Source organism: Pseudomonas bananamidigenes, assembly GCF_001679645.1.
GTDB lineage: Bacteria > Pseudomonadota > Gammaproteobacteria > Pseudomonadales > Pseudomonadaceae > Aquipseudomonas > Aquipseudomonas bananamidigenes.
Genome location: NZ_LRUN01000072.1, coordinates 1 through 85,713 on the forward strand (window position 1 = coordinate 1; position 85,713 = coordinate 85,713).

General features: G+C 60.8%; 79 protein-coding genes, 2 tRNA genes, 1 rRNA gene, 5 pseudogenes and 1 riboswitch. Of the genes and pseudogenes, 36 read left to right on the plus strand and 51 right to left on the minus strand.

The genetic code is table 11. The features are described from left to right. Window positions 1–85 precede the first annotated feature (85 nt). From rrf to BBF94_RS22510, 4 genes are all read left to right on the plus strand, one after another. Window positions 86–201 (plus strand): 5S ribosomal RNA (gene rrf, locus BBF94_RS22495). Window positions 202–350: 149 nt separating this feature from the next. Then, window positions 351–1,010, plus strand: a complete 660-nt coding sequence (locus BBF94_RS22500) for a paraquat-inducible protein A (protein ID WP_065261167.1) — start codon at window positions 351–353, stop codon at window positions 1,008–1,010. Next, on the plus strand, window positions 997–1,620 hold the full coding sequence (locus BBF94_RS22505) for a paraquat-inducible protein A (protein ID WP_065261168.1): 624 nt from the start codon (window positions 997–999) through the stop codon (window positions 1,618–1,620). The genes BBF94_RS22500 and BBF94_RS22505 overlap by 14 nt, the downstream gene beginning before the upstream one ends. Beyond that, the gene (locus BBF94_RS22510) at window positions 1,613–3,916 is read left to right on the plus strand and encodes a PqiB family protein (RefSeq protein WP_065261169.1); all 2,304 of its coding nucleotides are present in this window, start codon (window positions 1,613–1,615) and stop codon (window positions 3,914–3,916) included. The genes BBF94_RS22505 and BBF94_RS22510 overlap by 8 nt, the downstream gene beginning before the upstream one ends. A 62-nt stretch (window positions 3,917–3,978) precedes the next feature. Here BBF94_RS22510 and mksF read toward each other — a convergent pair whose 3' ends face one another. Genes mksF through mksB form a run of 3 tightly spaced genes read right to left on the minus strand, consistent with a single transcriptional unit; the run spans window position 3,979 to window position 8,787 of the window. Beyond that, window positions 3,979–6,819, minus strand: a complete 2,841-nt coding sequence (gene mksF, locus BBF94_RS22515) for an Mks condensin complex protein MksF (RefSeq protein WP_065261170.1) — start codon at window positions 6,817–6,819, stop codon at window positions 3,979–3,981. Next, window positions 6,816–7,517, minus strand: coding sequence for an Mks condensin complex protein MksE (gene mksE, locus BBF94_RS22520; protein ID WP_065261171.1), 702 nt, complete (start codon window positions 7,515–7,517; stop codon window positions 6,816–6,818). The genes mksF and mksE overlap by 4 nt, the downstream gene beginning before the upstream one ends. Beyond that, entirely contained in the window at window positions 7,507–8,787 is a 1,281-nt protein-coding gene (gene mksB / locus BBF94_RS22525) for an Mks condensin complex protein MksB (RefSeq protein WP_176704497.1), read from the minus strand. The genes mksE and mksB overlap by 11 nt, the downstream gene beginning before the upstream one ends. Before the next feature lie 232 nt (window positions 8,788–9,019). Between mksB and BBF94_RS22530 the strand changes: the two genes are divergently transcribed. Together BBF94_RS22530 and rimI are read left to right on the plus strand one after the other, a co-directional pair. Then, a complete protein-coding gene (locus BBF94_RS22530) occupies window positions 9,020–9,772 on the plus strand; it encodes an energy transducer TonB (RefSeq protein ID WP_065261173.1) in 753 nt (250 codons plus the stop codon). Further along, window positions 9,765–10,217 carry a ribosomal protein S18-alanine N-acetyltransferase gene (rimI, locus tag BBF94_RS22535; protein WP_065261174.1) on the plus strand — a complete coding sequence of 151 codons (453 nt, stop codon included), beginning with the start codon at window positions 9,765–9,767 and terminating at the stop codon, window positions 10,215–10,217. Before BBF94_RS22530 ends, rimI begins: the two co-directional genes overlap by 8 nt. 45 nt (window positions 10,218–10,262) lie before the next feature. Here the strand turns inward: rimI and BBF94_RS22540 are convergent, their stop codons facing one another. Next, the gene (locus BBF94_RS22540; RefSeq protein WP_065261175.1) at window positions 10,263–10,667 is read right to left on the minus strand and encodes a serine kinase/phosphatase; all 405 of its coding nucleotides are present in this window, start codon (window positions 10,665–10,667) and stop codon (window positions 10,263–10,265) included. A 141-nt stretch (window positions 10,668–10,808) separates the two neighbouring features. Here BBF94_RS22540 and can point away from each other — a divergent pair, with 141 nt between their 5' ends. Then, window positions 10,809–11,453, plus strand: coding sequence for a carbonate dehydratase (gene can / locus BBF94_RS22545; protein ID WP_065261176.1), 645 nt, complete (start codon window positions 10,809–10,811; stop codon window positions 11,451–11,453). Between the two features lie 8 nt (window positions 11,454–11,461). Here the strand turns inward: can and BBF94_RS22550 are convergent, their stop codons facing one another. From BBF94_RS22550 to BBF94_RS22570, 5 genes are all read right to left on the minus strand, one after another. Further along, on the minus strand, window positions 11,462–11,986 hold the full coding sequence (locus tag BBF94_RS22550; RefSeq protein WP_065261177.1) for an SET domain-containing protein-lysine N-methyltransferase: 525 nt from the start codon (window positions 11,984–11,986) through the stop codon (window positions 11,462–11,464). Window positions 11,987–12,162: 176 nt separating this feature from the next. Then, window positions 12,163–13,335, minus strand: a complete 1,173-nt coding sequence (locus BBF94_RS22555; RefSeq protein WP_065261178.1) for a hypothetical protein — start codon at window positions 13,333–13,335, stop codon at window positions 12,163–12,165. 119 nt (window positions 13,336–13,454) lie between these two features. Beyond that, a complete protein-coding gene (gene acpA / locus BBF94_RS22560) occupies window positions 13,455–15,155 on the minus strand; it encodes an acid phosphatase (RefSeq protein ID WP_065261179.1) in 1,701 nt (566 codons plus the stop codon). Window positions 15,156–15,305: 150 nt separating this feature from the next. After that, window positions 15,306–15,626: a hypothetical protein gene (locus BBF94_RS22565; protein WP_065261180.1), complete on the minus strand. Its 321-nt coding sequence runs from the start codon at window positions 15,624–15,626 to the stop codon at window positions 15,306–15,308. A 150-nt stretch (window positions 15,627–15,776) separates the two neighbouring features. Further along, a complete protein-coding gene (locus BBF94_RS22570) occupies window positions 15,777–17,195 on the minus strand; it encodes a short-chain fatty acid transporter (RefSeq protein ID WP_065261181.1) in 1,419 nt (472 codons plus the stop codon). Between the two features lie 199 nt (window positions 17,196–17,394). Here BBF94_RS22570 and BBF94_RS22575 point away from each other — a divergent pair, with 199 nt between their 5' ends. The 4 genes and pseudogenes from BBF94_RS22575 to BBF94_RS22585 all read left to right on the plus strand — a co-directional run bounded on the left by BBF94_RS22575 (window position 17,395) and on the right by BBF94_RS22585 (window position 20,827). Then, a complete protein-coding gene (locus BBF94_RS22575) occupies window positions 17,395–18,708 on the plus strand; it encodes an MFS transporter (RefSeq protein ID WP_065261182.1) in 1,314 nt (437 codons plus the stop codon). 206 nt (window positions 18,709–18,914) lie between these two features. Beyond that, window positions 18,915–19,601 (plus strand): annotated as a pseudogene (locus BBF94_RS28475) (PAS domain-containing protein); the annotation flags it as partial. Between the two features lie 108 nt (window positions 19,602–19,709). Next, window positions 19,710–20,141: pseudogene (locus BBF94_RS28480) on the plus strand (methyl-accepting chemotaxis protein); the annotation flags it as partial. A gap of 86 nt (window positions 20,142–20,227) precedes the next feature. Continuing rightward, complete coding sequence (locus tag BBF94_RS22585) at window positions 20,228–20,827, plus strand: flavin reductase family protein (RefSeq protein WP_065261184.1); 600 nt, start codon at window positions 20,228–20,230, stop codon at window positions 20,825–20,827. Between the two features lie 130 nt (window positions 20,828–20,957). Here the strand turns inward: BBF94_RS22585 and ggt are convergent, their stop codons facing one another. Further along, complete coding sequence (gene ggt / locus BBF94_RS22590; RefSeq protein ID WP_065261185.1) at window positions 20,958–22,790, minus strand: gamma-glutamyltransferase; 1,833 nt, start codon at window positions 22,788–22,790, stop codon at window positions 20,958–20,960. A 155-nt stretch (window positions 22,791–22,945) separates the two neighbouring features. Here ggt and BBF94_RS22595 point away from each other — a divergent pair, with 155 nt between their 5' ends. Then, the gene (locus BBF94_RS22595) at window positions 22,946–24,052 is read left to right on the plus strand and encodes a M14 family metallopeptidase (protein ID WP_065261186.1); all 1,107 of its coding nucleotides are present in this window, start codon (window positions 22,946–22,948) and stop codon (window positions 24,050–24,052) included. A 77-nt stretch (window positions 24,053–24,129) separates the two neighbouring features. On the opposite strand, the gene BBF94_RS22600 is transcribed toward BBF94_RS22595, so the two are convergent. The 8 genes from BBF94_RS22600 to BBF94_RS22635 form a co-directional block, all read right to left on the minus strand. After that, window positions 24,130–24,381: a bacteriocin immunity protein gene (locus tag BBF94_RS22600; protein WP_082302456.1), complete on the minus strand. Its 252-nt coding sequence runs from the start codon at window positions 24,379–24,381 to the stop codon at window positions 24,130–24,132. 6 nt (window positions 24,382–24,387) lie between these two features. Beyond that, window positions 24,388–25,638: an S-type pyocin domain-containing protein gene (locus BBF94_RS27350; RefSeq protein ID WP_082302455.1), complete on the minus strand. Its 1,251-nt coding sequence runs from the start codon at window positions 25,636–25,638 to the stop codon at window positions 24,388–24,390. Between the two features lie 210 nt (window positions 25,639–25,848). Further along, window positions 25,849–25,925, minus strand: a tRNA-Met gene (locus BBF94_RS22610). Window positions 25,926–26,011: 86 nt separating this feature from the next. Beyond that, window positions 26,012–27,466, minus strand: a complete 1,455-nt coding sequence (locus BBF94_RS22615) for an amidase (protein ID WP_065261188.1) — start codon at window positions 27,464–27,466, stop codon at window positions 26,012–26,014. Window positions 27,467–27,527: 61 nt separating this feature from the next. Next, window positions 27,528–28,574 (minus strand): ABC transporter substrate-binding protein, encoded by a 1,047-nt coding sequence (locus BBF94_RS22620; protein ID WP_065261189.1) that lies wholly within the window; start codon window positions 28,572–28,574, stop codon window positions 27,528–27,530. Window positions 28,575–28,601: 27 nt separating this feature from the next. Next, window positions 28,602–29,408 (minus strand): ABC transporter permease, encoded by an 807-nt coding sequence (locus tag BBF94_RS22625; RefSeq protein ID WP_065261190.1) that lies wholly within the window; start codon window positions 29,406–29,408, stop codon window positions 28,602–28,604. Next, window positions 29,408–30,328, minus strand: coding sequence for an ABC transporter permease (locus BBF94_RS22630; RefSeq protein ID WP_065261191.1), 921 nt, complete (start codon window positions 30,326–30,328; stop codon window positions 29,408–29,410). The genes BBF94_RS22625 and BBF94_RS22630 overlap by 1 nt, the downstream gene beginning before the upstream one ends. Before the next feature lie 15 nt (window positions 30,329–30,343). Next, entirely contained in the window at window positions 30,344–31,462 is a 1,119-nt protein-coding gene (locus tag BBF94_RS22635; protein ID WP_065261192.1) for an ABC transporter ATP-binding protein, read from the minus strand. A 226-nt stretch (window positions 31,463–31,688) separates the two neighbouring features. On the opposite strand from BBF94_RS22635, the gene BBF94_RS22640 reads away from it, so the two are divergent. Then, the gene (locus BBF94_RS22640; RefSeq protein WP_065261193.1) at window positions 31,689–32,591 is read left to right on the plus strand and encodes a LysR substrate-binding domain-containing protein; all 903 of its coding nucleotides are present in this window, start codon (window positions 31,689–31,691) and stop codon (window positions 32,589–32,591) included. On the opposite strand, the gene BBF94_RS22645 is transcribed toward BBF94_RS22640, so the two are convergent. Then, window positions 32,584–34,641, minus strand: coding sequence for a methyl-accepting chemotaxis protein (locus tag BBF94_RS22645; RefSeq protein WP_065261194.1), 2,058 nt, complete (start codon window positions 34,639–34,641; stop codon window positions 32,584–32,586). The genes BBF94_RS22640 and BBF94_RS22645 overlap by 8 nt on opposite strands. Before the next feature lie 332 nt (window positions 34,642–34,973). On the opposite strand from BBF94_RS22645, the gene BBF94_RS22650 reads away from it, so the two are divergent. Then, window positions 34,974–36,191 carry an MFS transporter gene (locus BBF94_RS22650; protein ID WP_065261195.1) on the plus strand — a complete coding sequence of 406 codons (1,218 nt, stop codon included), beginning with the start codon at window positions 34,974–34,976 and terminating at the stop codon, window positions 36,189–36,191. Window positions 36,192–36,254: 63 nt separating this feature from the next. On the opposite strand, the gene ychF is transcribed toward BBF94_RS22650, so the two are convergent. From ychF to BBF94_RS22690, 8 genes are all read right to left on the minus strand, one after another. Then, window positions 36,255–37,355, minus strand: a complete 1,101-nt coding sequence (gene ychF / locus BBF94_RS22655; protein WP_065261196.1) for a redox-regulated ATPase YchF — start codon at window positions 37,353–37,355, stop codon at window positions 36,255–36,257. A 22-nt stretch (window positions 37,356–37,377) separates the two neighbouring features. After that, entirely contained in the window at window positions 37,378–37,962 is a 585-nt protein-coding gene (pth, locus tag BBF94_RS22660; RefSeq protein ID WP_007951726.1) for an aminoacyl-tRNA hydrolase, read from the minus strand. A gap of 171 nt (window positions 37,963–38,133) precedes the next feature. After that, complete coding sequence (locus BBF94_RS22665) at window positions 38,134–38,730, minus strand: 50S ribosomal protein L25/general stress protein Ctc (protein WP_065261197.1); 597 nt, start codon at window positions 38,728–38,730, stop codon at window positions 38,134–38,136. 140 nt (window positions 38,731–38,870) lie between these two features. Beyond that, window positions 38,871–39,812 (minus strand): ribose-phosphate pyrophosphokinase, encoded by a 942-nt coding sequence (locus tag BBF94_RS22670; protein ID WP_003171603.1) that lies wholly within the window; start codon window positions 39,810–39,812, stop codon window positions 38,871–38,873. A gap of 45 nt (window positions 39,813–39,857) precedes the next feature. Beyond that, window positions 39,858–39,932: transfer RNA gene (locus BBF94_RS22675), tRNA-Gln, on the minus strand. Between the two features lie 37 nt (window positions 39,933–39,969). Then, window positions 39,970–40,821 (minus strand): 4-(cytidine 5'-diphospho)-2-C-methyl-D-erythritol kinase, encoded by an 852-nt coding sequence (gene ispE, locus BBF94_RS22680; RefSeq protein ID WP_065261198.1) that lies wholly within the window; start codon window positions 40,819–40,821, stop codon window positions 39,970–39,972. A 2-nt stretch (window positions 40,822–40,823) separates the two neighbouring features. Next, window positions 40,824–41,441, minus strand: a complete 618-nt coding sequence (lolB, locus tag BBF94_RS22685; RefSeq protein ID WP_065261199.1) for a lipoprotein insertase outer membrane protein LolB — start codon at window positions 41,439–41,441, stop codon at window positions 40,824–40,826. Window positions 41,442–41,444: 3 nt separating this feature from the next. Next, window positions 41,445–43,169: a tetratricopeptide repeat protein gene (locus BBF94_RS22690; protein WP_065261200.1), complete on the minus strand. Its 1,725-nt coding sequence runs from the start codon at window positions 43,167–43,169 to the stop codon at window positions 41,445–41,447. A 182-nt stretch (window positions 43,170–43,351) separates the two neighbouring features. On the opposite strand from BBF94_RS22690, the gene hemA reads away from it, so the two are divergent. The 6 genes from hemA (at window position 43,352) to BBF94_RS22720 (ending at window position 48,711) form a co-directional block, all read left to right on the plus strand. Beyond that, on the plus strand, window positions 43,352–44,638 hold the full coding sequence (hemA, locus tag BBF94_RS22695) for a glutamyl-tRNA reductase (protein ID WP_065261201.1): 1,287 nt from the start codon (window positions 43,352–43,354) through the stop codon (window positions 44,636–44,638). Next, window positions 44,635–45,717, plus strand: a complete 1,083-nt coding sequence (gene prfA, locus BBF94_RS22700; RefSeq protein ID WP_065261202.1) for a peptide chain release factor 1 — start codon at window positions 44,635–44,637, stop codon at window positions 45,715–45,717. The genes hemA and prfA overlap by 4 nt, the downstream gene beginning before the upstream one ends. Further along, a complete protein-coding gene (gene prmC, locus BBF94_RS22705) occupies window positions 45,718–46,548 on the plus strand; it encodes a peptide chain release factor N(5)-glutamine methyltransferase (RefSeq protein WP_065261203.1) in 831 nt (276 codons plus the stop codon). Beyond that, window positions 46,542–47,297, plus strand: a complete 756-nt coding sequence (locus BBF94_RS22710) for a molybdopterin-synthase adenylyltransferase MoeB (RefSeq protein WP_065261204.1) — start codon at window positions 46,542–46,544, stop codon at window positions 47,295–47,297. The genes prmC and BBF94_RS22710 overlap by 7 nt, the downstream gene beginning before the upstream one ends. Further along, a complete protein-coding gene (gene murI, locus BBF94_RS22715; protein ID WP_065261205.1) occupies window positions 47,290–48,081 on the plus strand; it encodes a glutamate racemase in 792 nt (263 codons plus the stop codon). Before BBF94_RS22710 ends, murI begins: the two co-directional genes overlap by 8 nt. Window positions 48,082–48,192: 111 nt before the next feature. Then, a complete protein-coding gene (locus BBF94_RS22720; RefSeq protein ID WP_065261206.1) occupies window positions 48,193–48,711 on the plus strand; it encodes an acyloxyacyl hydrolase in 519 nt (172 codons plus the stop codon). Window positions 48,712–48,751: 40 nt separating this feature from the next. On the opposite strand, the gene BBF94_RS22725 is transcribed toward BBF94_RS22720, so the two are convergent. From BBF94_RS22725 to BBF94_RS22780, 12 genes are all read right to left on the minus strand, one after another. Continuing rightward, window positions 48,752–49,057 carry a YkgJ family cysteine cluster protein gene (locus BBF94_RS22725; RefSeq protein WP_065261207.1) on the minus strand — a complete coding sequence of 102 codons (306 nt, stop codon included), beginning with the start codon at window positions 49,055–49,057 and terminating at the stop codon, window positions 48,752–48,754. A gap of 55 nt (window positions 49,058–49,112) precedes the next feature. Beyond that, window positions 49,113–49,601 carry a DUF2878 domain-containing protein gene (locus BBF94_RS22730; protein WP_065261208.1) on the minus strand — a complete coding sequence of 163 codons (489 nt, stop codon included), beginning with the start codon at window positions 49,599–49,601 and terminating at the stop codon, window positions 49,113–49,115. Beyond that, window positions 49,594–50,865 (minus strand): SAM-dependent methyltransferase, encoded by a 1,272-nt coding sequence (locus tag BBF94_RS22735; RefSeq protein WP_065261209.1) that lies wholly within the window; start codon window positions 50,863–50,865, stop codon window positions 49,594–49,596. Before BBF94_RS22735 ends, BBF94_RS22730 begins: the two co-directional genes overlap by 8 nt. Further along, window positions 50,852–51,667 (minus strand): DUF1365 domain-containing protein, encoded by an 816-nt coding sequence (locus tag BBF94_RS22740; protein ID WP_065261210.1) that lies wholly within the window; start codon window positions 51,665–51,667, stop codon window positions 50,852–50,854. Before BBF94_RS22740 ends, BBF94_RS22735 begins: the two co-directional genes overlap by 14 nt. Beyond that, window positions 51,664–52,911: an NAD(P)/FAD-dependent oxidoreductase gene (locus BBF94_RS22745; RefSeq protein ID WP_065261211.1), complete on the minus strand. Its 1,248-nt coding sequence runs from the start codon at window positions 52,909–52,911 to the stop codon at window positions 51,664–51,666. The genes BBF94_RS22740 and BBF94_RS22745 overlap by 4 nt, the downstream gene beginning before the upstream one ends. Then, entirely contained in the window at window positions 52,908–53,690 is a 783-nt protein-coding gene (locus BBF94_RS22750; RefSeq protein WP_065261212.1) for an SDR family NAD(P)-dependent oxidoreductase, read from the minus strand. Before BBF94_RS22750 ends, BBF94_RS22745 begins: the two co-directional genes overlap by 4 nt. Further along, window positions 53,687–54,109 carry a nuclear transport factor 2 family protein gene (locus tag BBF94_RS22755; RefSeq protein ID WP_065261213.1) on the minus strand — a complete coding sequence of 141 codons (423 nt, stop codon included), beginning with the start codon at window positions 54,107–54,109 and terminating at the stop codon, window positions 53,687–53,689. Before BBF94_RS22755 ends, BBF94_RS22750 begins: the two co-directional genes overlap by 4 nt. Further along, window positions 54,102–55,547: a deoxyribodipyrimidine photo-lyase gene (phrB, locus tag BBF94_RS22760; RefSeq protein ID WP_141676618.1), complete on the minus strand. Its 1,446-nt coding sequence runs from the start codon at window positions 55,545–55,547 to the stop codon at window positions 54,102–54,104. The genes BBF94_RS22755 and phrB overlap by 8 nt, the downstream gene beginning before the upstream one ends. 20 nt (window positions 55,548–55,567) lie before the next feature. After that, window positions 55,568–56,509, minus strand: a complete 942-nt coding sequence (locus BBF94_RS22765; protein WP_065261215.1) for a MerR family transcriptional regulator — start codon at window positions 56,507–56,509, stop codon at window positions 55,568–55,570. Continuing rightward, window positions 56,509–57,462 carry a YbgA family protein gene (locus tag BBF94_RS22770; protein ID WP_065261216.1) on the minus strand — a complete coding sequence of 318 codons (954 nt, stop codon included), beginning with the start codon at window positions 57,460–57,462 and terminating at the stop codon, window positions 56,509–56,511. Before BBF94_RS22770 ends, BBF94_RS22765 begins: the two co-directional genes overlap by 1 nt. 110 nt (window positions 57,463–57,572) lie before the next feature. Next, the gene (locus tag BBF94_RS22775) at window positions 57,573–57,788 is read right to left on the minus strand and encodes a TIGR02450 family Trp-rich protein (RefSeq protein ID WP_065261217.1); all 216 of its coding nucleotides are present in this window, start codon (window positions 57,786–57,788) and stop codon (window positions 57,573–57,575) included. Beyond that, complete coding sequence (locus tag BBF94_RS22780) at window positions 57,785–58,771, minus strand: NAD(P)/FAD-dependent oxidoreductase (RefSeq protein ID WP_065261218.1); 987 nt, start codon at window positions 58,769–58,771, stop codon at window positions 57,785–57,787. The genes BBF94_RS22775 and BBF94_RS22780 overlap by 4 nt, the downstream gene beginning before the upstream one ends. 197 nt (window positions 58,772–58,968) lie before the next feature. Between BBF94_RS22780 and BBF94_RS22785 the strand changes: the two genes are divergently transcribed. Further along, window positions 58,969–59,871, plus strand: a complete 903-nt coding sequence (locus BBF94_RS22785) for a TIGR01777 family oxidoreductase (protein WP_065261219.1) — start codon at window positions 58,969–58,971, stop codon at window positions 59,869–59,871. 13 nt (window positions 59,872–59,884) lie between these two features. Next, window positions 59,885–60,910 carry a ferrochelatase gene (hemH, locus tag BBF94_RS22790; RefSeq protein WP_065261220.1) on the plus strand — a complete coding sequence of 342 codons (1,026 nt, stop codon included), beginning with the start codon at window positions 59,885–59,887 and terminating at the stop codon, window positions 60,908–60,910. Between the two features lie 100 nt (window positions 60,911–61,010). On the opposite strand, the gene BBF94_RS22795 is transcribed toward hemH, so the two are convergent. Further along, window positions 61,011–62,285 (minus strand): uracil-xanthine permease family protein, encoded by a 1,275-nt coding sequence (locus tag BBF94_RS22795; protein ID WP_065261221.1) that lies wholly within the window; start codon window positions 62,283–62,285, stop codon window positions 61,011–61,013. 2 nt (window positions 62,286–62,287) lie between these two features. Further along, window positions 62,288–62,926, minus strand: coding sequence for a uracil phosphoribosyltransferase (gene upp, locus BBF94_RS22800; RefSeq protein ID WP_065261222.1), 639 nt, complete (start codon window positions 62,924–62,926; stop codon window positions 62,288–62,290). 165 nt (window positions 62,927–63,091) lie between these two features. Here upp and BBF94_RS22805 point away from each other — a divergent pair, with 165 nt between their 5' ends. The 3 genes from BBF94_RS22805 to BBF94_RS22815 all read left to right on the plus strand — a co-directional run bounded on the left by BBF94_RS22805 (window position 63,092) and on the right by BBF94_RS22815 (window position 64,661). Further along, a complete protein-coding gene (locus tag BBF94_RS22805; protein WP_065261223.1) occupies window positions 63,092–63,649 on the plus strand; it encodes a hypoxanthine-guanine phosphoribosyltransferase in 558 nt (185 codons plus the stop codon). 181 nt (window positions 63,650–63,830) lie between these two features. Then, window positions 63,831–64,310: a hypothetical protein gene (locus tag BBF94_RS22810; protein WP_065261224.1), complete on the plus strand. Its 480-nt coding sequence runs from the start codon at window positions 63,831–63,833 to the stop codon at window positions 64,308–64,310. 63 nt (window positions 64,311–64,373) lie between these two features. Then, window positions 64,374–64,661, plus strand: coding sequence for a PA4642 family protein (locus BBF94_RS22815; protein WP_065261225.1), 288 nt, complete (start codon window positions 64,374–64,376; stop codon window positions 64,659–64,661). A gap of 192 nt (window positions 64,662–64,853) precedes the next feature. On the opposite strand, the gene mqo is transcribed toward BBF94_RS22815, so the two are convergent. Beyond that, window positions 64,854–66,362, minus strand: a complete 1,509-nt coding sequence (gene mqo, locus BBF94_RS22820; RefSeq protein WP_065261226.1) for a malate dehydrogenase (quinone) — start codon at window positions 66,360–66,362, stop codon at window positions 64,854–64,856. Window positions 66,363–67,060: 698 nt separating this feature from the next. After that, on the minus strand, window positions 67,061–67,294 hold the full coding sequence (locus BBF94_RS22825; RefSeq protein WP_065261227.1) for a hypothetical protein: 234 nt from the start codon (window positions 67,292–67,294) through the stop codon (window positions 67,061–67,063). 192 nt (window positions 67,295–67,486) lie between these two features. Here BBF94_RS22825 and BBF94_RS22830 point away from each other — a divergent pair, with 192 nt between their 5' ends. Then, window positions 67,487–68,071, plus strand: coding sequence for a YajG family lipoprotein (locus BBF94_RS22830; RefSeq protein ID WP_065261228.1), 585 nt, complete (start codon window positions 67,487–67,489; stop codon window positions 68,069–68,071). Between the two features lie 56 nt (window positions 68,072–68,127). Here the strand turns inward: BBF94_RS22830 and BBF94_RS22835 are convergent, their stop codons facing one another. Beyond that, window positions 68,128–68,334 (minus strand): hypothetical protein, encoded by a 207-nt coding sequence (locus BBF94_RS22835; RefSeq protein WP_065261229.1) that lies wholly within the window; start codon window positions 68,332–68,334, stop codon window positions 68,128–68,130. A 193-nt stretch (window positions 68,335–68,527) separates the two neighbouring features. Between BBF94_RS22835 and BBF94_RS22845 the strand changes: the two genes are divergently transcribed. Then, window positions 68,528–68,800 (plus strand): hypothetical protein, encoded by a 273-nt coding sequence (locus BBF94_RS22845; protein ID WP_065261231.1) that lies wholly within the window; start codon window positions 68,528–68,530, stop codon window positions 68,798–68,800. Window positions 68,801–68,864: 64 nt separating this feature from the next. Here BBF94_RS22845 and BBF94_RS22850 read toward each other — a convergent pair whose 3' ends face one another. Further along, the gene (locus tag BBF94_RS22850) at window positions 68,865–70,031 is read right to left on the minus strand and encodes a 1-acyl-sn-glycerol-3-phosphate acyltransferase (RefSeq protein ID WP_065261232.1); all 1,167 of its coding nucleotides are present in this window, start codon (window positions 70,029–70,031) and stop codon (window positions 68,865–68,867) included. A gap of 139 nt (window positions 70,032–70,170) precedes the next feature. Between BBF94_RS22850 and BBF94_RS22855 the strand changes: the two genes are divergently transcribed. The 3 genes from BBF94_RS22855 to BBF94_RS22865 are packed head-to-tail and all read left to right on the plus strand — an operon-like array spanning window position 70,171 to window position 71,283. Beyond that, on the plus strand, window positions 70,171–70,353 hold the full coding sequence (locus BBF94_RS22855; protein WP_065261233.1) for a CPXCG motif-containing cysteine-rich protein: 183 nt from the start codon (window positions 70,171–70,173) through the stop codon (window positions 70,351–70,353). Between the two features lie 9 nt (window positions 70,354–70,362). Next, window positions 70,363–70,623, plus strand: a complete 261-nt coding sequence (locus BBF94_RS22860; protein WP_065261234.1) for a putative signal transducing protein — start codon at window positions 70,363–70,365, stop codon at window positions 70,621–70,623. Between the two features lie 36 nt (window positions 70,624–70,659). Continuing rightward, entirely contained in the window at window positions 70,660–71,283 is a 624-nt protein-coding gene (locus tag BBF94_RS22865) for an SOS response-associated peptidase (RefSeq protein WP_065261235.1), read from the plus strand. A gap of 4 nt (window positions 71,284–71,287) precedes the next feature. Here BBF94_RS22865 and BBF94_RS28485 read toward each other — a convergent pair whose 3' ends face one another. Then, the gene (locus BBF94_RS28485) at window positions 71,288–72,130 is read right to left on the minus strand and encodes a methyl-accepting chemotaxis protein (RefSeq protein ID WP_404820987.1); all 843 of its coding nucleotides are present in this window, start codon (window positions 72,128–72,130) and stop codon (window positions 71,288–71,290) included. Between the two features lie 12 nt (window positions 72,131–72,142). Then, window positions 72,143–73,429: pseudogene (locus BBF94_RS28490) on the minus strand (HAMP domain-containing protein); the annotation flags it as partial. A gap of 263 nt (window positions 73,430–73,692) precedes the next feature. Between BBF94_RS28490 and BBF94_RS22875 the strand changes: the two are divergent. Then, window positions 73,693–74,511: a M48 family metallopeptidase gene (locus tag BBF94_RS22875; protein ID WP_065261237.1), complete on the plus strand. Its 819-nt coding sequence runs from the start codon at window positions 73,693–73,695 to the stop codon at window positions 74,509–74,511. Window positions 74,512–74,555: 44 nt separating this feature from the next. Here BBF94_RS22875 and BBF94_RS22880 read toward each other — a convergent pair whose 3' ends face one another. The 3 genes from BBF94_RS22880 to BBF94_RS22890 form a co-directional block, all read right to left on the minus strand. Beyond that, the gene (locus BBF94_RS22880; protein ID WP_065261238.1) at window positions 74,556–75,140 is read right to left on the minus strand and encodes a TMEM165/GDT1 family protein; all 585 of its coding nucleotides are present in this window, start codon (window positions 75,138–75,140) and stop codon (window positions 74,556–74,558) included. 87 nt (window positions 75,141–75,227) lie between these two features. After that, a riboswitch (yybP-ykoY riboswitch) is annotated at window positions 75,228–75,352 on the minus strand. Window positions 75,353–75,391: 39 nt separating this feature from the next. Then, a complete protein-coding gene (locus tag BBF94_RS22885; RefSeq protein WP_065261239.1) occupies window positions 75,392–76,390 on the minus strand; it encodes a class I SAM-dependent methyltransferase in 999 nt (332 codons plus the stop codon). A 33-nt stretch (window positions 76,391–76,423) separates the two neighbouring features. Then, a complete protein-coding gene (locus BBF94_RS22890; RefSeq protein ID WP_065261240.1) occupies window positions 76,424–77,389 on the minus strand; it encodes a 2-hydroxyacid dehydrogenase in 966 nt (321 codons plus the stop codon). A 179-nt stretch (window positions 77,390–77,568) separates the two neighbouring features. On the opposite strand from BBF94_RS22890, the gene BBF94_RS22895 reads away from it, so the two are divergent. Beyond that, on the plus strand, window positions 77,569–78,198 hold the full coding sequence (locus tag BBF94_RS22895; RefSeq protein WP_065261241.1) for a LysE family translocator: 630 nt from the start codon (window positions 77,569–77,571) through the stop codon (window positions 78,196–78,198). Here the strand turns inward: BBF94_RS22895 and BBF94_RS22900 are convergent. Beyond that, window positions 78,182–78,954, minus strand: a pseudogene (locus BBF94_RS22900) (AraC family transcriptional regulator). The gene BBF94_RS22895 and the pseudogene BBF94_RS22900 overlap by 17 nt on opposite strands. A 96-nt stretch (window positions 78,955–79,050) precedes the next feature. Here BBF94_RS22900 and BBF94_RS22905 point away from each other — a divergent pair. From BBF94_RS22905 to BBF94_RS22920, 4 genes and pseudogenes are all read left to right on the plus strand, one after another. Then, window positions 79,051–80,235, plus strand: a complete 1,185-nt coding sequence (locus BBF94_RS22905; RefSeq protein WP_065261242.1) for an MFS transporter — start codon at window positions 79,051–79,053, stop codon at window positions 80,233–80,235. 147 nt (window positions 80,236–80,382) lie between these two features. Then, window positions 80,383–82,063 (plus strand): annotated as a pseudogene (locus BBF94_RS22910) (fatty acid--CoA ligase). Between the two features lie 318 nt (window positions 82,064–82,381). Next, the gene (locus tag BBF94_RS22915) at window positions 82,382–84,271 is read left to right on the plus strand and encodes a DUF1302 domain-containing protein (protein WP_065261243.1); all 1,890 of its coding nucleotides are present in this window, start codon (window positions 82,382–82,384) and stop codon (window positions 84,269–84,271) included. Between the two features lie 27 nt (window positions 84,272–84,298). Continuing rightward, entirely contained in the window at window positions 84,299–85,663 is a 1,365-nt protein-coding gene (locus BBF94_RS22920) for a DUF1329 domain-containing protein (RefSeq protein ID WP_065261244.1), read from the plus strand. Window positions 85,664–85,713 lie beyond the last annotated feature (50 nt).

Sequence of the window (85,713 nt, forward strand, 5' to 3'; positions counted from 1 at the left end):
GTTCGAGTTCACAAACACCGACAGCTGTCACATACCCGATTTGCTGAAGCGAGGCCATCCGGCCACGATTTGGCACACAGAATTTCTTGACGACCATAGAGCATTGGAACCACCTGATCCCATCCCGAACTCAGAAGTGAAACGATGCATCGCCGATGGTAGTGTGGGGTTTCCCCATGTGAGAGTAGGTCATCGTCAAGATTAAATTCCGAAACCCCGATTGCGAAAGCAGTCGGGGTTTTGTTTTGCGCGCAGGAAAGTTTTTGTCCGCTGGATCGAACAAATTTGCACAGTTATTTTCGAATCAGAACACTAGAATATCCCCCATCTTTTTCGGAGCCAGAGCCGTTATGTCAGATTCGGTTGACGCCCCCGGGCTGTCAGATTTACCGCTGGATGACTTGGTGGCCTGTCATGAGTGCGATCTGCTGATGCGCAAGCCCAGGCTTGCCCACGGTGAGAAAGCACTCTGCCCGCGCTGCGGTTACGAACTGTTTGCCCACCGCCATAACGTGGTGCAGCGCAGTCTTGCCCTGGTCATCGCCGCACTGTTGCTCTACGTGCCGGCGAACTTTTTACCCATCATGCAGCTCAATGTTCTCGGGCAATCGTCGCAGGACACTGTCTGGAGCGGTGTAGTCGGCCTGTTCAATACCGATATGCGTGGTATTTCAGTCGTCGTATTTCTGTGCAGCATGCTGATTCCACTGCTGAAACTGCTGTGTCAGTTGTGCGTGTTGCTGACGATCCATTTCAACATCGGTCGTAGCTACGGCTTGTTGCTCTACCGCATTTATCACCACCTCAGAGACTGGGGCATGCTTGAGGTCTACCTCATGGGCGTCCTGGTGGCGATCGTCAAACTGGCAGACATGGCAGCCATCACCATCGGTCTCGGTCTGGCTTGTTTCATCGGTTTGTTGTTGGTTCAGGTCTGGCTGGAAGTGGTGATGTCACCGCACCAGATCTGGCAGGCTTTATCAGGAGAAGATGCTCATGCGGGCGATTGATGCGGGCATTCTGATTTGCACCGAATGTCACGAATTGAACAGGCAGGACCCGGACAGCCATGAGCAAACCTGCACCCGTTGTGGTGCATGGGTCCATGCCCGCCGCCCAAACAGTCTGGCCCGCACCTGGGCGCTGTTGATTACCGCTGCCATCGTCTATATCCCGGCCAATGTTTTACCGATCATGACGGTCAGCTCATTGGGACAAGGTGATCCCAGCACAATCATGTCCGGCGTGATCCAACTGGTGCAGCACGGCATGATTCCGATCGCGGCCGTTGTATTCATCGCCAGTATCCTCGTGCCGACCTTCAAACTGGTAGGTATCGCGTTGCTGCTGTTTTCGGTGCAACGCCGTCAGCCATTATCCGCCCGTCAAAGGATCTGGATGTATCGATTCATCGAATTCATCGGCCGCTGGTCGATGCTGGATATTTTCGTGATCGCCATTCTGGTGGCGGTCGTCAACTTCGGCCGGCTAGCCAGCGTCGAAGCCAATCTTGGCGCCATCGCTTTCGCCAGTGTGGTGATTCTGACGATGCTTGCCGCTGTCACTTTCGATCCCCGACTGATTTGGGATAACACGGAGTCGGACGCCGACCATGACTGATTTGCCTGTAGCGAAAACCCGACCGGCTTCGAACTGGTCTGCCATTTGGGTACTGCCCCTGATTGCCCTCATCATTGGCGGCTGGTTGGGATGGCGTGCCTACAACGAAACCGGCATCGAAATTCAGGTGCGCTTCGAAAGTGGTGAAGGCATCCAGGCCAACAAGACCGAAGTGGTCTACAAAGGCATGTCCGTCGGTAAGGTCAAAGCCCTCAAACTCGATGACGAAGGTGGTACCAAAGGCGTGATCGCCACCATCGAGATGAACAAGGATGTCGATCAATACCTGAAGACCAGTACCCGCTTCTGGCTGGTCAAACCCAGCGTGACCCTGGCCGGTATCACCGGGCTTGAAACGTTGGTCTCGGGCAACTATGTCGCAGTCAGCCCGGGGGAGGGCGAGCCGACCCGCAAGTTCAAGGCCCTGGCCGAGGAGCCGCCATTGTCGGACTCCAAGCCCGGCCTGCACCTGACAATCAAGGCTGACCGCCTCGGTTCGCTGAACCGTGGCAGCCCGGTGTTCTACAAACAGATCCAGGTCGGCCAGATCAAGAGTTACGTACTGTCGGAAGATCAGAGCACCGTCGAGCTCAAGGTGTTCATCGAGCCGACCTACGCCAAACTGGTGCGTAAACATACGCGATTCTGGAACGCCAGCGGCATCAGCATCGACGCCAACCTGACCGGGGTGAAAGTACGCAGTGAGTCCCTGGCAAGCATTGTCGCCGGCGGCATCGCCTTCGCCACACCGGAGAACCGCAAGGACAGCCCGCCAACCGATCCGAGCCTGCCGTTTCGCCTTTACGAAGATTTCGATGCGGCCGCAGCCGGGATCCGGGTGAAGGTCAAACTCACTGATTTCGAGGGCCTTCAGGCCGGCCGCACACCTGTGATGTACAAGGGCATTCAGGTCGGTAACCTCAAGGCACTGAAGATCGATCCGGATCTGTCGAGTGCCACCGCAGAACTGACCCTCGATCCATTGGCCGAAGAATATCTGGTAACCGGCACCCAGTTCTGGGTAGTCAAACCGTCGATTTCCCTGGCGGGTATCACGGGGCTGGAAGCGCTGGTCAAAGGCAACTACATCGCCGTGCGACCGGGCGACAAAGGCGGTGCGCCGCAACGTGAATTCGAGGCCCGGCCGAAAGCGCCGCCTCTGGATCTGAAGGCGCCGGGTCTGCATCTGGTACTGTTCACCGACAGTCTCGGCTCGATCGAAGTCGGAAGCCCGATCCTCTACAAGCAGGTCAAGGTCGGTTCGGTACAGAGCTATCAGTTCTCAAAGACTCGAAAACAATTGGTGATCGGCGTCCATATCGAGAAGGAATACGAGAACCTGGTCAACGCCTCCACCCGTTTCTGGAACGTCAGCGGCATCACGCTGACCGGTGGTCTGACGGGGGGGATTCAGGTCAAGAGCGAGTCCTTGCAGACCCTGATGGCCGGCGGTATCGCCTTCGAGACGCCGCAAGCCAAGGCGCCGTTGCAAAAGCGCATTCCGCGTTTCCGTCTGTTCGCCAACCATGACGAGGCCAACCAGAAAGGTGAGGTGGTGACCATCAAGGTGGATCGTGCCGATGGCTTGCGCAGTGGCACGCCGGTGCGCTTCAAAGGGCTGGATGTCGGCAAGATCGAAAGTGTCGACCTGACAGATGACCTGCAATCGGTGATCCTCACCGCGCGCATCACGGAAGTACCGGAGAAGATTGCCCGGGTCGGCAGCCAGTTCTGGGTCGTAAAGCCGGAGCTGGGGTTGATCAAGACCTCGAATCTGGAAACACTGGTCACGGGTCAGTACATCGAAGTCCAGCCGGCGGCGAAGAGCCTCGGCCCGCAGAAGAACTTCGTGGCGTTGGCCAATCCACCCGAGTTGGCCAAGCAAGAGGCCGGCTTGAGTCTGGTACTGAGCGCAGCCCGTCGCGGTTCGCTGAAGCCGGGCGTACCGGTGACTTACCGCGAGATCACGGTGGGTAAAGTCACCGGTTACGAACTGGGGCAGACCGCAGACCGCGTGCTGGTACACATCCTGATCGAACCGAAGTATGCACCGCTGGTGCGCAGCGGCAGTCGCTTCTGGAACACCAGCGGCGTCGGTTTCGATATCGGTCTGTTCAAGGGCATGACGGTGCGCACGGAGTCTCTGGAGACGGTGATTCAGGGCGGTATCGCTTTCGCCACACCGGACGGTGAACGCATGGGGAGTCCGGCACGGCCCGAGCAAACCTTCCCGCTGTTTGACCAGTTCGAAGACGAATGGCTGACCTGGGCGCCGAAGATTTCCCTCGACAAGTAATTCCGGGCCAAAGAAAAAGGGCCGTGATCCATCGGATCACGGCCCTTTTTCATGCTCGCCGGTTAAACCTCATCCAGCTCCGGCTCGTCCGCCTCGACATTGAGGGTGGCTTTCACCGCATCGTGGCGACGGATGTATTTCCAGTCCGCTTCGTCGATGTAGATGCCGGCGGGGCCGCTGCCGCCTTCCAAGTCGATGGCGACACTGGCGCAGACCTGCGGCTTCACACTCGCCAGAATCGGCACGAAGCCCAGCTGCAGGCTGGTTTCCAGCAAAGCGGCCTGGTTTCTTTCGTCGATATCGGCTGCCTCATCGAGGTAGTACGGCAGACGTACACGACCGGCGAGATCGCGGTCCATCAAGTGCAGCAACAAGTACATGTTGGTCAGCGCCTTGATGGTCATCGTGGTGCCGTTGGACGCCGCGCCATCGATATCGGTGTGAATCACCGGCTGGCCGTTGACCTTGGTGATCTCGAACGCCAGTTCGAAAAGGTCCTTGAGGCCGAGCTGGTTGTGGTTTGCCGCCACCAGCCGCGCCAGGTATTCCTTGGCCTCTTCGTTCTTGTTGTCCTGCTCGGCGCTCTGGCTCAGATCGAACACCGACAGGGTTTCGCCTTCTTCGTACTGACCTGCGCTGTGGATGATCTGGTCGATGTGCTTGAGGGCTTCCTTGTTCGGGGCCAGAACAATGCGGAAACTCTGCAGGTTGGACACCTGACGCTTGTTGATCTCGCGGTTGAACAGCGCCAGTTGGTGCTCGAGGCTGTCGTAGTCGCTGCGGATGTTGCGCAGGGTCCGGGCGATATCGGTGACCGCGGCGCGACGCGCCTTGCCCAGGGTCAGGGCTTCGTCGGTCCGGTGGGCATAGGCGTTGATCAGCAGCGACAGTCGGCGCTCCATGTCATCTTCGCTGTCGAACTTGGCCACGCCTTTGAGCCGTACCTGCGCGTACAGCGCTTCGATCTGGCCATCGGCACGCAACAGACCTTGCCAGCTGTCCTGATAGTCATTGAGCAGCGGCAACAGGTTGTCCATGGAATCGTCGACCGGATCCATGAACGGCGTCCCGAACGGCAGATCCGCCGGCAGCAGCTGACGGCGACGCAGGGCATCGTCGAGGGTGCGTTGCTTGGCCTCCATGTCAGCAATCTGCCGGCCCACCAGTTGCAGCTTGGCCGACAGTTGCTGGACGCGCTCGGTGAACGCATCGCTGGAACGCTTGAGCTCGTCCTGCGCCGCTTCCATCTGCGCCAGTTGCTCGAGCTTGTCGCCTTCTTCGGCGCTCAGGGTCTGGGTACGACGGAAATCTTCCAGGGCTTTCTGCGCGTCCAGCACCTGCTGGTACAGCGCTTCGGTCTGGGTCTTGCTCGCGGCGCGGTCGGCGGCCACGGCTTGCTGGGTCTTGAGCTGCTTGAGCTCTTTCTCCAATCGCTCTTTCTGATCGCGCAGCGCGGCACGGTCAGCCAGCGCTTGCAGTGCCGGCGGCTCGATGTGCGAAATGTCGATCGACAGGCCCGGCACTTCGAAACGCTCGCCCTTGAAGCCGTCGAGGATCAGTTCGACCGATTTGACCCATTCGCCATCGTCGTCGAGGGTGATGCCGTGCTCGCCCAGCGGCAGGCTGAACAGCGCACTGTTGAACAGGCGCATCAGGCGTTCTACGTCCTGTTGCGAGAACTCTTCACGCAGACGGGCATAGCTGTTGTTGTCGGCATGATCGAGTTGCTGTTTCACCGACTTCAGGCGTTTTTCCAGATCGCGAAGGCGTTCTTCGAGATCCTCGGCGCTGAATTGACGGGACTGCGCCAGCGCACCGGCCAGTTCATCGTGGGCGTCCTTGGCGGCGAGCAGTTGCTGCTCCAGCACCTTGACGTCATCGATCAGGGCAAAGCGGTTCTTCAGCACCGACAACTCGCCGAGCCAGCGCTGAATGCCGGAGATTTCCCGTTCCAGTCGCATCAGTTCCTGGGTGCCGCCGCGCTGATCGTTTTGCAGATCGTCCTGCTCGCGACGGTAGTGTTCGGCCTGAATCGTCAGCTCTTCCTTGCGCGCCGTGGCGTAGTCCGACCAGGTGCCGAGCAACGAGTCGAGCAGTGGCGACAGACGATGCAGCTTGCCGCGAAGCACGTCGCGATGTTTCACCCCGTTGGCCAAGGCTTCGACCAGCGGACCGGCGGCCACCAGCGAGTTGTAGTCCTGTTCCATGCGGCGCACGTCACGGAAAGCTTCTTCGCACGCGGCGATGTAATCGACGCTGCCGGAGCGCAGGCTGTGTTCGAAGGCATCGAGGAACAGCTGCTTGAGCTTGGCCGCAGTAATTTCGCGCATGTGCAGCAGGTTGATGAACAGCGCACGGAAAGTCTTCAGGCTCTGCTCGCTGGTAGAGCGCAGTGGGATCAGCGTCAGGTCCAGCGGGATCGACGTATGACCGCCGACCAGCAGACGCCGCAGTTCATCCGGCTTGAGCTCGTAGGCCTTCAGGCCTTCCTTCTCAAGATTGCTGAACAGTTCTTTCTGACGCAGGCAGGTATCGTTTTTCTGGTAATGCGCCAGATCGAGCTGGCCGGCATAGGCAAAGAACTGGTGGCCGAAACCGCCGCCCGGGCCGCGACCGACCACGCCGATCACATGTGGGCCGTGGGGCAGGTTCACTTCGACGAGGATGTAACTGGTGTCGGAAGCAAAGTAGAAGCGCCGGGACTGTTCCAGGCTGTATTTGCCGAAACTCATGTCCGACATGCGCGCCAGGATCGGGAACTGCAAGGCGTTGATCGAGGCGGATTTGCCGAGGTTGTTCGCGCCGTAGACCGATAGCGGCTCTTCGAGCGGGAACAGACCGAGGCTGTAGCCGGCCGTGTTCAAAAGGGCAAAGCGGCGGATGCCGTAGCGTTCCTGGCTCATGCATCGGACTCCTGTTCTTCGGCAATGGCGCGGGCCAGTGCCTCTTCTTCGCTTTCTTCTTCAAATTCCGATAAATCGAGCGGGTCGTCGGTCTCCAGCAGTCGGGCTTCGGCCTCTTCGTCGATCAGCACCGGCGCCGGCAACGGCAGGACGCTGTGGACGCTGGCCGCCAGATCACGGTCCTGCTGCACTGACAGGCACACGTCGAGGAAACGGTGCATCGGCGGCAGGAAACGGTACACGCCGTTTTCTTCGCCGGCGAAACCGAGCTGGGTCATGCGGCGCATGATTTTTTCTTCCAGCTCATCAACGGTCTGCACTTCGGCCTGGATGAACAGGTCGCGGTATTTTTCCAGCAGCGAAGGCAGTTCGTCGCGGCCAAGGCTGCCGCCGTCCAGCACGGCAATCGGGTCGCGCCCCTGGTCGGCCAGGTGCTCGACCAGGATAAAGGTGAACAGTGCCAGACGCTGGGCGGTCTTGTTCACCGCCGCTGCGGCCATGTCCGGTACGAAGTAATAGAAGCCACGGGTGTCGCAGACCAGTTCGAAACCCAGAGCCTTGAACAGCGTGCGGTACTGGTCCTGAAAGTTGGACAGTTGCGCATACAGTTCGGGGTCGCGACGGCTGACGTGGTACCCCTTGAAAAGCTCGCGGAAGATCGGCGCGAGTTGAGACAGTTCGGAAAGATCAAGATGCATGTGGAGTGCTCGCAGAATCCTCGGCGGCAGGGTCGCGGGCCGAGAGCAGGGCGAAGGAGCGCAGGCTGACCCGGTGCTCGTGAGTGTGGTATTCGCGGCGTTCCAGACGCTCGCGCTTGAAGCGTTTTTCCCGCGACAGGCGCGAGAACCAGTAAAGCAATTCGTCGGTGGCGCCGTCCGGTTCCTGCTCCAGCAGCCAGGTCATCAGATCCGGCATCGGCAGGGACTCTTCGCAGCGGTCGACCATTTCCCGAACTGTGCGCGGCGCACGCGGGGCATCGCCGGTCTTTTGCGATTTGTGCGCTTTGGGGAAGCGTGCCGGTTTCGGCTCGAATCGGGCCAGAGCGTAGACGTAGGCTTCAACCTGACTGGCGCTGCCGAGGAAGGTGCTTTGCGGCCGGGTGAACAGCGGCATCGCGGCTTGTGGCACAGCGTCGATACCCTTGCGGCGGATCGCGGCCAGCGCCAGCGCAGCACCACGGGTCACGGCGTTGTGTCGGCGTGCTTCTTCACGCAGCGGCAGCAGCAGTTCCCGGGCGTGACGCAGGGTCAACTGGGCGCTGGTCTGCATTTCGAGGATGCGCGCGTGGGTGCGCAGCAGCATGTCGTCATCGACCAGATGGCCGAGGCGCTGCTGTTCGCTGAGCATTTTCAACAGCACGGTCTCGACCTTGCGCACGCCTTGTTCGAAGGCGCCGTCGGCGTTCACCAGATCGATCATGGGTTCGACGTATTCGTCCCAGGTCGCCAGTACTTCGGCGTAACGCTGGCGCAGGGGGATCTGCCGGTCGCTGGTCTTGGCCCGTTCGGCCACGGCTACCAGTGCCTGTTCGTCGTTGTCGAGCTTCTTCAGGACGTCGCGCACACGCATGTCGAGCAGGCGCAACTGACGGGCCAGATCATTGCCGTCGCGGACGTCGAACGCATCCTGGATATAACCGGCCAGACGTTCGAGGTGACGCAGGTAGGCTTCGATCTCCAGACACAGGCCCAGCCGGTGCTCCCGGCGCAGGTAGGCGAGGAAGTCGTGGATCTGTGCGTTGAGTTCGAAACGGTTCGGGCTTTTCGCCACGGGCACCAGAATGTCGAGGCGAATCCACACGTCGAGCAGGCTGGTGATGTCCTGCGGCGTGCTTTCCAGTTGTTGGGCGGCCAGTTGCGTGCGCAGTTCGTTGAGGCTCAGGGTGCCCTGGTCGAAGTGCTCGCACAGTGGCTCCAGAAGTGCCCAGTGTTCAGCGAGGGCGCGCAAGACGCGCTTGGGTTCGATCATCGGAATGGCCGGCTGGTTGGCGATTAAAAGCCGCGATTGTACTGCATCACGGGCGATGCGATTCACTCTCGGGACGGGCTGTCGCTTTTTCTGAGGTGAAGAGCGGTGGTCAAGACTATCGATCAAGCGCAAGCGATCTTGAGCGAAGGGCGGTAGAATCAGCGCACTTCAGTTATCCACAAGTGGCCGACCCTTGCTAATCGAGTCCCGCCGCCGCGCCTATTTGAACGCCATGCAGGTGGTCAACTGGCTGCCGCGCACCGAATTGCCCTTTGCCGCACCGTCGCGGCCCGAGCTGCTGGAGCCTGCGGAGCCGGAGCCCGAGGTTTCGCTGCCCGTGGCGCCGGCCCACGAAGCCGACGCGCCAGTGCAGCCGGTCGCGCGCGTGGTCGAGCGGCCGAAGATCGAGGTCCCGCGACCGACACCCGCCAGCAGCCGTCCCGCCGCCAAATCGGTGGACGAGGCCGAAGAGACGCCGGTGGTCGCGCGTCCTGCACCGGTGCCGCCGCCCAGATTCACCCTGCAGTTGCTGCGCGCCGGTCGTTGTCTGTTGCTGGTGGAATTGCCCACCGGCGAATCGTTCCAGAGCCGGGATCCTGCCTATCTGCTGCTCAAGGACATGCTGCGGGCCGCCGGTCTGCCGGATGCGCCGCAGATCGTCGGCGATCCGGTGCGTTGGCCGCTGCTGGTGCGCGGCACCATGGATCAGGGCCCGGAGGCGGCCCGGGATTTCGTCCAGGGATTCCTTTCGGTGCAAATGGAGACGTCTCCGTGTGCCTGCCTGTGGCTGATCGGTCTGCCGGCGGTGCGCTTTGCCGGTGAGAAGGACGCCGAAGCGTTCAACAGTGAATGGCAGATCGAAGGTCTTGGCCTGGCCTGGGCCGTGCCGGGACTGGAATTGTTGATGGAAGAGCCACAACGCAAAGCCGCGGTGTGGCAAGCCATGCGTCGGCTGATGGCGCGCTGGAAAGAAGCGAATGAGTGATGCTGTAACTTTCCGTCCGATGGTCGAAGCCGATCTGGACGCTGTGCTGAAAATCGAATACGCGGCCTACAGCCACCCTTGGACTCGCGGTATTTTTCTCGACGGGCTGGGCAAATACCAGATCTGGCTGATGTTCGAAGGCGAGCAGCAGGTCGGCCACGGCGTGGTGCAGATCATTCTGGATGAGGCGCACCTGCTGAACATTACGGTCAAACCGGAAAATCAGGGACGAGGCCTTGGGCTGACTTTGCTCCAGTTCCTGATGTCCCGTGCCTATGCCGCGGATGCCCGCGAATGTTTCCTGGAAGTGCGCGACAGCAACGCATCGGCGTTCCGCTTGTACGAGCGCTACGGCTTCAATGAAATCGGCCGCCGCCGCGATTACTACCCGGCGGTGGGTGGACGTGAAGACGCGGTGGTCATGGCCTGCACCCTGGTTGAGTGACCGGTGGTAGAAGCTGCTTCACCCGAGGCAGCTTCCAAGAATCCTTCAGCGTTTGCCGTCAATCGGATCGCGCCGCGCCAGTTCCGCTTCATCCAGGCCATCTGCGCCGCCAATGTTTTCCTCATCGACAATGCTCAAGTCCCAATCCGCCTGATTGCCAGCCCCCGGCTCATCCGCATCGCGCGCGCCGTCTTCGCGAATCAGGGTTTCCGGACTCAGGTCATCGTCGGTCGGCTCGTGATCTGCCACCGAGGCGCCGGTCATGCCGGCTTCACGCACCCGTTCACGGGGGATGCGTCGTTCGCGCTCGCGATCCGGCAATTCATCGCCGATCTTCGCGCTGGGTTGTTCGTCGTCGAAATCCAGCTCATGCACCGACCCCATACGGTCTTCGTTGTCATCGATGGGCTCCGGTTGTACCGCGTCGAAGGGGCGTCGTGAATCAGTCATGGCAAATCCTCATACTGTGGGCCTTACTGAGGTGGACTCACCGGGCTCATGAGAATTCCAACGAAATCACTTGCGATCCCTTCGTGACCCCGACGGACGGTCGTCTGTCAAACCAGCGCATCTTTCTTGAGGCCTTACAGCATGCATGACTTACAAGACCTGATTGATAACAACGAGCGTTGGGCTGACGCAATCACCAAGGAAGACCCGGATTTCTTCGCCAAACTGGCCCGTCAACAGACGCCTGAATACCTGTGGATCGGCTGCTCCGATGCGCGGGTTCCGGCCAATGAAATCGTCGGCATGCTGCCGGGCGATCTGTTCGTGCACCGCAACGTGGCCAACGTGGTACTGCACACCGACCTCAACTGTCTGTCGGTGATCCAGTACGCCGTGGACGTGCTCAAGGTCAAACACATTCTGGTCACCGGGCACTACGGTTGCGGTGGCGTGCGGGCGTCGATGCAGGATCGTCAGTTTGGCCTGATCGATGGCTGGCTGCGGTCGATCCGTGATCTGTATTACGAAAAACGAGAAGAACTCGCCAGGCTGCCGACCGAAGAAGAGCAGGTCGACCGACTGTGCGAGCTCAACGTGATCCAGCAAGTGGCCAACGTCGCCCACACCAGCATCATCCAGAATGCCTGGCATCGTGGGCAGAGCCTGTCGGTCCATGGCTGCATTTACGGGATCAAGGACGGTCGCTGGAAAAGCCTGAACACGACCATCAGCGGTTTCGAGCAACTGCCGCCGCAGTACCGCTTGCGCCCGGTCGGCGCGCCGTAAACCGCGAGTCAGCGCACGCCCTGGCGGAGCCAGTTCTTTAAATAGTGCTGGCCTTCAAGGCTGGGCGGTTCGTCGTAACCGGTGATCCAGCCGCGACAATGAGCTGATCCGCAACCGCAGGCGAACTGCTTGAGCAGTTTGTCTTCGGTGGCGGTGAAATCCATGGTCAGTCGCTCGCCCGGCTGAATGTCCCGCAGGGCCCACAGCCACAATTCGCTCATGTCGATGAACACGTTCGGGTCGCAGGAGTGTTCGATCAACCCGCAGAAACGTGGATCGTAGATATGGATACCGGCCTGCAATTGCCGGGTCTGACCGCCGCGGTAGGGCAGCAACTGGCCCGAGATCCTGCACATGCGGGTGATGCGCAGGAATTCCCGGCGCGCGACGATTGCGCAAGGTTTTCCTCTGCCATCGTGAATCACTTCGAAGTCGGCGCGCGCAGGGAATCCGAGGCGCACGGGAAGCGCCACGAAAGGGTAGATTCCCTCGGTATTGCGCGATGAACGCGGGTAAAGCACGTGCGTATTCATAACATTCCCTGTCAGCCAGGTGCTGCTACTTCTGCGGGGCGAACTCCTTTCGTCCCTCGCAACACATTGGATCCAATGTTCGCTTATATGAAATAGCAGATCTACTGTCATATCTGACAGGCGTTAAAGACGCCTCCCCGCGTCAGCCAGGGCTGACACGGGGAGACGGTATTGCATCAAATATGCGGAGCAGGCTCTGCGGTGTCCGGCAACGGACTCTGGAGCTGTTGCAACTGGGCCTTGATCGGCGTGGTGGCGCACTTGGCAGCGGCCTGTTCGGCGGTCAGGTTGCGGATCGAGGTGTAGAACAACTCGCAGGTCTTGACCTTCTGCGTCACCTGCCAGGTCTGGGTGCAGCTGTTCAGCAGGTTTTTCGGATCGGTGCCCGGTTTGCTGCCCATCCCCGCCTGCCAGCAGGCGGCGCTCAGGTCCTGGCCCATTACCTTCAGACCGGCCGCATCGGCCTTGGCCTGGGCGTCGTCGCCGGTGTAGCTCTTGGGGTCGGCGGCGTACCAGATGTAGCTCGGGTGGTTGGAGCCCAGTACCGGCACGTTCACTCCGGCGCTCGGAGTGATGGTCGCCAGGCCGAGCACGTTCACGGTCGGTCCGTATTGCTGTTTGATCCAGTTACGCACCGGTGCTCCGAAGGCCACCATCGGCAGGGCGGCACCGCTGGTGCTGACGCTGACCTGTTTGACCATGGTGGTCTGGTAGTCCTTGAAGTAGCCGTAGACGCCCTCAAGATCGCTGCCGGCGCTGGCAGGCGCGGCAATGGGCGCGATGTCGACAATGGTCTGGTAGGCCGGCGTCTGGTTGGCCGGGATACCATTGTCGGTCAACAGCGCGGCCCAGCGATCGGTGGTGTTGGAGCGCAGGTAGTCCTGAGCCTGGGTCAGTGAGTAATCCGGCGGGAAGTGCAGCAGTTCAACACTTTTACGGTTTTCCAGCGCCATGCCCAGCGGCAGGAACAGATACCAGCTGTACGCCCATTTGCCGTCGGCGTTGAGTTTGCTGGCGCCGGCATAGGCCAGGTCGCCGGCATCCAGCAGCGCGGTCAGCGGTTTGTCGTAGCCTTTCGGCACGCCACTGATCTCGGCATGGATCTGATCATTGTCGTTCTTCACCAGCACCTTGGCGCCAGTGTAGCCATCGCGCTGCACGCTCTGGCTCAGGTAGTGGGCGACGGTCTGCTCAAGCGTCCAGTTGCGAAAGCAGATCACGCTGCAATTGTTGGGATAAGCGAAGAGGCGGGTGACGCGTTCGGTGCTGCCCAGTTTCAGGTCGACATCGGCGTGGGCGGCTGCGCTCAACGTGAGCGCAGCGAGGGTGAGTCCTGCGAGTTTGAACATGCTCAGATCCTTTTCAGCGTGGGTTCCCCGTTGTTCGGGTGCGCCACATATTGGATCAGCCGCGTGATGGCGAGAAGCCGTCAGCCACGGTTTTTTGAGCCGGCTCGCCGGGCTCGCCCTCAGGCCTGGAACTGCAGGGCGTTGGTCAAGTCCCCCATTGGCTTCTGGCCCCGGCCGATCATCGCATCGTCGCGTTGTTTGATACCTGCCAATGTCTCCAGCTGGAAGACCCGGGTAATCAGACGCAGGATCGATGCGGTGTCATAGACCGTGTGATCCACCGTGCCCTTGCGGGCAAACGGTGACACGACCAGTGCCGGCACCCGGGACCCAGGCCCCCAGCGGTCGCCCTTGGGTGGCGCGACATGGTCCCACCAGCCGCCGTTTTCATCGACCGTCACGATGACCACCATGTTTTTCCACTGCGGACTTTCCCGCAGCACTTTCAACGCACGGACGATGTGCCGATCTCCGGAGGCCACGTCGGCATAACCGGCATGCATGTTCAGGTTGCCCTGGGGTTTGTAGAACGTCACGGCAGGCAGTTTGCCGGCTTCGGCATCGGCGAAGAATTTGTTGGTACTGGACTCGTCACCCAGACCGGCGTCGCGCAGACGCTTGCTGCGCTCTTCGGGATGCTCCGGGCCCTGTTGCTGGAAGTAATTGAACGGCTGATGGTGATACTGGAAGTTGGGGATTTTCGGAATCCCGCCGGAATCCTTGAACTGATCCAGCGTCGCCTGCCAGGCACCGGCATACCAAGCCCAGTCGATGTTCTTCTTCGACAGCTTGTCACCGATGTGTTCGTGGGTCTGAGGCACCAGGACGTTTGGCAGATCGGCCTTGGAATAGGCCGGGCGTTCCGGGTCGCGGATCCACGTCGGCCAATAGGGCGGAGCGAGGGTGTTGACCCCGTAACCGTCCGGGGTCAGTGCGCTCGGGCCGAACTGTGGCGGACCCGTCATGGCGCTGGCCGGCGATTGTTCCAGAGGCTTGAGGCGCGGGTCGGCCGGGTCATCGCTTTGCAGCGCGGCGATCTGGCTCCTGGCGACCGAGTTGGCGACGTTCGGATAGAACGGCGCGGTGGCGCTGATCAGGTATTGATGGTTGAGAAACGAACCGCCGAATGCGCCCTGAAAGAAGTTGTCGCACAGCACGAACTCTCGAGCCACGTCCCACAGCCGCAGGGAATAGCGGCTCTGGGCATAGTGCCCCATGGTCAGGCCGCCGGAGTCGGCCCAGGCGACGAAGCCGTCGTTCTTGCCGCCGTTGATCTGCATCTGATTCTGATAGAACACGTGCCACAGATCCCGCGTGACCAGACCCAAAGGCAGGTCTTCGGCATTCGGGCCTTTCAGAGCGAAAGGTGCGTTCGGCAGGTTTTCCTGAAACTGCACGGCGTTGGGATAGGTCACGCCATCGAGTGTCTGCGGGCCGATTTGCAACACCCCGCCCCAAGCCGGCGGCAAGGTTTGCAGCAGACTGCCGTCGCGGTCGCGTTGTTGGTATTGCTCGGGCTTGAGTGCCGACAGCGGCTTCTCCACACCGGGGAAATCACCGAACAGGTTATTGAAACTACGGTTTTCGGCGTAGATCACCACGACGGTCTTCACCTGTTCGCGCAGAGCCTTGTCCAGCTCGGCAGGCGAGAGCGGACGCTCGTCGGGTTTGCCCGGCTGATCAGCGGCATTCCCGCACCCGGCCAGCGTGGCGCCCACACCCAGGACCGCGACACCACCGAGAAAACGGCGGCGGCTGGTATCGGTGGGATTGCCGGATTCAGGCGATGAGGGGGCTTTGCCGTCGGTGTCGTCGTTCATGTAGAAGTCCGTTTATGCTTAATTGTTTCAGTATGTTTCGGGCGGACGCTAGCAAGGGAATGTGACGGTTCGGTTACCGTTTGGCGCTGAAGCAATGCAAATTGGGGGGGAGGCGGCTCACCCCCGCAGGTCTTCCTGTTGTTCAATCGATCACAGAAGACGCAACGCCAGCTCGCTGCCGGCGCGCAAGTATTCGACCTGAGCCGTCACCGCATCCCTGACGATCGCTTCGCCGGTGTCGGTGAGTCTGGCTTTCTTGGCATCGATGACGGAGGTCTGGAGCAATTGCATCGCCACGTCCATCGCCTTCTGGAAGGCCGTCAGATTGTTGTGCTGGCCAAATTCACGGGTAACGGCCTCCATACGCAGGTCCGCAGTGTCGCGTAGCGTGCTGTACTCGACCACGGAAACGCTGCCGTCCTGATAAATTTCACGGATCAGTTCTTCCAGCGTTTTGGATATCGGTGTCATCGGTTCTTCCTTGGACAAGGGGTTATTGATCCGAGACAAGCTAAACGAACACGGCGATTGGCAATGTCAGCACTGTCCCACGTGGCGCGTGAGACAGTGCAACGGGCTTTGTAAGAAGAGAAACTCCGTGCCGTCGGACAACTTCAATTGCTACGGCATCACCGGCGGCGTATACGCCAGCGTCGTCCCCAGCGCCCACAGCAACAGCAGTACCAACGGCGTGTGCACCAGCAGTTGCACGAAGGAGAAGCCGATCAGGTCCCGCGCCTTCAACCCCAGCACGCCCAACAGCGGCAGCATGTAAAACGGGTTGATCAGGTTCGGCAGTGCCTCGGCGGCGTTGTAGATCTGCACGGCCCAGCCCAGGTGGTATTTCAGGTCGGTGGCCACCTGCATCACGTACGGCGCCTCGATGATCCACTTGCCGCCCCCGGACGGAATGAAGAAACCGAGAATCGCCGAGTACACCCCCATCAGCAGCGCATAGGTGTCGTGGGACGCGATGCTGACGAAAAAGGTCGAGATATGGTGAGCAAGCGTCTGGGCATCAGTGCCCTTGACCGTGGTCATCAGCGCCGCGATCGAGCCGTACAACGGGAACTGGATCAGCACGCCGGTGGTGGTCGGCACCGCCCGTGCCACCGCATCGAGAAAGCTGCGCGGGCGCCAGTGCAGCAATGCGCCAAGCATGATGAACAGGAAGTTGTAGGTGTTGAGCCCGGAAATCGCGGTAATCGCCGGTTTGGTCGAGAACTCGTGGAACAGCCATCCGGCCGCCAGCAGCACCAGCACGATGATCAGCAGCGGGCTGTGCTCCAGCCATTCGCCCGGGCGGGTGCGCGGTTGCAGCGGCGGCAGGTTGAAGGCCGGGTCGATGCCGCAGGCCTGGGCGTCGCGCGCCGAATTCGGGCCGGGCGCGGTGGCGTAGGCGATGATGATCGAGATCACCACCAGTGCCAGTAGCATCACCCCCGATTGCCAGAGGAAAATCGTCTGGGTGAACGGAATCACGCCAGTGATCGACAGGATCGACGGTGGCAGGCTGGCTGGGTTGGCCTGCAATTGTGCGGCGGACGACGACAGACCCAATGCCCACACCGCGCCAAGGCCCAGATAAGCCGCGGCTCCGGCGGCACGGTAATCCATTTTCAGATCGCTGCGGCGGGCGAGGGCGCGCACCAGCAGGCCGCCGAACACCAGCGACAGGCCCCAGTTCAGCAACGATGCGACCATCGAAATCAGCGCGACCCAGGCCACGGCGGAGCGGCCGTTCTTCGGGATTCGCGCCAGACGATCGATCAGCTTTACGGCGGGCGGTGAACTGGCGACGACATAACCGCCGATTACCACGAAGGCCATCTGCATGGTGAAGGGGATCAGGCTCCAGAAGCCGTCACCGAAGGCCATGGCGGCATCGGTGGGTCTGGCGCCCATGGCCAGGGTGGCCAGGGCCACGATGATCACGGCGAGGGCGGCGAACACCCAGGAGTCGGGAAACCAGCGTTCGGCAAAACTGGAGCAGCGCAAGGCAAAGCGCGCAGAGCGGCTATCTTCGATATCAACGGCCACGGGAGTACCTCGGATTTTTATGTTTATTGTGGTCTTCGGGGCTTGGCCAGCCCGTCTGGACAGGTGCCAACAGTAAATCAACCGGCGGATTTTTGTGACCGTGTTTCGCTGAATCAGACTTTGGTCTAACGGGTTGTCCATCGAGGCATTTGCGTAGACCATGGGCGCCTTGGTTTTTTGCCTGCCAGAGTGCTTTGCCATGACTGCCCGTTCCACTGCCCGACCGGCGCCGTTCAGCCGTTCCGACTACAAGACCCTTGGCCTTGCGGCCCTGGGCGGGGCGCTGGAGATCTACGATTTCATCATTTTCGTATTCTTCGCCCTGACACTCAGCCAGCTGTTTTTCCCGCCGCAAATGCCTGAGTGGCTGCGCCTGCTGCAAAGTTTCGGGATCTTTGTCACCGGCTATCTGGCGCGTCCGCTGGGTGGAATACTGATGGCGCATTTCGCCGACCGCCTGGGGCGCAAGAAGGTCTTCAGCCTGAGCATCCTGATGATGGCGCTGCCGTGCCTGCTGATCGGGATCATGCCGACCTACGCACAGATCGGCTATTTCGCACCGCTGTTGCTGCTGGCGCTGCGCATCCTGCAAGGTGCGGCGGTTGGCGGTGAAGTGCCGAGCGCCTGGGTGTTCGTGGCCGAGCACGCGCCGGTCGGGCATCGCGGTTATGCGTTGGGCTTTCTCCAGGCGGGGCTGACCTTCGGTTACCTGATCGGCGCGCTGACCGCGACTGCTCTGGCGCAGGTTTTCACGCCTGCCGAAGTGCTCGATTACGCGTGGCGCTATCCGTTCCTGCTGGGTGGCGTATTCGGTGTGATCGGGGTGTGGCTGCGGCGCTGGCTCAGCGAAACGCCGGTGTTCATGGCCATGGAAGCGCAGCGTGAGGCCAGGGTCGAACTGCCGTTGCGCACGGTGTTGCGCGAGCATCGTCTGGCGATGCTGCCGGCCATGATCCTGACCTGCGTGCTGACTTCAGCGGTGGTGGTGTTCGTGGTCATCACCCCGACCATGATGCAAAAAACCTTCGGCATGACCGCCGGCCATACCTTTGCCCTGAGTGCGCTGGGTATCGTTTTCCTGAACATCGGCTGCGTGATAGCCGGGCGCCTGGTGGACCGCATCGGCGCCTGGCGCACGGTGATGCTGTACAGCCTGCTGCTGCCGCTGGGGATGGGCGTGCTTTACAGCTGTCTGATCAGCGGCGGGGATTGGGTCGGTCTCGCCTACGCCATCGCCGGATTGGGCTGTGGAGTGGTCGGTGCGGTGCCATCCGTGATGGTCAGCCTGTTTCCGGCACGGATTCGCGTGTCGGGCATTTCCTTCACCTACAACATTGCCTACGCCGCGTGGGCCAGTTTCACACCGTTGCTGTTGATCGGTCTGATGCCGTGGAGCCCATGGATCTGCGTGATGTTCTGCTCGGTGATGGGGGCCGTAGGCGTCGGCAGTGCGGCGTATTTCGGCTCGCGCATGCCGCGTGCAGGGCATTGTCAGGTGGCTGGAACCGCCTGACTTTTCGAGCCGTAACTATTTTTGTAGGACAAGGCCCGAACGCACTTCAGAAAAGATTTCCAAGGCCGATGGTTAGGCTGTAACCCGCTTTCCATCCAGTCCATCGGTGCTTTCCCATGTTCAACAAACGCCTCAAGCAAGAGCTGGCGGCTCTTCGTGAAGAACTCTCCAGCCTTCTGCAAGTGAAGGAGAGTCTGGAAAGCGAGATGCTGGTACTGACCCTTGAGCCCGACGGGCGGATTCAATCGGTCAACCAGAACTTCCTCAACGAAATGCTCTACAAGAGCCACGACCTGATCGGCCGTGCCATCGAAGACATCGTGCCGGCCCATGTCAAATCCGACGAGTTCCATCATCGCTTTCGGGCCGCACTGAGCCGTGGTGAGCACTTTGCCGGCGCGGTGCGTCTGTTGCGTGGCAATGGCGAGGAAGCATGGTTGCGTTCGATTGCCCAGCCGATTCGTTCGTCGGACGGACGCATCAAGCATTTCTCGATTTTCTCCAGCGATCTGACCCGCACCATCGAAGCCTCCCGCGAGCACGAAAACCTGATAGGCGCACTGGTACGCTCGACGGCTGTCATCGAATTCGATCTCGATGGCACCGTGCTGAACGCCAACGACCGGTTTCTCCAGGGCATGGGTTACAGCCTGGCGCAGATCAAGGGCAAACCTCACCGCATGTTCTGCGAACCGGGCGAGGCCAACAGCGCCGAGTATCAGAACTTCTGGCGTCGCCTGAACAATGGTGAATTCGTGGCCGGCCGTTTCAAGCGAATCGACAGTCATGGGCGGGAAGTCTGGCTGGAGGCTTCCTACAACCCGGTGCTCGACGCCAATGAAAAGCTCTACAAAGTGGTGAAGTTCGCCACCGTGATCACCGATCAGGTCAATCAGGAGCAAGCGGTCGCCGAGGCTGCCAACATTGCCTACAGCACCTCCTTGCAGACCGACAGCACCGCCCAGCGCGGGACTCGCGTAGTCACCGAGGCGGTCAATGTGATGCGCGACCTGTCGCGGCACATGCAGACTGCCGGCGAAGGCATCGAGGCGCTGAACGAGCAGTCGCAGGTGATCGGCACCATCGTCAAGACCATCAGCGGCATTGCCGAACAGACCAACCTGCTGGCGCTCAACGCAGCCATTGAAGCCGCACGGGCAGGCGAGCAGGGGCGCGGTTTTGCGGTGGTGGCCGACGAAGTGCGGCAACTGGCCTCCCGCACCAGCCAGGCCACCGAGGAAATCGTGGGTGTGGTCCGGCAGAACCAGGACATGGCGCGCAACGCCGTGGCGCTGATGACCGATGGCAAGCTCCAGGCCGAGCAAGGGCTGGCGCTGGCGGCGGAAGCGGGCACGGTGATCGTCGAGATCCAGGATGGCGCACAGAAGGTGGTGGACGCGGTCGGCCAGTTCGCCAACCAGTTGTCGAGCTGATATCTGCCAGTCGAAGGGATTGTCCAGGGCAATCCCTTCGCCGTTTTTATCCCGCTACAATCGGCTCTTTTCCCGGAGCAGATCCCATGAGCGAATCCTTTCGTCGTCCGGTTCCCCTGAACAAAGCCTACCGATTGCTCAATCACGGGCCGACCGTGCTGGTCAGCGCCACTCACGACGGGCAGCGCAACATCATGGCTGCGGCCTGGGCCATGCCGCTGGATTTCGAACCGCCCAAAGTCGCGGTGGTGCTGGACAAGTCCACCTGGACCCGGCAGTTGCTCGAGGCGTCGGGCACCTTTGTTCTCAACGTTCCTTGTGTGAATCAGGCCGACATCGTGCAAACCGTGGGTTCGACGTCGGGTCTTCAGATCAATCGCGATCAGGGCCAGGACAAGTTCCAGGCCTATGGCTTGCAGACCTTCGCCGGCACGCAAATCGATGCACCCATGCTGGACGGCTGCGTGGCGTGGCTCGAATGCCGGTTGTTGCCTGAGCCGCGCAATCATGAACAGTACGATCTGTTCCTGGCCGAGGTGATCGCGGCGCAGGCTGATTCGCGGGTGTTCAGCGATGGACGTTGGCATTTTGAAGGGCATGACGGTTTGCGCACTTTGCACCATGTGGCCGGTGGGCATTTCCTGACGATTGGCAATCCGGTGGATGGCAAGACGCTTTCGGTCTGATGGCTGGCTGTTGCAAGGTCGGGGGGATTGTCTGATCCATCTGGCGCATGCTCCGTAGCAGACATGGACCATTGGCCAACTGAAAAAGGCTTACCTCTCGGTAAGCCTTTTTCAGTTGGCGGAAGCGATTTCAGTCCCCCAACGCCACCCCTTCACGCCGTGGATCCGCCCCACCGGCCAGTGTTGATTTCCCCTGCGCATCCTTGACCCGCACAATGGCCTGGGTGCCGCTGGTCATGTCGATTTCGCTCACAGTGTGACCCTTGTCCTTGAGTGCCTGGATCAGTGTTGGGGTGAACTGGCCCTGTTCCAGTTCTGTCGGCCCGTTGCGGCTGCCGAAGTTGGGCAGGCTGATGGCGCTTTGCGGGTCGAGGTTCCAGTCGAGCAGGCCGACGGTGGTCTTGGCCACGTATTCGATGATCTGCGAGCCGCCCGGAGAGCCGACGGTGGCGACGAACTCGCTGCTGTTGCGGTCGAAGATCAGGGTCGGTGCCATAGACGAGCGCGGGCGTTTGCCGGGCTCCACGCGGTTGGCGACTTTCTGTCCGTTCTCTTCAGGGATGAACGAGAAGTCGGTCATCTGGTTGTTGAGCAAGAAGCCCTGCACCATCAGGTGCGAGCCGAATGCCGCTTCGATGGTTGTGGTCATCGACACCGCACCACCGAAATCATCCACGGCGACCACTTGCGAGGTGGAAATGCGCAGCGGCGAGCGGTCCGGTGCGTAGGCAACCTGCACGCCTGGTGGTGTGCCCGGTTTGGCGCTGCCCATACTGCGATCGCCGATCAGGCTGGCGCGACTGGCCAGATAGCCCGGGTCGACCAGACCTTTGACCGGTACCGGTACGAAGTCGGTATCGGCGACATATTGCGCGCGGTCGGCATACGCCAGGCGTTCGGCTTCGGCGATCAGGTGGACGGCTTGCGGTACCGGTTCGAGGCCGGCCGGTTTATCGGTCTTCACGGGTTTGAGTGGTGTCAGGGACAGGCGCGGATCGCGGGTTTCCAGCGCCTGTAAAGTGCCGAGGATCTGCGCCACCGCAATTCCGCCCGAGGATGGCGGCGGCATCCCGCAAACCTGCCAGCGTTTGTAATCGGTACACAGCGGTGCGCGCTCTTTGGCTTGATAGTGCTGAAGGTCCTTAAGCGACAGGCTGCCGGGGTTGCTGTGGCCCTGCACCTTGGCCACGATCTCCTCGGCGATCGGACCTTTGTAAAGTGCGTCTGCACCTTCCTTGGCGATGCGTCTGAGCACGGCGGCCAACGCAGGGTTCTGCAGTCGTGTGCCGATGGCTTTGACGCTGCCGTCGCTGTTGAGGAAGTACGCGGCCATGTCCGGCGAGTGGCGGATCACCGGGTCGGATTCCAGCAACGAATGCAGTCGCGGAGAAATCGCAAAACCCTGCTCGGCGAGTTTGATCGCTGGCTCGAACAACGTGGCCCATGGCAGCCGGCCATGTTGTTTGTGCGCCAGTTCCAGTGCGCGCAGCACACCCGGCGTGCCGACTGAACGTCCGCCGATCTGTGCCTGCGGGAACGGCATCGGTTTGCCATCGGCCTGCAGGAACAACTTCTCGGTAGCGCCGGCCGGTGCGGTCTCGCGACCGTCATAGGTACGCACTTGCTTGCCATCCCACAGCACGATCATCGCGCCGCCGCCGATCCCGGAGGATTGCGGTTCGACCAGGGTCAGCACGGCTTGCATCGCAATGGCGGCATCAATCGCCGAACCGCCCTGACGCAACATTTCGCGTCCCGCTGCTGCGGCCAATGGATTTGCCGCAGCAGCCATATGTTTATCGGCGTGACTGGCTTGCAGACCTGCGCGGTAACCGGAGGCGGCTTCCGGTGCCAGCGGCAGGGTCGAAGAGGGTGGGGCGTTGCAGGCGGCGAGGGTGAGGGTGCTGACAATCAGGGTCAGTGCCGGCAGGCGAAAGCGGCTCAGGGGCAGGGCTGGAAACACGCGGGGCTCTCCGTCCGTGGGATAAAAGTCTGACGGACTGTATCGGCCGACCGTGCAGGACGCAAACCGTCGGTATGTTTGTCCTTCATGCCTTGGCGAATTTTCTGTAGGGTCAGAGGCCAGCGAGAAGCCAGAACAATCAACAAGAGGCCAGCATGCACAGCGAGTTTCCGAGCCACTCCAGCTACCGCCAGCAGCGCGAACAGTTTCTTGCCGCCGCCAACACGGCCGGCGCGACGCTCAGCGCCTACGCCCATCCGCGTTGCGGGCCGTTTGGTGAGCCGTTGAGCACTGATGTGGCAGTGCTGGGGGATCCGCAAGCCAAGCGACGTCTGGTGGCGCTCAGTGGCACTCACGGGGTGGAGGGTTATTACGGTTCTGAGTGTCAGATCGACTGGTTGAAACAGTTCACGCCCGGTTCTTTACCGAAGGATGTGGCGGTGGTGATGATTCACCTGATCAACCCGTGGGGCACTGCATGGCTGCGGCGGGTCAACGAAGACAACATTGACCTCAATCGCAATCACCTGGATTTCGGTCAGCCCCTGCCGGACAACCAGGCTTACGCCAGGCTGCACGAGATTTACGCCTGCGCCGATTTGAACGGTCCCGAGCGGCAGCGTGCCGATGCCTTGCTCGCTGCGCAAATCGCCGAGCACGGCTGGCCGGCGGTGATGTCGATTGTCGAGGGCGGTCAGCATACTCATCCCGATGGTCTGTTCTTCGGTGGCATCGCGCCGAGCTGGTCGAATCGCACGTTGCATCAGATCATCGAGAACCACTTGGCCGGTGCTCAAACCGTGATGTGTTTCGACCTGCACACCGGCGCCGGCGAGTACGGCCATCCGATGCTGCTGACGATCACCCGGGCGCCGTATCCGGCGTTGCCCAAAGCGCAATCGATCTATGGCCCATGGCTCTATACCCTGCACACCGGTGCCGAAACCTTGAGCGAAACCGGTGTTGCGGCGACCGCCACCGGGTACACCTCGCAGGCGCTGCTCGATGCGCTGCCGGGAGTGCAGTTGATGCCGTTTGTGATCGAGTGCGGGACTTACCCGGGGCCGGATGTACATCGCTACTTGCGCGACGATCACTGGCTGCATCTGCACGGCGATCCGCTGGATGCGACCGGGCGGGCGATCAAGTCGAGTCTGCTGGAGCAGTTCTATCCGGCGGATCCGGACTGGCGGGCGATGGTGGGGTTGCGCACGCGGCAGATATGGGCGAAGGGGCTCAGGGCTTTAGCGGGCGAGGCATGAACAAACGGCTTGCCTTTCGGTAAGCCGTTTTGGCTGCCTGGTGGTGCGCGGCAGTTTTGATTATGGATGCCGGAGGGTTACTGCTTGAAGCCAGGCAGTCCGTTGGCGGCGCGCCATTCTTTTACGGTCTTCGCAATGCCCTCGGCAGAGTTGTCTTCTCCGGGTTCGGGAAAAAAAATCAGGTCGGTGCCATCCGGGTGGCCGGTAAGCTTTCTGAATTGTGCCAGCAGCTCGCCAAGCTCCGTATCCGATCCACTTTTGTTCGTGACACGTATTTTTTCGATGAAACGGATAAATTGGGTTTCAGTGTATTCAGATATTTTTTCCATGTGCATTCACTGTCTTTTGTGTTGAAAGATGTGATTTCTAGGGGTGTTGATCCGCAGGTTGTCTATATCGTAGACAGCGCCGCCATCGGCGACTCGCTCAACGTGGTGTATTTCAAATACCCCTCGTGTGCCTACAGACTCTCTGTCTCGAACCACTGGCGCGTTGCCCGACATTAAACGATCTTGGGCATCCGAATTGAACTGATCGAAAAGCTCTGGATCATCCCGTACGGCTTGCCAGAATGCTTTTCTGAACGCGTCGAAGTTTGAAAACTCCCTCACTCTGAGTCTGTCCGCAATTCGCGTCGGAATTGGCGCTCCAATCCCTGTCCCCGCTCCCGCCAGCCATATCCCGGAAACATCCTCCCCAACTCCCGTCACCGTCCCCGGCATCAACCTGGCCGGTTTCGAAAACACCACATACAACGACTTCAGCCCGGTTTCCGCCGGAAACACCAGAATGCAGTCTTCGGCGGTGATGTCTTCGCCGGGCAGGATTTCTATCTGGCTGTCGGTGTTCGCGGCGATCGGGTGGACGAGGATCGTGCTCAGTGGCTCGCCGTGCTCCGGATAAACCAGCGGCGGCATCGCTCCCAGCGGCCCGCGTTGCGGTGTCCACAGAATGGTGATGCCGTTGAGCTTCGCCTCCATGGCGGTCTTGTCGCTGTTCCACTGGACTTTTACGGTACGTACCGAGTCGTCGCCCGAGGCGCCGGTGTGGATGCCGTAGACCTGCATGACGCCTTCAGCATCGCGTCGGAACTGGAAGCGCACGCGAGTGGTTGCGCGAGGCAGGGCGCGTAACTGATCGTCGGTGTAGAGCGTGCCGTCGCCCATACGGGTCGGCAGCAAGGCGAGAATAAACAGGCTGGCCGGGCCGCCGGCGACACGCAAGGCCCAGTTGAGACGCTGCTGCAGGATGCCACCACCGGCCATGCGCCCCAAGGCCAGATCAGCGCCGATTGCCTTCGCTACGTCATGGCTGGCAGCAGGAACACGCATGGCGCCCGCCACCATGACCTTGCCAAAACTTGAGGCGGGCTCGGGTGTCGTGCCGGCATCCGTTCGACACCAGTTATCCGGTGTGCAGGATTTGGCAAATACCAGATCGTCGCGGGGTTTTGGGGTGGGCCATTCATCCGTTGGAACGCAGAGGGGTTCTGGCTCTTGGGGTGGATTCCAGGCGGCCCACGAGGCACCGCCATTCCAGCGCTTTCGATGCCATTCATCGTCGAAAAGGTATTTGTCCAGGTCCATGACAATTCCCTGTCTTGGGATCGAGACAGGGGAGCTTGTCGGTCAGGCTGAACGGTGATCAATTCGATTCCGGTGCTTGCTTGAACGAAAAATCCTCTTCGTACGTCTTTCGCACCCTGGTCCTACGGAATCTGGTCAGTTCGCCCGGAGGATCGCTTTTCTCGGGGCATAAAAAAACGGCTTACCTTGCGGTAAGCCGTTTTTGGTACTTGGTGGCTACACAGGGACTTGAACCCCGGACCCCAGCATTATGAATGCTATGCTCTAACCAACTGAGCTATGTAGCCAAGTGGCGCGCATTATTCCCCTGAAATGGAAAAGCGTCAAGCGTAAATTTCAAAATTTTTTCTACGCTTTCAACCGTTTATCAAAATCAGGCGTTCAACAGCGGCGAAGGGCAGCGTCGGAACCAGCGACTGGCCTGCTCATACGCGTGCGCCAGTTGCAGAACGGCGAAGTCCGCCTGGTGCCGGCCGATGATCTGCAATCCCGTCGGCAACCCGTGGGCACTGAAGCCGGCCTGGACGCTGGCCACCGGGCAGCCGGACAAGGTGCCGGGTATCACCACCTCCATCCAGCGATGATAAGTGTCCATGTTCACGCCCCCGATCGTGGTCGGCCATGGTTGTGATTTGTCGAACGGGAAGACCTGCGCGCTGGGCAGCAGCAGATAGTCGTACTGCTCGAACAAGCGGGAGATTGCCCGATACCAGTCACTGCGCACCACCGAGGCGGCAAACACTTCGCTGGCCGAGAGCTTCAGGCCGTTTTCCACTTCCCAGCAGGCTTCGGGTTTCAGCAGCGCCCGTTTCTGCGGATCGGCGTACGCCGCGCCAAGCGAGCCGGCGACCATCCAGTGGCGCAAGGTGCGCCAGCTGTTCCACAATTTTTCAGGAGCAAATTCCGCACGCGCCGGCTCGATCCGGCAACCCAGGCTTTCGAAGTCAGCGAAAGTCTTTTCACACAACGCGAGAATGCCGTTCTCCATGGGCAGGTACCCGCCGAAGTCACCGAGCCAGCCGATCCTTGTACCGGTGAAGTCGCGCTCCAGCGGCGCTGTAAAGGCCTCACCGGATTCCCGGATCGACAGCGGTGCCCGCGCATCCCCGCCGGCCTGCACCGACAGCAGCATCGCGGCATCGCGCACGCTGCGCGCCATGGGCCCTTCATAGCCGAGTTGATCGAAGAACAGGTCGGCGCTGTCATCGAACGGCACGCGACCCTGAGACGGACGAAAACCGAAAATGTTGTTGAACGCTGCCGGGTTGCGCAGCGAGCCCATCATGTCGCTGCCGTCGGCCACCGGTACCAGATGCGTCGCCAGCGCCGCCGCCGCGCCACCGCTGCTGCCACCGGCGGTTTTGCTCGGGTCATAGGCGCAGCCGGTGGCGCCGAACAACGGATTGTAGCTCTGCGACCCGAGGCCGAACTCCGGAGTGTTGGTCTTGCCGATGATGATCGCGCCGGCGGCCTTGATCCGCTCGACCATGATGCCGTCACGCTCGGGAATGAAGTCCTTGAACAACGGTGAGCCCAGCGTGGTGCGGATGCCGCGGGTCAGCGACAGATCCTTGATGGCGTGGGGCAGGCCGTGCATCCAGCCCCGGTATTGGCCCCGGCTCAGTTCGGCGTCCCGTGTGTCGGCCTGGGCCAGCAGATCTTCCGGTGCCTGCAGGCTGATCAATGCGTTGACTGGCGGGTTGAACCGCTCGATATGGGCAAGATAAGTCTGCATCACTTCGCGGCAGGAAACCTGGCGCAGGCGGATGCGTTCGGCGAGCTCGATGGCCTGCAACAGGACCAGTTCGCTGATGTTATTGGAGTTCATGACAACGGCGCCCTTCAGACGGCTGGAGAAACGCCCCGGCTTCGTGCCGGGGCGGCAGAAATCAACGCATCAGGTTGGTCCACAGACGGTCCGCCAGACGGATCGCGCCTTCACCGCAGGTCTTGCTGAACACTACGTGGGTGCCCTCGGGAATATGCAGTTCCGGTGCATCCTTGAGGTTCGCATCGAGGAACGGTTCGACGCCTTTGATCGGGCTTTGATGCTTGAGGAAGTTCTGGGTCATCGCCGAGTTTTCCGGCTGACTGAGAAACGCGATGAACGCCTTGGCATTCGCCGGATTCTTGCTGCCGGCAGGGATGACCATGTTGTCGACCCAGGCCAGAACGCCTTCTTTCGGGTACAGGTACTTCAGGCTCGGTTTCATCTCACGGGCGCGCATCGACGATCCACCCCAGAACATCGACATATCGATTTCGCCCGAGGCGAGGTTCTCGCGGATCGAACCGGCCTTGGAACTGTAGGTTTTGACGAATGGCTTCTGCGCCTTGAGCAGCGTGAGGATCTGCTGCATCTGTTTCGGGTCTTCGCTGCACAGCGGAATGTTCAGGTACAGGCTGGCCATGTCGACCATGTCGCTGACCGAGTCGAACATGTTGATCCGTCCCTGCAGCTCGGCGGGCGGCTCATAGAGCACCTTGTAGCTGTCGGCCGGGCCTTTGTAGCGGCCACTGTCGAGCACCACGCTGGTAGTGCCCCAGATGAACGGTACCGAGTAGGCGCCTTCCGGGTCCCAGCTCGGTTTTTTCAGATTGTCGACCACTCCGGCGTAGTACGGCTCCTTGACCGGATCGAAGCGCTCCAGCAGGTTTTCCTTGATCAGGATCGGAATGAACTGGTGCGAGGGAATCGCCACGTCGTAACCGGCGCCGCCCTGTTTCAGTTTGGCCAGCAGCGTCTCGTTGGAGTCGTAGGAGTCGACGGTGACTTCGATGCCGGTCTGCTTCTGGAATTTGGCGAGAATCTCCGGTGAAAAGTAACCGCTCCAGCTCACCACATTGAGTTTCTCGGCGGCCTGAACACTCCCGGCCATGACCAGCGGCACAGTCAGGAACAACGAAGTGCCGACGCTTTTTATCCACTTGCTCATGCTATTTCCCCACGGTTCTTGGACGGTTCAGGCGTTCTTTTTGCCCAGCAGGTAAGACAGGCTGACAAACAGCACCGAGACGCCCAGGATCAGGGTCGATACGGCGTTGACGTCGGGTGTCACGCCCATGCGCAACAGGCCGAAAATGAAGATCGGCAGCGTTGTGGTGCCGGCCTGGGAGACCATCATCGAGATCACGAAGTTATCCAGCGAGACGATGAAGGCCAGCATCAGCCCGGAGAAAATCCCCGGCATCAGCAGCGGCAGGGTGACTTTGCGAAAGGTTCGCCATGGCCCGGCATACAGGTCGGCCGAGGCTTGTTCCAATGACAGGTCCATGTCGTTCAGCCGTGCCCGGATCGGCAGGTAGGCAAACGGAATGCAGAACACCGTATGGGCGATGATCAGGTTGCCGTAGCCGAGCGACAGGCCGATGGTGGAGAACAGCGCGAGCGTGGCGACGCCGACGACGATTTCAGGCAGCACCAGCGGCAGCATGATCGCGCCCATCGACAGTTGCAGGCCCTTGAACTTCGCGCCCCGTGAGGTACCGAGGGCCGCGAGGGTGGCAATCGCCGTGGCGACCATGCTCGCGCACACCGCGATCAGCAGACTGTTGCCGGCCGCCTGGCGCAATGCCTGATTGGCGAACGCGGCGCGATACCAGTCGAGGCTGAACCCGGTCCATACCGTGGCCGACTGGTTGGCGTTGAACGAGAACACCACCAGCACCACGATCGGCGCGTAGAGGTACAGGTAGAACAGGAAACTGAAACCGCCGAATCCGGGGAAATCCTGTACGCCCAGGCCCTTGCGTTTGAACAGACCGGTCATCACGCACCTCCTTTGGCGATGCGCTGGCGTTCGGCGCGCAGGGCATAGACCGTCAGGACCAGCATCACTGCCGCCATCAGCACCAGCGACAATGCCGCGCCGAACGGCCAGTTACGGGCATCGCTGAACTGCCGGAAGATCAGGTTGCCGAGCATCATCCGCGTACCGCCGCCGAGCAGTTCGGGGGCGATCATCGCGCCCAGGCACGGCACGAAGGTGAGAATGGCACCGGCGAGAATGCCCGGTCTGGCGATCGGCAGCACCACTTTGCGCAAGGTGCGCAGGCGCCCGGCATAGAGGTCCTGAGCGGCCTCGAGCAGACGGATATCCATCTTTTCCAGCGTGGCGTAGATCGGCAGAACCACGAAGGGCGCATAGGTGTAAACCAGCCCCAGCAGCACGGCGCCGTCGGTGTACAGCAACTGCAGCGGCTCATGGATGACACCCATGCCCATCAGGCTGTTGTTGATCACCCCGGTGTTACGCAACAGCAGAATCCACGCGTAAGTGCGGATCAGCAGGTTGGCCCAGAACGGCACCGTGATCAGGAAGATCAACAGACCCCGCCGATGCGCCGGTTGCATGGCCAGCCATACCGCCACCGGAAAACCGATCAGCAGCGTGATGACGGTGGTCAGGCCGGCAATCCCGACCGAGCGCAGGGCGATGATCAAGTAGGAGTCGGCAAAGGCCAGACTATCGTCCATCTGCCGCTCGAACAGCAGGGAGGTGTAGGCGTCGCTGCTGAACACCTTGTTGACCCCGCCGTAGGGGTTGGCTTCCATTAGCGAGTACCCGATGACGATCAGGATCGGCACCACCAGAAACAGTGCAATGGCGATCAGCGCCGGGCTGACACCGAGGAAGCTCTGGAACGCCCGTCGGCGTTCAAGCGTGTGGGTTATCGGTAAGGCGTGCATGGCAACTCCTCGGGCTCAATCGTGCAGGACGCTGGCGCTTCCCCGGTCGAACAGCAGACCGGCCTGACTGCCGACGGCAAAACGCAGGCTCTGATCGACGCAGTTGGGTGTGCGCACGGTGAGGCGCGAACCGTCGCCGAGGCTGACCTGGTATTGCAGGTCGGTGCCCAGATAGATCTGCGCTTCGACCCGGCACGGCAACGCAGTCTCTGTGTTGGCGGGCACCAGGTGCAGGCGCTCGGGGCGAACCGACAGGGTCACAGTGGTGCCCGGTTTCACGTCGTTGCACGGTTGTGCCGGCAAAGGATGTCCGGTCGGTCCGGCGAACCAGGCCATGCCATCCTCGACCCGAGTGACCGTGACCTGGATGAAGTTGGTTTCGCCTATGAAGTCGGCCACGAAGCGATTGCGCGGCCGTTCGTAGATGTCCTCGGGGCGCCCGACCTGTTGCACTTCGCCTTCGGACAGTACGGCGATGCGGTCGGACATGGTCAGCGCTTCTTCCTGGTCATGGGTGACGAAGATGAAGGTGATGCCGGTTCTGGCCTGAATGCTCTTCAGCTCTTCGCGCATGGCCTGGCGCAGCTTGAGATCCAGTGCCGACAGCGGTTCGTCAAGCAACAGCACCTTGGGATGTGGCGCCAGAGCGCGGGCGAGGGCAACGCGCTGCTGCTGACCGCCGGAGAGTTGCGCCGGTTTGCGGCTGGCAAAACGCTCCATCTGCACCAGGCCCAGCATCTCGCGAACCCGCTCGTCGATCTGCGTCTTGTTCATGACCTTGCCCATCGGGTGCGATTCAAGGCCGAAGGCCAGGTTTTCGGCGATGGTCATGTGCGGGAACAATGCGTAGTGCTGGAACACCGTGTTGACCGGGCGCTGGAACGGCGGGCGCTCGGCGATGTTTTCGCCGTAGAGCAGGATCTCGCCCAGCGTCGGAAACTCGAACCCGGCAATCATCCGCAGCAGCGTGGTCTTGCCGCAGCCGGAGGGGCCGAGAAGGGTGAAGAATTCGTTGTCGCGGATGTCCAGGTCGATGTTTTTCAACGCCACCGGACCGTGGTCGGGATCGCCGTAGACCTTGCGCACCGAGCGGATCGACACCGCCAGCGTTTGCAGCGAATGCAGGGCATTCATGCGTTACCTCCGATTCCCCCATCGCCGGCGATTGCGCTGTCAGTCAGCGAATCGGTCGGGCCATGGATATTATTTTTCTGGGCAGGATCGAGATTGCGTTCGGGGTGAAACCAGCTGTTTTGTTGTTCTGCTGTGGCTCGATTATCGGCGAGGGGTTGCGCGAGGCGAAACTTCAATTTAAACATGGCAGGTGTTAGTTAATTTAATACCGACAGGTGCCAGGAACATGCCCGACCGCCGCTTGCCGCCGCTCAATGCGGTGCGCGCATTCGATGCCGCCGCCCGCCTGGGCAGTTATGTCGAGGCCTCGAAAGCCTTGCACGTGACTCAACCCGCGATTGGCCGGCATGTGAAGCTGCTGGAGGACTGGCTGGGCATTCAGCTGTTCGAACGCACGTCGCGCGGGGTCAATCTGACGCCCGCCGGTGAGAAGTACCATCGCAAGATCGCCGCGGCCCTGCAGTTGATCATCGAGGCCGGCAAGGAGGCGCGTCCCAAAGAGGCTGAGCGCTGGCTGCGGATCATGGTGGTGCCGGGTTTCGCCAAGCGCTGGCTGATGCCGCGCATCGAGGCCATGCGGCATCTGCGTCCGGGGCTGAAATTCGCCATCGAACCGAATTCGACCTTCACCGAAGTGGATGGCAAGAACGCCGACCTCGGGATTGTTTACGGCCTCGATGGGCAGTACGCCGATTCCCGTGAAGCGTTGATCTGCCCGCGGGTGTTTCCGATCTGCACCCCGCAGTACCTGGCGAGTATCGAACCGCTTGGCGGTCCCGCCGATCTGGTCCGGCACGAGTTGATCCACGTCGATGACGGCGAGTGGTGGAACCTGTGGTTCGCCGCCCATGACCTGGATATTCACCTCAATTCCGACCTGCTCTATGTCAACAACGATCACGCGCTGTCGGTGGCCGAGAGCGGGCAGGGCATCGCGTTGGCCAATGAGGTTCTGGTTCGCGAAGAACTCAAGTCCGGCAAACTGGTGCGCGCCGTGGAGGCTCAGGTGAAGCTGGAAAGCTATCGGGTGTTGACGCCGTCCGCCGAGTTGTCGGCGGATGCGGCGTGGTTCGTTCAGTGGCTCAAATCCGAACTGGAGAAGGATTTTCCCGAGGCACTGATCAACTGAGCCGGAAACGTGCGGTGTTGTCGCTCAAGGCCCGGCTGCCTTGGCTCAAGGTGTCCGCGGCGAGGTTCACGGCCCGCGCACCTTCGAGCAGGCGAACCGCTGCCTGATCGACCTGCTGGATATTGCCGCTGACCTCATCGGCGGTGCTCGCCTGTTCTTCCACCGCCGTGGCGATCTGGGCGAGGGTGTCGGTGACGCTCTGCACGGCACTGGCGATTTCCCCCAGGCGCTCGCCCAGTCCCGTCACGGCTTCGGCATCCGATTGTGCCTGACCGCAGGCGGCCTCCATCAGGCTCACTGCCTCGTTGACTGTCGCGCGCAGGCTGTCGACCGTACCGGCGATCTGCGCGGTGGACGATTGCGTGCGTTGCGACAGGCTGCGCACCTCGTCGGCCACCACGGCAAAACCACGTCCCTGTTCGCCGGCACGGGCGGCCTCGATGGCAGCGTTCAGTGCCAGCAGGTTGGTCTGCTCGGCAACGCCGCGAATGGTATCGACCACCAGTTGAATCTGTTGCCCCTGCTCGCTGACCCGGCCCAGCGCCGCTGCGGTTTCGTTCAGCCGCTGATTGAGCTGTTGAATGCTCTCCGTGGTGCGTTGGCTGTCGCGGCTGCTGTCGGCGGCGATGCGTCGGGTCTGCTGAGCGCTGCCGGAGGCTTGTTCGCAACTTTGCGCCACACCCTGAGAGGTGGCCGCCAGTTGCGTGGCTGCAGCAGCGATCTGGCTGATCTGCAATTGCTGCGCTTCGACTTCGCTGAGCGCGCCGCTGGAGTGATCGTTAAGGCTGCGTACCGCGTTGCTCAGTTGCGAGGTTTCGTGATCGACGCCCAGCAGGCTGGTGCGCAATTGCACCACGGCCACGTTGAGCGCGGTGCTGATCGAGGCCAGTTCATCGCGGCCCGTGACGGGCACCTGCAGGCTCAGATTGCCGTCACGCAGCGCTTCGGCGAGCAGCGTGATGCCGCTGGCGCTGCGGCGGATCGAGGCTTGCAGGCAGACGAACAGATACAGTGCCGCGAGCAACAGGCAACCGAAGATCGCCGCAACCACAATGAACTGACGGATCGCCGAGCCATGGTAATCATTCAGGCGCTGGTCCAGCGCCACCAGCGATTGCTGGCGCAGCGAGGCAAGGTTGCCGAGCAACGTGTCCAGGTTGCGCTCGAAATCTTCCGGCTTGAGCGTAATGCTGCCGCCGAACATGCCTTCATCCAGCACTTTCAGACCGGCATCCAGCTGCTTGAGGCTGTCGTGATATTGCCCGGCCCAGCCTTGCAGCGCATCTGGCAGTCGCGTTTCAAGCAGGCTCGCCGTTTTCACCAGTTGTTCCCGGGCGTCGCCGATGCGGCTGCGCAGATCGCGCAGTTGCAGGCGGCTTTGCAAAGTGAACTGGCCGGATACCACTGATGCCTGGCCGACCGCCGCCAGCCGACCGACCCGCTCGATCAGGTCTGGCGCATGCTGGGTGGAAATCTGTGTCAGCAAATAGGTTTCCAGCCACGGTGCGAGGATCAGGCGATTGTCCATTGCGATCTGTTCGCGCAATGCCTGCAGGGCGCCAAGGGCGTTGGTAAAGCGATCGTAACCGTCCGGCCACCAGCCGATCCCTCCCAGACTCTTTGAATCCAGTCCGCCGAGCGCGGTTTGCAGGGCCTGGTAACGGGCCAGGGTTTCACCTTCCGCCCCTTCGGCGTGCAAGGCGTTGCCCAGATCCAGCGTGGCCTGGGCGACGGCAGGTTGCACGGCATCGAATGCAGCCATCGCGGCGAGGGTCGCGGGCGTCGGTTGCCGGTTGGTTTCGGTGGCACGCCAGCGGGCGGCGCGGTCGCGTTGAGCGGCGAGCAGGTTGTCGAGCGCATCGAGGGCCAGCAGTTGTCGCACGCCCGCACGTTCGCCGGAAATCAGGCTGAGCTTGTCACGATAGTCCTGGCCGATCATCAACAGGCTGCCGGTCAGAGGCAGAATGAACAACAGAAACAACAACTGGAACTTACGCGCGAAGCCAAACCGCCCCAGCAATTTGATCCCCGGTGACAAGAAAGCCTGCATACCCCATGACTCCTCTGGACACCACGCACCATCGGCGTGCATCGCACTCGTCGCGAGCGCGATCAGTGCCCTGCTAAAAGGCTTCGAAAGTCCACTCTCGTCCGCTCTATGGGCAGGCTCTGTAGCAAAACTTCCCATTCTCGATCCCTTTGTAAGGGGACCGCGTTCAAGCTGAGAGGCAAGGCAAGAATCAGACCATGGCTTTGCGCTATCACTTGCGCCGCAGTGAATAAACAGTTCGTTAGCTGGCTAAGGGGATGGCGCGGGCGCACCGAAAAATGGCACATTGACGCACCTGCCCGTGTGCATCCACCTGCTGTACGGAAATTCCCATGGCTATCAGCAACGTTCAGACCGCCGCAACATCGGCGTCCGCTCCTCCCCAAAGCAGTCCTCTGGTAATGCGCATCATCGGCGCGGTGGCGCTGGCGCACTTGATCAACGACCTGATCCAGTCGGTGCTGCCGTCGATTTATCCGATGCTCAAGGCCAACTATGGCTTGAGCTTTACTCAGGTCGGTCTGATCACCCTGACCTTTCAACTGACCGCATCACTGTTGCAACCATGGGTTGGTTACCACACCGACCGCCATCCGAAAGCCTGGCTGTTGCCGGCCGGTTCGGTCTGTACGCTGATCGGCATCGTGATGATGTCGGTGGTGGGCAGCTTTCCCTTGATTTTGCTTGCCGCTGCATTGATCGGCATCGGTTCCTCGACCTTCCATCCGGAAGCTTCTCGTATTGCTCGGCTGGCCTCCGGTGGACGTTTCGGACTGGCGCAATCGACCTTCCAGGTCGGCGGTAACGCCGGCTCGGCATTTGGCCCGTTGCTGGCGGCAGCGATCATCATTCCATTCGGGCAGGGCAACGTGGCGTGGTTCGGGTTGTTCGCGGTGTTTGCGCTGTTCGTGCTGTACCGCATCAGCCGCTGGTACGCCAATCACTTGAATTTGTTCAAGCTCAAGGCCGGTCAGGCGGCCACTCACGGGTTGTCGAAGGGCAGGGTGGTCAGTGCATTGGTAGTGCTCGGGTTGCTGGTGTTCTCCAAGTATTTCTACATGGCCAGTCTGACCAGCTACTTCACGTTCTACCTGATCGAGAAGTTCGACCTGTCGGTGGCAAGCTCCCAGCTGCACCTGTTCCTGTTCCTTGGCGCGGTGGCGGCGGGCACGTTTTTCGGCGGGCCGATCGGGGACAAGATCGGCCGCAAGGCGGTGATCTGGTTCTCGATCCTTGGCGTGGCACCGTTCACGCTGCTCATGCCCCATGTCGACCTGTTCTGGACCAGTGTCCTGAGCGTGGTGATCGGTTTCATCCTGGCCTCGGCGTTTTCGGCGATCGTGGTGTACGCGCAGGAACTGGTGCCGGGCAATGTCGGGATGATTGCCGGGGTGTTCTTTGGGCTGATGTTCGGTTTTGGCGGGATTGGCGCGGCGCTGCTGGGGCATTTCGCGGACATTTACGGTATCGAGTACGTGTACTTGTTGTGCTCGTTCCTGCCGTTGTTCGGGGTGTTGGCGATCTTCCTGCCAAGCACCAAAAAGGCCTGACGGGCTGAATTTCAGACATGAAAAAGCCGCGTATCGAACGCGGCTTTTTTTGGGCTGCAGCTTTTACACGTTGAAGCGGAAGTGCATCACGTCGCCGTCCTTGACGATGTAGTCCTTGCCTTCCAGGCGCCATTTACCGGCTTCCTTGGTGCCCGCTTCGCCCTTGTACTGGATGAAGTCGTTGTAGGCGATCACTTCGGCGCGGATGAAGCCTTTTTCGAAGTCGGTGTGGATCACGCCGGCGGCCTGTGGTGCGGTGGCACCGACGCGGACGGTCCAGGCGCGGACTTCTTCGACACCGGCGGTGAAGTAGGTCTGCAGGTGCAGCATTTCGTAGCCGGCGCGGATCACGCGGTTCAGGCCAGGCTCTTCCAGGCCCAGGGCCTCGAGGAACATGTCCTTCTCTTCACCGTCTTCCAGCTCGGCGATTTCCGCTTCGATCTTGTTGCACACCGGAACCACCACGGCGCCTTCTTCTTCGGCGATGGCCTTGACCACGTCCAGGTGCGGGTTGTTCTCGAAACCGTCTTCGGCAACGTTGGCGATGTACATGACCGGTTTGGTGGTCAGCAGGTGGAAGCCCTTGATGATCGCCTTTTCTTCGGCGCTCATGTTCTTCATCAGGCTGCGTGCAGGCTTGCCTTCGGTGAAGTGCGGGATCAATTGTTCAAGCAGGGCCTTCTGGGCTACCGCGTCCTTGTCACCGCCCTTGGCGTTGCGCGCGACTTTCTGCAGCTGTTTTTCGCAGCTGTCGAGGTCGGCGAAGATCAGTTCCAGGTCGATGATTTCGATGTCGCGCTTCGGGTCGACGCTGTTGGAAACGTGGATCACGTTCTCGTCTTCGAAGCAGCGCACGACGTGAGCGATGGCGTCGGTTTCGCGGATGTTGGCCAGGAACTTGTTGCCCAGGCCTTCACCTTTCGAGGCGCCGGCCACCAGGCCCGCGATGTCGACGAATTCCATGGTGGTCGGCAGGATGCGCTTCGGATTGACGATTTCCGCCAGGGCGTTCAGGCGCGGATCCGGCATCGGCACGATACCGCTGTTCGGTTCGATGGTGCAGAAGGGGAAGTTCTCGGCCGCGATACCGGATTTGGTCAAGGCGTTGAACAGGGTGGACTTGCCGACGTTAGGCAGGCCGACGATGCCGCAATTGAATCCCATGGTGTTTCCCCTTGGATTGGAGTCAGGCCTTCTGGCTGTGCAGGTTTTTCATCGCGCGGTTCCATTCACCGGCGAGGATATCCGGCAGCACGCCGAGGGCAAAGTCGATGCTGGCATCGAGTTTTTCCTGTTCGGCGCGTGGCGCACGACCCAGGACGAAATTTGAAACCATACTGGCGACGCCTGGGTGGCCGATGCCGAGCCGCAGGCGATGGAACGTATTCTGATTGCCCAATTGCGCAATGATGTCGCGCAACCCGTTGTGACCGCCATGGCCGCCGCCCACCTTGAGTTTGGCGACGCCGGGAGGCAGATCGAGTTCGTCGTGTGCCACCAGGATTTCTTCGGGCTTGATGCGGAAGAAACCGGCGAGTGCCGCCACGGCCTGGCCGCTGCGGTTCATGTAGGTGGTGGGAATCAGCAGACGAACATCCTGACCCTGATGCGAAAAACGCCCGGTCAGGCCGAAATACTTGCGATCGGCCACGAGATTCACGTTCTGTGCGTGGGCGATGCGCTCAACAAAAAGGGCCCCTGCGTTATGCCGGGTCTGTTCGTATTCGGCGCCTGGATTTCCCAGGCCAACGATCAGTTTGATGGCAGTCACGATAGGGGCCCTTCCTTGGAGTGGTGGATAACATCGCCGCAATCGGGAAGTGCGGCGAAAACGGACGAAAAAAGCTCATTTACCATGGATGTAAACTCCGCGTTCCCGCCCGCTTTCTCGCTACGTACCAGTCCGCGATGTTACCTGCTCACTCCGGCTTCACAGAGTGAATTACTCTGCAGCGCCTTCGGCAGCTTCTGGAGCAACACGTGGAGCGTGGACGTTGGCAACAGCCTTGTCATCGCCGTGTGCCAGAGCAACGAATTCAACGCCTTTAGGCGCTTTCAGGTCCGACAGGTGAATGATCGAACCGACTTCGGCCTTGGCCAGGTCGACTTCGATGAACTCAGGCAGATCCTTGGCTTCGCAGGAAACTTCGATCTCGTTCACGACGTGAGAGATTTCGCCGCCTTTCTTGACCGGAGCTTCTTCGTTGATGAAGTGAACCGGTACGGTAGCGGTCAGTTTCTTGCCGGCCACAACGCGTACGAAGTCGGCGTGCATGATGAACTGTTTGGCAGGGTGACGCTGCATGGCTTTGACAACGACGTTTTGCTTGGTGCCATCGACGTTCAGCTCGATAACGTGGCTGAAGGCAGCTTCGTTTTCGAACAGCTTGGCGATTTCCTTGGCCACGATGGTCAGGGATTGAGCAGGCTTGTCACCACCGTAAACAACGGCAGGGATGCTGGCGGCGTGACGCAGGCGGCGGCTCGCACCTTTCCCCAGGTCAGTACGCGCTTGGGCGTTCAGGATGAAATCAGTCATTTTGTATCTCCAAAATAGCCGTGTCCGGGTGACGTCTGCGACCGACGTCAAAGCGGCACGGGCAAAAAAGCCCCGCCCCAACATGCGTGTTGGGGCGGGGCGCTTTTCGTCAACGAGACATTTCGAGAAGGGCAGGGCCCTTAACGGAACATCGCGCTGATCGATTCTTCATTGCTGATGCGGCGAACCGCTTCGGCAACAACCGGTGCGATATCCAGTTGACGGATACGTGCACAGGCTTGTGCTGCGGCGGACAGCGGGATGGTGTTGGTGACCACCAGCTCGTCCAGCACGGAATTTTCGATATTCTCGATGGCCCGACCCGACAGCACAGGGTGTGTGCAGTAGGCAAAGACCTTGGCTGCGCCATGCTCTTTCAGGGCCTTGGCCGCGTGGCACAGGGTGCCGGCGGTATCGACCATGTCATCGACCAGGATGCAGGTACGCCCTTCGACATCACCGATGATATGCATCACTTCAGAGTGATTGGCTTTCTCACGGCGTTTGTCGATGATCCCGAGATCCACGCCCAGAGACTTGGCAACGGCACGTGCACGCACGACGCCACCAATGTCCGGAGACACGATCATCAGGTTCTCGAAGCGCTGATCTTCGATGTCATCCACCAGAACCGGGGAGCCGTAGATGTTATCTACCGGAATATCGAAGAAACCCTGAATCTGGTCAGCATGCAGATCAACCGTGAGAACACGGTCGATGCCGACCACGGTAAGCATATCAGCGACGACTTTCGCGCTGATGGCCACACGTGCGGAACGCGGACGGCGATCCTGACGGGCATAACCAAAATAAGGAATAACAGCAGTGATACGAGTAGCCGAGGAGCGGCGGAAGGCATCAGCCATCACTACCAGTTCCATCAGGTTATCGTTGGTCGGAGCGCAAGTCGGCTGAATAATGAAGACGTCTTTACCACGAACGTTTTCATTGATCTCGGCAGTAATTTCGCCGTCGGAAAACTTACCGACAGAAATGTCACCGAGAGGGATATGCAGCTGACGTACGACACGCCGAGCCAGATCGGGGTTAGCGTTCCCCGTAAAGACCATCATCTTGGACACGCGCAGTACCTAGAGGCTGAGGGTAACCTGGATGAGTATAGAAAATGGCAGGGGCGGCTGGATTCGAACCAACGCATGGCAGGATCAAAACCTGCTGCCTTACCGCTTGGCGACGCCCCTGTATCTGTTGCTTGCAAGTGCCGGGCACTTGGTTCCTTTAGAGCAGACTTTGCAGCTTGCGATGCAACATCGAAACGTTGCTTCCTTTTGCTACAAACCCTGTAAGGGTCTCTGTCAGAAGGGCCGAGACTTTATCAGCTTCAGCTTTGCTTGGGAAGCCCCCAAACACACAACTTCCAGTTCCGGTGAGTTTTGCTTCGGTAAAATTACCTAGCAAATTCAAAGCGTTACGTACTTCTGGGTAACGCCTTGCTACCACCGGCAAGCAGTCATTTCGACTGTTTCCCTCGGGAACGGGGCGCACTTTAATGGGCGGCGTGTTACGTGTCAACAATGGATCTGAAAAAATTTCTGCCGTACTAACAGAGACTTGCGGCACGAGCACGACATACCACGGTTCGGCGGGTTCGACCGGGGTCAGTTTCTCGCCGACACCTTCGGCGAAAGCGGCGTGCCCACGCACGAAGACCGGGACATCCGCACCCAGGCTCAGGCCCAGCGTTGCCAGCCGGTCTTCATCCCAGCCCAATTGCCACAAATGATTGAGGCCGAGCAGGGTAGTCGCCGCATTCGAACTGCCGCCGCCGATGCCACCGCCCATCGGCAGGATCTTGTCGATCCAGATGTCGATGCCGAGGGCGCAGCCGGATTGTTCCTGCAGTTTTTTCGCCGCACGCACGATCAGGTTGCTGTCGTGGGGCACGCCGTCGAATTCGGTGTGCAGGCGGATCACGCCATCCTCGCGAACAGCGAAGGTGATCTCGTCGCCGTAGTCGAGAAACTGAAAAATCGTCTGCAATTCGTGATAGCCGTCTTCACGGCGACCCAGAATGTGCAGCATCAGGTTGAGTTTGGCGGGTGAAGGCAGTGTCAGGCGTGGAGCGGTCATGCTTATTGCCCCAGCTTGCGTGGTTGCCAGGTCTTGATGACCAGGGTCACGTCCAGGTCGGTGCCGTGCAGCTTGATGCGCTCGGGCAGCCAATAGCCGTCCTGCTGTGCATAACCGAGATATTCAACCTGCCAGCCGTCCTGATCCAGGCTGGCCAGGCGACTGTCGGCATCGAGCGTCAGACGGCTCTTGCTGGCCGGAGCCGGCAGGCCGCGAACCCACCAGGACAGATTCGATACCGGCAGTTTCCAGCCGAGCTGTTCTTCAAGCAGCGCTTCCGGAGACTGCGCGTCATAGCGGCCCTGATTGGCGACTTCCAGCGAAACCTTGCCCGGGCGACCGGTCAACCGCGCCGCGCCGCGACCCAGCGGGCCGGACAGGCGAATGTCGTAGTAATCCTGGCGTTGCAGCCAGAACAGCGTGCCGCTGCCCGAATCTTTCGGGGCGCGGATGCCGATCTTGCCGTCGATCTGCCAGCCGTCGAGGCCGCTCAGTTGTTGTTTGTTCGCGGCCCACTGTGCAGGGCTGCCATGACCCTCGACGGACTCGCGGGCGCCGAAGCCCGCGCAACCGGCGAGCAGGGCGATGAGGCTGAAAACGATGATGTGGCGCAAAAACATGAGTTAAAGAGTCTCGGATCCGGTCAGGCGCTTGATGGTGCTGCGCAGGATGGTGCTGTCGGGCTGATCCTTGAGGAATTTGCCCCAAATCTGTTTCGCTTCGCGCTGATTGCCTTTGGCCCACAGGACTTCGCCCAGGTGAGCGGCGACTTCGTGATCGGGGAAACGCTCCAGCGCCTGACGCAGGTATTTCTCGGCGTCATCCAGATTCCCCATGCGGAAATTCACCCAGCCAAGGCTGTCGAGTACCGCGGGATCTTCCGGGTTGATCTGGTGCGCCTGTTCGATCAGCGCCTTGGCTTCGGCGTAACGGGTGGTGCGATCCGACAGCGTGTAGCCGAGGGCGTTGAGCGCCATGGCATTGTCCGGATCGCGCTTGATGATCTGGCGCAGGTCTTTTTCCATCTGCGCCAGGTCATTGCGTTTTTCCGCCTGCATGGCTCGGGTGTAGAGCAGATTCAGGTCGTCCGGATACTGAAGCAACGCCTGTTGCAGGGTTTTCCAGGCTTTGTCGCCCTGATTGTTGGCGGACAGGGTCTCGGCTTCGATCAGGTACAACTGGATGGCGTAGTCCGGTTGCGCATCGCGTTCGGCAGCCAGCTTGCTCTGGGCTTCGGCGGTTTTGCCGTTGTTCATCAGGATGTCGGCCTGACGCAGTTGCGCCGGCAGATAGTCGTTGCCGGGGCCGACCTGGACGTACTCGATCAGTGCGCCCTGCGGGTCGTTGCGTTCTTCGGCGATGCGACCCAGGTTCAAGTGGGCCGAGTCGACGTGGCTCTCCCGGGCGATCAGGTCTTCCAGGTAACCCTTGGCCTCGTCCCAGGCCTTGGCTTCCAGGCAGACCAGCGCCAGCGAATAACGCAGTTCGTCGTCTTCCGGGTATTGCTGGACCAGGGTGGAGAACTCGACCTTGGCGTCATCCATCCGGTCCTGTTCCACCAGCATCCGCGCGTAAGTCAGGCGCAGGCGTTTGTCTTCCGGATACTTCCTGATGTTCTTTTGCAGCAGCGGCAGGGCTTCGCCGCCACGGTTCAACCCTTGCAACAGGCGCGCGCGCAGCAGGATCGGGGCAATTTCGCCGTCGTCCGGCGGATTGTCCTCAAGCAGGGTCAACGCACCTTTGAGATCGCCGTCCTGTTGCATCAACAGGGCCTTGCCGAAAATCAGCTGATTGTTGTGCGGGTGACGCTGCAACAAGCGGTCGAAACTTTTCATCAGGCCGTTGCGGGTGTCCTGATCGGTGTCGGCGGCCGACAGGGCGAGGAAGTCGAAATGGGTGTCACCCTTGCCTTGCAGGACCTTCTCCATGTAGACCATCGAGTCGTCATAGCGCCCGGCACGGGCCAGTTGCACGGCGGCGGCGCGTTGCGCTTCGAGGTCGTCGGGAGCGTTTTTCGCCCAGATCAGCGCGGTATCGAGGGCCGGCTGGTCTGCGCCCAGGTATTCGGCGATACGGAATGCACGTTCGGAAACGCCCGGATCCTGGGTGTTGATGGCCTGGGTCACGTAGTTGTCCAAGGCGATGTCGAAACGATTGCGCTGGCCGGCGAGTTCGGCACTCAGCAGGCTGAACACGGTTTCCTCGCTGAACGAGCTGTAAACCTTGGGCTTTTCAGGGGCTGGCGTGGTGTCTTCGACCGACGGGGTGCCATCGTGCGAAACGGGGGCCAAGGCCTGGCAGCCGCTGAGGAAGACAAAAGCAAGGAGCAACGCGGAAGATCTATTCATATAGGAAGAGGACGACTAACCTGCGGTCGGATCATCATGACACAAGCCTTCGGCCAAACATAACCGAGTCTCGATTGTGGCCATTATAAGGGCCGACAATTGGGACAATAGTCAGCGGTAGTTGTTCTGAATCTGACGAAGTAGGACAATTGCCGGCTTCACGTCACCATCAGCGACTTTGAATGGCCTTCCTTGCACTCGGTATCAACCACAAGACTGCTTCCGTAGACGTCCGCGAGCGCGTGGCCTTTACTCCTGAGCAGCTGGTGGAGGCCCTGCAGCAGCTCTGCCGACTCACCGACAGCCGCGAAGCTGCGATCCTTTCCACCTGCAATCGCAGTGAACTGTATATAGAACAGGATCAGCTTTCGGCCGATATCGTGCTGCGCTGGCTGGCCGATTATCACCATTTAAGCTTCGATGAGCTGCGCGCGAGCGCTTATGTGCATGAAGATGATGCGGCAGTTCGTCACATGATGCGCGTCGCCTCCGGGCTCGATTCGCTGGTGCTGGGCGAACCGCAGATTCTCGGCCAGATGAAATCGGCCTACGCCGTGGCCCGCGAGGCCGGCACCATCGGGCCGCTGCTCGGGCGTTTGTTTCAGGCAACTTTCAACGCCGCCAAGCAGGTACGCACCGACACCGCCATTGGCGAAAACCCGGTGTCCGTGGCGTTTGCCGCCGTCAGCCTGGCCAAACAGATTTTCAGCGACCTGCAACGCAGCCAGGCCCTGTTGATCGGTGCCGGCGAGACCATCACCCTGGTCGCACGTCATCTGCACGAGCTGGGCGTCAAGCGGATCGTGGTGGCCAACCGCACGCTGGAGCGCGCCAGCCTGCTGGCCGAGCAGTTCGGTGCCCATGCGGTGCTGCTGTCGGATATCCCGGCGGAACTGGTACGCAGTGATATCGTCATCAGTTCAACCGCCAGTCAGTTGCCGATCCTGGGCAAGGGCGCCGTGGAAAGCGCACTCAAGCAGCGCAAGCACAAACCGATCTTCATGGTCGACATTGCCGTTCCCCGGGACATCGAACCGGAAGTCGGCGAACTCGACGACGTTTACCTCTACAGCGTCGACGATCTGCACGAAGTGGTCGCCGAGAACCTCAAGAGCCGTCAGGGCGCCGCGCAGGCCGCCGAAGAGATGGTTTCGGTCGGTGCCGATGATTTCATGGTGCGTCTGCGCGAACTGGCCGCCGTCGATGTGCTCAAGGCCTATCGTCAGCAGAGCGAACGCCTGCGTGACGAAGAGCTGCAAAAGGCCCTGCGTCTGCTGGCCAACGGCGGCAATGCCGAAGATGTGCTGAGCCAGTTGGCCCGTGGCCTGACCAATAAACTCCTGCACGCACCGAGCGTGCAGTTGAAAAAGCTTTCTGCCGAAGGCCGCCTCGATGCGCTGGCCATGGCTCAGGAACTCTTTGCCCTCGAGGGCTCACCGGACAGCTTTTCGGATAAAAAAACGCAATGAAAGCGTCACTGCTCAATAAGCTGGATATCCTCCAGGATCGTTTCGAGGAACTGACGGCGCTGCTTGGCGACGCCGAAGTCATTTGCGACCAGACCAGATTCCGCGCCTATTCCAAGGAATACGCCGAAGTCGAGCCGGTCGTCGAAGCCTATAAACAGCTGCTCAAGGCCCAGGCCGATCTGGAAGGCGCCCAGGCGCTGCTCAAGGACGGCGACCCCGACATGCGCGAAATGGCCGTGGAAGAAGTCCGCGAAACCAAAGAGCAACTCATCGAACTGGAAGCCACGTTGCAGCGCATGCTGCTGCCCAAGGATCCCAACGACGGGCGCAACGTGTTCCTCGAAATCCGCGCCGGCACCGGTGGTGACGAAGCGGCGATCTTCTCCGGCGACCTGTTCCGCATGTACTCGCGTTACGCCGAAAAACGTGGCTGGCGCGTGGAAATTCTCTCGGAGAGCGAGGGTGAGCATGGCGGCTATAAAGAGGTCATCGCCCGGGTCGAGGGCGACAATGTCTACGGCAAGCTGAAATTCGAGTCCGGCGCCCACCGCGTACAGCGCGTGCCCGCCACCGAGTCCCAGGGCCGCATCCACACTTCGGCCTGCACCGTGGCCGTGTTGCCGGAGCCGGACGAACAGGAAGCGATCGAGATCAACCCGGCGGACTTGCGCGTCGATACTTACCGCTCCTCCGGGGCCGGTGGTCAGCATGTCAACAAGACCGACTCGGCAATCCGTATCACCCACTTGCCGACCGGCATCGTGGTCGAGTGCCAGGAAGAACGTTCCCAGCACAAGAACCGTGCGCGGGCGATGGCCTGGCTGTCGGCCAAGCTCAACGACCAGCAGACCGCAGCAGCGGCCAACGCCATCGCCAGCGAGCGTAAATTGCTGGTGGGTTCCGGCGATCGCTCCGAGCGGATCCGCACCTATAACTTTGCCCAGGGCCGGGTCACCGACCACCGCGTCAACCTGACCCTGTATTCCCTGGACGAAATCCTCGCGGGCGGCGTCGAAGCAGTGATCGAGCCGTTGCTGGCCGAATACCAGGCCGACCAACTGGCAGCGATAGGTGAGTAAATGACCATCATTGCCAGCCTGTTGCGCGCCGCCGAATTGCCGGACTCGCCCACTGCACGCCTGGACGCCGAACTGCTCCTCGCTGCGGCGCTGGGCAAATCCCGCAGCTTTCTCCACACTTGGCCCGAGCGCATCGTGCCCAGCGAAGCCGTGCTGGTCTTCGCCGAATACCTGCAGCGTCGTCGCAGTGGCGAGCCGGTGGCCTATATTCTCGGCCAGCAGGGTTTCTGGAAACTCGATCTGGAAGTCGCGCCGCACACGTTGATTCCGCGCCCGGACACCGAATTGCTGGTGGAGGCCGCACTGGAACTGCTGCCGGCGACTGCGGCCAGGGTGCTTGATCTGGGCACCGGCAGCGGGGCGATTGCCCTGGCCCTGGCCAGTGAACGTCCGGCATGGAACGTCACCGCCGTGGATCGCGTGCTGGAAGCCGTGGCCCTGGCCGAGCGCAACCGTCAGCGCCTGCACCTGAACAATGCCACGGTGCTGAGCAGTCACTGGTTCAGCGCCCTCGAAGGCAAGCGTTTCGAGCTGATCATCAGCAACCCGCCGTACATCCGCGCCGCCGATCCGCACCTGGTCGAAGGTGATGTGCGTTTCGAACCGGAAAGCGCCCTGGTGGCCGGTATCGACGGGCTCGACGATATACGCCTGATCATCGCTCAGGCGCCGGCCCATCTGGAGGCCGGTGGCTGGCTGATGCTCGAACACGGCTATGATCAAGCCGAAGCCGTGCGTGATCTGCTGCTGACGCAAGGTTTCGAAGAAGTCCACAGCCGCACCGATCTGGGCGGTCATCAACGGATCAGTCTGGGGCGCCTGCCGTGCTGAATGATCAGGAATTGTTGCGCTACAGCCGGCAGATCTTGCTGCAGCACATCGACATCGATGGCCAGTTGAAGCTCAAGGACAGCCGAGTGCTGATCGTCGGCCTCGGTGGGCTCGGCGCGCCGGTTGCCTTGTATCTGGCAGCGGCGGGTGTGGGCGAGCTGCATCTGGCGGACTTCGATACGGTCGACCTGACCAACCTGCAACGCCAGATCATTCACGACACCGACAGCGTCGGCATGACCAAGGTCGACTCGGCGCTCAAGCGCCTGAGCGCAATCAATCCTGACATTCGACTGGTGCCTCACCGTCAGGCGCTGGACGAGGACTCTCTTGCCGCCGCCGTGACAGCGGTGGATCTGGTGCTCGACTGCTCGGACAACTTCTCCACCCGCGAAGCGGTCAACGCCGCGTGTGTGGTCGCGGCCAGACCGCTGGTCAGCGGCGCGGCGATCCGCCTTGAAGGGCAACTGTCGGTGTTCGACCCGCGCGAGGCCCAGAGCCCTTGCTACCACTGCCTGTACGGCCATGGCAGCGAAGCCGAACTGACCTGCAGCGAGGCCGGCGTGGTCGGGCCGCTGGTCGGCCTGGTCGGCAGCCTGCAAGCGCTGGAAGCCTTGAAGATGCTGGCGGGGTTCGGCGAGCCACTGGTGGGCCGCCTGTTGTTGATCGATGCACTGGGCTCGCGCTTTCGTGAGTTGCGGGTCAAGCGTGATCCGGGATGCAGCGTCTGTGGCAAGCAGCATGCGTGAGGCGCCGATCGCCGTTTTCGATTCCGGCGTCGGCGGCCTGTCGGTGCTGGCGGAAATCCAGCGGCTGCTGCCCAATGAATCGCTGCTCTATCTCGGCGATTGCGGGCACATTCCCTATGGCGAGAAGTCTCCGGAGTTCATCCGTCAGCGCTGCAATGTGATGGCCGGTTTTTTCCGTGAACAGAGTGCCAAGGCGCTGGTGATCGCCTGCAATACCGCGACCGTGGCCGGCGTCGCCGACCTGCGGCGTGATTTCCCCGACTGGCCGATCGTCGGCATGGAGCCGGCAGTCAAGCCGGCTGCCGCCGCGACGCGCAGTGGCGTGGTCGGCGTGCTCGCCACCACCGGCACTTTGCAGAGCGCGAAATTCGCGGCGTTGCTCGATCGTTTCGCCACCGATATCCGGGTCATCACCCAACCGTGCCCCGGGCTTGTGGAACTGATCGAAAGCGGTGACCTGCACAGCGCCACGCTGCAACAGCTGCTGCGCCGTTACGTCGAACCGTTGCTGGCCGCCGGTTGCGACACGATCATTCTCGGCTGCACCCACTATCCGTTCCTGAAGCCGATGCTCAAGACGATGCTTGCTGATGACATCAGTCTGATCGATACCGGCGCCGCCGTGGCCAGGCAACTTCAGCGATTGTTGGCCGAGCGGGAGCTGCTCGCCGCCGGTCCGAGCCGGCCCGCGAAGTTCTGGACCAGTGCCGATCCGCAGTCCTTGAAAAACATTTTGCCGTTGCTGGGACAAACGCCTGGCGATGTGCAACGCTTCCACTTGTAAAAAGATTGTGAAATAACTCGAATATCGGGTGAACTTCTGTTTAAGCGCCGATTTCTATACCGCTGAGTTACCTAAAAACCAAACGATCGTTCCGGAAAAGGAAGTTTCAACGTGAAGCGACTATTCTGCTTGGCCGCGATTGCGGCTGCACTGATGGGGCAAAGTTTTACCGCACAGGCTGCTGGCGTCGAGTTCGGGGTGGGTGCTACCAGCGATTCAACGATGACCTATCGCCTGGGGATGAATTTCGACTGGGACAAGAGCTGGCTGCAAAGCGATACCGGTCGCCTGACCGGCTACTGGAGCGGAGCCTACACTTACTGGGAAGGTGACAAGACTTCCAGCAACAACAGTCTTTCGTTCTCGCCGGTTTTTGTTTACGAATTCGCCGGTCAGTCGGTCAAACCCTACGTCGAAGCAGGGATCGGGGTGGCGTTGTTCTCCAACACCCAGTACGAAGACAACAATATCGGTGGGGCCTTCCAGTTCGAAGACCGCATCGGTTTCGGCCTGCGATTCAATGGCGGGCATGAAGTCGGAATCCGTGCCACGCACTATTCCAACGCCGGTCTGAGCAGCAACAACGACGGTGTGGAAAGCTACTCGCTGCACTACACGTTGCCGTTGTAAATCCGATGAAAAAGGAGCGCCAGGCGCTCCTTTTTTGTATTCAACGATACGCCGTGGTTATCCCCTGGCGTTCGTCGATGCACTCCGGCGCGCCCATCTCGAATTCGCGACAGATCAGCGGGCGTTTGTCGTAGATGGTGCACATCATCGTGTCGCGATCCAGCGCGGCGCACCAGCCGTCGTCCAGACGCAGCATCACTTCTCCACCCCAATCATCGGTATCGATATAGCGTTCGGGCACGCCGGTGTCGGTGATCAGCATGACTTCGAGCCGGCAACAGCAGGCTGCGCAAGTCGCGCAGGTAATGACGGGCTCGTCGACCGGCTGGAGAGGAATGGTCTTCATGGGCGCAGTGTACGGCAGTGATTCTCAAACGTGTGAAAGCGCTGACGGACGATGATTACGCCAGACGACGGGACACGTGATGCAGCAACGGGAACAGCAACGCCCACAGCAGACCGATGCCAATCAGGGTCGGTAGCTCGCCGTAGGGAAATTGCACACCGGCCAACCGTCCGCCGGCGCAGTACGACAATGCACCACCGACGGCCCCAAGTGCGCTCGCCAGCCACCAGGGACGAGCGCTCCATTGCAGACAATGGCGCAACGTCGTGGCGAGCAGGGCCCACAGCAACATCAGCCACAGTGGAATCAGCGGCGACAGATCCTTGAACTCAAAGACCCCGAGACTGCGCAGAGCGCTGTCCACGGCGGTGCCGATAATCACCACGCTGAGAATCAGGCGACCCTCCGCCGCCCAACTGCTGACCCATCGCAGATGAATTACCAATACCGCCAGTGCCATCAGCAACCACAAGCTGTTACCGCCGAGCACGCAGGCCAGCCAGCCAATCTGGAACAGCAGCGCATTGGCGATCCGCTCAGGCATCGAAGCGCCCAAGCAGTGGTGCCGGCATCGCCCCCGGTTTGGCCAGCAGCATTTGCGCGGTGCCAATGGTGCGTTCGAGGAATCCGCCCTCGCAGTAGCACAGGTAAAACTCCCACAGCCGCAGGAAATAGTCGTCGTAGCCCAATTCGCTCAGTCGACCGTGGGCGTGGCGAAAGTTCTCGCGCCACAGGTTCAGGGTCCGGGCGTAGTGCAGGCCGAAATCTTCCATGTGCAGCAGGTTCATGTCGGTGTCGCGGCTGACGATTTCGAGCATCTTCTGCACACACGGCAGGGCACCACCGGGAAAGATATAGCGCTGGATGAAATCCACGCCGCGCCTGGCCTGCTCGTAGCGCTGCTCCCGGATGGTGATCGCTTGCAGCAGCATCAGGCCGTTGTTCTTGAGCAGATGCGCGCATTGCTTGAAATAGGTGGGCAGGAAGCGATGGCCGACGGCCTCGATCATCTCGATCGACACCAGTTTGTCGTACTGGCCGGTGAGGTCGCGGTAGTCCTTGAGCAACAGCGTCACCCGATCCTGCAGACCGAGGCTTTCGATGCGCCGGGCGGTGAATGCGTATTGCTCTTTGGACAGCGTGGTCGTGGTGACTTTGCAGCCGTAGTGCTGCGCGGCATACAGCGCCATGCTGCCCCACCCGGTGCCGATTTCCAGCAGGTGATCGTCGGGTTGCAGGGCAAGTTTGCGGCAGATCCGTTCCAGCTTGTTCAGTTGTGCCTGTTCCAGGCTGTCGTCGGGGCTGAGGAACTGCGCCGCCGAATACATCATGGTCGGGTCGAGAAACTGTTCGAACAGGTCATTGCCGAGGTCGTAGTGCGCGGCGATGTTTTTCTGCGAACCCTTGCGCGTATTTCGATTGAGCCAATGCAGACCGCGCGCCAGCGCCCGGCCGATCGTCGCCAGTCCGCCCTCCATGCCGTCCAGCACCTCAAGGTTGCTGACGAAGACGCGCACCACGGCGGTCAGGTCCGGTGAACTCCAGTAGCCGTGAATGAACGCTTCACCGGCGCCGATCGAACCATTGCCCGCGACCATGCCCCAGGCCGCCGCGTCGAGGACATGAATCTCGCCCACCAACGCGCTGCCCGGCGTACCGAAGACCTGACGCTCGCCGTCTTCGATCACCACCAGTTGCCCCTGCTTGAGCTGTGCGAGTTGACGCAGAACACCACGGCGCAGCAGCGAACCGGTGATGCCTTGCGTACTGAGCGGGAAGTTTTTGGCCGAAACGCTAGAGGACTTCATGACGGTGCTCCTCGGGAGAGACAGTGGCGGTTCGAACGCTGTCGTCGGCCGTCCGATGGGGAAACAGCGGGGTGCGCTTGAGCAGCAAGCGCAGGGCCTGCCAATAGATCGCGAGGGCGGTTTTCGCGGTCATCCACGGAAAGCGCCACAGATGTCGGTGCAGGTTGCGCTGATCAAGAGGTTCGCGTTTCAGGTTGAGCGTGGCGTCGAACAGTTTGTGTTCGCCCTGCCAGTCCGCCATGTGCACGCCAAGGGTTTGCGCAGCGGGGCTGAAGCTCATGCGGTATTCAATATCCGGTGGCAGGAACGGCGATACATGAAACGCCTTGGCCACGGCAAAGTGCTGATGGAAGTCGCACACGCTGGTCGGTGTTCGCGCCGGCAGCACATAGTGATAACGCTCGCGCCACGGCGTGTTGCTGACTTCGCAGAGAATCGCCGCCAGTTGCCCGTCGGCCTCGTGGCAATAAAAGAAACTCACGGGGTTGAATGCCAGGCCCCAACTGCGCGGTTGGGTCAGCAGACAGATCGCGCCCTGCGGTTCATGACCGAGAGCCGCCCCCACTTGCAAACGCACGGCATCGTTCAGGCGCACACCGCGACCGGTGAAGGTCTTGAGGTAGTCGCTCTCGCGAAACGAAAACGGTGCGAAGCGGCTTTTGCCCGCCAGCGGCGACAGGTTCAGCACGGCGTCCTGTTCGGTCAGATCCAGATAGAGCAACCCGATCCGGTAGCGGAACTCATGACGGCGTGGGGCGAAGCGCCGATGGGCGATCCATCCGCTGTAGAGCGCGCTGTTCACAGGCTTTCTCCGAACGCGGCGGCGACGCGCAAGGCGCTGACCACGCCGTCTTCATGAAAACCGTTGGCCCAGTAGGCGCCACAGTAGTGGGTGTGTTGCACGCCATCCAGCTCGGCCCAGCGCCGTTGGGCCGCCACGGCTGCGAGGCTGTATTGCGGGTGGGCGTAGGTAAAGCGGCCCAGCACTTTGGATGGGCTGATCCCGGCGCTCTGGTTGAGACTGACACAGAAGGTGTTATCGCTCTGGATGCCCTGCAGAATGCTCATGTCGTAGGTCACGGTCGCCTGGGTGTGGCCGGCTCCGCCGAGGCGATAGTTCCAGCTGGCCCAGGCCCGTTTGCGTGTCGGCAGCAGGCGGGTATCCGTATGCAACACCACTTCATTGTCGGCATAAGGCAGTGCGCCGAGGATCTCTCTTTCTGCACGCCCGGGACTGCCCAGCAGTCGCAACGCCTGATCGCTGTGACAGGCCAGCACGACTTTATCGAAGTGTTCGATGCCCGCAGGGCTGTGAATCATCACGCCATGTTCGTTGCGGTCGATCCGGTTAACCGGGCAATTCAGGCGGATGCGCTCTTTGAAACTTGCGGTCAAGGGAGGGATGTAGGCACTGGAACCACCCTCGATCACCCGCCATTGCGGGCGATTGTTGACCGACAGCAAGCCGTGGTTTTCGAAGAAGCGCACGAAGAACTGCAACGGAAAATTCAGCATCTCGGCCATCGGCATCGACCAGATCGCCGCACCCATCGGCACGATGTAGTGCAGGATGAAGCGCTCGCCGTAGCCGCCGGCCTTGAGGTAGTCGTCCAGCGTGGTGTCGCCGCTGATCCGCTGTTCGGCAAGGTCGCGCCTGGCTTGCTTGTTGAAGCGCAGGATGTCGCGCAGCATGCCCCAGAAACCTGGCGAAAACAGGTTGCGGCGCTGAGCGAACAGGCTGCCGAGGTTGTTGCCGTTGTATTCCAGGCCGGTATCGGGGTCGGTTACCGAGAAACTCATCTCGGTGGGTCTGCTGCTCACACCCAATTGGTCGAGCAGACGAATGAAGTTCGGGTAGGTCCAGTCGTTGAACACGATGAAGCCGGTGTCGATCGCGTAATCGCAGCCATCCACCGTTACGTTTACGGTGTGCGTATGACCGCCGATCCGGTCGTCGGCTTCGAACACCGTAACGTCATGACGGCGATTGAGCAGGTAGGCGCAGGTCAGACCTGCGATCCCGCTGCCGACGATGGCGATGTTCATGTCGCATCCCGCAAGGGCGGCGTGCTGCGGACCATGCGTTTGCCGATCGCCAGTTGCACACGCGCAGGCATTTTCGACAGCGGCCAGAGTGCTGCCATGAACAGTGCCGGAAAAGCAATTTCCAGAGGCCGTTCCTTGAGTCTGTCCATGATATGGTTCGCCGCCTTTTCCGCCGGCCAGCTCAATGGCATCGGGAAGTCGTTTTTCGCCGTCAGCGGCGTTTCGACAAAACCCGGGCTGATGACGGTAACTTCTATGCCCTCGTCCGCCAGATCGATGCGCAATGACTCGAACAGGTAACGCAGTCCGGCCTTCGACGCGCCGTAGGCCTCGGCGCGGGGCAGCGGCACGTAGGTGACGGAGCTGGCCATGCCCACCAGATGCGGCGCGGTTCCTTTGCGCAGCAGGGGCAGGGCGGCTTCGATGCAATAACTGCTGGCCAGCAGGTTGGTGCGCACTACGTGTTCGACGATCGAGGCATCGAACTGTCTGGCGTCGACGTATTCGCAGGTGCCCGCGTTGAGGATCACGGTGTCCAGCGAGCCCCAGGCCTGAGCGATCTGTTCACCGATTTCCCTTACGGTCTGACTGTTGGTCAGATCCCCGGCCAGCACCAGCACTTGGCCCGGATAACGCTGTGACAATTCTTTGAGTGTTGCGACATCGCGGGAACTGACCGCCAGGTGCGCACCGGTTTTCAGAATTTCGTCGGCCAGTGCCGCACCGATGCCACTGCTGGCCCCGGTCAGCCAGTAACGGCGTGGAGTTGAAAGATTCATCCCAGTCTCCTTTTCAGCCAGGTGATCACCCGGCCCAATATGGGTATATGTTCGTAAAGCAGCGCTCCGGCATCGAAATAATCCCGGTGGCGATAAACCTTGTCGCGCCAGAGCAGGTGCGAGCAGCCTGTGACCCGGATCAACCGTCCGCCAGCCAGACGCGGGTGGCGGTAACTCATGACCCAGCGCAGATAGCCTTCGCAGTCGCCGATCTGGTCAAAACCATGAAAGTCGAAGCGCAGTTCGCTGACGTTGGCGTACAACTCATTGAAGTAGTCGCGCAATTGCTTCAGCCCCTGTACCTCGTGCAACGGGTCGGTGAAATGAATGTCCTCGCTGTAAAGCGCTTCCAGAGTGTGCAGGTTGTCCTTGTTCAGTTGCGCAAACTGGCGGGCGAAACGGCGCAGAAATTCACTCATGGCCTTCTCCGATAGACGCGCGGGAAGGCAGATTCTTGAACGCTGTCAGCGCCCGCTCCCGTGAGGTGCTCAGGTTGACGATCGGCGATGGATAGTCCGCGACACCGAACAGCCCGCCGGCACTGGCCGGGTCGTGCACTTCTTTTTTGTTCAGTCCGGCCAGTTCGGGTAGCCAGTGCTTGATGAACAGGCCTTCGCTGTCGAATTTTTCCGACTGGCTGATCGGGTTGAAGATCCGGAAGTAGGGCGCCGCGTCGGTACCGGTCGATGCGCTCCACTGCCAGCCACCATTGTTCGCCGCCAGATCGCCGTCGATCAGATGACGCATGAAAAAACGTTCGCCTTCGCGCCAGTCGATCAGCAGGTTTTTGGTCAGAAACATCGCTACGACCATCCGCAGGCGATTGTGCATCCAGCCGGTTTCGCGCAATTGGCGCATGGCTGCATCGATGATCGGCACGCCGGTGCGCGCCTCCTGCCAGGCTGCGAGTTCCTGCGGCGCATCGCGCCAGGCCAGGGCTTCGGTTTCCGGGCGGAACGCGCGATGCCGGGAAACCCTCGGATAACCGACCAGGATGTGTTTGTAGAACTCGCGCCAAAGGAGTTCGTTGATCCAGGTGACAGCGCCGACCTTGCCGCTCTCGAATTCGCCCTGATTGCTTTGCAGCGCGGCATGCAGGCACTGACGCGGCGAGATCACGCCTGCCGCGAGATAGGCCGAGAGCTGGCTGGTGCCGGGTTTGGCCGGAAAGTCGCGCTCGCTTTTGTAGTAGTCGATCTGCTCATCGGTGAAAGTGTCGAGCCGGCGTCGGGCCTCGGCTTCGCCAGCGGGCCACAGATCCTGCAAGGATTGTGGCGGTGCCGGGAAACCCTTGATGGCATCGGGTACCGAATCACTTTTCAACGTCTGCGGCGCCTGGGCCGACGGCGCTTTTACCAGCGCCGGCATCGAGTGATGCAGGCGTTCGTAACAGACCTTGCGGAACTGGCTGAACACCTGAAAGTAGCTGCCGGTCTTGGTCAGGACACTGCCGGGCTTGAAAAGCAACTGATCGAAATGGCTTTGAAATGCGATCCCCTCGGCCTGCAGTGCCTTGGCAACGGCAGCATCGCGGCGGCTTTCATGGACGCCGTATTCCTCATTCACATGAACGGCTTTGACCTGCAACTGCCGGCACAGCTCAAGCAGCACTGCCGGCGCCTGATCCCAGCGCGGGGCGCTGCGTATCAGCAGCGGGATGTTCAGTTTGCCGAGGCTCTTGCTCAGTTCCCGCAGGTTGCGCAGCCAGAAATCGACCTTGCACGGTGCATCGTCATGTTCCTGCCATTGTTCGGGGCTCAACAGGTAAACGGCCACGGTCGGACCACGCTCGGCGGCGGCCGTCAGGGCGGTGTTGTCATGTTGGCGCAGATCGCTGCGCAGCCAGATCAATTGCATGGTGTTCTCGACACGACTCATTAAATCAACCCACGCTGAAGGAGCGCCCGATGGGCCGACAGGGGATCTTCGGCCAGGTGCAGATCAGCGATCTCGGTGGTTCTTGTGGACAACTCGGCGTGGTGGATGCACACCGTGGGTCCGGCAATCATTTTTGGGCAATCGATGCCGCTCAACAGTTTTGGCAACTGCCCGGGATTCATGGCTTTGCTGGAATACAGCAGGACGCCGCGGGCTTGCAGGTGATCGACGGTCAGCGCCAGCTCCCCCGCCGGCAACGGCCAGTCGAACACCTGCACCGGGCAATCGGCGCTGCTGATCAGCCAGGCGCAAAGCCACAGGTGTGGCTCGAGCAACAGATCCGACTGATTGACCAGCAGCAGCGGTGCGCTGCGCAATTGACGATTGTTATGGTAGATGCGTGCGCCGAATTTGCTACGCAGCCAGGAATGAAAAAACACCCGCTCCATCTGCGCGCCGAACTGGCCTTGCCAGCGCTGTTCGAGATCCGCCAGCAACGGCATCAGCAATTGCTCGCACAGGGTGCGTGGTGGATACAGCGCCATGGCCTGGTTGATGCTGTCGTCGAGGCTGCGTTCATTCAACCGGGTGACCGCCAGCAGGGCGGCCTGGCGCAAGGGCTGCCATTCATTTTCCGGCGGCTCATCGATGACCTGAGGAGTGTCGAGCAAAGGTTTGACCTGACTGACCGCCACGCCACGGTTGAGCCAAGTGAGGATGTTCTGGATGCGCTGTACATGTTCGGCCGAATACAGGCGGTGCCCCTTGGGGGTACGCTGGGGCACGATCAGTCCGTAGCGGCGCTCCCAGGCGCGCAGGGTGATCGCATTGACGCCGGTCTGGCGCGCGACTTCGCGGATCGGCAACCAGCCCTCGTCGAGGGCTTTCTTGAAGTCGGCGCCGAGGTCTTCGCGCGCGCTGCTGTCGGGTGTGTCGTTCATTAAATGGCGTTTCGCAGGCTGAGGTTTTCCGGGTGCGGTTGCAGGTAAACCTGTTGCGCGATGTACGGATCCGGGTGTTGACGAAAGTGATGCTTGAGCAGTGTCAGCGGCACCACCAGCGGCACGATGCCGTGGCGGTACTGGCCGATGACGTGCTGCATTTCCTGTTTGTCTTCGGCGCTGATGGCTCGTTTCAGGTACCCGCTGATGTGCTGCAACACGTTGCTGTGGGTTCGGCGTGTAGCGCAGGTGGAGAGCGCCGTCATCAACTGGCTGAAATAGCGCGGGCCGATTTCCACGGGATCGATCTGCCCCATGTTGCCCAGCAGATTGCCCAGCGCCTTGTATTGCACCGGGTTGTGAGCCATCAGCAGGTACTTGTAGCGGGAGTGGAAATCGGTGAGGGCGCGGCGGCTCAAGCCTTGCCGGAGCACGTGTTGCCAGTCGCTGTAGGCGAACACCCGGGTGATGAAATTTTCCCGCAGGACCGGATCGTTCAGGCGCCCGGCTTCTTCCACGGGAAGGTCCGGATGCCGGTCACAGAATGCCCGGGCGTAGATCCCGCGTCCGCTGCCGATCGGTGAACCGTTGGGATGGTAGACCTTGACCCTTTCAAGTCCGCAGGATGGCGATTGCTGCATGAAAATGTAGCCGCAGATGTCATTGAGCTCATCGGCCATTTTCTCGCCGTAGACGGCCAGCTCATCGGTGACGTCGGTCTGGTGATGGACAGTGCCCAGCGCCCGGGGTTGATCAGGGTCACCCACCAGACGAATCGGTTCGCGGGGAATGCCCAGACCGATCGCGACTTCCGGACACACCGGGACGAAATCGAAATATTCAGTGAGTGTGTGGGTGCACAGGCGCGATTCCTTGTGTCCGCCGTTGTAGCGCACTTCGGCCCCCATCAGGCAGGCGCTGATGGCGATTTTCGGTGGAGAAGCATCGGACATGAAGGCACCTCGAATCTAAATTTGTACAGAGGACCATTTCTGTACAACTCTTCTTCAGCATAGATTCGTGGGTGTACAAGTCAAATTATTTGTACAAGAAAATATCGAAATTATCGCCAGCCCATTCTCCAGCGGCTGTCATCCTGCAGGGCATGCCAGTCCATCTGTTCGCAGCGCCGAGTCAGCACGGCCTGCAACTCGACTTCCTGCACCACGCCGTCTTCGTCGCGATGCAGCTCGGTCACCAGAAAATGTTTCTCGCGGTTTTGCGGGAGGGCTGCTGTCCATTTCGACAGCAGCAAATTGCTCGGATTGATGCGGTTCATTGCAGGTGTTCGTGCAGGCGACGTGCAGCTTCCTGGCCGCTGAGCCAGGCCCCTTCGACCCTTCCTGACAGGCACCAGTCACCACAGGCATAAAGTCCAAGATCGGCATCCGCCAGCGTGCCCCATTCATGGCTGGTGGCCGGGCGGGCATAGAGCCAGCGGTGAGCCAGGCTGAAGGTCGGTGCCGGCATCGCGCTGTGCAGCAACTCGGCGAAGGCGCCGTGCAAGTGCTCGATCACCGCTTCCCTGGACAGGTCGATGTGCTGGCGGCTCCAGGCACTGCTGGCATGCAGGACCCAGGTGTCGAGGGTGTTGTCGCGTCCCGGCTTGCTGCGATTGCGGGCCAGCCAGTCGAGAGGACTGTCCTGTACGAAACAGCCTTCGATGGGCGTATCCAGCGGCGTGTCGAAGGCGAGGGCGACAGCCCAGGTCGGGTCCATCTTCACACCGGCGGCGGCTCCGGCGAGTTTCGGCGCAGCGGCCAGCAGCGCGGTGGCCTGCGGGGCCGGGGTGGCGATCACCACGTGGCTGAACGGCCCGTGGGTGAAACCTTCTGCGTCTTGCAAATGCCAGTGCTCTTCACCGCGATAGACCTCGGTGATCCGGCAGGCGAAGTGCACCTCCAGGCCGTCGAGCAGGCCGCGGGTGATGGCGCTCATGCGTGGTGTACCGACCCAGCGGGTCTGTTCGTCCGGTGACAGGTTCAGTTGTCCGCCATGAAAGGTATAGAGCTGCGGTGTCCACTCGGCAACCCAGCCGTTACCTTGCCAGCGCTGAACCTCGGTCACGAAGCGCCGGTCGCGGGCGGTGAAATACTGAGCGCCCATGTCCAGCGAGCCGGCATCGCTGCGCTTGCTCGACATGCGCCCGCCGCTGCCGCGGCTTTTATCGAACAACTGGACGGAGTGCCCGGCCTCTGTGAGGGCCTGGGCGGCGGAGAGTCCGGCGATGCCGGTACCGATGATTGCGATGGGTACAGTCATAGGGGCCTCGTTTACCTTTCTGTACAGACTACGCCGTGGATGAAACCTGTACAATTATGTTTTTTGGTATAACTTCCAGCGTTTTGGTTCTGACAGCTTGGCCTATTGTTAAACAATAGAACCTGCCTGATAGAAAAGATCCCTGCCTATAAAAATAGACTAGTGATCGAAGTAAAACGCCACGTGAGGAAGACGTCATGCACATATTGCTGACCGGCGGTACTGGATTGATCGGCCGCCAGCTCTGTCGGTACTGGTCGGGTCAAGGCCACCGGTTGACCGTGTGGAGCCGGCGTGCGGAAAAGGTCGCGACCCTCTGCGGCGCTCAAGTGCGTGGCATTGCGCGTCTGGAAGAGCTTGGCGACGAAGCGGTGGACGTGATCGTCAACCTCGCCGGTGCACCGATTGCCGACCGGCCATGGACTCACAGGCGCAAGGCGTTGCTGTGGAGCAGCCGGATCACCCTCACCGAGACGCTGCTGACGTGGCTGGAAAATCGCGGGCAGAAACCGTCGCTGCTGATTTCGGGGTCGGCAGTGGGTTGGTACGGTGACGGTGGCGAGCGCGAATTGACCGAAGAGTCGCCGCCGGTGATCGACGATTTCGCCAGTCAGTTGTGCATCGCCTGGGAGGAAACCGCACAGCGCGCCGAAGCCATGGACATTCGCGTGGTGCTGGTACGGACCGGGTTGGTGCTGTCGGTCGAGGGCGGCTTTTTGTCGCGCCTGTTGCTGCCGTTCAAGCTCGGGCTGGGCGGGCCTTTGGGCAATGGTCGGCAGTGGATGCCGTGGATTCATATCGACGATCAAATCGCCCTGATTGATTTTCTTCTGCACCGCGATCAGGCGAGTGGTCCTTATAATGCGTGCGCGCCGAAACCTGTGCGCAATCGCGAATTTGCCAGAACGCTGGGCAGCGTGCTGCACCGCCCGGCGTTCATGCCGATGCCGGCCCTGGCCTTGAAGATCGGGCTCGGCGAAATGTCGTTGTTATTGCTGGGTGGTCAGCGGGCCACGCCGGCACGCTTGCTGGAAGCCGGATTCAGTTTCCGGTTCACGGATTTACGCGCGGCCCTGGACGATCTTTCCGGCCGCCTCTGAAATAGGATGTTGCATGACCGATCACGCCTTGCTTCTGGTCAACCTGGGTTCGCCGGCTTCCACTTCAGTGGCCGACGTGCGCAGCTACCTCAATCAATTTCTGATGGACCCGTACGTGATCGATCTGCCCTGGCCGGTGCGGCGTCTGCTGGTGTCGCTGATCCTGATCAAGCGCCCCGAGCAGTCGGCCCACGCCTATGCGTCGATCTGGTGGGATGAGGGGTCGCCGCTGGTGGTGCTCAGCCGTCGCCTGCAACAGCAGATGAAGGCGCAGTGGTCCCACGGCCCGGTGGAACTGGCCATGCGTTACGGCGAGCCGTCCATCGAGACGGGCCTGCTGAAGCTGGTGGCGGCGGGACACAAACGCATTACCCTCGCGCCGCTTTATCCACAGTTCGCCGACAGCACCACCACCACCGTGATTGAAGAAGCCAGGCGCGTGGTGCGCGAGAAAAAACTCGATGTGCAACTGTCGGTGTTGCAGCCGTTCTACGATCAACCGGAATACCTCGATGCGCTGGTGGCGAGTGCCCGACCGCACCTGCAGCAGGATTACGATCACCTGCTGCTCAGTTTTCATGGATTGCCGGAGCGGCACCTGACCAAGCTCGATCCGAAGGGCAATCATTGCTTGAAGGATGACAATTGCTGCAAGAACGCCTCGGCTGCCGTATTGGCCACCTGTTATCGCGCGCAATGCCTGCGCACGGCGGCCTTGTTCGCTGAACGAATGGGGCTGCCGGACGGCAAATGGTCGGTATCGTTTCAGTCGCGGCTGGGCCGGGCGAAGTGGATCGAACCCTACACAGAGGCAAGACTCGACGAACTGGCCAAAAGCGGCGTGAAGAAGATTCTGGTGATGTGCCCGGCGTTTGTCGCCGATTGCATCGAGACCCTGGAAGAGATCGGCGATCGCGGCAAGGAACAGTTCCGCGAAGCGGGAGGAGAGGAGTTGGTGCTGGTGCCGTGCCTGAACGATGACCCGCAATGGGCGAAGGCGTTGGCAACGCTTTGTGAAAGGGCGCCACTGGCCCTGTGATGATCGTTCCCACGCTCTGCGTCACTGGACGCGGAGCGTCCCCAGAGGCATTCCCACGCAGAGCGTGGGAACGATCAAGCAACAAACAACAGGAGCCTGGTTAGATCAGCGGCTCATCCGCCTTCTTGTGTTTCCAGCTGTCGTTGCCCGGCAGGATCAGGTTCAGCGCAATCGCCACCACCGCGCACAGCGCGATGCCTTTGAGGCCGAAGTCGTCCGGGCCATTGCCGGTACCGATCAGCACACCACCGATGCCGAACACCAGGGTCACCGAAACGATCACCAGATTGCGCGCCTCGCCCAGATCGATCTTGTGGCGGATCAGGGTGTTCATCCCCACCGCCGCGATCGAACCGAACAGCAGGCACAGAATCCCGCCCATCACCGGCACCGGAATGCTTTGCAGCAGGGCGCCGAACTTGCCGATGAACGCCAGGGCGATGGCGAAGATCGCCGCCCAGGTCATGATCTTCGGGTTGTAGTTCTTGGTCAGCATCACTGCGCCAGTCACTTCGGCGTAGGTGGTGTTGGGCGGACCGCCGAACAGGCCGGCTGCCGTGGTGGCGATGCCGTCCCCCAGCAGGGTGCGGTGCAGGCCCGGCTTCTTCAGGTAGTCGCGACCGGTCACGCTGCCGACCGCAATCACGCCGCCGATGTGTTCGATGGCCGGCGCCAGCGCCACCGGGACGATGAACAGGATCGCCTGCCAGTTGAACTCCGGAGCGGTGAAGTTCGGCAGGGCGAACCACGGTGCCGCGGCAATCTTCGCGGTATCGACCACGCCAAAGTAGAAGGACAGGGCAAAGCCCACCAGCACGCCGGAGATGATCGGCACCAGACGGAAGATCCCCTTGCCGAATACCGCCACGATCAACGTGGTCAGCAGCGCCGGCATCGAGATCATCATCGCGGTCTGGTAATGAATCAGTTCCGAGCCGTCACCGGCCTTGCCCATCGCCATGTTCGCGGCAATCGGCGCCATGGCCAGGCCGATGGAAATGATCACGGGGCCGATCACGACCGGCGGCAGCAGGCGGTCGATGAACCCGGTGCCTTTGATTTTCACGGCCAGGCCGAGGAAGGTGTAGACGAAACCGGCTGCCATCACGCCGCCCATGGTCGCGGCGAGGCCGAACTGGCCCTTGGCGAGAATGATCGGGGTGATGAAGGCAAAGCTCGACGCCAGAAACACCGGCACCTGCCGCCCGGTGACAATCTGGAACAGGATCGTGCCCAGACCTGCGGTGAACAGCGCCACGTTCGGGTCCAGGCCGGTGATCAGCGGCATCAGCACCAGAGCGCCGAACGCCACGAACAGCATCTGCGCGCCCGACAGCACCGTGCGCCAGAGCGGATCGTTGAACTCATCCTGCATGGTTACGAGTCCTTCTGCTTGGTGCCGAAGATCTTGTCACCGGCATCGCCAAGCCCAGGAATGATGTAACCGTGCTCGTTGAGTTTCTGATCGATGGACGCGGTGTAGATGATCACGTCCGGGTGGGCCTGTTCGACGGCGGCGATACCTTCCGGCGCTGCTACCAGCACCATGGCGCGGATGTCCTTGCAGCCGGCTTTTTTCAGCAGGTCGATGGTCGCGACCATGGAACTGCCGGTGGCGAGCATCGGGTCGATGATCATCGCCAGGCGTTCGTCGATTTCCGGAACCAGTTTTTCCAGGTAGGTGTGGGCCTGCAGGGTTTCTTCGTTGCGGGCAACACCGACGGCGCTGACCTTGGCGCCCGGGATCAGGCTGAGCACGCCTTCGAGCATGCCGATACCGGCACGCAGGATCGGTACGACGGTAATTTTCTTGCCGGCGATTTTCTCGACTGACACCGTGCCGCACCAACCATCGATATCGTAGGTTTCCAGCGGCAGGTCTTTGGTCGCTTCATAGGTCAACAGGGCACCGACTTCCTGAGCGAGCTCACGGAAATTCTTGGTGCTGATGTCTGCACGGCGCATAAGGCCAAGTTTGTGACGGATCAGCGGATGGCGGATCTCTTGGATGGACATGGGGAAAGGCTCCGGCGGCGGGCAAAAAAACCGGCCTAGATTAATCTATCCGAGGGTGATGTCCTATAGGACATACAGTACGTTAGTCCACAAATGCTTGATTCGGCCGTAAGGGATGCGTACCTTTGCCCGCTTTTCCGAAATCCGTCCCCCCTGGAGAGCGCCATGTCCGCTGATCTCGAGCATATCCGTCAAATCATGCGAGAGGCTGACTGCCTGTACACCGAAGCTGAAGTCGAGGCTGCCATTGCCCGCGTCGGTGCACAAATCAACGAACAACTGGCCGACAGCAATCCGGTGGTGTTCTGCGTGATGAACGGTGGCCTGATCTTCTCCGGCAAACTGCTCACCCATCTGCAGTTTCCACTCGAATCGTCTTACCTGCACGCCACCCGCTATCGCAACGAAACCACTGGCGGTGACCTGTTCTGGAAAGCCAAGCCGGAAATTTCGTTCATCGACCGCGACGTGCTGATCATCGATGACATCCTCGACGAAGGTCACACCCTTGGCGCGATCATCGACTTCTGCAAACACGCCGGTGCGCGCGCCGTGCACACCGCCGTGCTGATCGACAAGGACCACGACCGCAAGGCCCGTCCGGACCTGAAAGCCGATTTCGTCGGCCTGCCGTGCGTTGACCGTTACATTTTCGGTTACGGCATGGACTACAAAGGCTACTGGCGCAACGCCAACGGGATCTTCGCCGTCAAAGGCATGTAATTCCGGGTAACCCCGATCCCTGTGGGAGCGGGCTTGCCCGCGATGGCGGACTGTCTGACACATTGATGTCGGATATGCCGGCGCTATCGCGGGCAAGCCACGCTCCCACAGTTGTTTGTGTGTGCTGACCCATCCGCGATACCCATGCTAGAGTGCTCGGCCCCGCCCCCCGGAGCCCGTCATGAGCCTCTTGATCCGCAGCTGCGCCGCTCTGTTGTTCACCCTCAGCCTGCCCTTGGCCGCTGCGCCGATGCACAGTCAGTTCCTGCCGCCTGACGACCTGACCCTGCGTGATGCCGAACCCGAACAGCAGCAACTGTTGCAGGTCACCGACTATTCGGTGGTGGTCGGCGCTCAGCGGCAGTCGAACCAGCAGCCGATTCCGGTCACCTCGCCGTTGATGATTCGCCTCAAGGGCAAGTCCCTGAACAAGGGGGCGACGATCAATCAGGTGCTGGTCAGCTTCGATGGCGAAAGCAAAAGCCTGAAAAAACCGGTGTATGACGACAAGCGCAAGACCCTGACCCTGTTCTATCCGCTGGCACAATACAGGGTGATCATCGATCTGCTGCGCAATGACACCGTGTATGTGCAGTTTCTCAGCTACGCCAACGGCCATATCTGGGCCGATCTGCACACCGGCAGCACCCGTGCGCGTTGAGCCTCGTGCCCGGGCAGGGGTAAACTGCCGGCCCCGTGAAATATCTGCGAGCTGGAGTCGGCAATGCGTAAAGACAAGAAGCAAGTGATTGGTGACGAGATCGGCGATGAGCAGATCAAGCTGTTCCTCGATTTTGAGCCGGTCGACGCCACTTCGCCGTCGCTGCACAAACTGGTCAAGGCCTACCGTGGCCTGCGCATCGACGATTTCGAGCGCTTTCTGACGTTCTTCGTCGAGGCCGGTTATGACGTCGATGGCAAGGACGAGCATGGCAAGACCTTCATCGACCAGATCCGCGATCAGCGCAACGCAGCCGAATACATCGAGCTGATCGAGAAAGCCCGCGGCTGAGAACATTCCGCAACTGTGGCGAGGGAGCTTGCTCCCGTTGGGTTGCGAAGCAGCCCTCAAATCTTGTGAGCGCTACGAACTCAAGCGGGAGCAAGCTCCCTCGCCACAGAGTCCGATGTGTCAAAGGTAAATTTTCTGGCATAAAAAAACGCCCCGCACTCACTGAGTGCGGGGCGTTTTTCATGGACCGGATCAGGCGTAGCTTTCGGTCTCGTTACTGGCTTCGACCAGTTCCAGCGCGACGTTGTTCTGCGTGTTGATCTTGCGATACAGCGCCGCGTCGGTTTCCAGAACCTTTTCACGGGCCGGGAAGATTTCCGCCAGTTTGGCAGCCCACTCACCCTTGGCCTTGGCCGGGAAGCACTTCTCGATCAGTTCCAGCATGATCGAAACGGTCACCGAAGCGCCTGGGGAGGCGCCGAGCAGGGCGGCGAGGGAGCCGTCCTTCGCTGCCACCAGTTCGGTACCGAACTGCAGGATGCCGCCCTTTTTCGGGTCTTTCTTGATGATCTGCACCCGTTGGCCGGCCACTTCCAGGCGCCAGTCTTCGGCTTTCGCCTCGGGGTAGAAACGACGCAGGGATTCCAGACGCTGTTCCATCGACTGCATGACTTCGCTGACCAGGTACTTGGTCAGGTCCATGTTGTTCTTGGCCACGGCCAGCATCGGACCGATGTTGCCGGCGCGAACCGACAGCGGCAGGTCCATGAAGGAGCCATGCTTGAGGAACTTGGTGGTGAAGCCGGCGTATGGCCCGAACAGCAGGGATTTCTTGCCATCGACCACGCGGGTGTCCAGGTGCGGCACCGACATCGGTGGCGAACCCACGGCCGCCTGGCTGTAGACCTTGGCCTGGTGGTGCTTGACCACTTCCGGGTTGTCGCAACGCAGCCACTGGCCGCTGATCGGGAAGCCGCCGAAGCCTTTGCTTTCTTCGATGCCCGAGGCCTGCAGCAGCGGCAGGGCCGCGCCACCGGCGCCGAGGAACACGAATTTTGCGTCGACTTCGCGACTGCTGCCGCTGTTGACGTCCTTGATGCTCACGGTCCAGCCGTTGGCGTTACGCTTGAGGCCGGTCACGCGCTTGCAGTATTTGACCTGGGCATCCGGGGCGCTGGTCAGGTGCTTGAGCAACTGATTGGTCAGGGCGCCGAAGTTGACGTCGGTACCGTTGATCACGCGTGTGGCGGCGAGCACCTGGTCTTTCGGACGACCCGGCATCATCAGCGGCATCCACTCGGCCATCTTCGCCTTGTCTTCGGTGTATTCCATGTCGGCGAAGGCGTGGTGCTTGCGCAGGGTGTTGAAGCGTTCCTTGAGGAACGACACGCCTTTTTCACCTTCGACGTAGCTCAGGTGCGGCACCGGGCTGATGAAGGACTTGCACGAGCCGAACGTGCCTTTTTTGGTCAGGTACGACCAGAACTGCTTCGACACCTCGAACTGGGTGTTGATGTGCACGGCTTTCTTGATGTCGACGGTGCCGTCGGCATTCTGCGGCGTGTAGTTCAGCTCGCAGAGGCCGGCGTGGCCGGTACCGGCGTTGTTCCACGGGTTGGAACTTTCCGCGGCACCGGAATCCATCAGTTCGACGACTTCCAGCTTGATCGCCGGGTCGAGTTCCTTGAGCAGCACTGCAAGGGTGGCACTCATGATGCCGGCCCCAACCAGAACTACGTCGACTGCTTCGTTATGCGCCATTTAACGCGTCTCCAAAATCTGCAGCACCAAATTGTCGGCATGGCTGCCAGGTGTCCGGGGCAGGTCAGTGGCGCCCCAGGTACCCATGGCCAGGTTTGCCATGTCCGAATCTCGCAATTTTTCGCAACTTCGACGGATGCGTGCGGCCTGGCTTCAAGAGTCACATGAACTCATTTCAGCATGTGGCTGGCAATTCGACTTATGGTCGAGACATCCGTTCGTGCAACCAAATCCGTAGCGGACAGGCTTCAGGCTCCGGTATTCGAGGCGTTCCCGTTCCTGTGTCGTTGGGCTGTTTCAGACGCTAATGGTGCATGTTCAGACGCAAAACTATTCATTTGCTCGCCACACTCTTGTGAAGTTGTGAAAACCCGTTTTTTTCACGCTCTTTTGAAGACGTGAACCTCAAAAAGGGCTGTCCCGGCTGGCACCGTGCCCTGAAGGCAAACAACTCAGTGACCGCGCGTCATGACAGCTCTGCAGATTCGCGAAAAGCGGTGATATGCCGGGTAAACAGCAGGCACGCCAGCTTCACTCGATCTGTGTGGGCGGCTCTCTGTGGGCGATATGGATGCCAATGCAAGCGCATTGACGCTGTTGCGGGGCCCGATCAGGAGACGTCCTTATAATCGGGGGGAGATTGTATCGAAGAAATGCGGGGAGTTGGTCGAGTTTAATGACTTTTATTAGGCATCCGGTCAGATGCTCAACATCGCCTGGGCACGTGCGCGAGGGCGGCGCTGTTCGACACGGGCGCTCGCAGGCAGCGGCTGGTGCAGCCAGTTCAGGCGGATTTCTTCGATTTCGACCCAATCGTCCCCCATGGGCTGCAGGCTGCATTGCTTGAATGCCTGGCAGTGGCCGTTGCGGTCGAGCAGGGCAAAGCTGCGGTGCAGGGGGCGAGGAGCGAATAGCGAGATCAGATAGCGCATGGTTTGGGTTCCTTCTGGAGATCTGAGGCAAAGCTTGTCAAAAGACCGTGAAGCGCACATGTAAGGGCGGTGAACAATCTGTGACAGGAACCGCGTGCGCCGCGGGGTTGTCCGAGATTTCAGTGCTGGTGACCCGCAGTGGCCCACCGCTATACTGCCGGCCTGTCTGTGCCTGATTCTGGAGAGAAGAGCATGTTGCAACGCCTGTTGTTCGGTTTGATCACTGTGACCAGTTTGACCTTGGTTGGCTGCGCCCACAGCCCGCAACAACTGAGCCCGGAACCGAAGCTGACCACTCAGCTGGCACCGGTCGGCCATGGCCAGCCAGTCGTGGTTCGCGTAGTGGATGGTCGTCCGTCGCCAACCCTGGGTACCCGTGGTGGCCTGTACCCGGAAACCAGCGCCATTACCGTGCAGCGCGAGCAGATCGTGCCGAAGTTGCAGGCCCAGGCCGAAGCGGCCGTACGTCTGCTGGGCTTCACCCCGTCCAGCGGCGCGATGAATGCTCCGCAACTGACCGTGACCCTGACCGAATTGAAATACCAGTCGCCGAAAGAAGGCATGTACGTGACTGAAGCCACCATCGGTGCGACCTTCCGCTCCGACGTGCAGAGCGGCAACCGTCGTTACACCGGCCGTTACGGCGCCTCGCTGGACCAGCGTTTCGGCATGGCGCCGAACCAGGAAACCAACACCAAGCTGGTCAGCGACGTGTTGAGCGATGCGTTGACCCGTCTGTTCAAGGATCCGTCCATCGGCCAGATCCTCGCCGAATAAGGCATACGCCACATGTGAAAAAGCCCGGGGCCAGTGATGGCTCCGGGCTTTTTCGTTCAGGCGGCTTGCGAGTAGAAGTCGAGGACGCTGACACCGGTCAGCAGATCGGTCTCGGGCAAGTCCGCATGCGGGTGCCCGCCGAGGGCGCAATACACCAGCCAGTGGCGGTCCTGGACATTGAAGGCCAGGCTGCCGACGAGGGCCTGTTGTTCGTCGGAGGGAGAGATGAGGTACAGACGATCCTGGTTTTCTGCGTGAAGCATGTCGCGTTCCGTTTACGTTTCGAGGCGCGCAGGGTGGCCGAAACAAATGACGATGCCGTGACACAGGACAGCCATCGGTCGATTGGTGGGTTATTTGTCGCAAAGGGTAGGGCAGCGGGGGAGGGTTTCGGTAGAATCCGCGCCGCGGTCGTCGGTCTGGCGTTCGCCATTCCGGTCTAGATTGAGGTCTGTGATGCACTTGATGACGCTGTTTGCCGCCCATCCCGCCAAACTGATCAACCTGCTGGCCCTGCTGCTGGCCTTTCCGGGCAGTTGGCTGCTGCACGCGACCCGTCGTCGTGAACAGCGGGCGATGGCCAGTATCGCAGCCCAGCGTCAGCAGCAGCCCGATCAAGAGCCGGTGCTGGACTGGGCGACCCTGCGCATGAACCGGTTTTTCTATCGTTTCGGTTTTGCCTGTCTGGGACTGGCGTTGCTGATTTCCTGGATCAGTACCCGCTACTGAGGGCTGCTTCGCAACACGGCGGGAGCAAGCGCCCTCGCCACAGGGCGCCGCCCGCCGAAAGCACTTACAGCGGCAAGCCTGCCTTGACCCGGTACTGATTGCGTACCGGCGTCGCATATTGCAGCACCAGATACGGACGATGTTCTTCAGGGCAGGCGTCCAGACGGTTCTGCCACTCTTCCCGGGCCTTGGCCAGTTCCTCGGCACCGAACACTTCGGCGGCCTTCGGCACATTCAGTCGAGGATCGGCATCGGCCCACTGCGCGTACGCCAGGTAGTGCACCGGGAACAAGCGGTAGCCGCCGAGAATCTGCTTGTCCATCTCGACCGCCAATTGCTTGGTGTCTTCGAACAGTTCGGTGATCGGCGCGGCGAAGTTCACGTGCACCCGGCCCTTGTAGCCGGTGATGCCCTTGGCGATGCTCACGTCATCCTCGCCCGGCGCCTTGCTGTAGGAGCCGGTGGTGGCGCGGATGTACAGTTCGCGGGCCTTGGCCTGGTCGCACGGGTCGTATTCGTAGCTGATCGACACCGGGGTCAGGTTCAGCGACTGGATGACCTCGCCGAACGGCTCGTCCTTGCGGCTCATGTGAAACATCTTGAGGATCGCCGACTCGGTACGGTCGTCGCCGTCCTTGGCCCGGCCTTCGGCCTGAGCGATCCAGATCGAGGCGCAATCGTTGCGGATCGAGTGGTTGATGTAGGCCGACAGCAACTGGTACGCGGCCATTTTCTCGCGGCGCCCGGTGATCGAACGGTGCACGATGAAGCTCTTGTTCAGGCGCATCAGGTCGCTGACAAAAGGCTTTTGCAGCAGGTTGTCGCCAATCGCGATGCGCGGCGTCGGCAGGCCGGCGTGGTACACCGCATAATTGACGAAGGCCGGGTCCATCACGATATCGCGGTGATTGGCGATGAACAGATAGGCGCTGCCGGACTTGAATTGCTCGACACCGGTGTAGGTCACGCCGTCGGTGGCGCGCTCTATGGTGTGGTCGACGTAGAACTCGACTTTGTCCTGCAACGTCGCCACCGACGTCACGTCGGCGAACTCACGACGCAGCCGATGGGCTATAAGAGGTTTGAGCATCCAGCCGAAGGCACCGGCGAAACGCGGGAAGCGGAAGTGGGTGAGGATATCTAGAAACGCCTTGTCGCCGAGCAGTCTCGCCAGTACCGCAGGTACTTCGCTGTCGTCGTAAGGTCGGATGGCATCGAATTCGCCCATCATGCTCTCTTGTTGGAAACGGCTAGGGTAAGTAAAGGTTTTGATCGAAAACCAACGGGGCACGGTCTGAAAAAGTAGCCAGACAAAAATAGCCCTGCAAATAGACCGGCGATTATACGCACAAGTCACCCGGGAGACCGCGATGCTGGAAAGCGCACTGTATGAATGTCCGTACTGTGGGGAGGAGGTCGAGACTTCCGTGGATCTGTCGGGAGGTGATCAGACCTATATCGAAGACTGTCAGGTGTGTTGCAAGCCGATCAAGTTCGTACTGCAGGTCGATGGTCAGGACTGGTTTCTGGAAGTGTTCAGCGAAAACGAGTGAGGTGTGCCCATGCGGCGAATCTACGAGCCGGCAAACCTGATGGAGGGCGAGATGCTCAAGGGCATGCTCGCCAGCGAAGGCATCGAGGCGCATCTGGTCGGGCGCGATCTGCTCGGTGGTACGGGCGAATTGCCGATCTTCGGCCTGCTCGGGCTTTCGGTCGAGAACGATCAGGCCGAGTACGCCCGCGAACTGATCAGCGCGTACAATGCCGCGCTGCCGCTGCCCGGCGATGAACCGGAGAGCTTTCCCGGTACGCTGGTCTGTTAGGCTGGCGTTCGTTTTATTCTTGAGTCGTGCTGCCCCATGTGTGGACGTTATGCCCTGTTTCGCTGGAACCGCGACTTCGCGGCGCTGCCAGGTTTTCCCGCCGATCAGCAGGCGCAGTGGAACATTTCCCCCAATGATTCGGTGTTGATGTTGCGTGCCGAAGCCGACGGCCAGCGCACCCTGGCCCGCGCCCGCTGGGGTCTGACGCCGCCATGGCTGACAGACCTGTCGCGCACGCCGGCCCACGCCCGGGCCGAAACCGTGGCCGAACAACCGATGTTTCGCGAGGCGCTGCGCCTGCGTCGCTGCCTGCTGCCGGCCAACGGTTTCTACGAATGGCGCGGCAACGTGCGCAAACAGCCTTACTGGCTGACGCCGGGAGAGGGGTCTTCGCTGTTTTTCGCGGCGATCTGGGAGGCGTATCCGGTGCAGGAACAAATCTGGCTCAGCACCGCAGTGATTACCCAACCGGCGGCCAGTCAGCGCCGGCCGTTGATCCTCGATGAGGCGGGGCAGGCGACGTGGCTCGATCCCGAGACGCCGCTGCATGTCCTGCAAGGTCTGCTCGCCGGCGAACCCGCCGCCTTGCGCGAGCGGGTTCTGGCGAACCTGGTCAATGATCCGAAACTCAACGGGCCGGAGTGTTTGACGCCGGCCTGATCGGTCAGACCTTGAACTGATTGATCAACCGCCGCTGCTGTTCCGCCAGTTTGGTCAAGTCCGCACTCGCCGAACTCGATTCGTCCGCCCCACCGGCCACTTCGTTCGCCACCTGACCGATGTTGATCACGTTGCGGTTGATGTCGTCGGCCACCGCGCTCTGTTCTTCGGCGGCGCTGGCGATCTGGGTGTTCATGTCGTTGATCACCGACACCGCCTGAGTGATGGTCTCCAGCGCTTCGGCGGCCTTGGCTGCCTGCTGCACGCTTTCGTCGGTGCGGTTCTGGCTGTCCTCCATGACCCGCACCACGTCGCGGGTGCCCTGTTGCAGTTGTTGGATCATGTTCTGGATTTCTTCGGTGGCTTTCTGGGTCTTCTGCGCCAGGTTACGCACCTCGTCGGCGACAACGGCAAAACCGCGACCCTGCTCACCGGCACGGGCGGCTTCGATGGCGGCGTTGAGGGCCAGCAGGTTGGTCTGCTCGGCGATTCCGCGAATGGCAATCAGGATCGCATTGATGTTTTCGCTGTCCTTGGCCAGCGTTTGCACCACGTCCACTGCCTTGCCGATTTCCACGGCCAGCACACCGATCGAATTCGACGTGTCGCGCACGATCTGCATGCCTTGCGCTGCTGCCTGATCCGCGTGGCTGGCGGCCTGGGCCGCCTGGGTCGCGTTACGCGCCACATCCTGGGCGGTGGCGGTCATTTCCTGTACCGCGGTGGCGACCTGATCGATCTCGGCCATTTGCTTCTGCACGCCGATGTTGGTGCGGATGGCGATGTCAGCGGTGTGTTCCGAAGAGTCGCTGACGCTCTGCACCGACGTCACCACTTGGGTGATCATCGCCTGCAACTTGGCCAGGAAGGTGTTGAAGCCCTTGGCGATCGAGCCCAGTTCGTCATTGCGGTCGCTGCTCAAGCGACGGGTCAGGTCGCCTTCGCCCTGGGCGATGTCATCGAGCATGGTCACCATTTGCTTGAGCGGCCGGGCGATGCCGTGGCCCACCAGCCAGATCACCAGCAGGCCGAGGCCGGCGATGACCAGGCCGACCATGGCCATGCCGAAAGTGTCGGATTTACGCTGGGCGTCGAGGTCGGCCTGGAGTTTCTGCAGATCGGCCATCACCGCATTCAGCGGCAGTTGCAGCATCAGTGTCCAGCGCGCATCGGTCTGGCCGATGCCGAAGGGCAGGTACAACTCGATCCGCCCTGATGCCTTGTTGACGGTGTAGGTCACTTCGCCGCGCTTGAGATTGGCCATGTTGGCAATCTGCTGGGCATCGAGAATGTCACTGACCTTCTCGCCGAATTTGCTCGGGTCCTTGGTATAGGCGACGATCCGGCCATTGCCGCCGATCAGGGCCATTTGCCCGGCGCCGCCGTACAGTTTCTGGTTGGCCCCCAGCAGCATTTCCTGGATGAAGTTCACCGACAGGTCAGCGCCGACAATGCCCTGGAAGGCGCCGTTGAGCATGATCGGCTCAATGAAGGAGGCGAGCATGACGATCTTGTCGCCGACCTTGTAGGGCGCCGGATCGATCACGCAGGATTTTTTGGTTTCTTTCGAGCACAGGTAGTACTCGCTGGCGCGTACGCCGGTGGACAGGACTTTCTGATCGTCGACGTCTACCAGTTTGTCCAGGCCCAGGGTGCCGTCCTCGTTGCGAAACCACCACGGCAGGAAGCGTCCGTTGGTGGCGTCGATGCCGACGACGCTGGTGCCGACATAAGCCGCGTCATTGTGATCCAGTGCGTTTTTTTCCCAGCCGATGTAAGTGCCGAGAATTTTCGGGTTCTTCTCGACGTTTTCCTTGATCAGGCTGATCAGCTGTTCGCGGCTGACGGTCAGGCGCGGCTGGCCATCGGCGCCCGGGGTGCCGAGCAGGGCGTTGACCCGCACCAGTGCGCCGGCGATCAGCAGCGGTGCTTCCAGTTCGCGCTGGATCTGGCTGACCTGAGTCTGCGCCAGCGAAGTCAGGCGCTGTTCGATGACTTGCTCGAACTGCTCCTGGGTTCGCTGTTGAACCATCTCTTGAGTGCGAGCACCGGAAAACAGCGCATACAGCACCAGCGCAGCTACAACGCTGAGAACGATGGCGCCGGCCAGGGCCGCCACGGAAAACTGGATCGACTTGAATTTCATGGAAGCTCCGCACGCAAGAGGACATCTGCGCTGTTGTATCGGCAGCCACTATTGCGCCATGAGGCGAAGTGCGAGCAATTGAGGGCAGATGTCGCAAATGGAGCAGTGCGCGACGCAGATGCGCAGGGCTTTTCGGCGAATATGAATTTTTTCCTGCAGAGTTGGCAGGCGCTTTCTGAAAACAGATGCATCACGTCTGTTGTATCTGGCGTCGATACAATTACCCGCCTAGGATACGCGGCAAGTTTTCAGGGAGCTTTTGAATGAACAAGACTTTGGTTGTAAGTGCACTGAGCGCGGCTTTGTTGCTGGCCGGCTGTCAGTCGGTCAACACCACCAGCGGCGGTGCCGTGGGCGTGGAGCGCAAGCAGTACATGTTCAGCATGCTGTCCTCGCAAGAGGTTGACCAGATGTATGCCCAGTCCTATCAGAAAACCGTAGGCGAGGCGTCCAGCAAAGGTGTGCTGGACAAGACCAGCAATGACGCGAAACGTGTCCAGGCGATCGCCAACCGCCTGATCGCTCAGGCACCGAACTTTCGTCCGGACGCGGCGCAATGGCAGTGGGAAGTGAACCTGATCAAGAGTGATGAACTCAACGCCAACTGCGGCCCTGGCGGCAAGATCATTTTCTACACCGGGCTGATCGACAGCCTGAAACTGACCGACGATGAAATCGCCGCGGTCATGGGCCATGAAATCGCCCACGCCCTGCGTGAGCACGGTCGTGAAGCGATGTCCAAGGCCTACGGCATCGAAATGGCCAAGCAGGGCGCCGGCGCATTGTTCGGCCTCGGTCAGGACAGCCTGGCGCTGGCCGACACCGTGGCCAACTACGGCATGACGCTGCCCAACAGCCGCGCCAACGAGAACGAAGCCGACCTGATCGGCCTGGAACTGGCTGCCCGTGCCGGCTACAACCCGAACGCCGCGATCACCCTGTGGAACAAAATGAGCAAGGCGTCCGAAGGTGCACCGCCGGAGTTCATGAGCACTCACCCGGCATCCTCCAGCCGGATCGCGTCGTTGCAGGCGGCGATTCCGAAGGTCATGCCGCTGTACGAAAAAGCGCCCAAGTCCTGAAGCAATGACCGCTCCCGCGTCGAGTGTGGGAGCGGTCTGCCGGATCAAATCCAGCCGCTGCTCTGCATCGCCTTGTACACCGCGACGAGCGCCAGAATCATGAACGCCGAGGCGGCCAGACGACGGATCAGGGTCAGCGGCAGTTTTTCTGCGGCAAAGTTACCGGCCAATACCACTGGCACGTTGGCAATCAGCATGCCCGCCGTGGTGCCGATGATCACCAGCCACAGCTCCGGGTATTGCGCGGCCAGCATCACGGTGGCGATCTGCGTCTTGTCACCGATTTCCGCGAGGAAGAAGGCGATCAGGGTGGTCAGGAACGGCCCGAACTTGCGGGCGGTGCTGGCTTCGTCGTCATCCATCTTGTCCGGCACCAGCGTCCACAGGGCGGTGGCGGTGAAGCTGGCCGCGAGTATCCAGTGAAGGACCGAGTCGGAGAAGAAACTGCCGAACCAGGCGCCTACCGCACCGGCTGCCGCGTGGTTGGCCAGGGTCGCAGCGACGATGCCGGCAATGATCGGCCAGGGTTTGCGAAAGCGAGCGGCGAGAATCAGCGCGAGCAGTTGCGTCTTGTCGCCGATTTCGGCCAGGGCAACGATTGCGGTGGGAACGAGTAACGAGTCCAGCATCAGGATTTCCTAAGGGGCGGGTCGACACGGCTATGACACGTACAGCCTTCCCGCCCCGGGTAAGGTGTGCGTGTCATAGGTCTTGTCAAACCCTGCGAACCGTCTGTTGCGGACGCTTGGGTCGCATACGCCATGATCTGAGGATCAAGTATGTTGACGTATACCGGACGAGCTTGGCGCTCGTGGGAGACTACTCCCCTAGGACGGAGCGGATTCTGCCTAGGCGCAATCCATTCGGCAAGCACTTATTTTCAGCTACGCCTGGCCTGGTAAATCCGGAAACCATCGCCTTCGGCCTTGGTCGCGCACGGGCCTAGATGCTCTTCGATCAATGGCTGATACTTCAGGAAGCTGTTGGCCACAAGGCGCAGTTCGCCACCTTTTTTCAGATGTTTTGCCGCTTTTCGCAGCAAGTTCTCGGTGGCGAAATAATCGGTGTGAACACCGGTATGGAACGGCGGGTTGCTCAGAATCGTGTTCAGATCCATCGGTGCTGCGTCGATGCCATCGCCGGTCAACACCTCGGCTTCCAGACCGTTGGCCGCCAGTGTCAGGCGACTGCTGGCGGCAGCGAAAGCATCGACGTCCAGCAGGGTGACCTGATTGTGCGGATAGCGACGCTTGACCGCCGCGCCGAGTACGCCAGCGCCGCAACCGAAGTCCAGCAGATGACCGCTCGGCAGTTGGTCCAGATGTTCCAGCAGGAGGGCGCTGCCGCGATCCAGTCGGCCATGGCTGAACACGCCCGGCAGGCTGATGACTTTCAGCGGGCCTTCGGTCAGCGGCAGTTCGTAGGTCTGGGCCAGGCTTTCCAGGGATTTGGCTTGCGGGGCATTGGCCACCGTCACTTGCCACAACTGGCAGTGACGCGCGCTGTCGAGCTTGCGCGGCTTGCCGAATGAGTTGAGCTGTTTGGACGCGCCTTCGATGCCGCTGCGTTTTTCCCCGACCAGAAACACTTCGCGCCCGGCCAGACGTGCGGCCACGGCATTGAGGATGTAGTCGGTCAAATCCCTGGACTTGGGCAGGAATACCACTGCGCTGTCGAACTCGCGCTCCGGCACATTCACGCCGAAATGGCTGCGACCTTTGAAACGTTCCTCGAGCGCCGCCTGATCGCCGGCATGCCAGCACCAGCCGAATGCGTCGGGCAGGCGCCCGAGCAAGTCATCGGCGGGCAGACCGGCCAGCAACAGCGAACCCTGGAATAAATCGACCTGACGAAGCAGTACTTCACTGCGCGGATCCATAACTGCTCCCGTGAAAAAAAGTGCCGCAGTTTATCAACTGACGACTCGCAGCGCCTTACCGCTGTAAAACGCCCGGGTGTTTTCCACCAGTTGGCCAACGATTCGCTGCCGGGCTTCGCGGCTGCCCCAGGCGTTGTGCGGGGTGACGATCAGGCGCGGGATGTCGCTGGCGAGCAGTGGATTGCCGTGGGTTGGCGGTTCGATGCTCAACACATCGGTGGCTGCGCCGCCGAGATGACCGTTGCGCAGCGCATCGGCCAGGGCCTGTTCATCGATCAGCCCGCCACGGGCGGTGTTGACCACGAAAGCACCGGGTTTCATCGACGCCAGCTCGCGGGCACCGATGAAGTGTCGGGTGTGTTCGTTGAGCGGGCAGTGCAGAGTGAGGGCGTCGATCTGTGGCAGCAGTTCTTCCAGCGGCAGGCGATCCGGACGGGCCGGACGCCCCGGAATCTGCCCGAGCAACACACGCATGCCAAAGGCCTCGGCCAGTCGCGCCACCGCGCCACCCAGTTCACCATGTCCGAGCAGCCCGAGGGTCTTGCCCTCCAGCTCGACGATCGGGTAGTCCAGCAGACAGAACTGTTTGGCTTGCTGCCAGCGGCCTTCGCCGACGGCCTTTTGATAATCGGCAAGACGCGTGGCGAGATTGAGCAATAGCATGACCGTGTGTTGCGCCACTGAAGGCGTGCCGTAACCCTGACAGTTGCACACGGTGATGCCCCGGGCGCGGGCGGCGGCCAGATCGACATTGTTGGTGCCGGTGGCCGTGATCAGGATCAGTTTCAGTTGCGGGTTGGCGTCCATGGCGGCGGCATCGATCAGGATCTTGTTGCTGATGGCCACGGTCGCGCCTTGCAGGCGTTCGGCAACCTGAGCAGGCAGCGTCCGGGCGAACAGTTGCAGGTCGCTGAAGCAGGCTTGCAGTGGCGCGAGGTCAAGGTCGCCCAGATCCAGGGAAGGGTGATCGAGGAATACGGCGCGGTGGGCGTTCGTCATCAACTGTACCTGTCGTGCTGTGAAGGGAAGGCGTAATCTGCCGAGCCTAACAGATGAAACACCTGTGGGAGCGAGCCTGCTCGCGAGGCGTCGTATCAGACAACAACGATGTGGCTGACACATCGGCTTCGCGAGCAGGCTCGCTCCCACAGGAATGTAATGACCTCAAAGGAGCCCCCATGTACTGGACCGAGTTCTTGACCGTTGCACTGATCCACCTGCTGGCCGTCGCCAGCCCCGGCCCGGACTTTGCCGTGGTGGTGCGCGAGAGCGTGACCCACGGGCGTCGCGCCGGTACCTGGACGGCACTGGGCGTGGGCACGGCGATTTTCCTGCACGTCGGTTATTCGCTGCTGGGCATCGGGCTGATCGTTTCGCAATCGATCGTATTGTTCAACGCCCTGAAATGGGCCGCTGCCGCTTACCTGCTGTACATCGGCTACAAGGCCTTGCGCGCACAACCGGCCAAGGCCGTGACCGACGACCTGCACAAAGAGGCCGGCGAACGCACCGCCCGTGGCGCCTTCACTTCAGGCTTCGTGACCAACGGACTGAACCCGAAAGCCACGCTGTTCTTCCTGTCGCTGTTCACCGTAGTGATCAACCCGCACACGCCTTTGGCGGTGCAGGCTGGCTATGGGATTTACCTGGCCGCTGCAACGGCAACCTGGTTCTGCCTGGTGGCGATGCTGTTCAGCCAGCAGCGCGTGCGTGCCGGTTTTGCCCGTATGGGCCACTGGTTCGACCGCACCATGGGCGCCGTGCTGATTGCCATTGGCGTGAAGCTCGCGTTCACCGAGATGCATTGATCGAGCTGAGCTGATTCAGGGTGTTGAGGTACTCCCGGGGATTGTCCCCGAGCAAACGGCGAAACATCGCGCTGAACGCCCGCGCGCTGCCGTAACCCAGATCCCGCGCCACGCTCTGCACGCTGTCCCCGGCGAGCAGGCGGGGCAGGGCTTCCATCAGGCGCAGTTGCTGGCGCCAGGCATTGAAATTCATCTGCAATTGCTGCTGAAACAGCCTCGCCAGGGTGCGTGAGCTGGCCCCGACCTGCTGCGCCCAGTCTTCCAGGGTGTTGGGATGATCGGGCTCGCGCAGCAGCGCCAGGCAGATGTTTTGCAGGCGTCGATCGCTCGGCATCGGGATGTGCAACGGCAGGTTTTCGAGGCCGGCCAGTTCCTCCAGCATCAATTGCTGGATCAGCGGATTGTCGGCGTGGGGCGGGCCCTGCACCGCACGCAGGATCAATTCGCGCAGCAATGGCGTCACGGCCAGCACGCAACAGTGTTGCAGGCTGGCCGGGGACAGTTCGGGGGCGATGAACAACGAACGCATCTGCACATCCCCGGACATGAAGATCTCATGTCCACCTGCGGCGGAATCCACACCGCGCGGCTCGGTGGAATGACCCACGCCCCTTGCGCCGTGACCACCCGCATCACGCCGCTCACCGCATACAGCAACTGCGCCTCGCGATGCAGATGCAACGGCTGGTGTGCGCCGTCCAGGTAATCCCGGGGGTAGGCGCTCACCGGGCCGTGTTCGAAATGGCTGATCAACATGTCCGGTTCGCTGACTTGTATGGCAGGAATGCGCTTTTTCGCCAACTTAGCATAAGCGCTCACCCTCATCTGTTCACAACAAGAAAGCGTGCCGCGATGAATCAATCCAGAAATGTCATTCGCTACATCAATGCAGCCCATGTGATCGATCACATGTTCATGCTGATTTTTCCCGCTGCTGTCCTTGGCATGACCCAGGCTTTCGCCCTCGACTATGCCGCGCTGATCGGCCTGTCGCTGGGCGGTTTCATCGCGTTTGGCGCCTGTTCCCTACCGGCCGGGTGGCTCGGCGATCACTGGAGCCGACGACGGATGATGCTGGTGTTTTTCTTCGGTATCGGTGGTTCGGCGATCATCACCGGCCTCAGTAACAGCCCGACGTCGCTGGTCATTGGTCTGACCCTGATCGGCATTTTTGCCGCGATCTATCACCCGGTCGGCACGGCGATGCTGGTGGCCTATGCGCAAAATCGTGGCCGCGAAATCGGTATCAACGGCATGTGGGGCAATCTGGGCGTGGCGTTCTCGGCACTGATTACCGGGTTGCTGGTGGCGCAGTTCGGCTGGCGCTCGGCATTCCTGATACCGGGGGCTGCGGCCATCGTACTGGGGATCGGTTTTGCCTTGCAGGTGCGTGAGGAACCGATCCCCAAACGCCCGCACACTGCGCTCAAGAGCGCCGCCGGCCAGCGCATTTCGATGGTCATGGTGTTCGGCGTACTGGCCTTGGCCACCGCCACCGGCGGTGTGGTATTCAACGCCACCACCATGACCTATCCCAAATTGTTTCAGGAGCGCTTGCATGACCTGTTCGCCTCGCCGCAGACCCTGGGCGTGGTGGTGAGCCTGGCGTATGCGTTCGGTGCGGTGGCGCAGTTGAGCATCGGACAGCTGTTGCATCGGGTCAGCCTGAAATGGCCATTTGTCGTGCTGACGCTGTTTCAGGCGCCACTGCTGTATGCCATGGCTTATGTCGAGGGCTGGGCGGTGATCGCGCTCGGTGCGGCGTTCATGTTCGTGGTGTTCGGTCAGGTGACGGTTAATGACTCGATGGTTGCCAATTTCGTTGCGCCGCACTGGCAATCCCGAGTGTTTGCCTTGCGTTACTGTTTATCGTTCGGTGCCAGTGCGACAGCGATTCCGCTGATTGCCTATGTTGAACCGCGCCATGGTTTTGTGGGGCTTTACCTGATTCTGGCTGGGTTCGGTGCTTTGACCTTCCTCGCTGCGGCGGTTTTCCCACGCACGCCTTCTGAAGCGGCTGTAGGGCAAACGGCCTGACCGGTGATGAAATCCGACAAATGCTGGCGCAAAGCTAGCATTTGTACGGCTCTGCAAATCATTCCTTTGGCTGATTTGGCTGGCGTATAAGGGTTCTAGAGTACAGAACTCCAATGCCAACACCGTGCAGTCAGAAAAGGGATTCTTATGTTGCAGACTCGCGTTATTCCGCCCGCCGAAGGGGCCTACCAGTATCCATTGCTGATTAAACGGCTGCTGATGTCGGCGCCCGTTACGAGAAAACCCGCGAGATCATTTACCGTGACCAGTTGCGCTACAGCTACCCGACGCTGATCGAGCGGGTTGCGCGACTGGCCAACGTTCTGACGGCCGCCGGTGTGAAGGCCGGCGACACCGTGGCGGTGATGGACTGGGACAGCCATCGCTACCTGGAATGCATGTTTGCCATTCCGATGATTGGCGCGGTGATTCACACCATCAACGTGCGCCTGTCGCCGGAACAGATCCTCTACACCATGAATCACGCCGAGGACCGCTTCGTGCTGGTCAACAGCGAGTTCGTCGGGCTGTACCAGGCCATTGCGCCGCACCTGACCACGGTGGAGAAAACCCTGCTGCTGACCGATCTGCCGGAAAAAACCGCAGACCTGCCGAATCTGGTCGGCGAGTACGAACAACTGCTGGCGGCCGCGAACCCGCAATACGACTTTCAGGATTTCGACGAAAACTCGGTTGCCACCACCTTCTACACCACGGGCACCACCGGCAATCCGAAGGGGGTGTATTTCACCCATCGGCAACTGGTACTGCACACCATGGGCGTGTCGACCATCATGGGCGCCATCGACAGCGTGCGGCTGCTGGGCACCAACGACGTGTACATGCCGATCACTCCGATGTTTCACGTACATGCCTGGGGACTGCCGTATGTGGCGACCATGCTCGGGCTCAAGCAGGTTTATCCGGGCCGCTACGACCCGGAATTCCTCGTCGAGCTGTGGCGCAAGGAGAAGGTCACGTTCTCCCACTGCGTGCCGACCATCCTGCAGATGGTGCTCAACGCCAAGGGCGCGCAGGGCACCGACTTCGGCGGCTGGAAAATCGTCATCGGTGGCAGTGCGCTCAATCGTTCACTTTATGAGGCGGCCAAGCACGGGGCATCCAGCTCACGGCGGCGTATGGCATGTCGGAAACCGGGCCGCTGGTATCCTGCGCACACCTGAACGACGAGTTGATGGCAGGCACCGAAGACGAACGCACCACCTACCGGATCAAGGCCGGCGTGCCGGGGCCGCTGGTCGAAGCGGCCATCGTCGATGGAGACGGCAACTTCCTGCCCGCCGACGGCGAAACCCAGGGCGAGCTGGTGCTGCGTGCGCCGTGGCTGACCGAGGGCTATTTCAACGAACCGCAGAAGGGCGCCGAGCTGTGGGCCGGTGGCTGGCTGCATACCGGCGACGTGGCGACGCTGGACGGCATGGGGGTGATCGACATCCGCGACCGGATCAAGGACGTGATCAAGACCGGCGGCGAATGGATTTCCTCGCTGGACCTCGAAGACCTGATCAGCCGTCACGCCGCGGTACGTGAAGTAGCAGTGGTGGGGATCGCCGACCCGCAGTGGGGCGAGCGGCCGTTTGCCCTGCTGGTTGTCCGTGAAGGGCACACCATCGGGGCCCGTGAACTCAAGGAACACCTCAAGCCGTTCGTGGAACTGGGGCACCTGAGCAAGTGGGCGATTCCGAGCCAGATCGCCCTTGTTACGGAAATTCCCAAGACCAGCGTCGGCAAGCTCGACAAGAAGCGCATCCGCCTCGACATCACCGAATGGCAGACCAACAACAGCACCTTTCTCTCGACGCTCTGAGCGTCCTGCGGCGCGCCGAAAACGGCGCGCCAGCCCCACCAAGCAAGCGCTTGGCTTGTGAAATCGGAAAAATCAGCCATCCTTGCCGGGCCGACATGTGTCGGACTGGCGTAAGGACTGTTCCAGAGTGGCCGGCCACTGCAAATCACACTTTAGAGGGATCAAGCAGTACCCCCTGCTGGCTATAGTCCGTCAAGGATTTTTAAGAACGGGGCAATGCAACATTGAAGCGATTTCGGGCAGCTCCTGGCACCCGGTCCTTCAGGCGTTTTTAAAAGTACTCACTGCCATAACAATAATGCACATGGAGTAGCGTCGATGACCTCAGTAAACCAGTTCTGGCGCCGGGCGAAACTGCCTCTGGCGGTCAGTCTTGCCTCCACGCTCGCCGGACCCGCATTCGGCGTCAGCTTCAATGTCGGTGAAATCGAAGGCCAGTTCGACTCCGCGCTCTCCCTGGGCATGAGCGTTTCGACCCAGCAGCCGAACAAGGACCTGATTGGTGTCAACAACGGTGGCCGGGGCCTGTCCCAGACCTCCGACGACGGTCACTTGAACTTCAAGAGCGGGCAAGCGTTCTCGAAGATCTTCAAGGGCATCCATGACCTCGAACTGAAATATGGCGATACCGGTGTCTTCGTCCGGGGCAAGTATTGGTACGACTTTGCGCTGCAGAACCAGGACCTGGAATACAAGGACGTCAGCAATCACAACCGCGACGTGGCGGCCCGTTCTTCGGGTGGCCAGATCCTCGACGCCTTCATCTACCACAACTACGCCATTGCCGATGAGCCGGGCTCGGTGCGTCTGGGCAAGCAGGTGGTGAACTGGGGTGAAAGTACCTTCATCGGTGGCGGCATCAACTCGATCAACCCGATCGACGTATCTGCATTCCGCCGTCCGGGCGCCGAGATCAAGGAAGGCCTGATCCCGGTCAACATGTTCTACCTGTCCCAGAGCATCACCGAAAACCTGTCGGCCGAAGGCTTCTACCAGATCGACTGGCAGAAGACCGTGACCGACAACTGCGGCACCTTCTTCTCCCAGCCCGACATCGTCACCACCGGTTGCGACGACAACCTGCGTGTGCTGAACAAGCGCTCGACCATTCCGGGCATTGCCCTCGGCCCGCTGGCCGCCGCCGGTGTCGACGTCAACGAGGAAGGCGTGCTGGTACGCCGCTCGCCGAACCGCAATGCGCGGGACAGCGGGCAGTGGGGCGTGTCCGCCAAGTACATGTTCGATCCGCTGGCCACCGAGTTCGGTGCCTACTTCATGAACTACCACAGCCGTGCGCCGATCTTCAGCGCAACCGGTGCGCCACAGTCGATCTATAACGGCGTCAAGGCGCTCCCGGGTCCATTCCAGGCCTTGGGGCCGCTGGTGGTGGCGGGTAACTCCGAGTATTTCATCGAGTATCCGGAGGACATTCGTCTCTACGGCCTGAGCTTCTCCACCACCCTGCCTACCGGTACGGCGTGGAGTGGTGAGATCAGCTACCGCCCGAACGCGCCGGTGCAACTGAACTCCACCGACATCCTGTTCGCCGGTGTGCGTCCGTTGGGCGGTGCCCTGACCAACGCTTCGATCCTCAACGGTGTTCCGGGCCAGGACCTGCACGGATACAACCGCAAGGAAATCACCCAACTGCAGACCACCCTGACGCACTTCTTCGATCAGGTCATGGGCGCCAACCGCCTGACCCTGGTGGGTGAAGTCGGCGTGACCCACGTCGGCGGGCTGGAAAGCAAGTCCGAGGCCCGTTACGGTCGCGATCCGGTCTTCGGTCCGGGTGAGCTGCCATCCACCAATGGCCTCAATACCTGCTCGCAGATCCTCAACACCTCGACCATCAACGGTGCCGGTCCTGGCGCATCGACCAGCAACCGTTCCAGCAACTGCGACAACAACGGTTTCACCACCGCCACATCCTGGGGCTATCGCGCTCGTGCCATCTGGGATTACAGCGACGTGTTCGCCGGTGTGAACCTGAAGCCGAACGTGGCCTGGTCCCATGACGTCAAGGGTTACTCGCCGGGTCCAGGCGGCAACTTCGAGGAAGGTCGCAAGGCCATCAGCCTCGGTCTGGATGCCGAATACCAGAACACCTACACCGCAAGCCTGGCTTACACCAACTTCTTTGGTGGCGAATACAGCACGGTGGACGATCGCGACTTCGTTGCCCTCAGTGTTGGCGTGAACTTCTAAGTACAGTTTTTCAGGACGAACAAACCTATGAAAATAACAAAGAATCTGTTCCACGCCGGTGTTCTGGGTCTTTCGCTGCTGGCCACCAGCGTGATGGCGGCGGTACCGGCCGCCGAAGCCGACAAACTGGGCAAAAGCCTGACCCCGATGGGCGCCGAAATGGCGGGCAACGCCGATGGTTCGATCCCGGCCTGGAAGCCGCTGGCGAAGAACGCCGGCACCGTCGACAGCAAGGGCTTCCTGTCCGACCCGTACGCCAGTGAAAAGCCACTGTTCACCATCACGGCGCAAAACGTCGACCAGTACAAGGACAAGCTTGCACCGGGTCAGTACGCGATGTTCAAGCGCTACCCGGATACCTTCAAGATGCCGGTCTATCCGTCCCATCGCGGTGCCACCGTACCGGATGACGTGTTCGCCGCGATCAGGAAGAACGCCACGACTACCACGCTGGTGGCCGGCGGCAACGGCCTGGAAAACTTCCAGACCGCCATCCCGTTTCCGATCCCGAAAGACGGTCTGGAAGTCATCTGGAACCACATCACCCGCTATCGCGGTGGCAGCGTGACCCGTCTGGTGACCCAGGCGACGCCCCAGGCCAACGGCTCGTACAGCCTGGTGTACTTCCAGGACCAGTTCGTGTTCCGCGACAAAATGAAGGATTACGATCCGGCCAATCCGGGCAACGTATTGTTCTACTTCAAGCAGAAAGTGACCGCGCCGGCCCGTCTGGCAGGGACCGTGCTGCTGGTGCACGAGACCCTCGACCAGGTGAAGGAACCGCGCAAGGCATGGGTCTATGCGACCGGTCAGCGCCGTGTGCGTCAGGCACCGCAAGTGTCCTATGACGGTCCGGGTACTGCCGCTGACGGTCTGCGTACCTCCGATAACCTGGACATGTACAACGGCGCCCCGGATCGCTATGACTGGAAGCTCGAAGGCAAGAAAGAGATGTACATTGCCAACAACAGCTACAAGATCGATTCACCGACCCTGAAGTACGCCGACATCCTCAAGGCCGGCCACATCAACCAGGACCTGACTCGCTATGAGCTGCGTCGCGTCTGGCATGTGGTGGCAACCTTGAAGCCGGGTCAGCGTCACATCTACGCCAAACGTGACTTCTTCATCGATGAAGATACCTGGCAGGCAGCAGTCATCGATCACTACGACGGTCGTGGTCAGCTGTGGCGCGTCGCCGAGGCCCATGCCGAGGACTACTACGACAAGCAAGTGCCGTGGTACGCGCTGGAAACCCTGTACGACCTGCAATCGGGCCGTTACCTGGCACTGGGCATGAAGAATGAAGAGAAACAGGCTTATGACTTCGGCTTCTCTGCCAGTAAAAGCGAATTCCAGCCGGGCAACCTGGGCCAGGACGGTATTCGCTAAGCTTTGACCCGAGGCCGCATCCTCGAAAAAAACGCCCCGACCGGTTCGGG

Excerpts from the sequence above, each read along its gene's own strand:
- BBF94_RS22500 (WP_065261167.1), top strand. The coding sequence starts at position 351 with ATGTCAGATTCGGTTGACGCCCCCGGGCTGTCAGATTTACCGCTGGAT.
- BBF94_RS22505 (WP_065261168.1), top strand. The coding sequence starts at position 997 with ATGCGGGCGATTGATGCGGGCATTCTGATTTGCACCGAATGTCACGAA.
- BBF94_RS22510 (WP_065261169.1), top strand. The coding sequence starts at position 1,613 with ATGACTGATTTGCCTGTAGCGAAAACCCGACCGGCTTCGAACTGGTCT.
- mksF (WP_065261170.1), bottom strand. The coding sequence starts at position 6,819 with ATGAGCCAGGAACGCTACGGCATCCGCCGCTTTGCCCTTTTGAACACG.
- mksE (WP_065261171.1), bottom strand. The coding sequence starts at position 7,517 with ATGCATCTTGATCTTTCCGAACTGTCTCAACTCGCGCCGATCTTCCGC.
- mksB (WP_176704497.1), bottom strand. The coding sequence starts at position 8,787 with ATGATCGAACCCAAGCGCGTCTTGCGCGCCCTCGCTGAACACTGGGCA.
- BBF94_RS22530 (WP_065261173.1), top strand. The coding sequence starts at position 9,020 with ATGCAGGTGGTCAACTGGCTGCCGCGCACCGAATTGCCCTTTGCCGCA.
- rimI (WP_065261174.1), top strand. The coding sequence starts at position 9,765 with ATGAGTGATGCTGTAACTTTCCGTCCGATGGTCGAAGCCGATCTGGAC.
- BBF94_RS22540 (WP_065261175.1), bottom strand. The coding sequence starts at position 10,667 with ATGACTGATTCACGACGCCCCTTCGACGCGGTACAACCGGAGCCCATC.
- can (WP_065261176.1), top strand. The coding sequence starts at position 10,809 with ATGCATGACTTACAAGACCTGATTGATAACAACGAGCGTTGGGCTGAC.
- BBF94_RS22550 (WP_065261177.1), bottom strand. The coding sequence starts at position 11,986 with ATGAATACGCACGTGCTTTACCCGCGTTCATCGCGCAATACCGAGGGA.
- BBF94_RS22555 (WP_065261178.1), bottom strand. The coding sequence starts at position 13,335 with ATGTTCAAACTCGCAGGACTCACCCTCGCTGCGCTCACGTTGAGCGCA.
- acpA (WP_065261179.1), bottom strand. The coding sequence starts at position 15,155 with ATGAACGACGACACCGACGGCAAAGCCCCCTCATCGCCTGAATCCGGC.
- BBF94_RS22565 (WP_065261180.1), bottom strand. The coding sequence starts at position 15,626 with ATGACACCGATATCCAAAACGCTGGAAGAACTGATCCGTGAAATTTAT.
- BBF94_RS22575 (WP_065261182.1), top strand. The coding sequence starts at position 17,395 with ATGACTGCCCGTTCCACTGCCCGACCGGCGCCGTTCAGCCGTTCCGAC.
- BBF94_RS22585 (WP_065261184.1), top strand. The coding sequence starts at position 20,228 with ATGAGCGAATCCTTTCGTCGTCCGGTTCCCCTGAACAAAGCCTACCGA.
- BBF94_RS22595 (WP_065261186.1), top strand. The coding sequence starts at position 22,946 with ATGCACAGCGAGTTTCCGAGCCACTCCAGCTACCGCCAGCAGCGCGAA.
- BBF94_RS22600 (WP_082302456.1), bottom strand. The coding sequence starts at position 24,381 with ATGGAAAAAATATCTGAATACACTGAAACCCAATTTATCCGTTTCATC.
- BBF94_RS27350 (WP_082302455.1), bottom strand. The coding sequence starts at position 25,638 with ATGGACCTGGACAAATACCTTTTCGACGATGAATGGCATCGAAAGCGC.
- BBF94_RS22615 (WP_065261188.1), bottom strand. The coding sequence starts at position 27,466 with ATGAACTCCAATAACATCAGCGAACTGGTCCTGTTGCAGGCCATCGAG.
- BBF94_RS22620 (WP_065261189.1), bottom strand. The coding sequence starts at position 28,574 with ATGAGCAAGTGGATAAAAAGCGTCGGCACTTCGTTGTTCCTGACTGTG.
- BBF94_RS22625 (WP_065261190.1), bottom strand. The coding sequence starts at position 29,408 with ATGACCGGTCTGTTCAAACGCAAGGGCCTGGGCGTACAGGATTTCCCC.
- BBF94_RS22630 (WP_065261191.1), bottom strand. The coding sequence starts at position 30,328 with ATGCACGCCTTACCGATAACCCACACGCTTGAACGCCGACGGGCGTTC.
- BBF94_RS22635 (WP_065261192.1), bottom strand. The coding sequence starts at position 31,462 with ATGAATGCCCTGCATTCGCTGCAAACGCTGGCGGTGTCGATCCGCTCG.
- BBF94_RS22640 (WP_065261193.1), top strand. The coding sequence starts at position 31,689 with ATGCCCGACCGCCGCTTGCCGCCGCTCAATGCGGTGCGCGCATTCGAT.
- BBF94_RS22645 (WP_065261194.1), bottom strand. The coding sequence starts at position 34,641 with ATGCAGGCTTTCTTGTCACCGGGGATCAAATTGCTGGGGCGGTTTGGC.
- BBF94_RS22650 (WP_065261195.1), top strand. The coding sequence starts at position 34,974 with ATGGCTATCAGCAACGTTCAGACCGCCGCAACATCGGCGTCCGCTCCT.
- ychF (WP_065261196.1), bottom strand. The coding sequence starts at position 37,355 with ATGGGATTCAATTGCGGCATCGTCGGCCTGCCTAACGTCGGCAAGTCC.
- BBF94_RS22665 (WP_065261197.1), bottom strand. The coding sequence starts at position 38,730 with ATGACTGATTTCATCCTGAACGCCCAAGCGCGTACTGACCTGGGGAAA.
- ispE (WP_065261198.1), bottom strand. The coding sequence starts at position 40,821 with ATGACCGCTCCACGCCTGACACTGCCTTCACCCGCCAAACTCAACCTG.
- lolB (WP_065261199.1), bottom strand. The coding sequence starts at position 41,441 with ATGTTTTTGCGCCACATCATCGTTTTCAGCCTCATCGCCCTGCTCGCC.
- BBF94_RS22690 (WP_065261200.1), bottom strand. The coding sequence starts at position 43,169 with ATGAATAGATCTTCCGCGTTGCTCCTTGCTTTTGTCTTCCTCAGCGGC.
- hemA (WP_065261201.1), top strand. The coding sequence starts at position 43,352 with ATGGCCTTCCTTGCACTCGGTATCAACCACAAGACTGCTTCCGTAGAC.
- prfA (WP_065261202.1), top strand. The coding sequence starts at position 44,635 with ATGAAAGCGTCACTGCTCAATAAGCTGGATATCCTCCAGGATCGTTTC.
- prmC (WP_065261203.1), top strand. The coding sequence starts at position 45,718 with ATGACCATCATTGCCAGCCTGTTGCGCGCCGCCGAATTGCCGGACTCG.
- murI (WP_065261205.1), top strand. The coding sequence starts at position 47,290 with ATGCGTGAGGCGCCGATCGCCGTTTTCGATTCCGGCGTCGGCGGCCTG.
- BBF94_RS22725 (WP_065261207.1), bottom strand. The coding sequence starts at position 49,057 with ATGAAGACCATTCCTCTCCAGCCGGTCGACGAGCCCGTCATTACCTGC.
- BBF94_RS22730 (WP_065261208.1), bottom strand. The coding sequence starts at position 49,601 with ATGCCTGAGCGGATCGCCAATGCGCTGCTGTTCCAGATTGGCTGGCTG.
- BBF94_RS22735 (WP_065261209.1), bottom strand. The coding sequence starts at position 50,865 with ATGAAGTCCTCTAGCGTTTCGGCCAAAAACTTCCCGCTCAGTACGCAA.
- BBF94_RS22745 (WP_065261211.1), bottom strand. The coding sequence starts at position 52,911 with ATGAACATCGCCATCGTCGGCAGCGGGATCGCAGGTCTGACCTGCGCC.
- BBF94_RS22750 (WP_065261212.1), bottom strand. The coding sequence starts at position 53,690 with ATGAATCTTTCAACTCCACGCCGTTACTGGCTGACCGGGGCCAGCAGT.
- BBF94_RS22755 (WP_065261213.1), bottom strand. The coding sequence starts at position 54,109 with ATGAGTGAATTTCTGCGCCGTTTCGCCCGCCAGTTTGCGCAACTGAAC.
- phrB (WP_141676618.1), bottom strand. The coding sequence starts at position 55,547 with ATGCAATTGATCTGGCTGCGCAGCGATCTGCGCCAACATGACAACACC.
- BBF94_RS22765 (WP_065261215.1), bottom strand. The coding sequence starts at position 56,509 with ATGAACGACACACCCGACAGCAGCGCGCGCGAAGACCTCGGCGCCGAC.
- BBF94_RS22770 (WP_065261216.1), bottom strand. The coding sequence starts at position 57,462 with ATGTCCGATGCTTCTCCACCGAAAATCGCCATCAGCGCCTGCCTGATG.
- BBF94_RS22775 (WP_065261217.1), bottom strand. The coding sequence starts at position 57,788 with ATGAACCGCATCAATCCGAGCAATTTGCTGCTGTCGAAATGGACAGCA.
- BBF94_RS22780 (WP_065261218.1), bottom strand. The coding sequence starts at position 58,771 with ATGACTGTACCCATCGCAATCATCGGTACCGGCATCGCCGGACTCTCC.
- BBF94_RS22785 (WP_065261219.1), top strand. The coding sequence starts at position 58,969 with ATGCACATATTGCTGACCGGCGGTACTGGATTGATCGGCCGCCAGCTC.
- hemH (WP_065261220.1), top strand. The coding sequence starts at position 59,885 with ATGACCGATCACGCCTTGCTTCTGGTCAACCTGGGTTCGCCGGCTTCC.
- BBF94_RS22795 (WP_065261221.1), bottom strand. The coding sequence starts at position 62,285 with ATGCAGGATGAGTTCAACGATCCGCTCTGGCGCACGGTGCTGTCGGGC.
- upp (WP_065261222.1), bottom strand. The coding sequence starts at position 62,926 with ATGTCCATCCAAGAGATCCGCCATCCGCTGATCCGTCACAAACTTGGC.
- BBF94_RS22805 (WP_065261223.1), top strand. The coding sequence starts at position 63,092 with ATGTCCGCTGATCTCGAGCATATCCGTCAAATCATGCGAGAGGCTGAC.
- BBF94_RS22810 (WP_065261224.1), top strand. The coding sequence starts at position 63,831 with ATGAGCCTCTTGATCCGCAGCTGCGCCGCTCTGTTGTTCACCCTCAGC.
- BBF94_RS22815 (WP_065261225.1), top strand. The coding sequence starts at position 64,374 with ATGCGTAAAGACAAGAAGCAAGTGATTGGTGACGAGATCGGCGATGAG.
- mqo (WP_065261226.1), bottom strand. The coding sequence starts at position 66,362 with ATGGCGCATAACGAAGCAGTCGACGTAGTTCTGGTTGGGGCCGGCATC.
- BBF94_RS22825 (WP_065261227.1), bottom strand. The coding sequence starts at position 67,294 with ATGCGCTATCTGATCTCGCTATTCGCTCCTCGCCCCCTGCACCGCAGC.
- BBF94_RS22830 (WP_065261228.1), top strand. The coding sequence starts at position 67,487 with ATGTTGCAACGCCTGTTGTTCGGTTTGATCACTGTGACCAGTTTGACC.
- BBF94_RS22835 (WP_065261229.1), bottom strand. The coding sequence starts at position 68,334 with ATGCTTCACGCAGAAAACCAGGATCGTCTGTACCTCATCTCTCCCTCC.
- BBF94_RS22845 (WP_065261231.1), top strand. The coding sequence starts at position 68,528 with ATGCACTTGATGACGCTGTTTGCCGCCCATCCCGCCAAACTGATCAAC.
- BBF94_RS22850 (WP_065261232.1), bottom strand. The coding sequence starts at position 70,031 with ATGATGGGCGAATTCGATGCCATCCGACCTTACGACGACAGCGAAGTA.
- BBF94_RS22855 (WP_065261233.1), top strand. The coding sequence starts at position 70,171 with ATGCTGGAAAGCGCACTGTATGAATGTCCGTACTGTGGGGAGGAGGTC.
- BBF94_RS22860 (WP_065261234.1), top strand. The coding sequence starts at position 70,363 with ATGCGGCGAATCTACGAGCCGGCAAACCTGATGGAGGGCGAGATGCTC.
- BBF94_RS22865 (WP_065261235.1), top strand. The coding sequence starts at position 70,660 with ATGTGTGGACGTTATGCCCTGTTTCGCTGGAACCGCGACTTCGCGGCG.
- BBF94_RS28485 (WP_404820987.1), bottom strand. The coding sequence starts at position 72,130 with ATGATCACCCAAGTGGTGACGTCGGTGCAGAGCGTCAGCGACTCTTCG.
- BBF94_RS22875 (WP_065261237.1), top strand. The coding sequence starts at position 73,693 with ATGAACAAGACTTTGGTTGTAAGTGCACTGAGCGCGGCTTTGTTGCTG.
- BBF94_RS22880 (WP_065261238.1), bottom strand. The coding sequence starts at position 75,140 with ATGCTGGACTCGTTACTCGTTCCCACCGCAATCGTTGCCCTGGCCGAA.
- BBF94_RS22885 (WP_065261239.1), bottom strand. The coding sequence starts at position 76,390 with ATGGATCCGCGCAGTGAAGTACTGCTTCGTCAGGTCGATTTATTCCAG.
- BBF94_RS22890 (WP_065261240.1), bottom strand. The coding sequence starts at position 77,389 with ATGACGAACGCCCACCGCGCCGTATTCCTCGATCACCCTTCCCTGGAT.
- BBF94_RS22895 (WP_065261241.1), top strand. The coding sequence starts at position 77,569 with ATGTACTGGACCGAGTTCTTGACCGTTGCACTGATCCACCTGCTGGCC.
- BBF94_RS22905 (WP_065261242.1), top strand. The coding sequence starts at position 79,051 with ATGAATCAATCCAGAAATGTCATTCGCTACATCAATGCAGCCCATGTG.
- BBF94_RS22915 (WP_065261243.1), top strand. The coding sequence starts at position 82,382 with ATGACCTCAGTAAACCAGTTCTGGCGCCGGGCGAAACTGCCTCTGGCG.
- BBF94_RS22920 (WP_065261244.1), top strand. The coding sequence starts at position 84,299 with ATGAAAATAACAAAGAATCTGTTCCACGCCGGTGTTCTGGGTCTTTCG.